The sequence below is a fragment of the Pseudomonas sp. GNP013 genome (assembly GCF_054343995.1).
In genome coordinates this window covers 4,232,032-4,342,635 of sequence record NZ_JBTGUT010000001.1, presented here as the reverse complement: position 1 = coordinate 4,342,635, position 110,604 = coordinate 4,232,032, and the positions used below count along the sequence as shown (strand labels likewise).

Sequence of the window (110,604 nt, the reverse complement as noted above, 5' to 3'; positions counted from 1 at the left end):
CATATCGTCGAGGCGTTCGGCAACTTCGTGGTGGGGGGGAATCTGGCCGTCGGCATGGTGATCTTTCTGATCCTCACCCTGGTCAACTTTCTGGTGATCACCAAGGGCTCGGAGCGGGTCGCCGCGCGGTTCAGTCTGGATGCGATGCCGGGTAAGCAGATGTCCATCGACAGTGACCTGCGTGCCGGTCTGATCGACGGTATGCAGGCACGCGATAAACGCGAGCAGTTGTCCCGCGAGAGCCAGTTGTTCGGTGCCATGGACGGAGCCATGAAGTTCGTCAAGGGGGATGCCATCGCCGGTTTGATCATCGTTGTGGTCAACCTGCTGGGCGGCTTCACCACGGGTATGTTTCAACACGACCTGAGCGCGGCCGAATCGATACAGCTGTATTCGGTACTGACCATCGGCGACGGCCTGATTGCGCAGATTCCAGCCCTGCTGATCTCCCTGACGGCCGGCATGATCATCACCCGTGTGGCGCCGGACGGACGCAACGGTACGAGCAATATGGGCGCTGAAATCGCCCGGCAAATGACCAGTGAACCCAAGAGCTGGATGATTGCATCGGTCGGCATGCTCGCGTTTGCAGTGGTGCCCGGCATGCCTACCCTGGTGTTTATCCTGATCTCGGCGGCCACCGGCTCCCTGGGCTATTTCCTGATGCGTCAGCGTCAACGCGAAGAAAAGCCCAAGGAGGACGTTGCCAATGTCGTGCGCCCCGAAGAGAACGGTAATGAGGACTTGCGTGGGTTCGATCCATCGCGGCCTTATCTGTTGCAGTTTCCTCCGTCCTTACGGGGGACGCCTGAGGTTACGGACCTTATTCACGGGATCCGCCAGGCACGAAATTCGCTGGTCGCCAATATTGGCCTGACCTTGCCGCCGTTCGAAGTCGAGCTCGACGACTCGCTGGCCGCCGATGAAATGCGTTTTTGTGTGCATGAGGTACCGATGGTCAAGGCCTCGGTGGTCACGCTCGTTGCCGTTGAACGTAAGGCGCTGGCGGTCGAGCCGGAGCACGCGATACCAGGACTGGCCGAGCGTGATGAGCAGGATTGGCTCTGGTTGCCACCTGATGATCCGCTGCTTGCCGACCCCGCGCTTGAACGCTTTACCGCGACAAGCCTGATTCTTGATCGCATGAGGCAGGCAATGATGCTCAGCGGACCGCAGTTCCTGGGTATTCAGGAGAGCAAGGCGATCCTCAGCTGGCTTGAGCACAACCAGTCGGAGCTGGTGCAGGAGCTGCAACGCATCATGCCGCTGTCGCGGTTTTCGGCGGTTTTGCAGCGCCTGGCCAGTGAGGGCGTGCCGCTGCGTGCGGTGCGGCTGATTGTCGAGTCGCTGATCGAGCATGGCCAGCATGAGCGCGAACCCGACGCGCTCGCCGACTATGCGCGCATTGCCCTCAAGGCGCAGATCTTCCAGCAGTACAGCGAGGACGATGGTCTGCATGCCTGGTTGTTGTCTCCCCATACCGAGAACATCCTGCGCGAGGCGTTGCGCCAGACCCAGACCGGGGTGTTCTTTGCGCTTGATAACGAAAGCAGCGCCGCGTTGGTCAACCTCCTCAACCAGGCATTTACCGTGCGCGCCAGGAGCAAGAGCGTGATGTTGGTGGCGCAGGACCTGCGCAGCCCTCTACGTGCCTTGTTGCTGGAGGAGTTCAACCACGTACCTGTGTTGTCGTTTGCCGAGTTGGCAAGCACGTCCAAGGTAAAGGTCCTGGGGCGTTTTGATCTGGGGCAGGACGAATTGATGCGCGGTGCGGCGGCATGATTTTTCACCCGGGTTCAACGCACGGGAGGGCTCGATGATGTTTGAGCTGCGAGTGCTTAATGGTCAGCGCCAGGGGGCTGCGTTACCGCTATTTGGCGAGCAGTGGAGCATCGGTGCTCACCCTGATGCCGACCTGATGCTCAACGACCCCGGTATCGCCGAGCAGCATGCGCGGCTGCGGTTGGCTGACTCGCAATGGTCGGTGCAGGCTGAAGCCGGACTGCTGCACGACGCCCAGGGGCAAGTGCTGGCACAGATTGCGAGCCTGGCGTTGAACGTCCCTTTTTCGGTAGGGGCCATTCGACTCTACGTCAGCCTGGCCGATCAACCCTGGCCTGAAACACCCGCCCCGGCCCCTGCGCCCGCGCCGCGAGCAAGCGAGGCATCACCGACGCTGCAGTTGTCCTCCATCTCCAACAGGCAGCAAAAACGCCTGATCAGCGCGGTGCTGTTGGTGGCGGTCATCGGTGTGGTGGTCAGCATGGTGTCCTCCGGAGAACGTGATGCGCAGGCTTCCCTGATGCCTCCCGTGGCGGTTAAACAACAACTGGCCTCGCCGTTTGAAGTCCGTCAGCAATTATTGAAAATGCTCAGCGAGCGTGAGTTGAGCCAAAGGGTCAGCCTGGAGGTGATCAATGGCCAGATCGCGCTCAATGGCGTTGTATCCCCGGACGATATGGAACTGGTCGCGCGCATGCTCAGCCGTTTTGGCGAGCTGTTCGACAGTGCGGTCCCGGTGATCAGTCGTGTACGCGCCCGCGATGGGGCGCTGCCGTTCAAGATCGTGCAGATCGTCGGCGGGCCGAACGGCCACGTCGTTCTTGAGGAAGGCAGCCGGCTGTTCGTGGGGGACGAGGTGGATGGTTTGCGCCTGGTGTTGATCGACAACACCAAGGTGGTTTTCGATGGCGCGCAGCGCTATGAGGTGCGCTGGTGAGTACGGAACTGCAGGCGCGTCTGGCGGCCTGGGAGCAGCGCCAGACGCGGTCGCTGGCCAACTTCACGCCGGTGACGATGCGCGGTCGAGTGCAGCGCGTGAATGGCATGCTGTTGCAATGTCGTTTGCCCGACGCGCGTATCGGTGACCTGTGCCAGGTAGAAAAGTCCGTCGACGACTACATGCTGGCTGAGATCATCGGTTTTGATCAGCAGGACGCCGTACTCAGCGCCCTTGGCAATCTTGAAGGGATACGTGTGGGCGCCAGCGTACAGCGCCTGGGGGTGTCGCACCGGGTGCTGGTCAGTGATGAGTTGCTGGGCCAGGTGCTCGATGGTTTCGGCCGGCCGATCAGTGGCGTTGGCCCCAGTGCGTTTGTCGAGGCCGACAGTCCCGATGCAAGCATGGTGTTGTGTGAGGCGCCGCTGCCGACCGAACGTCCCAGGATCCATCGCGCATTGGCGACCGGAGTGCGCTCGATCGATGGCTTGCTGACGCTTGGCGAGGGCCAGCGTGTGGGGCTGTTTGCCGGCGCTGGCTGCGGCAAGACCACCTTGCTGGCGGAGATTGCCCGTAACGTCGAGTGCGATGTGATTGTGTTTGGCCTGATCGGCGAGCGCGGACGCGAACTGCGCGAGTTTCTCGATCACGAACTGGATGACCAATTGCGCGCCAAGGCCGTGCTGGTGTGCGCGACGTCCGATCGTTCAAGCATGGAGCGCGCCCGCGCGGCCTTCACGGCGACGGCCCTGGCAGAGGGCTATCGCCGCAAGGGCAAGCGCGTGCTGCTGCTGATCGACTCCCTGACGCGGTTTGCGCGCGCCCAGCGCGAAATCGGTCTGGCAGCCGGTGAACCGCTGGGACGAGGCGGCCTGCCGCCCTCGGTTTACAGCCTGCTGCCGCGATTAGTGGAGCGCGCCGGCTTGACCCAGGACGGCGTTATCACGGCGATCTACACCGTGCTTATCGAACAGGACTCCATGAGCGACCCCGTGGCTGACGAAGTTCGCTCGCTGCTCGATGGCCACATTGTGCTGTCCCGCAAGCTGGCCGAGCGAGGTCACTACCCGGCGGTTGACGTACTGGCCAGTCTGTCGCGAATTTTGAGCAACGTCGCCACGCCCGAGCATATTCGGGCCGGTACGGCACTGCGTCGTCTGTTGTCGGCGTACCAGCAGATCGAGCTGATGCTGAAGTTGGGTGAGTACCAGCCTGGCAGTGACGCCCTGACCGACATGGCGGTGGACAGCCGTTCGCGCGTGGACGGTTTTCTGCGCCAGGACTTGCGCGAGCCCGCGCTGATGGACTCGACCCTGGATCAACTGACGGAGCTTACCGCCCATGTCCCTTTCTGAATTGGAAACCTTGCGGCGTCTGCGCAAGCATCGGGCGGACCGGGCCGAGCGTGTATTGGGCAAGGCCAAAAGGCATCAGCGAGCCCTGCAATTGCAAGTTGAGCAGGCACAGCAAGTCCTCGAGCAAACCCGCCTGCAGGAAGCCCAGGCGGGTGCACAGCTTCTGAGCCAGCATCAAGGACAGGTGATCTCGTTTCAGGCGCTCAAGTCGTGGAATAACCAGGAGCGCTCATTGTCCGCCACGACGCAGCGCGAAGAAGCCCAATTGCAAGGATTGCACGGACAGCAGGAGCAGCAAGTGACCGAGGTCGACCTTGCGCAGAAGCAGGTCACCCAATGTTTGCGTGAGGTTGAAAAAATTCTGGAATTGTCCCGTTTACTGGCGCAGGAAGAGACATGAAAGAAATACCTGCAAGCAAGCCCGAGCGGCCGCGTGCGCGCGAGTACGGACGAGAAGACGAATCGGCTATCGAAGGTGTGTTGCCCCTGAACTACGCAAGTCTGTTCACCCACCTGTTTACCTACGAGCAAGGCGAAGGCGGTTATGTTTCCGGCCTGCCAGGCTCAATCGTGTCGACGAATAAATTGATGCTCGAAGCCCTGGCTGGGCAGTTGGCGTCGCGAATACAGGCAACTGCGCAATGGCCCTTGCTGGCAGTGCTTTACCTGCCGCGTCGAGGGCGGATCAACGCCCGTGTGCAGAGATCGCCGGGTAGCTGGGACATCGAGTTGCAAGCCGAAGAGGCGCACACGACGCAGTGGCTCGGTACGGTGCAGAAAAGCCTTCAGAGCAGGCTGGTCGAGGCGTTGGGGCAGCCTGTCGACGTTCAGCTCGCGCGCGTGAGCCCGGCATGATCATGTCGGCGTTGACATTGCCAAGGGTCGAGGCGGGAAGGGCGGCAGCGCTGCATCGGCTGGGGCGCGGCTTGCGCCTGTCGTTCCAGGTGGGTGATCAGCGTGGTGCTTTTTTGCTTGAGCCCGGCCTCACGCCCGTAGGGGTGAACCCGTTGTGTTTCGAGAGCGCTCTGGGCGTGCTGGCGTTTTCTGACCCGGAAGCGATGTTCAGCTTGATGGGGGAATGCCCGGTCACCCTGGCGCAGGTTGGCAACGATCCCAAATCCTGGTTCTGGGAATTGTTCCAGCTTCACCTCGCCCCGCAGGTGTCGTCGTTGTTTGGCTATCTGCGCTTGCTGCCCGCACCCAGAAAGCTGGACTTTGGTTGTCGCTTTACCGTGACGCTGGGGCTCTCCAGGGTTGCAGGTCACCTGTGGCTGGCCCCCGAAAGTTTGCTGGCTGCCTATGCGGCCGGCCCCTGGGAGCAGATGGCCGCTGCGCTGCCCGTGTCTTTTCCATTGGCAATCAGCGTGAAGCTGGGCGGCTTGAGCCTGCCCGTCGCACAAGTGCGCGATCTGCGAGCGGGTGATGTGTTGATGCTCGAACAGGCCTTTTTCGATGTGCAGGGCCTTGGCCACTTGCCTGTTGGGAGTCGTTTGTTGCAAGGGCGTATTGAAGATGAATCCGGGCGGTTATGCCTGAACCTTATTGCGATCAAGGAAGCGTCCGTGGACGAAGAGTTTGTCATACAAGAATACCCGGGGCCTGAGCTTGACCACCCGGTGGAGGATGCCTTCGGCCGGGAGCCCTTTGACGAGTTGAGCATGGCGTTGACCGTGCGCTGTGGTGTCCTCACGCTGACCCTGGGCGAATTGCGCAACCTGGCTCCCGGTACCGTGGTGGGCATTACCGGGTACGCCCCCGGCGTCGCCGGCCTGTATTACGGTGACCGTCCCATTGGGCAAGGGCAGTTGGTGGAAGTGGAAGGTCGACTCGGCTTGCAATTGACGCGCGTGGTGTTCTCCCGATGATGTTCCAGGGCGTTGATCCCGTTGTACTCGCGCTGTTCTTCGGTGCAATGTCGGTGCTGCCGATGCTGTTGGTCGTCTGTACGGCGTTTCTCAAGATTGTCATTGTGCTGATGATTACGCGTAACGCCATCGGCGTGCAGCAGGTGCCTCCGAGCATGGCGATCAATGGTATAGCGTTGGCTGCCACGCTCTTTGTCATGGCCCCGGTGGGCTATCAGATCGCCGAGAACCTCAAGACATCCCCGCTGGACATGAGCAATGTACAGACGCTTCAGGCAACGGGCCTTGTGGCAATAGAGCCGTTGCGCACTTTCATGAAGCGCAATACCGACCCGGATGTGCTCACCCATCTGCAGGAGAACAGCGCGCGCATGTGGCCGCCGGAAATGGTGCAAAGCACCCAGCGCGAAGACCTGGTGCTGTTGATTCCGGCGTTTGTGGTGTCGCAGTTGCAGGCCGGGTTCGAGATCGGCTTCCTGATCTATATCCCGTTTATCGTCATCGATTTGATCGTGTCCAACCTGCTGCTGGCGCTGGGCATGCAAATGGTTTCGCCCATGACCATTTCCCTGCCACTCAAGCTGCTGCTGTTCGTCATGGTTTCCGGCTGGTCGCGGTTGCTCGACAGCCTTTTCCTTTCTTACCTCTGAGTACCCTATGGAACCGATCGTGCTGTTCAAGCAGGGCATGCTGCTGGTCGTGGTGTTGACGGCACCGCCACTGATCGTGGCAGTGGTGGTCGGCGTATTGACGTCGCTGGTTCAGGCGCTGATGCAGATCCAGGATCAGACCCTGCCCTTTGGCATCAAGCTGGTTGCGGTGGGTATCACACTGATATTGACGGGACGCTGGATCGGCGTGGAGTTGATTCAACTGATCAACCTGATGTTCGACATGATCGCTCGCTCGGCATTGAACTGAGGGCATGTCCGTGGTGCTTTATCTCGATTTACTAACGAGCCTGTTGATTGGCATGGCGCGTATCTATCCCTGTGCCATTCTGGTGCCGGCGTTCTGTTTCCAGCACATACGCGGCTTGCCCCGTCACGCCGTCGTGATGGTCATGGCCTTCATTCCGGCGCCGGGTATCCATGCCGTACTCGCGGGCCAGGACTACTCGGCGCTGATGATCATCGGGCTGATAGGCAAAGAGGCGGCCCTGGGTATTTTGCTGGGTGTCCTGTTGGCGATGCCCTTCTGGATGTTCGAGTCGGTCGGTGCCCTGCTGGACAACCAGCGCGGCGCCCTGGCCGGTGGTCAGCTCAACCCTTCGCTGGGGCCGGACGCAACGCCCGTCGGGCATTTGTTCAAGCAACTGGTGATCTACCTGCTGATCGCTGTGCTGGGGCTGAGTGTCCTCATGCAAGTGATTTGGGACAGCTATCGAATCTGGCCGGCCACGGCCTGGATACCGCTGCCGGCAGTCAACGGATTCGGCGTGTTCCTGGGGATACTCGGCGATACCTTTACCCACATGATGCTCTACGCCGCGCCTTTTATTGCGGTGCTGTTGTTTATGGAGTTCGGCATTGCGCTGCTCGGGGTTTACAGTCAGCAACTACAGGTGAGCACGCTGGCGCCACCGGTAAAGTGCCTCGCAGGCATTGGCATTTTGTTGCTGTACTTTGCGTTGCTGCAGGACTTGATGGTCGGGCGCCTTAACCTGTTGAGCGATCTCAAGCATTCACTCGGGCTGATGTTCCAGGTCTCGACGCCATGAGCGACTCAGGTGAAAAGAAACACCCCGCGTCAGCCAAAAAACTGCGCGATCAGCGCAAGAAAGGCCAGGTTTCCCAGAGTCAGGACATCGGCAAGCTGATGGCGTTGGCTGCCATCAGCGAGATTGCGTTGTTCACTGCCGAAGCCAGTTTGCAACGCTTCCAGCAACTGATCAGTTTGCCCATGTCGAGCATGGCCCAGCCTTTCACGCGGGCGCTGGAGGAAGTGCTGTTCGAGGGGCTGACGGTGTTTTTCTCGTTCGCCCTGCTGATGGTCGCGACGGCCATTCTCATGAAGCTGATCAGCAGCTGGATGCAGTTCGGATTGTTGTTCGCGCCGGAGACGTTGAAGCTCGACTTCAACCGCGTCAACCCGCTCAATCAACTCAAGCAGATGTTCTCCGCTCAATCGGTCATGAATCTGTTGATGAGCATCGCCAAGGCGCTGCTGCTGGGCTTGGTTGTGTATCTGGTGATCAGACCCTCATTGGGTGCGCTGATCAACCTGGCCAACAGTGACCTGCAAACCTACATCCTGGCGTTGATCGTGCTGTTCCGCTACTTGCTGCACGCCTGCCTGGCGCTGCTGCTGGTGCTGGCACTCATTGACCTGGTTCTGCAAAAGCACTTTTTCGCCAAACGCATGCGCATGACCCAGGTCGAGGTCGTCAAAGAGTACAAGGACATGGAAGGCGATCCGCATGTAAAGGGCAAGCGCCGCGCGTTGGCACAGCAGTTGGCCCAGGAGGAACCGAAGGTCAAGCTGCCCAAGCTCGAGGAGTCCGACATGCTTGTGGTCAACCCGACGCACTTTGCTGTGGCCCTGTATTACCGCCCTGGCAAAACGCCGCTGCCGGTGCTGGTCAACAAGGGGACGGACGACGAGGCCCGCGAGTTGATCCGCCAGGCGAAGGCGGCCGAGGTGCCGGTGATCCAGTGTGTCTGGCTGGCCCGTACACTCTATACACACAAACTGGGCGCTGGTATTCCCCGCGAGACCTTGCAGGCGGTGGCCTTGATCTACCGCACCTTGCGCGAGCTTGACGATGACGCCAAGCGCGAAACCCTGGAGTTGCCGGCGCTGGAGTTGCGCTGATCAGCGCCTTGCGCGCCGTCAGGCGACGCTCTTATCCATCTGCAGATCAGACGCCCGGTAACACCGGGCGTTGATCACTGAGCTTATCGTTCCAGCGAGATCGTCTGGTAGTCCGCGCGTTCGCCGGACGGGCCGGGCTCGACGCGCATCTGCGGTGGCCACCAGATCACCAGCGTGTCTTTGGTCGATTGCGGACGCGAGCAGGAGTCGCCTTTACACGTGGGGCTGCAGCCGGTGATGAGCAGCACTGCGCTGATCAGAGTGACGCACAACAAGCGGTGTTTCATGGCGTGGCCTTTTTAGCTGGAGTGAGCAAGGAGGGGCGCGGCACGCTCAGGTGTTCATCTTTAACCACCGGGCGCATGGCAATGAATACCTCGGCTTCTTCACCTGGTTTGAGCCAGGCTCGCGGCCACACGGTCACGGCCAGGGTTTGCGAGGTGCTGCATTCCTTTTCGTCGATACGCACATTGCGCTTGAGCTGATTGCGCAGCACGACCACGGCCACATTGAACTGCGGGCCGGCGTACCACTGGCTGCGTTCGGTATTCATGGCCAGTAAGTCGCGGGTGCTGCACAAGGTGTCCAGGCCCAGGGGCATTGGGGCCGGCTTGAAGGCCAGGGGCACTCGCCCGGTCACCAAATTCGCCAGCGTGCTGGTGATGTCACTGCGGTTGATGACGGGCGCGTGTTCGGCATAACGCCTGGCCAGCGGCTTGAGGGCTGCCTGCAGTTCGGCCTGGTCGTCCTGCGGCAGGTAACGTGAGGGATCGGCCTGATCACCGATCACGCGCGGGGTCAGGATGAACAGGCGTTCGCGACGATTGTTCTTGCGTTCGCTGGAGGAGAACAACACCTTGCCCAGTAGCGGTATATCCCCCAGCAAAGGGATCTTGTTGCGCCTGTCGGTGCTTTCGGTGACATGGAATCCACCGACCACCAGCGAGCGTTTTTCCGCCATCACCGCCTGCGTGCTGACATTGCCCCGGCGCACATCGGGGCCCAGGCGATTGGGGTCCGACTCGTCGAAGTTGCCGTCCTCGATGTCCACCAGCAGGTGAACCTGATGAGTGCCGCGGGTGGTAATCACCCTCGGCACCACTTGCAGGCTGGTGCCCACAGTAATGGGCAGTATAGTCGCGACCTCGGTGCCTGCTGTCAGGTACTGGGTGCGATTGAAGTCAATCACCGAAGGCTGGTTTTCCAGGGTGAGGACCGAGGGGTTGGAGACCATGGTTGCCAGGCCGCGTTGCTCCAACGCCCGTATTTTGGCAAAGAAACGGTCACGGTTTTCGATCGACAGCTGCGATGAACTTCCCGGTGCCAGCCTCATGTCGCTGCTGAAACGACTGTTGCCCCAGTTGACCCCGAATTCGCGCAATTGACTGCGTTCTATGTCCAGGATGATGGCGTCGATTTCCACCATTTTTCGCGCGACGTCGAGCTGGGAAATCAGCTCGCGGTACATCGCTTGCCGCTCCGGCAGGTCATAGATCAGCACGGCGTTGTTACGCACATCGGCTTCGACGCGGATTCGGCCGGACGACACGGGGGCTCGCGGGGTAAGCGTTGCGCCGGTCTCCAACGGCCCGCCGTTCGCTGTCTGGCCGAGCATCTGCCCCAGCATCGGATTGTTCAACCTTGGATAACTCGGCGTGATGGGCGACGGCTTGGATGAAGAGGACCGTGGACTCATCGTCGACAGTGTGGAAGGCGACCGAGGCTCCAACAACCCGCGCAGCATGCTGGCGACGCCAGGAATGGATATTTTCTCGCCGCGATAATCTATCTGGCGATCTCCTGCGTTGGCGAATTTCAGCGGATAGCTGAGCACGCTCTGTTTTTCGTCGGCTGATTTACGCTGGCTACTGAATTGCTTGATCTGGTCGATGTAACGCTTGGGACCGGAGACCAGCACCACGCCGTCATCGGGCAGTTCGCCCCAGCCGAAACGGCTGTCGAGCAGGCCGATATCGGTCAGGGCTCGCTTGAGGTCGGCGACGGTTTCGGCGGAGACTTCAAGGCGTGCGGACTCTTGCAGGTCCAGCGTGCTGATATAAAGCGTGTTGTTGTAGAGGTACCACTGGAAGCGGTGTTCCACCCCCAGTCTGTCGAGTAATGACTGCGGGGTATTGGCGCGTATCTTGCCATTTACGATGCCGTCCAGTAGGCCATCGATCTGCAACTGTGTGCCAAATGTCTGAGCGAAATCTTCCAGCACATCCCGCAGGGGCTTATGTTCGGCCTCGTAGGCGTAAGCGGTGTTTTTCCAGTCGGAGGGAATAGCGGCGACGGCGCTGTGAAGCGGTGCCAATAAAAAGGGCAGCGCGAGCAGGAGGCGCCATTGAGTGCGCTTAGCCTGGTGTGCGGGCGAATTTAAACGCAAGCGGGTGTGCTTGTGGGTCTTGCTATGCATGACAGGGTCTCTGTTTCAGTGCGCGAGCGCACTTGATGAAGTGAGCGTTGATTCGCACCCGGCCTTCGTCAGGCGCGCCGTTACGCTGCGCCAGGTCTCGTCTGGGTTGCATTGCGATTAAAGGGGGTTCAACCGCTGCAGCTGACTGCAATCGCGTAGCAGGGATTGCAGCAAGCAGAGGTGACCGGCGCCCGGCGAAAAGCCCGACGCGCCGTGCGGGGGGCCCGGGCTGAACTGCCCTGGAGGCTCCCGTGACGTTGCTGCCAGTCACTAGGCGACGTTGATGGCGTTTTTCAGGGTTTCGTGTTTGTAATTGACATAGACCGAGGTCACGGCGTAGCTATTGGCAACGACGATCTTCTCCTGCATAAGCTGGTCGAAGACTCTTGAGAGTTCCTCGTCGTCACCTCCAGCGGAAATATCCTCGTCGATCTGTCCAAAAGCCTTATCGGAGCGGCTCCGCTGGCGGTAGAGGCTATCAAGTATGCGGGCGTCATTATTCATTGCTTTAACTCCGGTGGGGGTCTACTCCTGTGTGGCAACTGATAGGTGTCCAGTTCCTTCGGCGGATTAATGTGTTAACAAAAAAGCAGAACAGAGTGATCATTTGATTTGGCCCTGGGGCGGGATCGGCACCAGGCTGTCCACCGCATCCGTCCAGTTGATGTGATACCCGCCATCGTCTGTTTCAACAATCAGCGACTGGGCGGCAAGCCCGGCTTCAACCCGAAGCGTCCAGGGCACATCACAGTGTTGGATGAGCCAGTGCTCGACGGATTCGCGGTCCTGCGGATTGCACAGCAAGTTGGCCTCGACCGGCGGCAATCCGGCTGCCAGTAATTTATCGAGCAGTGCACTGATGCGTTGGGCAGGTGGAGCCTCATCGAGCAAGCTTCTAATGGCCGTATTGATGACTGAGGTGGCAACGTGCTCAAGACTCTCGGCCATTGCCAGGCGTTCTGACTCCCAACGATGAAGTTGGGCATTGGCGCGCTGCCAGAACTCACTGCTGGCGTTGTCCAGCAGCTGTTGGCACTTGGCTTGGGCCTGATTTATGAGCGCCTGTGCCTGAGCTTCGGCCTGTTCAAGCATCTGACGGGCGTGGGTATGTTCGACGAGCATTTCCCTGGATATCAGCGCTGTCGGCAGGTCGTCGGGGCGGGTGTGCAGCTCAATCTTGCGGGCGCAAAACATGCTTGGCGTTCTCCGGGGGTGCGTGTAGCGCATCAACGGTGGGGGTCGAGGTCGCACGCCAAATGGCGGCTTGCCATAAAATACCCAGCCGGCCTTGAGTGTCCTCAAGCTTTGGGTATTGCTCCAGCTCAAGCACCCTCTGACAGGCAAAGCTCAGGCGCAGCCGCTGCCACACCGACGGTGAAACCCACGCCCGCAGGTAGTGCAGCGGGTCGTCGATGGTTGCCGGTGTCGGGTCAGGCGGCAGTGCCTTGGCCAGGCGCTGGCACCAAAGCAGCTGTTCCTGATTGAGCCGACTGTGGTGAGGTGCGTTGTAGACCTCATTGACGAGTAGGAGTATGAGATCTCGTGATTGCGCGTCGATTTGCGCCAGTTGCAGCAGGGCCGGACTCATGGGTGGAGGAAGCTCGGGTTGGATATCGAACATCCTGCTCACCCGACCATGGTGGCTGCGTGAAAGCGCTGCTGTGTCCACAAAACCGGTTTGCGTGAGCCAGTCGATGTGGGCTTGCTGCCACGGGAAGGCCCACCACCTGACCCAATTGAGATCGTCACTCATGAGTGCGTGTTATCGCAGGGCCGTACCTTGTCTTTCGTCGCCACAGCAACCAGGCGACACCGCCCGACACGAGGACGACCAGCGGCATGAACAGGCTTATACGCCAGAATGCGAGATCGTGCTCGGGTAGCAGGAAAGGGCCGAGGTAGGCGAGTTGTTGTGTTTCCTTGTAAGCCGTGGCCGGTACGAAAACGACGGTAAGCTTTACCGTATTGTCTATCGCTGAGGCCATGCCGGGGAGGCTGCTGGCCACCATCCTGCGCACGCGCGCATTGATGTTGTCAGGGTCCAGCCGAGGGTCGTGCTTGATGAATACTGAGGCGGATGCCGGTTGTACGGGCTCGCCTGGCGCTATGCGTTCAGGCAACACCACATGCACCCGTGCGACGACTACACCGTCGATGTTCGACAAGGTCGCCTCCAGCTCCTGAGACAGCGCATAGATGTAGCGTGCGCGTTCTTCCAGTGGGGTAGAGATGACGCCTTCCTTGCGAAAGATCTGCCCCAGGGTCGAGCGTGCCACCTTGGGAAGTCCCACAGCGTCCAGTGTCCGAACCGCGCGATTGATGTCACTTGCTTTGACACGAACGGCGACGCCGTCTTTTCCCTGAATCTTTTGAGCCCGGATTTGTTTATCCGCCAGTTCAGCAATGATTTCATTGGCCTCCTGTTCGGAAATATTGCGATGAAGTTCGACGCTTTCACCGCAGCCCGTCAGCATCAGCGCCAATGAAAGAAATAACAGGGTGCTTAGACGGCGGAACATACCTCTACCCCATGCTTGAAATTTTGTCGCAGGCTTTTGCGATGGCGCCAACGACCTTGATCTGGGACATCACGTTTACCTGCGACTCGGCAAGAAGTTGGGGAAACTTGCTCGCGTCCGTTGTCTGCTTGTTCTGGCTTGCGTCACGAAACCCTTTGGACAGTTGTCTCGCTATCGTCGTCGACCCCGTAGCGGCCCACGTGGAGTCGGAAGAGGCGACGGCGTGCACGGTTCGTTTATCGATTTTGTCGGTCTGGTGTATTTCAGAGAGAAAAAAATTAATGTCAGACGCACGATCGTTCAGAGCAGGCGTGTCCGAGCGAGTGGTGATTTTTTCGCTTGTTGTAAACGCTGAGGGGGTGATGAACATTCGTTTCTCTCTTGTGGGTGTCGAGTGCGGCAAGCACAATTGGGAGGAAAGTCCCCTCAACGGTTGAGTTGAGAGGACCGCACCGCTTAAAAACGAATAGATTTGATATTGGTTATCGCGGCAGAGAATTTTTCATTCTCGGCGCCTTCTTTCGCCTTTTTCACTGCTTCCCATTTCTTTTGCTCTTCGATGCCTTTTGCTGCGACATCTTGTGGGCTTGTACCCAGGCCACCTACAGACATAGTTCACCTCTTGAATAGTAATAAAGTCTGATAGTTTTTTTCACTATCTCATTTTTTTGAGCGATTTTTTAAGTGCTCATTTCATTCGTGGTGGGAAAGAAGTGAAGCGTTCCAATTTGTCTCGGAGGTGATGCGTCTAAAATTATTTCGGCGTAATGGATTACGATTGGAAAACTAAAAATTACCGCGAGGAGGGAAATTCCTTACGCTGATTTAGATAGCGAGTTGCTTCATCCGGTGGTAGAGCGTGCGCTTGGCAATGCCCATCTCAATGGCCACGCGATCCACGCAGCGGTCGTTGCGCAGCAATGACTCTTCGATCAGTGCTTTTTCGATTTCCTGCAGACGCGCTTTCAGGCTCATTTCATGGCCTTGCGGCTTGCTCAGGGGCAGCGAGAGCGGTGGCAGGCCCAGTACGAATCGCTTGGCCGTCGAGCGTAGTTCACGGATATTGCCCAACCAGCCTTGGCACAACAGCTGTTGCAACAGCTCGGCGGTAGGTGTCGGAGCAGCGCATTCGAAAAGCTCGGCTTCTTGCTGGACCATCTGCAGGAATAACGGGACGATCCTTTCTCGCTTGTCCCGCAGGGCCGGAAGCTGAATATTGACGACATTCAGGCGAAAGAACAGGTCACGCCTGAAAGTGCCCTGTTCGACCATCTCGTGCAGCGAACTCTGGGCCGAGGCGATGACTCGCATGTCCACGGGGATGAAGCGCGTCGAGCCCAGGCGTTCCACACCGCGCGACTCCAGCACACGCAGCAGTTTGGCCTGCAGGCTCAAAGGCATGCTGTCGATCTCATCGAGGTAAAGAGTGCCCAGATGGGCGGCCTCTACAAAGCCGGCCCGGGACTGCATCGCCCCGGTAAAGGCACCGCTGTTGACTCCAAACAGTTGGCTTTCTGCGAGACTTTCGGGAATGGCCGCACAGTTCACGGCAACGAAGTTACCTCGTCGCCCCGACAAGTAATGCACTCGTTGCGCCAGCGTGTCTTTGCCTGTGCCGGTTTCTCCGAGTAACAGGATATCTATATTGAGTGGCGCAGTACGATGAAGCGTGCTTTCAATGTCTGAGCCTTCCAGGAATGAAAAATCGTTTTCAATTTCCCCAGGAAAGGAGTCCGGCATCGAAAGAGTGCTCCATTATTTATATGCAATTAAGAAAGCAGTCATCAACTGCTGGTCTGTGGCGTGCAAATTATAGATTCCGCGCGTGAGTCTTAAAGTAGGAACTTGCGCGAGTGATGTAGGATAAATTAGATAGGGGGATGTTTTATTTTTACCCGATGCTTACACATTAAACGTTTACCTGAAGAGCCGCCCACAAAAAAGCCGATGCAGTGCATCGGCTTTTTTATTTGCGGTCAACGCCGCAGGCAATCTTTAGACGTTGAAACGGAAGTGCATCACGTCGCCATCTTTGACGATGTATTCCTTGCCTTCCAGGCGCCATTTACCGGCCTCCTTGGTACCCGCCTCGCCCTTGTACTGAATGAAGTCGTTGTAGGCGATCACTTCGGCGCGGATAAAGCCTTTTTCGAAGTCGGTGTGGATCACGCCGGCAGCCTGTGGCGCGGTAGCGCCAACCTTGACGGTCCACGCGCGGACTTCTTCAACGCCAGCGGTGAAGTAGGTCTGCAGGTTGAGCATTTCGTAGCCGGCACGGATTACACGGTTCAGGCCAGGCTCTTCCAGGCCCAGGGCCTCGAGGAACATGTCTTTTTCTTCGCCGTCATCGAGTTCGGCGATTTCTGCTTCGATTTTGTTGCACACCGGAACGACAATGGCGCCTTCTTCGTCGGCAATGGCCTTGACCACGTCGAGCAGCGGGTTGTTCTCAAAGCCGTCTTCGGCGACGTTGGCGATGTACATTACCGGCTTGGTGGTCAGCAGGTGGAAACCCTTGATCACCGCCTTCTCGTCGACGCCCATTTTTTTCATCAGGCTGCGTGCCGGCTTGCCTTCGGTGAAGTGTGCGATCAACTGTTCCAGCAGGCCTTTCTGGACCACGGCGTCCTTGTCCCCACCCTTGGCATTGCGCGCGACTTTCTGCAGTTGCTTCTCGCAGCTGTCGAGGTCGGCAAAGATCAGCTCCAGGTCGATGATCTCGATGTCGCGTTTCGGGTCGACGCTGTTGGAGACGTGAATCACGTTCTCGTCTTCAAAGCAGCGGACCACGTGGGCGATGGCATCGGTTTCACGGATGTTGGCCAAAAACTTGTTGCCCAGGCCTTCACCTTTCGACGCGCCGGCCACCAGGCCTGCGATGTCGACGAACTCCATGGTGGTCGGCAGGACGCGCTTGGGGTTGACGATAGCCGCCAGGGCGTCCAGGCGCGGGTCCGGCATCGGTACGATACCGCTGTTGGGTTCGATGGTGCAGAAGGGGAAGTTCTCCGCCGCAATACCGGACTTGGTCAAAGCGTTGAACAAGGTGGATTTGCCGACGTTGGGCAGGCCGACGATGCCGCAATTGAATCCCATGGTGTTTCCCCTCGGTAAGAGTCAGGCCTTCTGGCTGTGCAGGTTTTTCATCGCGCGGTTCCATTCACCGGCGAAGATATCCGGCAGCACGCCGAGGGCAAAGTCGATGCTGGCATCGAGTTTTTCCTGTTCGGCGCGTGGCGCACGACCCAGGACGAAATTTGAAACCATACTGGCAACGCCCGGGTGGCCAATGCCAAGCCGCAGGCGGTAGAAATTATTCTGATTACCCAACTGCGCGATGATGTCGCGCAGACCATTGTGCCCGCCATGCCCGCCGCCCAGCTTGAGCTTGGCGACGCCGGGTGGCAGGTCCAGTTCGTCATGGGCCACCAGGATCTCTTCGGGTTTGATCCGGAAGAATCCCGCAAGCGCCGCGACAGCCTGGCCGCTGCGGTTCATGTAGGTGGTGGGAATCAGCAGACGAACATCCTGACCCTGGTGCGAGAAGCGCCCGGTCAGGCCAAAATATTTGCGGTCGGCCGCAAGGTTTACGCCTTGGGCGTGGGCAATACGCTCAACAAAAAGGGCCCCCGCGTTATGCCGGGTCTGTTCGTATTCGGCGCCTGGATTTCCCAGGCCAACGATCAGTTTGATGGCAGTCACGACAGGGGCCCTTCCTTTGGAGTTGTGGATAACATCGCCGCGCCAGGTGTGCGGCGAAAGGGGACGACAGGAGCTCACTTATCCAGAGATAAACTTCGCGTTATCGCCCGCTTTCTCGCTACGTTCCGGTCCGCGATGTTTCCTCAAGCTCCGACGTTACAGAGTGCATCACTCTGCAGCGGTTTCGCCTTCAGCAGCATCATCTTCTTCTACAACACGTGGCGCGTGGACGTTGGCAACAGCCTTGTCGTCGTTGTGAGCCAGTGCAACGAACTCAACGCCTTTAGGGGCCTTGAGGTCGGACAAGTGAATGATGGTGCCGATTTCAGCAGCCGACAGGTCGACTTCGATGAACTCAGGCAGGTCTTTCGGCAGGCAGGTCACTTCCAGTTCGGTAGTGGTGTGCGATACAACGCCGCCTTTCTTGACCGGAGCTTCTTCACCGATGAAGTGCACAGGCACGATAGCGGTCAGTTTCTGGCCGGCTACAACGCGGATGAAGTCAGCGTGCAGGACGTGACCCTTGGACGGGTGGCGCTGCAGAGCTTTGATGATAACGTTCTGCTTCTTGCCGCCAACGTTCAGTTCGATAACGTGGCTGTAGGCAGCATCGTTTTCGAGCAGTTTGGCAACTTCTTTGGCCAGCATGCTGATGGACTCAGGGGCTTTGTCGCCACCGTAGACTACAGCTGGAACCAGGCTTGCGAGACGACGCAGGCGGCGGCTCGCACCTTTCCCCAGGTCGGAACGCAGTTCAGCATTCAAAGTAAAATCGTTCATGTTGTATCTCCAAATTAACCACATTCGCCCCAGCGTTTGCGACCAGCGCTAAAGGCGATATGGGCAAAAAAGCCCCGCCCCAACAGAATGCTGGGGCGGGGCGCTTTTCGTCAGGTTGATGTCGCCAAGGCCTGAGCCTTAACGGAACATCGCGCTGATCGATTCTTCGTTGCTGATACGGCGAACCGCTTCGGCAACGACCGGTGCGATATCCAGTTGACGGATACGCGCACAGGCTTGAGCAGCGGCGGACAACGGGATGGTGTTGGTCACCACCAGTTCGTCCAGCACGGAATTCTCGATGTTCTCGATCGCTCGGCCCGACAGCACAGGGTGTGTGCAATAGGCGAAGACTTTGGCCGCACCGTGCTCTTTCAAGGCTTTTGCCGCATGGCACAGGGTGCCGGCGGTGTCGACCATGTCATCAACCAGAATACAGGTACGCCCTTCGACATCACCGATGATATGCATCACTTCAGAGTGATTGGCTTTCTCGCGGCGTTTGTCGATGATCCCGAGATCAACGCCCAGGGATTTGGCAACAGCCCGTGCACGCACGACGCCGCCAATGTCCGGGGACACGATCATCAGGTTTTCAAAGCGCTGGTCTTCGATGTCATCCACCAGAACGGGGGAGCCGTAGATGTTATCTACCGGAATATCGAAGAACCCCTGGATCTGGTCAGCGTGCAGGTCAACTGTAAGCACACGGTCGATGCCTACCACGGTCAGCATGTCAGCAACGACTTTCGCGCTGATGGCCACACGTGCGGAGCGCGGACGGCGATCCTGACGGGCATAACCAAAGTAAGGGATTACAGCTGTGATTCGAGTTGCTGAGGAGCGGCGGAAGGCATCAGCCATCACGACGAGTTCCATCAGGTTATCGTTGGTCGGAGCGCAGGTCGGCTGAATAATGAAGACGTCTTTACCGCGAACGTTTTCATTGATCTCGGCTGTAATTTCGCCGTCGGAGAATTTACCGACAGAGATGTCACCGAGAGGGATATGCAGCTGACGTACGACACGTCGAGCCAGATCGGGGTTGGCGTTCCCCGTAAAGACCATCATCTTGGACACGCGCAGTACCTAGAGGCTGAGGGTAACCTGGATGAGTATAGGAAAATGGCAGGGGCGGCTGGATTCGAACCAACGCATGGCAGGATCAAAACCTGCTGCCTTACCGCTTGGCGACGCCCCTGTATCTGTTGCAACGAGTACCCAGTACTCGATTCCTTTTAGAGCAGACTTTGCAGCTTGCGATGCAACATCGAAACGTTGCTTCCCTTTGCTACAAACCCTGTAAGGGTCTCTGTAAGAAGGGCCGAGACTTTATCAGCTTCAGCTTTGCTTGGGAAGCCCCCAAACACACAACTTCCAGTGCCGGTTAATTTTGCTTCGGTAAATTTACCTAACAAATTCAAAGCGTTACGTACTTCTGGATAACGCCTTGCCACAACCGGCAAGCAGTCATTTCGACTGTTTCCCTTGGGAACGGGGCGCACTTTAATGGGAGGAGAGTTACGTGTCAACAGCGGATCTGAAAAAATTTCTGCTGTACTTACAGATACTTGCGGAACAAGCACAACATACCAAGGCTCTTCGGGGTATTCGGGGCTGAGTTTCTCGCCCACGCCCTCGGCAAAAGCCGCGTGCCCGCGCACGAAAACCGGAACGTCGGCACCCAGTGTCAGGCCCAAGGCTGCCAGGCGATCCGGGTCCCAGCCCAGTTGCCACAGGTGATTGAGACCCAGCAGGGTGGTCGCCGCATTCGAACTGCCGCCACCGATACCGCCGCCCATGGGCAGGATCTTGTCGATCCAGATATCGATGCCCAATGTGCAGCCGGATTGCGCTTGAAGTCTGCGGGCTGCCTTCACGATCAGATTGCTGTCGTGAGGTACGCCTTCAAATTCCGTGTGCAGTCGAATCACGCCGTCGTCGCGCAGGGCAAAGGTGAGTTCATCGCCATAGTCGAGAAATTGAAACAGCGTCTGCAACTCGTGGTAGCCGTCTTCACGGCGACCCAGAATGTGCAGCATCAGGTTGAGCTTGGCCGGGGAGGGCAGGGTCAGGCGTTCGCTCACGTCACTGCCCCAGCTTGCGCGGTTGCCAGTCCTTGATCACCAGCGTGACGTCAAGGTCGGTGCCATGCAGCTTGATGCGTTCGGGCAGCCAGTAGCCGCCTTGCTGTACATAACTCAAATACTCGACCTTCCAGCCATCCTGCTCCAGCGTGGCCAGACGGCTGTCGCCGTTGAGGCTCAGGCGACTCTTGCTGTCCGGTGCCGGCAGCCCGCGCACCCACCAGACCAGATGCGACACGGGCAACTTCCAGCCGATCTGCTGCTCCAGCAATGCTTCCGGAGACGTCGCCTCGTAGCGGCCCTGGTTGGCGACTTCCAGGCTCACCTGCCCCGGGCGGCCGGTCAGGCGTGCCGCGCCGCGGCCCAGCGGACCGGACAGGCGAATGTCGTAGTAATCCTGACGTTGCAGCCAGAACAGGGTGCCGCTGCCGGAATCTTTCGGCGCGCGCACCCCGACCTTGCCTTCGATCTGCCAGCCGTCGATGCTGCCGAGCTGGTCCTTGTGCTGTTGCCATTGCGCCGGTTTGCCCTGGCCTTCAACGGATTCGCGGCTGCCTGTGCCCGCGCAACCGGCGAGCAGGGCGATAAGACTGAATACAACAATGTGGCGCAGGAACATAAGCTTAAAGGGTCTCGGATCCGGTCAGGCGCTTGATGGTGCCGCGCAAAAGAGGGCTTTCGGGTTGTTCCTTGAGGAATTTTTCCCAGACTTGCCGGGCTTCGCGCTGCTTGCCATTGGCCCACAGCACTTCACCCAGGTGGGCAGCGACTTCCTGATCGGGAAAACGCTCCAGCGCCTGGCGCAGCAGGCGTTCGGCCTCGTCCAGGTTGCCCAGGCGATAATTTACCCAGCCCAGGCTGTCGAGCACGGCCGGGTCTTCCGGATTGAGCTTGTGGGCCTGCTCGATCAGGGCCTTGGCCTCGGCATAGCGCGTGGTGCGGTCGGACAGGGTGTAGCCCAGAGCGTTGAGGGCCATGGCATTGTCCGGGTCGCGCTTGATGATCAGGCGCAGGTCTTTTTCCATCTGCGCCAGGTCATTGCGTTTTTCTGCCTGCATGGCGCGGGTATACAGCAGGTTCAGGTCGTCGGGGTATTGCAGCAAGGCTTGTTGCAGCAATTTCCAGGCGCGTTCGCCCTGCTTGTTGGCCGACAGTGTCTCGGCCTGGATCAGGTACAGCTGGATGGCGTAGTCCGGCTCGGCATCGCGCGCCGCCGCCAGGCGTTTTTCCGCCTCGTCGGTACGACCGTTGCTCATCAGGATATCGGCCTGGCGCAGCTGAGCCGGCAGGTAGTCATTGCCCGGGCCGACCAGGGCATATTCGAGCAGGGCGGCCTGCGGGTCGTTGCGCTCTTCAGCGATGCGACCAAGGTTCAGGTGAGCCGAATCAACGTGGCTCTCACGCTGGATCAGTTCTTCCAGATACCCCTTGGCTTCCTCCCACGCCTTGGCTTCCAGGCACACCAGTGCCAGGGAGTAACGCAATTCGTCATCGTCGGGGTATTGCTGGACGAGGTTGGCGAACTGCACTTTGGCGTCCGCCATGCGGTCCTGTTCCACCAGCATGCGCGCGTAAGTCAGGCGCAGGCGCTTGTCTTCCGGGTATCGCTTGATGCTTTTTTCCAGCAATGGAATCGCTTCCTTGCCGCGATTGAGGTTCTGCAGCAGGCGCGCGCGCAGCAGGATCGGCGCGATTTCGCCGTCTTCCGGCGGGTTCTGTTCCAGCAGCTTGAGGGCGGCTTCGGCTTCATCATCCTGTTGCAGCAGCAAGGCCTTGCCAAAAATCAGCTGGCTGTTCTTCGGATGCTTTTGCAGCAGGCGGTCGAAGCTCTTCATCAGGCCATTGCGCGTGTCCTGGTCGGTGTCGGCGGCCGACAGCGCGAGGAAATCGAAGTGCGTGTCGCCCTTGCCCTGCAGGACTTTTTCCATATACACCATGGAATCGTCGTAGCGCCCGGCGCGCGCCAGTTGGACAGCCGCGGCCCGTTGCGCTTCGAGGTCATCCGGCGCGTTTTTCGCCCAGATCAGCGACGTGTCCAGCGCCGCCTGATCGGCTCCGAGGTACTCGGCGATGCGAAACGCCCGCTCGGAAATACCCGGGTCCTGGGTGTTGATGGCCTGAGTCACGTAGTTATCCAGCGCAATATCGAAGCGATTGCGCTGCCCGGCCAGTTCAGCGCTCAGCAGGCTGAACACCGTTTCCTCACTGAACGAGGAGTAAACCTTGGGCTTTTCAGGCGCGGGGGCGGTGTCTTCTGCCGGCGGCGTATCGCCCGGCGAAACGGGTGCCATGGCCTGGCAGCCGCTGAGGAAGACAAAAGCTAGGAGCAACGCGGAGGATCTATTCATATAGGAAGAGGACGACTAACCTGCGGTCGGATCATCATGACACAAGCCTTCGGCCAAACATAACCGAGTCTCAGTGGGCGCCTTTATAGGCACAAGCTACTAGGACAATAGACGACGGTGGTTGTTCTGGATCTTTCGAAGTAGGACAATTGCCGGCTTCCCGACCTCATCAGCGATATTGAATGGCCTTCCTCGCGCTCGGTATTAACCACAAGACTGCCTCAGTCGACGTGCGCGAGCGCGTGGCGTTTACGCCGGAGCAGTTGGTTGAGGCCTTGCAACAGCTCTGCCGGCTCACCGACAGCCGCGAAGCTGCAATCCTTTCGACCTGCAATCGCAGCGAGCTCTATATAGAGCAGGAACATCTGTCAGCGGATGTAGTGCTGCGCTGGCTCGCCGATTATCACCATTTGAGCCTCGACGACCTGCGCGCCAGCGCGTATGTGCACGAAGAGGATGCGGCCGTTCGTCACATGATGCGCGTCGCCTCCGGGCTTGATTCGCTGGTACTGGGCGAACCGCAGATCCTTGGTCAGATGAAGTCCGCCTATGCCGTCGCGCGCGAGGCCGGCACGGTCGGCCCGCTGTTGGGCCGTCTGTTCCAGGCCACGTTCAATTCTGCCAAGCAGGTGCGCACCGACACGGCCATCGGCGAAAACCCGGTGTCCGTCGCTTTTGCGGCGGTCAGCCTGGCCAAACAGATTTTCAGCGATTTGCAACGCAGCCAGGCCCTGCTGATCGGCGCCGGCGAGACCATCACCCTGGTCGCCCGCCATCTGCACGAGCTGGGTGTGCAGCGCATCGTCGTCGCGAACCGCACCCTGGAACGCGCCAGCAGCCTGGCCGAACAGTTCGGTGCCCACGCGGTGTTGCTGTCGGATATTCCGGCCGAACTGGTGCGCAGTGATATCGTGATCAGCTCCACCGCCAGTCAATTGCCGATACTGGGCAAAGGCGCGGTAGAAAGTGCACTGAAGCTGCGCAAGCACAAGCCGATCTTCATGGTGGACATTGCCGTTCCACGGGATATCGAACCCGAAGTCGGCGAGTTGGACGACGTTTACCTCTACAGCGTCGATGACCTGCACGAAGTGGTCGCCGAAAACCTCAAGAGCCGCCAGGGCGCCGCCCAGGCCGCCGAGGAGATGGTCAGCGTCGGCGCCGAAGATTTCATGGTGCGCCTGCGCGAACTGGCGGCGGTGGACGTGCTCAAGGCCTATCGTCAACAGGGCGAACGCCTGCGTGACGAGGAGTTGATCAAGGCCCAGCGTCTGCTTGCCAACGGCAGCAGCGCCGAAGAGGTGCTGATGCAGCTGGCGCGTGGCCTGACCAACAAACTGCTCCACGCGCCCAGCGTACAGCTAAAAAAATTGACTGCCGAAGGCCGCCTCGATGCGCTGGCCATGGCCCAGGAACTCTTTGCCCTCGGTGAGGGCGCGTCAGACAGCTCTTCGGATAAAAAACCGCAATGAAAGCCTCACTGCTCAATAAACTGGACGTGCTCCAGGACCGTTTCGAAGAACTGACCGCCTTGCTTGGCGATGGCGAAGTCATTTCCGATCAGACCAAATTCCGCGCCTATTCCAAGGAATACGCCGAAGTTGAGCCTGTGGTCGCCACTTACAAAAATTTGCTGAAAGTGCAGGCCGACCTCGAAGGCGCCCAGGCGCTGCTCAAGGACAACGACCCGGACATGCGCGAAATGGCCGTGGAAGAAGTCCGCGAAACCAAGGAAAAGCTGACTGAGCTGGAAGGCGACCTGCAACGCATGCTGCTGCCCAGGGACCCCAACGACGGGCGCAACGTATTTCTCGAAATCCGTGCCGGCACCGGCGGCGACGAAGCGGCCATTTTCTCCGGCGACCTGTTCCGCATGTATTCGCGCTACGCCGAGCGGCGCGGGTGGCGGGTGGAGATCCTGTCGGAAAACGAAGGCGAGCATGGTGGCTATAAAGAAGTCATCGCGCGGGTCGAGGGCGACAACGTCTACGGCAAGCTCAAGTTCGAGTCCGGCGCACATCGCGTGCAGCGGGTGCCGGCGACCGAGTCACAGGGCCGTATCCATACCTCGGCCTGCACCGTGGCGGTGTTGCCCGAGCCGGACGAGCAGGAAACCATCGAGATCAACCCGGCGGATCTGCGCGTCGACACCTACCGCTCCTCGGGCGCCGGTGGTCAGCACGTGAACAAGACCGACTCGGCGATCCGCATCACCCACTTGCCGTCGGGCATCGTGGTGGAATGCCAGGAAGAACGCTCCCAGCACAAGAACCGTGCGCGGGCCATGTCCTGGCTGTCGGCCAAGCTCAACGACCAGCAGACCAGCGCCGCCGCCAACGCCATTGCCAGCGAGCGCAAGCTGCTGGTGGGCTCGGGCGATCGCTCCGAGCGTATCCGCACCTACAATTTTGCCCAAGGCCGCGTCACCGACCACCGCGTCAACCTCACCCTTTATTCGCTCGACGAAATTCTTGCCGGCGGCGTGGACGCGGTGATCGAGCCGTTGCTGGCCGAATACCAGGCCGATCAACTCGCAGCCATTGGTGAATAAATGACCATCATCGCCAGCCTGTTGCGCGCCGCCGACCTGCCAGACTCGCCCACCGCGCGTCTGGATGTGGAGCTGCTGCTGGCGGCTGCGCTGGGCAAGTCGCGCAGCTACCTGCACACCTGGCCGGAAAAAATCGTCAGCAGCGAAGCGGCGCTCACGTTTGCCGGTTACCTGCAACGGCGCCGAGCCGGCGAGCCGGTGGCCTATATCCTCGGCCAGCAGGGCTTCTGGAAACTGGACCTGGAAGTGGCGCCGCACACGCTGATCCCGCGCCCGGACACCGAACTGCTGGTGGAGGCCGCACTGGAATTGCTGCCGGCCACGCCCGCTACGGTGCTCGACCTGGGCACCGGCAGCGGCGCCATTGCCCTGGCCCTGGCCAGCGAGCGCCCGGCCTGGCAGGTGACCGCCGTTGATCGCGTGTTGGAGGCCGTGGCCCTGGCCGAGCGCAATCGCCAGCGGCTGCACCTTGATAACGCCACGGTGCTGAGCAGTCACTGGTTCAGCGCCCTGGGCGGTCGTACATTTGATCTGATCATCAGCAACCCGCCCTACATTGCCGACAACGACCCGCACCTGGTGGCGGGCGATGTGCGTTTCGAGCCGGCCAGCGCGCTGGTGGCAGGCCGCGATGGCCTGGACGATCTGCGCTTGATCATCCAGCAGGCCGGGACTCACCTGAATGCCGGAGGCCGGCTATTGCTCGAGCACGGTTACGACCAGGCGCTGGCCGTGCGCGATCTGCTGCTGAGCCAGGGGTTCGAGGACGTTCACAGCCGCATCGACCTCGGCGGCCACGAACGCATCAGCCTGGGGCAACGGCCGTGCTGACCGACCAAGAGCTGTTGCGCTACAGCCGGCAGATTCTGTTGCAGCAGGTGGACATCGCAGGCCAGTTGCGCCTGAAAAACAGCCGCGCATTGATCGTCGGCCTGGGTGGCCTGGGCGCGCCGGTGGCGCTTTACCTCGCCGCAGCCGGCGTGGGCGAGCTGCACCTGGCCGACTTCGATACGGTCGACCTGACCAACCTGCAACGCCAGATCATCCACGACACCGACAGCGTCGGGCAGACCAAGGTCGACTCGGCCGTGCGCCGCCTGACCGCCGTCAATCCTGAGGTCAGGCTGGTTACCCACCGCAGCGCGCTGGACGCCGGCTCCCTGGCCGCCGCCGTGGCGGCCGTAGACGTGGTGCTCGATTGCAGCGACAACTTCTCCACCCGCGAAGCGGTCAATGCGGCCTGCGTGGCCGCCGCCAGGCCATTGGTCAGCGGCGCAGCGATTCGCCTGGAAGGGCAATTGTCGGTGTTCGACCCGCGCCGCGCCAACAGCCCCTGCTATCACTGTTTATACGGGCACGGCAGCGATACCGAACTCACCTGCAGCGAAGCCGGCGTGATCGGCCCGCTGGTGGGACTGGTTGGCAGCCTGCAAGCCCTGGAGGCGCTGAAACTGCTGGCCGGGTTCGGTGAGCCGCTGGTGGGCCGTTTGCTGCTGATCGATGCCTTGACCACGCGTTTTCGTGAGTTGCGCGTCAAGCGCGATCCCGCTTGCAGCGTATGCGGGGCGCCGCATGCTTAAGGATGCGCCAATCGGCGTGTTCGACTCCGGCGTCGGCGGCCTGTCGGTGTTGGACGAAATCCAGCAGTTACTGCCCCACGAATCACTGCTGTATGTGGCCGACTGCGGGCATATTCCCTATGGCGAGAAAACCCCCGCGTTCATTCTCGAACGCTCGCGCCTGGTGGCCGAGTTTTTCCGCAGTCAAGGCGCCAAGGCCTTCGTGATTGCCTGCAACACTGCGACAGTGGCGGCCGTGGCCGACCTGCGTCTGGACTTCCCGGACTGGCCGTTGGTGGGCATGGAGCCCGCCGTCAAGCCTGCCGCCGCCGCCACCCGCAGCGGGGTCGTCGGAGTGCTTGCCACCACCGGCACCCTGCAAAGCGCCAAGTTCGCCGCCTTGCTTGATCGGTTCGCCACCGATGTGCGGGTGATCACGCAGCCGTGCCCGGGTCTGGTGGAGTTGATTGAAACCGGCGACTTGACCAGCCCGGCCCTGCGCCAGCTGTTGCAGGGCTATATCGAGCCGTTGCTCAACGCGGGCTGCGACACCATTATTCTCGGCTGCACCCACTATCCCTTTCTCAAACCGCTGCTGGCGCAGATGCTCCCACCCAGCGTCATCCTCATCGATACCGGCGCCGCCGTGGCCCGTCAGCTCAAGCATTTACTGGGCCAGCGCGACCTTTTAGCGACGGGCAACCCGAGTCCGGCCCAGTTCTGGACCAGCGGTGATCTGTATCACCTAAGAAATATCCTACCGACACTATGGAAATATCCGAGCGTTGTGCGAATATTTGGCGCGTGAAAAATTCGTGAAATAGCTCGCTATTGGTGTGGAACTTCCGTCTATGTGCCAGCTTCTATAGCGAGATAGCCTGTACAACACTCTATAACTTCGTTTGGAAAGGATGTTTCTTATGAAGCGCTTGTTCTGTTTGGCCGCGATTGTGGCCGCTGTGGTAGGACACTCTGTTTCGGCCAATGCTGCCGGCCTGGAATTTGGAGTGGGGGGAACGAGCGATTCAACCATGACCTATCGGCTTGGCTTGACCTCCGATTGGGACAAAAGCTGGTGGCAGAGCGACGTGGGTCGGCTGACCGGCTACTGGAGCGGCGCCTACACCTACTGGGACGGCGACAAGACTGCCGGTGCCAGCAGCCTGTCGTTCTCGCCAGTGTTTGTGTATGAGTTTGCCGGGCAGTCGGTCAAGCCTTACATCGAAGCGGGCATCGGCCTGGCCGTGTTCTCGCGCACTCAGTTGGAAGACAACAACATCGGCCAGGCCTTCCAGTTCGAAGACCGTATCGGCTTTGGTCTGCGCTTTGCCGGCGGGCATGAAGTGGGCATTCGTGCCACGCACTATTCCAATGCCGGCATGAGCAGCAACAACGATGGTGTGGAAAGCTACGCGGTGCACTACACCCTGCCGCTGTAATGCTTGAAGTGTGGGAGGGGGCAAGCCCTTCCCACATGGCGACTTTCGATCAAGCCTCAGCGATACGCCGTCGCAATACCCTGGCGCTCTTCAAGGCACTCCGGTGCACCCATCTCGAACTCCCGACAGATCAGCGGGCGTCGCTCGTAGATCGTGCACATCATCGTGTCGCGGTCCAGCGCTGCACACCAGCCGTCATCCAGGCGCAGCATCACTTCGCCGCCCCAGTCATCGGTGTCGATGTAGCGTTCCGGCACGCCGGTGTCGGTGATCAGCAGCACTTCCAGCTGACAGCAACAGGCCGCGCACGTCGAGCAGGTGACGGCGGGTTCGTTGAGCTGTATGTGAGGGATGGTGGTCATGGGGGCAGCTTCCAGCTTTAAGCGGCAAGCTGCAAGTAGAAGCCGACCGGCTTCATCTTTTGCTTGCCGCTTGAAACTTGTCGCTGGTGGCTGCTGCGGTCAGCAGCGTGAACACAAACGCCCACAGCACCGCCAACCCGGCCATCGTCGGGCCTGTGGCGTAACCGAACTGCACGCCGGCCAATTGGCTCCCCGCGTAGTAGGACGCCGGGCCGCCCATCGCCCCCAGCAATGCCGCGCGCCACCATGGCCGCGCGCTCCAGGCCAGGCAATGGTGCAGCGTGGTTGCCAGCAGAGCCCACAGCAACATCAACCAGAACGGAATCAGTGGGCCCGGCTCGTTGAAGTGAAACACGCCAAGGGCACGTAACGCCGTGTCCAACAGCGTGCCCACCAGCGTGACGCTGATGATCAGCACGCCATCCTCGGCCGACGAACTGATCCACAGCAGGTGAATGGCCAGTACCGCCAGCCCCACCAGCAACCACAGGCTGTCACCGCCCAGCACGCAGGCGAACCAGCCGCACTGGAACAGCGCCGCGTTGGCCAACGATTTAAGCATCGAAGCGCCCGAGCAATGGCGGGTTGATCGCCGCCGGCTTGGCCAACAGCAACTGCGCCGTGCCAATGGTGCGTTCCATGAAGCCGCCTTCGCAGTAGCACAGATAAAATTCCCACAGGCGCAGGAAATATTCGTCGTAGCCCAATTCCGCAAGACGGCCATGAGCACGGCGAAAGTTCTCGTGCCACAGGCGCAGGGTGCGCGCGTAGTGCAGGCCGAAATCCTCCATGTGCAGCAGGTTCATGTCGGTGTCGCGGCTGACGATGTGCAACATGTTCTGCACGCTGGGCAGCGCCCCACCGGGGAAAATGTAGCGCTGGATGAAATCGACGCTGTTCCTGGCCTGCTCGAAGCGTTGCTCGCGAATCGTGATGGCCTGCAGCAGCATCAGCCCGTCGGGCTTGAGCAGGTGCGCGCATTGCTTGAAGTAGGTCGGCAGGAAGCGGTGGCCTACCGCTTCGATCATCTCGATGGACACCAGCTTGTCAAACTGGCCGGTGAGGTCGCGGTAGTCCCTCAGCAGCAGTGTCACCTGGTCCTGCAAACCCAGGGCGGCAATGCGCTGTTCGGTGTAGGCGAACTGTTCCTTGGACAAGGTGGTAGTGGTGACCTTGCAGCCGTAATGCTGCGCCGCGTACAGCGCCATGCTGCCCCAGCCAGTGCCGATTTCCAGCAGGTGGTCGCCGGGCTTGAGCGACAGTTTCTGACAGATGCGTTCCAGCTTGTTCAGTTGCGCCTGTTCCAGGGTGTCGTCGGCCTTAAGAAACTGCGCCGCCGAGTACATCATGGTTGGGTCGAGGAATTCCTCGAACAGGTCGTTGCCCAGGTCGTAATGCGCCGCGATGTTTTTCTGCGAGCCCTTGCGCGTATTGCGGTTGAGCCAGTGCAGGCCCTGGGTGAACGGCCGTGCGAGGCGCGCCAGACCGCCTTCCATCGCATCGAGCACGTCGAGGTTGCTGACCATCACGCGCACCACGGCGGTGAGGTCGGGGCTGGTCCAATAACCGTGGATAAATGCCTCACCCGCACCGATAGAGCCGTTGGCCGCCACCAGGCCCCACACGGCGGCGTCGAGGATATGGATCTCCCCCAACAGATGCGCTTCCCGTGCGCCAAATACGTGGCGCTCGCCGTCCTCGATCAGCACCAACTGGCCGTGGCGCAATTGGCTGAGCTGACGCAGCACGCCCTTGCGCAGCAGCGCACTGGTCATGCCATTGACGTTCAGGCGGGTGGCCTTGACCGATACATTAGGGGATTTCATGGCGGCGATCCTTGGTATACCCAACTGCAGTGCGAGAGGCGCCATCGGCGGCTCGGTGGGGGAAAATCGGTGTGCGTTTGAGCAACAGGCGCACGGCCTGCCAGTAAATGGCCAGGCAGGTCTTGGCGGTCATCCACGGGAAGCGCCGCAGGTAACGGTGCAGGCTGGCGCGGGTGAGCGGCTCTTTTTGCAGGCTCAACGTGGCGTCGAAGACTTTGAGTTCGCCTTGCCAGTCGGCCATGTGCACGCCCAGCCGGTCGGCGGGCGGGCTGAAGCTCATGCGGTATTCGAGGTCGGGCGGCAAAAATGGCGACACATGGAACGCCTTGGCCACCGCGAAGTGCTGATGTTCGCCTGCGCCAAGGGCCAGGGCCGGCAGCACATAATGATAGCGTTCGCGCCACGGGGTGTTGGTGACTTCACACAAAATCGCGGCCAGCTCCCCACCTGCCTCGTAGCAGTAGAAGAAACTCACCGGGTTGAACGCCAGGCCCCAACTGCGGGCCTGGGTCAGCAGGCAGATCGCGCCCTGGGGCGTGCGCCCCAGCGCCTTGCCCACCTCAAGACGCACCGCATCGGTGAGGCTCATGCCGTGGCGGGTCAAGGTGCGCAGGTAGTCCTGCTGGCGAAAGCCGAACGGTGCCAGGCGATGGGTGCCGGCCAGGGGCGAGAGCGCGAGCACCTGGTCCTGCTCGCTTAAGTCCAGGTACAGCAGGCCGATGCGGTAGCGAAAGGCGTGGGCCCTGGGCGCAAACCGGCGATGGGCGATCCAGCCGCTGTACAGGGCGCTGTTCACAGGGTTTCCCCGAAGGCCTGGGCCACGCGCAGCGCGCTGACCACGCCGTCCTCATGAAAGCCGTTGGCCCAGTAGGCACCGCAGTAGAAGGTATTGCGCGCGCCGTTCAACTCTTCCCAGCGTTCCTGCGCGGCCACCGCCGCCAGGCTGTATTGCGGATGGGCGTAGGTGAAGCGCGCAAGAATTTTGCGCGGATCAATCATTGGCGTCTGGTTGAGGCTGACGCAAAACGTGGTGGCGCTGTCGATGCCTTGCAGGATGTTCATGTCGTAGGTGACGGCGGCCTGGGTATCAGCGCTGCCGGTGAGGCGGTAATTCCAGCTGGCCCAGGCCAGTTTGCGCGTGGGCAGCAGGCGGGTGTCGGTGTGCAGCACCACGTCGTTGTCGGCGTAGGGCAGGGCGCCAAGGATGGCTTGCTCGGCCTCGCTCGGGTCGGCCAGCAGGGCCAGGGCCTGGTCGCTGTGGCAGGCGAACACCACGCGGTCGAATGTCTCGCTGCCAGCGGCGCTGTGGATCACCACGCCATCAGCGCTGCGCTCGACTTTGTGCACAGGGCAATCGAGACGAATTTTTTCGCGAAAGCCGCGGGTCAGCGGTTCGATGTAGGCGCTGGAGCCCCCTTCGATCACGCACCATTGCGGGCGGTTGTTCACCGACAGCAGGCCGTGATTCTTGAAGAAACGCACAAAGAACTGCAACGGAAAACCGAGCATGTCCGCCAGGGACATCGACCAGATCGCCGCGCCCATCGGCACGATGTAATGCCGGATGAATCGCGGGCCGTAGCCGCCGGCTGCCAGGTAGTCGCCCAGGGTCATGTCGGCGCTGATGCGTTGCTGTTCAAGGTCCAGCGGCGCCTGGCGGTTGAACCGCAGAATGTCGCGCAACATGCCCCAGAACCCCGGCGAGAGAATATTGCGGCGCTGGGCGAACAGGCTGTTGAGGTTATTGCCGTTGTATTCGAAGCCACTGCGCTGGTCGTTCACCGAAAAACTCATTTCAGTGGGTTTGAATGTCACGCCGATCTGCCCCAGCAACCGGATGAAATTGGGGTAGGTCCAGTCGTTGAACACGATAAAACCGGTGTCCACCGCGTAAGGCTGGCCGTCGACCGTCACATGCGCGGTATGGGTATGCCCGCCGATGCAGGCGTTGGCTTCGAAGACGCTGATGTCGTGGCGACGGCTGAGCAGGTAGGCGCTGGTCAGGCCGGCGATGCCGCTGCCGATGATGGCGATCTTCACAGGTCGTCCTTCTGCGGCGGCGGGCTGCGCAGCATGCGCTTGCCGATGATCAGTTGCGCGCGGTTCGGCAGTTTCGACAGCGGCCACAGGGCGGCGATGAACATGGCCGGGAACGCGATCTCCAGCGGGCGTTTGTCCAGCTTGGCGAAAATGTGCCGTGCCGCTTTGTCGGCCGGCCAGCTCAAGGGCATCGGGAAATCATTGCGTTCGGTCAGCGGTGTATCGACAAAGCCCGGGCTGATCACGGTGACGTCGATATGCTCCGGCGACAGGCTGATGCGCAGGGATTCGAACAGATAACGCAAGCCGGCCTTGGACGCGCCATAGGCTTCGGCCCGTGGCATCGGCAAGTAGGTCACGGCGCTGGCGACGCCCACCAGGTGCGGCGTGCGCCCGGCGCGCAGCAGCGGCAGGGCGGCTTCGATGCAGTAGCTGCTGGCCAACAGGTTGGTGCGCACCACGTGTTCGACGATGGAGGAATCAAACTGACGCGCATCCACGTATTCGCAGGTGCCGGCATTGAGAATCACGGTGTCCAGCGCGCCCCAGGCTTCGCCGATGCGCTCGCCGATTTCGCGCACGGTCTGGCTGTTGGTCAGGTCGCCGGCCACCACCAGCACCTGGCCGGGGTAGCGCCGGGCTAGCGCGTCCAGCGGGCCTTGGGAGCGCGAGCTGACGGCCACGTGGGCGCCGCTGTCGAGCAGCTCCAGGGCCAGGGCGGCACCGATGCCACTGCTGGCACCGGTCAACCAGTAACGGCGGGGCGAGGTCAGGCTCATGCGATTCTCCTTTTCAGCCAGCTTATGGCTCGGCCGACTACCGGCAGGTGTTCATAGAGCATGGCGCCGGCATCGAAATAGTCGCGATGGCGGTACACCTTGTTGTCGCGCCACATCAGGTGCGAGCAGCCTTCCACTCGGATGACCTTGCCGCCGTTGAGGCGCGGGTGGCAAAAACTCATTTTCCAGCGCAGGTAGCCTTCGCCTTCGGCCACCTCATCGAAACCCTGATAGTCGAAACGCAGCTGGCTGATCTGGCTGTACAGCTCGCTGAAGTAGCGGCGCAGTTCAGGCAGGCCATGCACCTGATGCAGCGGGTCGGCGAAGGCGATGTCCTGGCTGTACAGGCTGTCGAGCAGGTGCAGGTTGTGCTTGTCCAGCGTGGCAAAGGCCTGGGCGAAGCGGCGCAGAAAGTCACTCATGCGCGGCCACCGCTTGACGGGACGGCAGGCTGCGGAAGGCGGCAAGGGCGCGCTCGCGGGATTTTTTCAGGTCGACGATCGAACGCGGGTAGTCCGCCACGCCGAACAGTCCACCGGCGGCCTCGGGGTTGTGCACGTCCTTTTTGTTCAGCGCCCCCAACTGCGGCAGCCAGTGCTTGATGAACACGCCCTCGCCGTCGAATTTTTCCGACTGGCTCAGCGGGCTGAAAATGCGGAAATAGGGCGCCGAGTCGGTGCCGGTGGAAGAACTCCACTGCCAGCCGCCGTTGTTGGCAGCCAGGTCGCCGTCGATCAAGTGGCGCATGAAAAAACGCTCGCCCTCGCGCCAGTCGATCAGCAGATTCTTGGTCAGGAACATCGCCACCACCATGCGCAGGCGGTTGTGCATCCAGCCGGTCTCCAGCAACTGACGCATGGCCGCGTCGATGATCGGCAGGCCGGTGCGCGCTTCCTGCCACGCCGCCAGGTCCTCGGGCGCGTGGCGCCAGGCGACGGCTTCGGTCTCGGGCCGGAATGCGCGGTGGCGCGATACCCGTGGGTAGCCGACCAGAATATGTTTGTAGAACTCACGCCACAGCAATTCGTTGATCCAGGTGACGGCGCCAACGTTGCCCGTTTCGAACTCGCCGCTGTTGCTCTGCAACGCCGCGTGCAGGCACTGACGCGGCGACACCACACCGGCGGCGAGGTAGGCGGAGAGCTGGCTGGTGCCCGGTTTGGCCGGGTAGTCGCGCTCGTCCTTGTAATAGCCGATCTGCTGGTCGGTGAAGGCGTCGAGGCGGCGTCGGGCTTCGTCTTCGCCGGCCGGCCAGAGTGCGCGCAGGCTGTCGCTGGGCGTTTCGAAGCCGGGCACGCTGTGCGGAATCGGGTCGCTGGCGAACGGCAGTTTTTGCTGGGCTTTCGGCGTTGCCACCAAGCGCGGCAGCGCGCTGTGCAAGCGGCTGTAACACACCTTGCGAAACTGGCTGAAGACCTGGAAGTAGGTGCCGGTCTTGGTCAGCACACTGCCGGGTTGAAAAAACAGTTGGTCGAGGTAGCGGTGGAACGTCACGCCGCAGGCTTCCAGTGCTTGGGCCACGGCCTGGTCGCGACGGCTTTCGTGGATGCCGTATTCCTCGTTGATGTGCACCGATTCCACCGACAGTTCCTGGCACAGCGTGCTCAGCACGGCGGGTGCCTGGTGCCAGGTCGGGGCGGTGCGGATCAGTAAGGGAATGTTGAGTGTGCCCAGCGCCTGGCTCAGGGACTGCAGGTTGCGCAGCCAGAAGTCGACCTTGCACGCGGCATCGTCGTGGGCCAGCCATTGCTTGGGCGTGATCAGGTACACGGCGGCCATCGGGCCGCGCTGGCTCGCGGCGGCCAGGGCGGTGTTGTCGTGCAGGCGCAAGTCGGTGCGCAGCCAGATCAAATGCATTTAGACAATTCCACGCTCAATCAGTATCTGATGGGCCGCCAAGGGGTCTTCGGCGACGAACAGGTCAGGGATGTCCTGGGTTAGTACGGCCAGTTCGGCGTGGTGGATGCACACCGTTGGTCCGGCGAGCAAAATTGGGCAACTGACGCCGCCCAATAGTTTGGTCAACGCCGGCACATTGAGGGCCTTGCTCGAATACAGCAACACCGCGCGCGGTTGCAGGTGTTCTACCGCGAGGGCCAGTTCGCCGGCAGGCAGCGGCCAGTCGAAGACTTCCACCGGGCAGTCGGCGCTGCTGGCCAACCACGCGCTGAGCCACAGGTGCGGCTCCAGGTGCAGGTCGGAGTGATTGACCAGCAGCAGTGGCGCGCCCTGTAACTGGCGATTGGTGTGGTAGATGCGTGCACCGAACTTGCTGCGCAGCCAGGACAGGAAAAATACCCGCTCCATCTGCGCGCCGAACTGGCCCTGCCAGCGTTGCTCCAGCGCCTGCAACAGCGGCAACATTAATTGCGCGCAGAGCGTGCGCGGCGGGTACAGCGCCATGGCCTGGTTGAAGGCGTCGTCGACCCGGCGCTCGGCCAGTTCGCTGATGGCGGTCAGCAGGTTCTGGTGCAGCGCGTGCCATTCGTTTTCCACGGCGTCCGGCCCGGTCTGCGCAGAGTCGATCAGGTTTTTCACTTGGCTGACCGGCACGCCTCGATTGAGCCACGTAAGGATGGTGTGGATGCGTTGCACATGGACATCGCTAAATAGCCGATGCCCCTTGGGCGTACGCTGCGGCACGATCAGGCCGTAGCGCCGCTCCCAGGCGCGCAGGGTGACCGCGTTGACGCCGGTCTGGCGCGCCACCTCGCGAATCGGCAGCCAGCCGTCTTCGAGGGCTTGGGCGATGTCATCGGGTTCGTCTAGCAGGGCGGCTTTCATGGCTTAGATCGCATTTCGCAGGCTGAGGTTTTCCGGGTGCGGTTGCAGGTAGGCCTGCTGCGCGATGTAGCGATCCGGGTGTTGGCGAAAGTGGTGCTTGAGCAGGGTCAGTGGCACCACCAGCGGCACGATGCCGTGGCGGTATTGGTCGATGACGGTCTGCATTTCCTGCTTGTCGTCGCTGCTGATGGCCTGCTTGAGGTAGCCACTGATGTGCTGCAGCACGTTGGTGTGGGTGCCGCGGGTGGCGCATTTTTTCAGGCCGGTCATCAGGTCGCTGAAATAACAGTCGGCCAACTCCGAGAGGTTATCGCCCTTGCTCATGCTGCCCAGCAGGTTACCCAGGCTTTTGTAATGCGCCGGGCTGTGGGCCATCAGCAAATATTTGTAGCGCGCATGGAAGGACAGCAAGCGATGACGCGTCAGGCCTTCGGCCAGCAGCTGTTGCCAGCTGTCGTAAACGAACACACGGGTGAGGAAATTTTCCCGCAGCACCGGATCGTTCAGCCGGCCGTCTTCTTCCACCGGCAGGTTGGGGTGGCGCGCGCAGAATGCCTGGGCGTAGATGCCGCGCCCGCCGCCGTCGACCGGGGCGCCGTTGTCACGGTACACCTTGACCCGTTCCAGGCCGCAGGACGGCGACTTCTGCATGAAGATGTAGCCGCACAGGTCGGTGTGTTCACGCGCCATCTGCTGGCCGTATTCGTCGAGAGGCTGGGTGACGTTCAGCTCACGGTGCACGGTGCCCACCGCCTGCGGGTTGGTGGCGTCGCCGACCAGGCGGATGGTTTCACGCGGGATACCCAGGCCGATGGCGACTTCGGGGCACAGCGGCACGAAGTCGAAGTAATCGGCGAGCGTCTCGCTGCACAGCTGGGATTGTTTGTGTCCGCCGTTGAAGCGCACGTTCTCGCCCAGCAAGCAGGCGCTGATGCCAATCCTGGGTTTTGCGGTGCTGGGCATGGGCAAACCTCGGCAAAAAAATCCTGTACAGGCTTAAGGCTCTGTACAACTAATCTCATCATAGGTTTGATGGTGTACAAGTCAAATATTTTGTATAGGTTTTGCTGCGGGGGTTACTTCCAGCCCATGGTCCAGTGGTCAGCGTCTTGCAGGGTTTGCCACGCAAGGCGTTGGGTGCGCCGGGTCATTACTGCCTGAAGTTCGATTTCCAGTACGGTGTTTTCCTCGTCACGAAACAGCTCGGTGACGAGGAAATGCTTTTCCTTGTTCTTCGGCGCGGTCGCGGTCCATTTCGACAGCAGCAGCTTGGCCGGATTGATGCGGTTCATTGCAGATGCTCGATCAGGCGTCGCGCCGCTTCCTGGCCGCTGAGCCATGCGCCTTCGACACGGCCGGACAAGCACCAGTCACCGCACACGAACAGGCCCAGGTCGGCGTCGGCCAGTACGCCGAACTCGTGGCTGCCGGACGGGCGGGCATAGAGCCAGCGGTGAGCCAGGCTGAACGACGGCGCCGGCATGGCGCAGTGCAGCAACTCGGCGAAGGCGCCGTGCAGGTGTTCGATCACGGCTTCCCTGGACAGGTCCAGGTGCGCCTTGCTCCAGGCGCTGGTGGCGTGCAGCACCCAGGTGTCGAGGGTGGTGTCACGCCCGGGCTTGCTGCGGTTGCGCGCGAGCCAGTCCAGCGGGCTGTCTTGCACGAAACAGCCTTGCATCGGCGTATCCAGAGGTTTGTCGAAGGCCAGGGCGATGGCCCAGGTCGGGTCCATCTTCACGCCGGCAGCGGCACTCGCCAGCTTGGGCGCGGCCGCCAGCAGCGCAGTGGCCTGGGGAGCGGGCGTGGCGATGATGACGTGGCTGAACGGGCCATGGTTGCCGCCGTCGGCGTCCAGCAGGTTCCAGTGTTGTTCGCCCTGGAATACGTCGGTGATGCGGCAACCGAATGTCACCGGCAGGTCGTCGAGCAGCGCACGGGTGATGGCGCTCATGCGCGGTGTGCCGACCCAGCGGATCTGCTCGTCGGGGGAGGGCGTGAGCTGGCCGGCCTTGGAGTTGTACAACTGCGGCTTCCACTGCTCGGCCCAACCGTTGCTCTGCCAGCGCTGTACTTCGTTGACGAAGCGGCGGTCGCGGGCGGTGAAGTATTGCGCGCCCATGTCCAGCGCGCCGGCATCGCTGCGCTTGCTGGACATGCGGCCGCCGCTGCCGCGGCTTTTATCGAAAAGGTGTACGACCTGCCCCGCGTCTCGTAACGCTCGGGCAGCGGACAAGCCGGCGATGCCGGTGCCGATGATTGCGATGGGAACACTCATGGGAGGCCTCGTTTTACCGTTGGGTACAGCCTACGCCGACACCAATAGCTGTACAATCTCGTTTTTTGGTATAAGTTTTGGCGTGCCTGATTGTGTGGCGTGACCTATGGTTAACGTCGGTGACTTAACCAACGTTACGTCCGAATTCAACATTGTCCCTAATTAGTAAAATAGACCAGTGACGGGCGGTGAACGTTACATGAGGAAGATCCCATGCATATTTTGCTGACCGGCGGTACAGGTTTGATCGGCCGCCAACTGTGTCGCCACTGGCTTGCCCAGGGCCATCGCCTGACTGTCTTGAGCCGTCAGCCGGAAACAGTGGCCAGGTTGTGTGGCGCCCAGGTACTGGGCGTTGGCCGTTTGCAGGACGTGATCGGCGAGGTGGACGCGGTGGTCAACCTTGCCGGCGCGCCGATCGCCGACCGTCCGTGGACGCACAAGCGCAAGGCGTTGCTGTGGAGCAGTCGCATCAGCCTCACCGAAAGCCTGCTGGCGTGGATCGAAGGCCTGGCGCAGAAACCGGCGGTGTTGATTTCCGGTTCGGCGGTGGGCTGGTACGGCGACGGTGGTGAGCGCGAATTGACCGAAGCCAGTGGCCCGGTGCAGGACGATTTCCCCAGCCAGCTGTGCATCGCCTGGGAAGAAACCGCCCAGCGCGCCGAAGCCCTCGGGGTGCGCGTGGTGCTGGTGCGCACTGGCCTGGTGCTGGCGGCCGAGGGCGGCTTTTTGTCGCGCCTGCTGCTGCCGTTCAAACTGGCGCTGGGGGGCCCTATCGGCAATGGGCGGCAGTGGATGCCGTGGGTGCACATCAAGGACCAAATCGCCCTGATTGATTTTCTTCTGCACAAGGAAGGCGCCAGCGGTCCTTATAATGCCTGCGCGCCACACCCGGTGCGCAACCGCGAGTTTGCCAGGACCCTGGGCCAGGTGCTGCATCGCCCGGCCTTCATGCCGATGCCGGCGTTTGCGTTGAAGGTGGGGTTGGGCGAGTTGTCGGGATTGCTGCTGGGCGGGCAGAAGGCCGTGCCTGAACGGCTGCTGGCCGCCGGTTTTACATTTCAGTTCACGCAGTTGCATGCGGCCCTGGACGATTTGTCCAGCCGCCTTTAAGCCATAGGAAGTTGCATGACGGATCACGCGTTGTTACTGGTCAACCTGGGTTCTCCCGCGTCCACTTCGGTGGCCGATGTGCGCAGCTACCTCAACCAGTTTTTGATGGACCCTTATGTGATCGACCTGCCGTGGCCGGTGCGGCGCCTGCTGGTGTCGCTGATCCTGATCAAGCGCCCCGAGCAGTCGGCGCATGCCTACGCCTCCATCTGGTGGGACGAGGGCTCGCCCCTGGTGGTGCTCAGCCGTCGCCTGCAAGAGCAGATGACCCGGCAATGGACCCAGGGCCCGGTCGAACTGGCGATGCGTTACGGTGAGCCGTCTCTGGAAACCACGCTGACGCGCCTGGCCGCGCAGGGCATCCAAAAGGTAACGCTGGCGCCGTTGTACCCGCAGTTTGCCGACAGCACGGTCACCACCGTGATTGAAGAGGCCTGGCGGGTGATACGTGAGAAGCAGCTGAAGGTGCAACTCTCGATCCTGCAGCCGTTCTACGATCAGCCGGAATACCTCGACGCCCTGGCGCAGAGCGCGCGGGCGTATGTGGAGCAGGATTACGATCACCTGTTGCTCAGTTTTCACGGGCTGCCCGAGCGCCATTTGACCAAACTCGACCCCACTGGCCAGCATTGCTTCAAGGACGCCGATTGCTGCAGGAATGCTTCGCCTGCGGTGCTCGCCACCTGTTATCGCGCGCAATGCTTCAGCGTTGCGCGTAATTTTGCCGAGCGGCTGGGGTTGCCGGACGGCAAGTGGTCGGTGGCGTTCCAGTCGCGCCTGGGCCGCGCCAAGTGGATCGAGCCCTACACCGAAGCGCGCCTGGAAGCGCTGGCCCAGCAGGGTGTGAAAAAGCTGCTGGTGATGTGCCCGGCATTTGTGGCCGACTGCATCGAGACGCTGGAAGAGATCGGCGATCGCGGGCGCGAGCAGTTTTGCGCAGCGGGGGGCGAGGAATTGGTGCTGGTGCCGTGTCTCAACGATGACCCGCAATGGGCGGCGGCGCTCAACACGCTCTGCGAGCGCGCGCCGGTGTCACTGTAATCGAAACCGGCACAGCTCCAAATGTGGGAGGGGGCTTGCTCCCGATTGCGGGGTGTCAGTCACGGCATCTGGTGACTGATCCACTGCTATCGGGAGCAAGCCCCCTCTTATCAAACACAAAATAACTTATTGATTTTAAAGCCTGAAGTTTCAGGCAGCCACATTCCTGTGGCGAGCGGGCTTGCCCCGCGTTGGGGTGCGAAGCGCCCCCAATCAAGCAAAACGCGGTGTACCTGATACGGCTCAGCGTCTGGTTTTGGGGCTGCTGCGCAGCCCAACGCAGGACAAGCCTGCTCGCCACAGAGGCCCCAGTTTGCTGCGCGACAGCGCTAAGTCGAAGACTTGGCGGAGCCTCGCACATATTTGCTCTGTGTTTACAGGTTGAGGGTCAGGCTGACCGTGAGGTTGCGCGGCTCGCCCGGATTCACCCAGTAAGTGCTGTAGGACCGTTCGTAATACTTTTCATCGAACAGGTTGTTCAGGTTCAAACCCACGGTCACGTTTTTGCTGGCCTTGTAGTGGGCCAGCAAATCCACGGTGTGATAGGCGGGCAATTCAAAGCGGGTACCCGCCTCGCCGGAGCGATCGCCCACGTAGGTAAACGCCGCGCCCAGGTCTGATCCGCGCAGCGCGCCATCCTGGAATTCATACACCCCCAGCAGACTGCCGCTGTGCCTGGCCACGCCGAGAATGCGGCTGCCGGCTGGAATGGTAGCGTCGCCCTTGGTCACTTCGGCATCGATGTAGGCGTAGGCGCCGATCACCCGCACGGCGTCGGTCAGTTGCCCGCTCAGTTGCAGGTCAACGCCCTGGCTGCGAGCCTTGCCCATGGCGCGGTTGGTGTTGGTGGCCGGGTCCAGGGCGAGCACGTTTTCCTTCTCGATATGGAACGCGGCGACGGTGGCGCTCAGGCGGTCTTCGAACAGCTCAGTCTTGATCCCCACCTCGTAACCCACGCCTTCTTCCGGCTTGAACGTGTTGCCGCCGGCATCCAGCCCGCTGTTGGGCTTGAACGAGGTGGATGCGTTGGCGAACACTCCGACTTCAGGCGTGAGCTGATACAGCAGGCCGGCGCGCTGGGTGAGGGCGTCGTGGGTCTGCTGGCTGGTGACGTTGCGGGTGAAATCGTCGGTGCTCTGCTCGAAATGCTCAACACGCGCGCCCACCATGCCGCGCAGGCGGTCGGTGAAGATGATCTGGTCCTGCAGGTTCAGCGCGTGGCTTTTGGTCTGTTCGAAAAAATCGGTACCGGAGCGCAGGCCATTGGGCTTGGGCTGGCCGTAGACAGGGTTGTAGAGGTCGATGGCGTAATTGCTGCCGCCGATGGCGGTCACGCGTTCCTTCTTGCGGTAGTCCTCGTATTCGGTGCCGATCAGCACCTCATGCTGCCAACTGCCAATGTCGAACAGGCCGCGCAACTCCAGCTGGGTGATGCTGTCGTGCCAACCCATGGAGCGTTCGCGGTAACGACGGTTGAGGGTGTGGCCGTCGGGATTCAGCGCGCGGTTTTCCGACGCATCGCCCCACAGGCTGCCCTGTTTGTAATGGCTGGCCAGGCGCAGTTTCCAGGCGTCATTGAGGTGGTGTTCGAGGGTGGCCTGGATACGGTTGTTGTGGTTGTCGATGTCACCGTCATTGGGCTCGCCGAGGAAGGTGGAACGCGAAACACCGGGGGCGGCGACGATGCCACGGTCGAAGGTGGAGCTGTGGCGCACGAATTCACTTTCCACCAGCAGGCTGGTGTCCGGGTCCAGCTGCCAGCTGAACGAGGGCGCGACGAACACGCGCTTGCTCTCGACGTGATCGCGAAAGCTGTGGTTGTCCTCCACGGCCAGGTTGACCCGTGACAGCACCTTGCCTTCGGCGTCGAGCGGAGTGTTGACGTCCAGCGCGGTGCGATAGCGGTCCCAGCTGCCAGCGCTGGTTTGCAGGGTGGTGAAGGCTTCGGGCTGGGGCTTTTTGGTGACGATGTTCACTGTGCCGCCGGGATCGCCACGCCCATAGAGGCTGGCGGCGGGGCCCTTGAGCACTTCGATGCGTTCGATATTGGCCGCATCCGGTGTGCTCGGGTAGCCGCGGTTGGCGCTGAAACCGTCCTGGTAGAACTCCGAGGTGGTGAAACCGCGCACGCTGTATTCGTAGAGGGTCAGGCCGCCGAAGTTGTTCTGCTTGGACACGCCGCCGGCAAATTCCAGCGCGCGTTCCACGCTGGTGCTGCCCAGGTCCTTGAGCACTGTGGCGGGGATCACGCTGATCGATTGCGGGATGTCGCGCAGGGCTGTGTCGGTTTTCGTCGCGCTGGCAGAGCGGCTGGCGCGGTAGCCAGTGACCGGGCTGGTGGCGGACTCATAGGTATCACCGGTGACGCTGATGGTGTCCAGTTCCACGGTGTTTTCTTCGGCGTAGGCGGGATCGAGCAGCAAACCCAGGGCGAGGCCGGCCAGGGGGGCAAACTTTCGAGACGACATGAGAGAGCGTTCCAAGGACTATATTGAAACAATATAACATGCCAATAGAGAGGTTTTTGCTGCGAAACATAAAGTTACAGGTGCTCGCGAAAGGAGCACCTGAACGGCTTATTCCTCTTCTTTCACCGGCGCAGGCGGCGGACGCAGGCCGACTTCCGCCATCAGCTTGATCTCCTTGCCATTGCGCATTACCTGGATCGCCACCTTGTCGGTCGGCTTGATGCGCGCCACCTGGTTCATCGACTTGCGCCCGTCGCCTGCAGGTGCGCCGTCGATGCTGAGGATCACGTCGCCCAACTGCAGGCCGGCTTTCTGTGCCGGGCCGTCGCGGAAAATCCCGGCTACCACGATCCCCGGGCGCCCGGTGAGGCCGAACGATTCCGCCAACTCCTTGGTCAACGGCTGCACTTCGATACCCAGCCAGCCGCGAATCACCTGGCCGTGCTCGATGATCGACTTCATCACTTCCATCGCCAGCTTCACCGGGATCGCAAAACCGATGCCCTGGGAGCCGCCGGACTTGGAGAAAATCGCCGTGTTGATCCCGGTCAGGTTGCCATTGGCGTCCACCAGCGCGCCGCCTGAGTTGCCGGGGTTGATGGCGGCGTCGGTCTGGATGAAATCTTCGTAGCTGTTAAGACCCAGCTGATTACGCCCGGTGGCGCTGATGATGCCCATGGTCACGGTCTGGCCCACGCCGAACGGGTTACCGATGGCCAGCGCCACGTCGCCCACGCGCAGGCCGTCGGAGCGGCCGAGGGTGATCGCGGGGAGGTTTTTCAAGTCGATTTTCAACACCGCGAGGTCGGTTTCCGGGTCGCTGCCCACTACGCGCGCCAGGGTTTCGCGGCCGTCACGCAGGGCTACCACAATCTGGTCGGCGCCGGTGGTCACGTGGTTGTTGGTAAGGATGTAGCCTTCGGGGCTCATGATCACCCCGGAACCGAGGCTCGATTCCATACGGCGTTTCTTGGGCCCGTTGTCGCCGAAGTAGCGACGAAATTGCGGGTCTTCAAACAGCGGATGGGCCGGCTTGTTGATGACCTTGGTGGTGTACAGGTTGACCACCGCCGGAGCGGCGATGACGACCGCGTCTGCATACGTCACCGGGCCTTGCACCACGGTGGTGGCTTGCGGCGCCTGCTGCAGGTTTACGTCAAGGCTTGGCAGGCCCACCCACTGGGGGAAACGCTGAATGATCAGCGTCGCGATCAGCACGCCAGCCAGCAATGGCCATCCAAAAAAACGCAGTGCCTTGAGCATCAAGTAAGTCCTGACAGGTTGCAGGGGGCGGGGGAGCGCCCATAATGTCGCGCATTATACGAGGCTGCGAGCGCCTCGGAACCGGATATTTAGGAGTCTTTTATGGCCGTCCCCCTTACTACCCTCGTCGAGGAAGCGGACCGCTACCTCGCCAGCGCAAAAATTGCCGATTACTGCCCCAATGGCCTGCAGGTGGAAGGGCGCCCGCAGGTGATGCGCATCGTCAGCGGCGTCACCGCCAGCCAGGCCCTGCTGGACGCGGCGGTCGACGCGCGCGCTGACCTGGTGCTGGTGCACCACGGGTATTTCTGGAAGGGCGAAAACCCATGCATCACCGGCATGAAGCAGCGCCGCCTGAAAACCCTGCTCCAGCACGACATCAGCCTGCTGGCCTACCACCTGCCGCTGGACCTGCACGCCGATGTCGGCAATAACGTGCAACTGGCGCGGCAGCTGGATATCACGGTCGAAGGCCCGCTGGACCCGGGCAACCCCAAGGTAGTCGGCCTGGTCGGCTCCCTGGCCGAGCCATTGTCGCCCCGCGACTTCGCCCGTCGTGTGCAGGACGTGATGGGCCGCGAGCCGTTGCTGATCGAAGGCAGCCCGATGATCCGCCGTATCGGCTGGTGCACCGGGGGTGGCCAGGGCTACATCGACCAGGCGATTGCCGCAGGTGTCGACCTGTACCTGAGCGGAGAAGCCTCCGAGCAAACCTTCCACAGCGCGCGGGAAAACGACATCAGCTTCATCGCCGCCGGCCATCACGCCACCGAACGCTATGGCGTGCAGGCGCTGGGCGATTACCTGGCGCGGCGCTTCGCCCTGGAACACCTGTTCATCGACTGCCCCAATCCAATCTAAGCCACTAATTTGCGGCAAATGTGGGAGCGAGCCCCCTCCCACATTGACTGCATTGCACTGCCAAACTCGGCGGCATATTCATATACCGTTTCGATCTAGCTGGCTCCCTGAATAGAAGAAGTCGCTGTGCTAGCATGCCCCGCTCGAACACGGCCCGCAGGCCGTCCATAAGATCGTTTTTCCGTGAGTAACCATGGTCGACAAACTGACGCATCTGAAACAGCTGGAGGCGGAAAGCATCCACATCATCCGCGAGGTCGCCGCCGAGTTCGACAACCCGGTGATGCTCTACTCGATCGGTAAAGACTCCGCCGTGATGCTGCATCTGGCACGCAAGGCCTTCTTCCCGGGCAAACTGCCGTTTCCGGTGATGCACGTCGACACCCGCTGGAAATTCCAGGAAATGTACAAGTTCCGCGACCAGATGGTTGAAGAACTGGGCCTGGACCTGATCACCCACATCAATCCGGACGGCGTGGCGCAAGGCATCAACCCCTTCACCCACGGCAGCGCCAAGCACACCGATATCATGAAGACCGAGGGCCTCAAGCAGGCCCTGGACAAGCATGGTTTCGACGCAGCGTTCGGCGGTGCCCGTCGCGATGAAGAGAAATCCCGTGCCAAAGAGCGCGTGTACTCGTTCCGCGACAGCAAGCACCGCTGGGATCCGAAAAACCAGCGCCCCGAGCTGTGGAACGTTTACAACGGCAACGTCAACAAGGGCGAGTCGATCCGTGTGTTCCCGCTGTCCAACTGGACCGAGCTGGACATCTGGCAGTACATCTACCTGGAAGGCATCCCGATCGTACCGCTGTACTTCGCCGCCGAGCGCGACGTGATCGAGAAGAACGGCACGTTGATCATGATCGACGACGACCGCATCCTCGAGCACCTGTCCGACGAAGACAAAGCCCGCATCGTCAAAAAGAAAGTACGTTTCCGTACCCTTGGCTGCTACCCGTTGACGGGCGCGGTGGAGTCCGAAGCCGAGACGCTGACGGACATCATTCAGGAAATGCTCCTGACGCGAACTTCCGAGCGCCAGGGCCGGGTCATCGACCACGATGGCGCCGGCTCCATGGAAGATAAAAAACGGCAAGGGTATTTCTAAGCTTTGAGTTACAAGCGGCAAGCTGCAAGTTAAAGGCGGTATGCGTAGCTTTGTGGTTTGGTGCTTGCAGCCGGTTGTTGCGAGCCGCGATTGAGTGACTCGTAATGGACTTCGAGAAGTTGCTTGTTTGGCAAAGAAGCAAGGGTTTGGCGGTGGGAATCTATCGAGAGTTTGCGCGATGCAAGGATTTTGGCTTCAAAGACCAGATTACTCGCTCGGCACTCTCAATACCCTCCAATATTGCCGAAGGCATGGAGCGTTGCAGTGCCAAAGAAAAGATCCGTTTTCTTTGGATTGCTAAGGCTTCCTGTGGAGAGTTACGGACACAAATTCTCATTGGTAGTGACGTTGCTTACATCGCCCAGCCGCTGGCTGACAACTGGATTACAGAAACTCGCGAGCTGTCAAAAATGCTCTGCGGCCTGATCAACAAAATTTCTGACTAGCTGTACGCCGACAAGCTTGCCGCTTGAAGCTTACAGCTTGGAGCTTGAACCCAATGAGCCATCAATCTGATTTGATCAGCGAGGACATCCTCGCTTACCTGGGCCAGCACGAGCGCAAAGAGATGTTGCGCTTCCTGACCTGCGGCAACGTCGACGACGGCAAGAGCACCCTGATCGGGCGCCTGCTGCACGACTCCAAGATGATCTACGAAGATCACCTGGAAGCCATCACCCGCGATTCGAAGAAGTCTGGCACCACCGGCGATGACATCGACCTGGCCTTGCTGGTCGACGGCTTGCAGGCCGAGCGCGAGCAGGGCATCACCATCGATGTTGCCTACCGCTACTTCTCCACCGCCAAGCGCAAATTCATCATTGCCGACACCCCGGGGCATGAGCAGTACACCCGCAACATGGCCACCGGTGCCTCCACCTGTGACCTGGCGATCATCCTGATCGATGCCCGCTATGGCGTGCAGACCCAGACCCGTCGCCACAGCTTCATCGCCTCGTTACTGGGCATCAAACACATCGTGGTGGCCGTCAACAAGATGGACATCAATGGCTTCGACCAAAGCGTATTCGAGCAGATCAAGGCCGATTACCTGAAGTTCGCCGACGGTATCGCCTTCAAGCCCAGCACCCTGGCTTTCGTGCCAATGTCGGCGCTCAAGGGCGACAACGTGGTGAACAAGAGCGAGCGTTCGCCCTGGTACACCGGGCAGTCGCTGATGGAGATTCTCGAAACCGTCGAGATCGCCAACGATCGCAACTACACCGACCTGCGTTTCCCGGTGCAGTACGTCAACCGTCCAAACCTGAACTTCCGTGGTTTCGCCGGCACCCTGGCCAGCGGCATCGTGCACAAGGGTGACGAGATCGTGGTGCTGCCGTCCGGTAAAAGCAGCCGCGTCAAATCCATCGTCACCTTTGAGGGTGAACTGGAGCAGGCAGGCCCCGGCCAGGCCGTGACGCTGACCATGGAAGACGAAATCGATATCTCCCGTGGCGACCTGCTGGTACACGCCGGCAACGTGCCGCAAGTGACCGACGCCTTCGACGCCATGCTGGTGTGGATGGCCGAAGAGCCGATGCTGCCGGGCAAGAAATACGACATCAAGCGCGCCACCAGCTACGTGCCGGGTTCCATCACCAGCATCGTGCACCGTGTGGACGTGAACACACTGGCCGAAGGCCCGGCCAGTTCCCTGCAGTTGAACGAGATTGGCCGGGTCAAGGTCAGCCTCGACGCCGCCATCGCCCTGGACGGTTACGACAGCAACCGCACCACCGGCGCGTTTATCGTTATCGACCGCTTGACCAACGGCACCGTGGCGGCGGGCATGATCATCGCGCCACCGGTCGGTCATGGCGGCGCGGCGCAACACGGCAGCCTCGCCCACGTGGGCACCGAAGAACGCGCCCAGCGCTTCGGCCAGCAGCCGGCCACCGTGTTGTTCAGCGGCCTCTCCGGCGCCGGCAAGAGCACGCTGGCCTATGCGGTCGAGCGCAAGCTGTTCGACATGGGGCGCGCGGTGTTCGTGCTGGATGGCCAGAACCTGCGTCACGACCTGAACAAGGGCTTGCCGCAGGACCGCGCCGGTCGCACCGAGAACTGGCGTCGCGCCGCCCATGTGGCGCGCCAGTTCAACGAAGCCGGTCTGCTGACCCTGGCCGCGTTTGTCGCCCCGGATGCCGAAGGCCGTGAACAGGCCAAGGCGCTGATCGGCAGTGACCGCTTGCTGACCGTGTATGTACAGGCGTCGCCGCTGGTGTGTGCCGAGCGTGATCCGCAAGGCTTGTACGCGGCGGGCGGGGACAACATCCCCGGTGAGTCCTTCCCGTACGACGTGCCGTTGAACGCCGATCTGGTGATCGACACCCAGGCCGTGTCACTGGAAGACAGCGTCAAGCAGGTGCTGGAGCTGTTGCGTCAGCGCGGCGCGATCTAAAAATGTGGGAGGGGGCTTGCTCCCGATGGCGGTGTGTCAGGCAGTACATCTGTCACTGATCCACTGCTATCGTGAGCAAGCCCCCTCCCACATTTTGGTCATCTTTTAGCTGGGAAATCGGTGTGCAGCCTGTCCAGCAGCGCATCCTTGTCTTCCCACAGCTGGTTGATCCACCCTTGGAACGCCAGCCGATACTCGCCATCCTGCTCATAATTCTTGCCGATAAACCCGGCCGGGATCTGCACCTCTTCAAAGTGCACAACAACATCCTTCACATTCCCGCACAGCAAATCCCAATACCCCGGACGCCCGCCAGGATAATGAATAGTCACATTGACCAGTGACTTGAGCTGTTCACCCATCGCATCCAGCACAAACGCGATCCCGCCAGCCTTGGGCTTGAGCAGATAGCGAAACGGCGATTTCTGCTGGGCATGCTTGCCCGGTGTAAACCGCGTGCCTTCGGCAAAATTGAAAATCCCCACCGGATTGTGACGAAACTTCGCACAGGTCCTGCGGGTGGTTTCCAGGTCCTTGCCTTTCTTCTCCGGGTGCTTTTCCAGGTAAGCCTTGGTGTAGCGCTTCATGAACGGAAAGCCCAGTGCCCACCAGGCCAGACCAATCACCGGCACCCAGATCAGCTCCTGCTTGAGAAAGAACTTCAGCGGGCGAATCCGCCGATTCAACACGTATTGCAGCACCATGATATCGACCCAGCTCTGGTGGTTGCTGGTCACCAGGTACGAGTGCTGGTAGTCCAGGCCCTCAAGGCCGCTCAGGTGCCAGCGCGTGCGGCGCACCAGGTTCATCCAGCCCTTGTTGTTGGTCACCCAGGCTTCATGCGTGTGGTTCATCAGCCATTCGCTGAAACGCTTGGCGAAGGGCAGCGCTTTGAACAGCGCGACGATAAACAGGAACGAACACAACAGGATCGTATTCAACGCCAGCAGCAGGGAAGCAATCACCCCGCGCACGGCAGCAGGCAGAAAATCCAGCATTCAGATATCCATAGGTCGGTTGGCGGCTTGGATCGCAGTCAGTGCGATGGTGTACACGATATCGTCCACCTGCGCGCCGCGCGGCAGATCGTTGACCGGTTTGCGCAGGCCCTGAAGCATCGGCCCCAGGCTCACGCAATCAGCGCTGCGTTGCACGGCCTTGTGGGTGGTGTTGCCGGTATTCAGGTCAGGGAACACGAACACCGTGGCCTTGCCGGCCACCTGGCTGTTGGGCGCCAGTTGCCGGGCCACCGCTTCGTTGGCGGCGGCGTCATATTGCAGCGGGCCGTCGATCAGCAGCGCGCTTTGCTGTTCTTGGGCGAGCAGGGTGGCTTCGCGGACTTTCTCCACTTCTTCGCCGCTGGCCGAGTCGCCGCTGGAGTAGCTGATCATCGCCACTCGCGGGGTAATGCCGAACGCGGCCGCCGAGTCGGCGCTTTGCAGGGCGATTTCCGCCAGCTCCGCCGCACTTGGGTGCGGGTTCATCACGCAGTCGCCGTACACCAGCACCTGCTCGGGAAACAGCATGAAGAACACCGACGACACCAGCGTGCAGCCCGGTGCGGTTTTGATCAACTGCAGGGCGGGACGGATGGTGTTGGCGGTGGAGTGAATCACGCCGGAGACCAGGCCGTCGACTTCATCCAGCGCGAGCATCATGGTGGCGATCACCACGGTGTCTTCCAGTTGCTGCTCGGCCATCGGTGCGTTCAGGCTCTTGCTCTTGCGCAGCTTCACCATCGGTTCGACATAGCGTTGGCGAATCAGGTCCGGGTCGAGAATCTCGAGGCCGGCGGGCAGTTCGATGCCCTGGGCACGAGCCACCGCTTCCACATCCGCAGGTTTGGCCAGCAACACGCAGCGGGCGATGCCCCGCGCCTGGCAGATGGCGGCGGCCTGCACGGTCAGTGGCTCGCTGCCTTCGGGCAATACGATGCGCTTGTTGGCGGCCTGGGCGCGCTGGATCAACTGGTAGCGGAACACCGCCGGCGACAGGCGCATCTCCCGTGGCGTGCCGCACCGTTGGTGCAGCCAGCGCGCATCGAGGTGGCTGGCGACGAAATCGGTGATGATCTCGGCGCGCTCGCGGTCGTCGATGGGGATTTCCTTGTTCAAGCTGTTGAGCTGGTTGGCCGTGTCGTAGGAGCCGGTGCTCACCGACAGCACCGGCAGCCCGGCCTGCAAGGCGCCCCGGCACAAATCCATGATGCGTGGGTCGGGCAGGGTGTCGCTGGTCAGCAGCAAGCCGGCCAGCGGCACGCCGTTGATGGCGGCCAGGCTCACCGCGAGGATGATGTCGTCGCGATCACCGGGGGTCACCACCAGCACGCCGGGCTTGAGCAGCTCCACGGTGTTACGCATGGTGCGGGCGCAGATGATGATCTTGGTCATGCGCCGGGTTTCGTAATCGCCGGCGTTGAGCACCTGCGCGCCCATCAGGTCGGCCACGTCGCGGGTACGCGGGGCGTTGAGTTCGGGTTGGTAGGGAATGCAGCCCAGAAGGCGGAAATCACCGCTGCGTAATAAAGGCGAGTGCTCTTTAAGGCGCGCCGAGAAGGCTTCCATGCTTTCATCGGTGCGCACCTTGTTGAGGATCACGCCGAGCACTTTCGGGTCTTTCGGCCCGCCAAACAGCTGGGCCTGCAATTCGACGCGGCCGGAGAGTTCGGTGAGCACTTCGTTTTCCGGGGCCGACACCAGGATCACTTCGGCATCCAGGCTCTTGGCCAGGTGCAGGTTGACCCGCGCCGCGTAACTGGCGCTACGGGTCGGCACCATGCCTTCGACAATCAGCACGTCCTTGCCCACGGCAGCCTGCTGGTAAAGGGTGATGATTTCTTCGAGCAGCTCATCCAGCTGACCGTCGCCGAGCATGCGTTCCACATGGGCCAGGCCCAGCGGTTGCGGTGGTTTCAGGCCATGGGTGCGGGCGACCAGCTCGGTGGAGCGTTCAGGGCCGGTGTCGCCCGGGTGCGGCTGGGCGATCGGCTTGAAGAAGCCGACTTTGAGCCCGGCCCGCTCGAGGGTGCGCACCAGCCCGAGGCTGATGGAGGTCAGACCCACACCAAAATCGGTGGGCGCGATAAAAAAAGTCTGCATGCGAATTCTCTGGAGGTGCATGGCTTGGGTGGCGCTTTATGCGTGAGCGTCTACCGTAAATCAGGTGCCAAGGTTATCGTTATTCGGTCCCGTCCGTCCGGGTTCTGTTCGCTTTCGGGCAAATCCTTGTTTAGACTTGTCCGTTCTTCATTCTTCTGCAAAAGGTCTCGCCCCATGCCGATCGCCGCCAACAAGGCTGTCTCCATTGACTATACCCTGACCAACGACGCTGGTGAGGTCATCGACAGCTCCGCCGGCGGCGCGCCGCTGGTCTACCTGCAAGGCGCAGGTAACATCATCCCAGGCCTGGAAAAGGCTCTGGAAGGCAAAGAGGTGGGTGATGAGCTGACCGTTGCCGTAGAACCTGAAGATGCCTACGGCGAATACTCCGCCGAACTGGTCAGCACCCTGAGCCGCAGCATGTTCGAAGGTGTCGACGAGCTGGAAGTGGGTATGCAGTTCCACGCTTCAGCGCCGGATGGCCAGATGCAGATCGTCACCATCCGCGACCTGGACGGCGATGACGTCACCGTCGACGGTAACCACCCGCTGGCTGGCCAGCGTCTGAATTTCCAGGTGAAGATCGTGGCCATCCGCGACGCTTCCCAGGAAGAAGTGGCTCACGGCCACGTTCACGGCGAAGGCGGTCACCAGCACTGATTGATGCGTTAATCAGCTGGCAGCAAAAACGCCCCGACTGGTTCGGGGCGTTTTTTTTGTCCTGAGAATGTACGCGATCCAAATGTGGGAGGGGGCTTGCTCCCGATTGCGGAGGGTCAGTCAGCGCATCTGGTGACTGATCCTCCGGCATCGGGAGCAAGCCACCTCTCACAGGTGGAGCTGTGGTGATTTTCAGGCACACACAAAAATGCCCCGGACCTTTCGATACGGGGCATTTTCTAACTGTTACGCAACTGACGTCGCGTGTGCAGTTGTTACCACTCAGGCTGCAGCAGGAACGCTCAGAGCCTTGATGTGGCCATTCAGGCGGCTCTTGTGGCGAGCGGCCTTGTTCTTGTGGATGATGCCTTTATCAGCCATACGGTCGATAACCGGCACAGCCAGAACGTAGGCTGCTTGAGCTTTTTCAGCGTCTTTGGTGTCGATGGCTTTAACTACATTCTTGATGTAGGTACGAACCATGGAACGCAGGCTGGCGTTGTGGCTGCGACGCTTCTCAGCCTGTTTTGCACGTTTTTTGGCGGAAGGTGTGTTGGCCACCGTCGAGCTCCTCGAAAGACTTTTTAGGAAATAGCAAACAAAATAGGCCGCGAATCATGCCGATGACTTGACGGGTTGTCAAGGGCGGCTGATGCGAACTGCTGAGTGGTCGATCTGAAGAGGCGGGTGATTTATTTCCGGCGCTTGACCTGTAAACTCGCGAGCTTTGGCGCTGTGCTGTTGCAGGCGCGCAGTATCGCATAAGTAGGCGCTTAGTTCGCCTGCTCTTTATCTATAGGCGCAAACTCTTTCAATGAATCTGCTCAAATCGTTGGCTGCCGTCAGCTCTATCACGATGATCTCCCGGGTTTTGGGGTTTGTGCGCGACACCCTGCTGGCGCGCATTTTCGGCGCCAGCATGGCCACGGATGCGTTCTTCATCGCCTTTAAACTGCCCAACCTGCTGCGACGGATCTTTGCCGAGGGTGCATTTTCCCAGGCGTTCGTGCCGATCCTGGCCGAATACAAAACCCAGCAGGGCGAGGAGGCCACCCGCACCTTTATTGCCTACGTCTCAGGCCTGCTGACCCTCGTGCTGATGCTGGTAACGATCCTGGGCATGCTCGCCGCGCCCTGGGTGATCTGGGCCACGGCCCCCGGCTTTGCCAATACCCCGGAAAAATTCGCGCTGACCACCGATCTGCTGCGCGTGACCTTTCCTTATATATTGCTGATCTCGCTGTCGTCCCTGGCCGGCGCTATCCTCAACACCTGGAACCGCTTTTCGGTGCCGGCGTTCGTGCCGACCCTGCTCAACGTCAGCATGATTATTTTCGCGCTGTTCCTCACGCCCTACTTCGACCCGCCGGTCATGGCGCTCGGCTGGGCTGTCCTCGCCGGTGGCCTGGCGCAGCTGCTTTACCAGCTGCCGCACCTGAAAAAAATCGGCATGCTCGTGCTGCCGCGCCTGAATCTCAAGGACACCGGCGTCTGGCGCGTCATGCGCAATATGCTGCCGGCGATCCTTGGCGTGTCGGTGAGCCAGATCTCTCTGATCATCAACACCGCGTTCGCCTCGCTGCTGGTCTCGGGCTCGGTGTCATGGATGTACTACGCCGATCGTCTGATGGAGCTTCCCTCCGGCGTGCTCGGCGTGGCGCTGGGCACGATTCTGTTGCCGACCCTGGCGCGCACTTACGCCAGCAAGGATCGCCAGGAGTACTCGCGCATTCTCGATTGGGGCCTGCGCCTGTGTTTCGTGCTGGTGCTGCCGTGCTCCCTGGCCCTGGGAATCCTGGCCGAACCATTGACCGTCTCACTGTTCCAGTACGGCCAATTCGACGCGCATGACGCCTTGATGACCCAGCGCGCACTGATCGCCTATTCGGTGGGCCTGCTCGGCATCATCGTGATCAAGGTGCTGGCACCAGGCTTCTATGCCCAGCAGAATATCCGCACGCCGGTGAAAATCGCCATCTTCACGCTGGTCGTCACGCAACTGCTCAACCTGGTGTTTATCGGCCCGCTGGCCCATGCCGGCCTGGCCCTGGCCATCAGCGCAGGTGCCTGCATCAACGCAGGCCTGTTGTTCTACCAGTTGCGCAAGCAGCAGATGTATCAGCCGCAACCGGGCTGGGGCCTGTTTGCGCTCAAGCTGCTGGTGGCGGTGGTGGTGATGTCGGCGGTGCTGCTCGGGCTGATGCACTTCATGCCGGCGTGGGACCAGGGCTTCATGCTGGAGCGCTTCATGCGCCTTGGCGTATTGGTGGTGGCCGGGGTGGTGGTGTACTTCGGGATGTTGCTGCTGCAGGGTTTCCGCTTGCGCGATTTCAATCGCAAGTCCCTGCAATAGAGAGTTTGCCGCGATAAAACAGCTGTTTTATCGATTCGACCCATTTGGCCTGCGCTGTTGCCTGTCGTCCGGGGCCGGGTGTGGTTATAATCGACCACTTTATGAGCAAGAAGCGCGTTATGCAGCTGGTTCGAGGTCTCCACAACCTGCGCCCCGAGCATCGGGGCTGCGTCGCCACTATTGGCAACTTTGACGGTGTTCACCGTGGTCACCAGGCTATCCTGGCCCGGCTGCGTGAGCGTGCTGTCGAGCTGGGCGTGCCCAGCTGCGTGGTGATTTTTGAACCACAGCCGCGGGAGTTCTTCAGCCCCGATACAGCGCCTGCGCGTCTGGCGCGTTTGCGCGACAAGCTGCAGTTGCTGGCCGAAGAAGGCGTCGACCGCGTGCTCTGCCTGGCCTTCAATCAGCGCTTGCAAAGCCTCAGCGCTGCTGAATTCGTCGACCGTATCCTCGTCGACGGCCTGGGCGTGCAGCACCTGGAGGTCGGCGACGACTTCCGTTTTGGCTGCGACCGCGTGGGCGATTTCGATTTCCTGCAACACGCCGGCGTCAATCAGGGATTCACCGTTGAAGCCGCGCAAACCGTCGAACTGGACGGCCTGCGCGTGAGCAGCACCCAGGTGCGTAACGCCCTGGCCGCTGCCGACTTTGCCCTCGCCGAGCGTTTGCTCGGTCGCCCGTTCCGCATTGCCGGGCGGGTCCTGCACGGTCAGAAGCTGGCGCGCCAACTGGGCACGCCAACGGCCAACGTGCAACTCAAGCGCCGCCGTGTGCCGCTGACCGGGGTCTATCTGGTTGGCGTGGACATCGACGGCCAATCGTGGCCGGGAGTCGCCAACATAGGCGTCAGGCCCACGGTTGCAGGTGATGGCAAGGCCCACCTGGAAGTTCATCTGCTGGATTTTGCCGGCGATTTATACGACCGGCGCATTACGGTGGTTTTCCACCAGAAGCTGCGTGAAGAGCAGCGCTTCGCCTCGCTTGAGGCATTGAAAACGGCGATCAATGCGGATGTCGCCGCCGCCCGTGCACTAGCCGCACCTAGCGCCCATCGCTAACCGAAGAGCCTTAAATGACCGACTATAAAGCCACGCTAAACCTTCCGGACACCGCCTTCCCAATGAAGGCCGGCCTGCCACAGCGCGAACCGCAGATCCTGCAGCGCTGGGACAGTATTGGCCTGTACGGTAAGTTGCGCGAAATTGGCAAGGATCGTCCGAAATTCGTCCTGCACGACGGCCCTCCTTATGCCAACGGCACGATTCACATCGGTCATGCGCTGAACAAGATTCTCAAGGACATGATCCTGCGCTCCAAGACCCTGTCGGGCTTCGATGCGCCGTATGTCCCGGGTTGGGACTGCCACGGCCTGCCGATCGAACACAAGGTCGAAGTGACCCACGGCAAGAACCTGGGCGCCGATAAAACCCGCGAGCTGTGCCGTGCCTATGCCACCGAGCAGATCGAAGGGCAGAAGTCCGAATTCATCCGCCTGGGGGTACTGGCCGAGTGGGACAACCCCTACAAGACCATGAACTTCAAGAACGAGGCCGGTGAAATTCGCGCCTTGGCCGAAATCGTCAAGGGCGGTTTCGTGTTCAAGGGCCTCAAGCCCGTGAACTGGTGCTTCGACTGCGGTTCGGCGCTGGCCGAAGCGGAAGTCGAGTACGAAGAGAAGAAGTCTTCGACCATCGACGTGGCCTTCCCGATCGCCGATGAAGCCAAACTGGCCCAGGCGTTCGGCCTGGCGAGCCTCAGCAAGCCGGCGGCCATCGTGATCTGGACCACCACCCCGTGGACCATCCCGGCCAACCAGGCGTTGAACGTTCACCCGGAGTTCACCTATGCCCTGGTGGATGTGGGTGATCGCCTGCTGGTGCTGGCCGAGGAAATGGTCGAGGCGTGCCTGGCGCGCTACGAACTGCAAGGGTCGGTGATCGCCACCGCCACCGGCTCCGCGCTGGAGCTGATCAATTTCCGCCATCCGTTCTATGACCGCCTGTCGCCGGTGTATCTGGCCGAGTATGTCGAGCTGGGTTCGGGTACTGGCGTGGTGCACTCCGCGCCGGCTTACGGCGTGGACGACTTCGTGACCTGCAAGGCTTATGGCATGGTCAACGACGAGATCCTCAACCCGGTACAGAGCAACGGCGTCTATGCGCCGTCCCTGGAGTTCTTCGGCGGCCAGTTCATCTTCAAGGCCAACGAACCGATCATCGAAAAACTGACGGAAGTCGGTGCGCTGCTGCACACTGAAACCATCAAGCACAGCTACATGCACTGCTGGCGCCACAAGACCCCGCTGATCTACCGCGCCACCGCGCAGTGGTTTATCGGCATGGATAAAGAGCCTGTCAGCGGCGACACCCTGCGCAAGCGCGCAATCAGCGCCATCGAAGACACCCAGTTTGTCCCCGCCTGGGGCCAGGCGCGTCTGCACTCGATGATCGCCAACCGTCCGGACTGGTGCATCTCCCGCCAGCGCAACTGGGGCGTGCCGATCCCGTTCTTCCTCAACAAGGAAAGCGGCGAACTGCACCCGCGCACCGTCGAACTGATGGAAGTCGTGGCCCAGCGCGTCGAACAGGAAGGCATCGAAGCCTGGTTCAAGATGGACGCTGCCGAGCTGTTGGGCGACGAAGCGCCGCTGTACGACAAGATCAGCGACACTCTCGACGTGTGGTTCGATTCCGGCACCACCCACTGGCACGTGCTGCGCGGTTCGCACCCGATGGGCCACGAGACCGGCCCGCGTGCCGACCTGTACCTGGAAGGTTCCGACCAGCACCGTGGCTGGTTCCACTCGTCATTGCTGACCGGTTGCGCCATCGACAACCACGCGCCGTACCGCGAGCTGCTGACCCACGGCTTCACCGTCGACGAGACGGGCCGCAAGATGTCCAAGTCGCTCAAAAACGTGATCGAGCCGAAAAAGATCAACGACACCCTGGGCGCCGACATCATGCGTCTGTGGGTAGCGTCGACCGACTACTCGGGCGAGATCGCTGTTTCCGAGCAGATCCTGGCGCGCAGCGCCGATGCCTACCGGCGCATCCGCAATACCGCACGGTTCATGCTGTCCAACCTGACCGGCTTCAACCCGGCCACCGACCTGCTGCCGGCCGAGGACATGCTGGCCCTGGACCGTTGGGCTGTGGACCGTACCCTGTTGCTGCAGCGCGAGTTGCAGGAACACTACGGCGAATACCGTTTCTGGAACGTCTACTCGAAGATCCACAACTTCTGCGTGCAGGAGCTGGGTGGTTTCTACCTCGACATCATCAAGGACCGCCAGTACACCACCGCCGCCAACAGCACGGCGCGCCGCTCGGCGCAGACTGCGCTGTACCACATCAGCGAAGCGCTGGTGCGCTGGATCGCGCCGATCCTTGCGTTCACCGCCGACGAACTGTGGGAATACCTGCCGGGCGAGCGTAACGAGTCCGTGATGCTCAACATCTGGTACGAAGGCCTGACCGAACTGCCGGCCGACTTCGAACTGGGCCGCGAGTACTGGGAAGGCGTGATGGCCGTCAAGGTCGCGGTGAACAAGGAGCTGGAAGTCCAGCGTGCGGCCAAGGCCGTCGGTGGCAACCTGCAAGCCGAAGTCACCCTGTTTGCCGAGGAAGGCCTGACCGCCGACCTGAGCAAGCTGAGCAACGAACTGCGCTTCGTGCTGATCACTTCCACCGCGAGCCTGGCACCGTTCGCCCAGGCCCCGGCAGACGCGGTCCCCACCGAAGTGCCGGGCCTCAAGCTCAAAGTGGTCAAGTCGGCCTTCCCCAAGTGCGCCCGTTGCTGGCACTGCCGCGAAGATGTCGGCGTGAATCCGGAGCATCCGGAAATCTGCGGTCGTTGCGTCGACAACATCACAGGCAGTGGCGAGGTACGCCACTATGCCTGAGGCAACCAGCCGTTTCGGACGCCTGGGCTGGCTCGTATTGAGCTTGCTGGTGCTGGTCATCGACCAGGTCAGCAAAGCTCATTTCGAAGGCTCCCTGGAAATGTTCCAGCAAATCGTGGTGATCCCGGATTACTTCAGCTGGACCCTGGCCTACAACACCGGCGCCGCCTTCAGCTTCCTGGCTGACAGCGGCGGTTGGCAACGCTGGCTGTTCGCCCTGATCGCCGTGGTGGTCAGTGCGGTGCTGGTAGTGTGGCTCAAGCGTCTGGGCCGTGATGACACCTGGCTGGCCGTCGCCCTGGCGCTGGTGCTGGGTGGCGCGCTGGGCAATCTGTACGACCGCATTGCCCTCGGCCATGTGATCGACTTTATCCTGGTGCATTGGCAGAACCGCCACTATTTCCCGGCGTTCAACTTTGCTGACAGCGCCATCACCGTCGGTGCCATCATGCTCGCGCTGGATATGTTCAAGAGCAAGAAGACCGGGGAGCCCGTCAATGACTGATCAACGCATCGGCCAGAACACCCAAGTTACCTTGCACTTCGCACTGCGCCTGGAAAATGGCGACACCGTCGACAGCACCTTCGACAAGGCCCCGGCGACCTTCAAGGTCGGCGACGGCAACCTGCTGCCGGGTTTTGAAGCGGCCCTGTTCGGGTTCAAGGCCGGCGACAAGCGCACCCTGCAGATCCTGCCGGAAAACGCCTTTGGCCAGCCCAACCCGCAAAACCTGCAGATCATCCCGCGTTCGCAGTTCCAGGACATGGACCTGTCGGAAGGTTTGCTGGTGATCTTCAATGATGCGGCCAATACCGAATTGCCCGGCGTGGTCAAAACCTTCGATGACGCGCAAGTGACCATCGACTTCAACCACCCGTTGGCCGGTAAAACCTTGACGTTCGACGTTGAAATCATCGACGTTAAAGCGCTGTAACTAAATGTGGGAGGGGGCTTGCTCCCGATAGTGGTGGGTCAGGTATGAAAAAATTGACTGACGCACCGCCATCGGGAGCAAGCCCCCTCCCACCTTTGATCTCCACAGGCAGTTCGGCCAGCGTCAACACCTGACTCAAACTGGCTGCAAGACACGAGGCACAGCATGCAAATCAAACTCGCCAACCCCCGTGGCTTCTGTGCCGGCGTGGACCGGGCGATCGAAATCGTCAACCGCGCCCTGGAAGTCTTCGGGCCACCGATTTACGTGCGTCATGAGGTCGTCCACAACAAATTCGTGGTCGAAGACCTGCGCGCACGCGGTGCCATTTTTGTCGAAGAGCTTGACCAGGTGCCGGACGACGTAATCGTCATCTTCAGCGCCCACGGGGTTTCCCAGGCCGTGCGCACCGAAGCGGCGGGGCGGGGCCTTAAAGTATTCGACGCCACCTGCCCGCTGGTCACCAAGGTGCACATCGAGGTGGCGCGCTACAGCCGCGACGGCCGTGAATGCATCCTGATCGGCCATGCCGGTCACCCGGAAGTCGAAGGCACCATGGGCCAGTATGACGCCACTAACGGCGGCTCCATTTATCTGGTGGAAGACGAAAAAGACGTCGCCAGCTTGCAGGTGCAGAATCCCGAGCGTTTGGCTTTCGTGACCCAGACAACGTTGTCCATGGACGACACCAGCCGTGTGATCGATGCCTTGCGCACCCGCTTCCCGGCCATTGGCGGCCCGCGCAAGGACGACATCTGCTACGCCACGCAGAACCGCCAGGATGCGGTCAAGCAACTGGCCGACGAATGCGATGTGGTATTGGTGGTCGGCAGCCCCAACAGCTCCAACTCCAACCGCTTGCGCGAGCTGGCTGAGCGCATGGCGACACCGGCGTATCTGATCGACGGCGCCGAAGACCTGCAGCGCAGCTGGTTCGACGGTGTCGAGCGCATCGGCATCACCGCTGGCGCCTCGGCTCCGGAAGTGCTGGTGCGCGGCGTGATCCAGCAACTGCACGCCTGGGGTGCCACCGGTGCCGACGAGTTGGCCGGTCGTGAAGAAAACATCACTTTCTCCATGCCCAAGGAGCTGCGGGTTCGCTCGCTGCTCTGATTGCCAGGGTGCCGGAGCCACTCCGGCACAACGCCTGCTCGGCCCTGTCGCTGCGCAGGCTGATGCGTCCGCTGGGCGCCAGCACCACCTGATACAGGCTCAGCGCCTGATCCGCGTCGCATACATGCACAGTGCCAGCACGAAATCCCCCGCCGGCGAAGACCGGCTCGCCCATCCCACTGAAACGCACCTGGCTTCTGACCGGGCTGTTACCTACCATCGGCACGCGTGCGCCGTCCTGGCGTACCCGCAGCACCGGATTATCGTCGTCCTTATAGCCGCGTCCGCTCATGTCCACTACCACGCGCCATCCACGGCTCCAGTCGTCGTCCACGGCGTGAATGATCACTGGCCGATTCCGTGCGATGGCCTCGGTGCGCGCGTAGCGCATGCCGCTGGCCAGGGATTGCGCGGCGTCCTGGCGGTGCCGGGACTCCAGCAAGCCCTTGAAGCTCGGCACGGCCAAATGCGCCAGGATGCCGCTCATGATTAACCCGAGCAGCAGTTCGATCAGGGTAAAGCCTCGCTGTTTCATAAGTCGTCCCTCCGTGGACGCGATGGGTAGTGAGGTTGCCTGTTCAGGTATAGCGCGCCAGTCCGTGCGCTGAATGATGGCCTTCATGTCCAAAGTATTTCCCTTTGTTCCGGCAGCGGCGGGGTTCGAAAAGCGCCGCTAGTCTTGGGTCGCACCGCAGGATCTTCCTGCTTGTTTTCGGCCCTCGACATGGATAACGACGGTAAATGCCTGGCTGCCCAACTCCCTTTTGCCCCAAGTGCCAAGCGGGCATGACCTTGATCGAAGTGCTGGTGGCGATGCTCATACTCGCCGTCGGCCTGCTGGGCGCGGCGGTGGTCCAGCTCAACGCGCTCAAGTACACCGACAGTGCACGCATGATCAGTCAGGCCAGCTTTATCGCCTACGACATGCTGGACCGCATGCGCGCCAATGCCGGGGCTGATTACGCATGGGCGCGCACCGAGCACGCGCCACCGGCCAGCTCGAGCGCCAGTGTGCGTGACCTCGACTTGCATGATTTCGACGCCAACATCACCGAGTTTGCCGGTGAAAGTGCCAAAGGCGCGGTCGCCATTCGCGGTAGCGATGTGACCGTCAGTCTCAGTTGGGATGACACGCGGGGCTCGAACATCCAGGGGGCACGGCAAACCTTCACCCTGACCAGCCGCATCAGCGGCGACGCGGACGTGACCCGATGAATCGCGCTGTTCGAGGTTTCAGCCTGGTGGAGATGCTGCTGGCGTTGGCAGTCGGCCTGCTGCTGACCCTGGGTGTCAGCCATGTGGCGATCAGTGCTCGAGCGTCCCAGGCCAGCCAGCAGGCGGCAATGCTGCTGCAGGATGATGCACGCTTCGTGCTCGGCAAAATGATTCAGGATATTCGGCAGGTGGGCATGTTTGGCTGCCAGGCCACGGCGTTTGTCGACAATGCGCCGGTGGCGTTTGATCGGCCGATCAGTTGGCGTGCGACGGGAGGCTCGAAGTCGCTGACGTTGGTGACGGCCGATGTGGGAGAGGGCAACGGCCTGCCGGATTGGACGGTGCTGTCCGACTGTTCCGGCCATGCGCAAGCCTTTGCCGGTGCACCGCCTTCGTTAGCCCCAGGGCAGATACGTTTCGCGATACGGCAATTGACCTACACCTTTGAGTCGAGCCAATTGAAGGTCAGCACCCCGGCGGCTCCGGCGAAAACGGTGCTGGTGGATAACGTGCAGGCGTTCGACTTGAGCTTTGGCGTGGCCGCTCGATCCGAGTCGCGCCATGTTGTGCGTTATGAACAGAGCCCGGCGGACGAGTCGTTGATCCGTAGCGTGCGTATCCGCCTGACACTGCAGGACCCCACCGGGCGCGTGAAAAACCAGACCTACAGCGTCGTTGCGGCGCTGCGTAATCGGCTGGGATAGGGGGCGTATGTGCGCAATTGATCATCGGCAGAAGGGCATGGCGTTAATGATCAGCCTGGTATTCCTGCTGCTGTTGTCACTGGCCGGCCTGTCGTCGATGCAGGACGCTGTGTCGCAGCAGAAAAGCGCGGGCAGTGCGTGGCATCGCAATCAATCGCTGCAAAGTGCCGAAAGCGGCCTGAGAGTGGGTGAGTCGAGCCTGCGTCGAGCCGCTGCCGCGTTGCCGGTGTGCGCATCGGTCATCACCTGTGGGCCACCGCGTGAGTCGGCTTCAGTGACGGGGCCTGGGACCCATCCTGTTTCGGCAGTGAAGTGGCTTGCCATGACGAACGGTTTCTATGGGGTTCAGTCGCTTGGGCCGGCAACGGGGTTGCCGCATCTGCTGCCCCAGGCCGCGGCGCCGCTGTATCGGGTCACGGCCGTGGGGATCAGTGGACAGGTGCGTACCGTGCTGGAGGCCATGTACGCGCAGGTGGGAGAGGGGGAGGACGCGCAGTATCGGCGGGTCCTGTGGCGGCAATTGCACTAGGGAGCGTGTAAATGGGCATGGATAGCAGGGGGTTTACCCTGATCGAGTTACTGATCGCCGTGGCGATCATCGCGTTGCTGGCCGGTATTGCCTATCCCGGCTACACCAGCCATGTAAAAAAGGCATACCGTGCAGAAATCGTCGTGTTGTTGACGCAGCAGGCGCAGCATCTCGAGCGCTTTTACAGCCGAAACGGCACCTTTATTGATGCGAGCGGCGTCAGTGATGGCAATGATCGCTATAGAATCACGGCTGCATTGGATCTATACGCATTTAGCCTGCTCGCGACGCCTGTCGCCGATTCGGTGATGGCGGCTGATCCCTGCGGGACATTCGGTCTCGCCAGCACGGGAGAGCGCACCAACCCGGGGGCGACTCCCGACATGTCGCGCAAGACATGCTGGGGGCAGTGATGAGCGTGCAGGAAGAATGGGCGCCGGGCGCGCCTTTCCCCTTTTATTGGCTGGATCAAATAATGGCTAAGCAACAGCAAGTGGTGATTGTCGGCGGCGGTGTAATTGGATTGCTGACGGCGTTCAACCTTGCCACTCAAGGGCTGGCAGTGGTTCTGTTGGACCGCGCCGGCCTTGGCCAGGAGTCTTCGTGGGCGGGTGGCGGGATCGTTTCGCCGCTGTACCCTTGGCGCTACAGCCCGGCAGTCACTGCACTGGCCCATTGGTCCCAGGATTTTTATCCACAGCTGGCAGCGCAATTATTTGCTGCAACCGGCGTCGATCCAGAGGTGTACACCACCGGTTTGTACTGGCTGGACCTGGATGACGAAGACGCAGCGCTGGCCTGGGCAGCCCGCGAAGGGCGACCGTTGAGCAAAGTCGATGTTTCGGCGGCGCACGATGCCGTTCCCGTATTGGGCGGCGGTTACGCCCAGGCCATCTACATGGCAAACGTGGCCAATGTGCGCAATCCGCGCCTGGTCAAATCCCTCAAGGCCGCGTTGTTGGCATTGCCGGGTGTGACCATTCAAGAGCAGTGCGAGGTCGATGGGTTCGTTCTGGACGGTGACACCGTGGTGGGGGTGAACACGCCAGCGGGGCCGATCCTGGGTGATCAGGTGGTGCTCGCGGCCGGCGCCTGGAGCGGGGAGCTACTGGCCAAACTGGGCTTGTCGCTGCCCGTGGAGCCGGTCAAGGGTCAGATGATTCTGTACAGCTGTGCGCCTGACTTTTTATCGAGCATGGTGTTGGCCAAGGGGCGTTATGCGATTCCCCGACGCGACGGTCACATTCTGATCGGCAGCACCCTGGAGCACGCAGGGTTCGACAAGACGCCAACCCGGTTCGCGCTGGACAGTCTCAAGGCGTCGGCTGTGGAGTTGATACCCGGGTTGGCGGATGCCGAAGTGGTTGGCCATTGGGCGGGTTTGCGCCCAGGCTCGCCGGAGGGCATTCCGTATATCGGCGAGGTGCCTGGCTTCAAGGGGCTGTGGCTCAACTGCGGGCATTACCGTAATGGCCTGGTGCTTGCCCCGGCATCCTGTCAGTTGTTTGCGGACTTGCTGCTTGAGCAGGTGCCGATCATCGACCCTGCGCCCTATGCGCCGGCAGGTCGGCTCAACGCTGGATAGATTTCGGCCCCTGCTCCAGGTGCGCCTGGGTGCAATACCAGTCCTGGTGCGAACTGATGGCGCGATCCTGCGGCAAATGCACGCCACAGTGGGCGCAGCGCACCATCAGCGCCGCGCCGGGCTCGCCGGGGCGTTGCTGCCGAGCTGCCGGGCTTTTGAACGTGCGCCATAACCATACCGCGGCAGCAATGACGGCAATCCAGAACAGTAGACGAACCATGATGGGCAGTTTCTCGACAGGGAATGCGGCAGTTTAGCCAAGGACGCGACGGGCGCACAGTGCATAAATACGCGCCCATGAAAAAGGGAGCTCCCGAGAGCTCCCTTTTGCGTTGCGTTGGACAGGTCAGTCGAACACGCCGAAGGTCATGTAGCTGAACCACGAGCGGTCCTGGTTATTGCCCAGGGCCTGTGGCTCCTGCTCCTCGATCACGTCACCGTTTTCGTCATGGGGCTTGAGCTCGGAAGGAATGGCATCCTTGGCGTCCTGGTACTGCTTGATCACGTCCTGGTTGGCGCGGGTTTCACCCGGCGGCAGCGGTGGACGGGAGTCGATCAGGCCCAGGGTGTACTTGCTCAGCCACGAACGATTGTCGGCTTCAGCCACCTGAGGCACGAACTGACCGTCTTTCAGGCTTGGGTGATCAGGGTAGTTGAGCTTCAGGGTTTCCAGGCTGGTGTTGGCCAGCTCGTCCAGGTGCAGACGCTGGTAGGCCTCGGTCATTACCGCCAGGCCGTCACCCACCGAAGGGGTCTCCTGGAAGTTTTCCACTACATAGCGACCACGGTTGGCCGCCGCTACATAAGCCTGACGGGTCAGGTAGTAGTGGGCGACGTGGATCTCGTAGGACGCCAGCAGGTTGCGCAGGTAAATCATGCGCTGCTTGGCGTCCGGCGCGTAGCGGCTGTTGGGGTAGCGGCTGGTCAGCTGGGCGAACTCGTTGTAGGAGTCGCGGGCAGCGCCCGGGTCACGCTTGGTCATGTCCAGCGGCAGGAAGCGCGCCAGCAGGCCTACGTCCTGATCGAACGAGGTCAGGCCCTTGAGGTAGTAGGCATAGTCTACGTTCGGGTGCTGTGGGTGCAGGCGGATGAACCGCTCTGCAGCGGACTTGGCAGCTTCCGGCTCGGCGTTCTTGTAGTTCGCGTAGATGAGCTCGAGCTGCGCCTGGTCGGCGTAGCGCCCGAACGGATAACGCGACTCCAGGGCCTTCAGCTTGGCTGTGGCGCTGGTGTAGCTATTATTGTCCAGGTCTTTTTGAGCTTGCTGGTACAGCTCGACTTCGCTCAGGTTTTCGTCGACGACGTCCTTTGTTGACGAGCAAGCAGCAGTCATGGCGAGGATGGCGATCAGCAGCAGGTGTTTCACTTGCATGGCGGCTTGCGTCCCTATGACGGCCGCTGTCTTGGGCGGGGCCGTCCTGTTATGATGAGCGCCCCGTTGAAAGCCTCGGGGCAAAAGACGCCGTATTTAACCACAAGCGCGCAGCCGAAACCAAAGGCTGTGCCACGCCTAGTCTGAGCATGTCCGATAAAATTGAACTTCGCGCAGAGGTGCCGTCCGAATTGGGCGGCCAACGCCTCGATCAAGTCGCCGCACAATTATTCGCTGAGCACTCGCGCTCGCGCCTTTCCGCCTGGATCAAAGACGGCCGCCTGACTGTGGATGGAGCGGTTATCCGCCCGCGAGACATAGTCCATGGCGGTGCGATTCTTGAGCTGACTGCCGAGCAGGAAGCCCAGGGAGAATGGGTCGCCCAGGACATCGAGCTGGATATCGTCTATGAAGATGACGACATCCTGGTCATCAACAAACCCGCAGGCCTGGTGGTTCATCCGGCCGCCGGGCACGCTGATGGCACCTTGCTCAATGCCTTGCTGCACCACGTGCCGGACATCGTCAACGTCCCGCGCTGCGGCATCGTGCACCGCCTGGACAAGGACACCACCGGCCTGATGGTGGTGGCCAAGACCATCCAGGCGCAGACGCAGCTTGTTACTCAATTGCAGAGCCGCAGCGTCAGCCGGATCTACGAATGCATTGTGATCGGTGTGGTGGTGGCGGGCGGCAAGATCAACGCGCCCATCGGTCGCCACGGCCAGCAGCGCCAGCGCATGGCGGTCATGGAAGGCGGCAAGCAGGCCGTCAGCCACTACCGCGTGCTGGAGCGTTTCCGCTCCCACACCCATGTGCGGGTGAAGCTGGAAACCGGGCGTACCCACCAGATTCGCGTGCATATGGCCCATATCAACTTCCCGTTGGTCGGTGATCCGGCCTACGGCGGTCGCTTCCGCATCCCTCCTGCGGCGAGCCAGACCATGGTTGAATCGCTGAAAACTTTCCCGCGCCAGGCACTGCATGCCCGCTTCCTGGAGCTGGATCATCCGACGAGCGGTAAGCGGATGAGCTGGGAATCGCCGCTTCCAGACGATCTGGTCTGGTTGTTGTCGTTGCTCAAGCAGGATCGCGAGGCCTTTGTCGGATGAGTGACTGGCTGATTCCTGACTGGCCTGCGCCGTCTCAGGTTAAAGCCTGCGTTACCACCCGGGCGGGCGGCGTCAGTCTGGCGCCGTTCGACAGCCTCAATCTGGGCGATCATGTCGACGACGTTTTAGAGGCCGTGCTGGAAAATCGGCGGCGCCTTACCGATGCCTTCGCTATCGAGCCGGCCTGGTTACGCCAGGTCCATGGGGTTAGCGTGGTCGAGGCAGACCCTGGTCGCATTGCCGAAGCCGATGGCAGTTGGACCAGCACGCCGGGTATCGCCTGCACGGCCATGACCGCCGACTGCTTGCCGGCGTTGTTGTGCAATCGCGCCGGCACCCGTGTCGCGGCGGCCCACGCCGGTTGGCGTGGCTTGGCGGCTGGCGTGTTGGAGGCGGCGGTCGAAAGCCTGGCCACCGAGCCGGCCGACGTATTGGTCTGGCTCGGCCCGGCAATCGGCCCGCAAGCCTTTGAAGTGGGGCCGGAGGTGCGCGAAGCGTTCATGCACCAACTGCCGATCACCGAACGAGCCTTTGTACCCAGTCGCAATCCCGGCAAGTTCATGGCCGACATCTACGAACTGGCCCGCCTGCGCCTTGCTGCTCGGGGCGTAACAGCGGTCTACGGCGGCGGTTTTTGCACCGTGACCGACCCGCGTTTCTTCTCCTACCGTCGCAGCCCTCGCACCGGCCGATTTGCCTCCCTTATCTGGCTTGAACGCTAGACTCTCCTGATCCACGTCACGTGTCGCCCGCTTGAATCTTCCAGAATCCACCCCATCTATAAGGGTATCTGGCAGGTTTCTTCATTCAGGATGTGTTTACAGCTCCGGCCTGCTCAAAAGGAAGGTGACTAATGCGTATTGATCGTTTAACCAGCAAATTACAGTTGGCTTTATCGGACTCCCAATCTCTGGCGGTCGGCCTCGACCATCCGGCGATTGAGCCTGCTCATTTGATGCAGGCACTCCTGGAACAACAAGGTGGTTCTATCAAGCCCTTGTTGATGCAGGTGGGCTTTGACGTCAACAGCCTGCGCAAGGAGCTGAGCAAAGAGCTCGACCAACTGCCAAAAATCCAGAATCCCACTGGTGACGTGAATATGTCCCAGGACCTGGCACGCCTGCTCAACCAGGCCGATCGCCTGGCCCAGCAGAAAGGCGACCAGTTCATCTCCAGCGAACTGGTGCTGCTCGCCGCCATGGACGAGAACAGCAAGCTCGGCAAGTTGTTGCTGGGGCAGGGCGTGAGCAAGAAGGCCCTGGAAAATGCCATCAACAACCTGCGTGGCGGCGATGCGGTCAACGACCCCAATCATGAGGAGTCGCGTCAGGCCCTGGACAAATACACTGTCGACCTGACCAAGCGCGCCGAAGAGGGCAAGCTCGACCCAGTGATCGGCCGTGATGACGAGATCCGTCGCACCATTCAGGTCTTGCAACGCCGCACCAAGAACAACCCGGTGCTGATCGGCGAACCTGGCGTGGGTAAAACCGCGATTGCCGAAGGCCTGGCCCAGCGCATCATCAATGGCGAAGTGCCGGACGGCCTCAAGGGCAAGCGCCTGCTGTCGCTGGACATGGGCTCGCTGATCGCCGGCGCCAAGTTCCGTGGCGAGTTCGAAGAGCGCCTGAAATCCCTGCTCAACGAACTGTCGAAGCAGGAAGGGCAGATCATTCTGTTTATCGACGAACTGCACACCATGGTCGGCGCCGGTAAGGGCGAGGGCTCCATGGACGCCGGCAACATGCTCAAGCCGGCGTTGGCGCGCGGCGAGTTGCACTGCGTCGGGGCAACCACGCTCAACGAATACCGCCAGTACATTGAAAAGGACGCGGCCCTTGAGCGGCGTTTCCAGAAAGTGCTGGTGGAGGAGCCGAGCGAAGAGGACACCATCGCAATCCTGCGTGGCCTTAAAGAGCGTTACGAGGTGCACCACAAGGTGGCGATCACCGACGGCGCGATCATTGCGGCGGCCAAGTTGAGCCATCGCTATATCACCGACCGGCAGTTGCCGGACAAGGCCATCGACCTGATCGATGAAGCGGCCAGCCGCATTCGCATGGAGATCGACTCCAAGCCGGAAGTACTCGACCGTCTGGACCGGCGCCTGATTCAACTGAAAGTCGAATCCCAGGCCCTGAAGAAAGAAGAAGACGACGCTGCGAAGAAACGCCTGGAAAAACTCCAGGAAGAAATCCATCGCCTGGAGCGCGAGTATTCAGACCTCGAAGAAATCTGGACCTCGGAAAAAGCCGAAGTGCAGGGCTCTGCGCAGATCCAGCAAAAGATCGAGCAGTCACGCCAGGAACTGGAAGCTGCGCGCCGCAAAGGCGACCTGAACCGCATGGCCGAGTTGCAGTACGGGGTGATCCCGGACCTGGAGCGCAGCCTGCAGATGGTCGACCAGCACGGCAAGTCCGAGAACCAGTTGCTGCGCAGCAAGGTGACCGAGGAAGAAATCGCTGAAGTCGTCTCGAAGTGGACCGGTATCCCGGTATCGAAAATGCTCGAAGGCGAGCGCGACAAGTTGCTGAAGATGGAGCACCTGTTGCACCAGCGCGTCATCGGTCAGGACGAGGCGGTGGTGGCGGTCTCCAACGCGGTACGGCGTTCGCGCGCCGGGTTGTCCGATCCGAACCGTCCGAGCGGCTCATTCATGTTCCTGGGCCCGACCGGTGTGGGCAAGACCGAGCTGTGCAAGGCGCTGGCGGAGTTCCTGTTCGATACCGAAGAGGCCATGGTGCGTATCGACATGTCCGAGTTCATGGAGAAACATTCGGTGGCGCGCCTGATCGGCGCACCGCCAGGCTATGTCGGCTATGAAGAGGGCGGTTACCTGACCGAAGCCGTGCGGCGCAAGCCTTACTCGGTGATCCTGCTGGATGAGGTCGAGAAGGCGCATCCGGATGTGTTCAACATCTTGCTGCAAGTGCTCGAAGACGGTCGCCTGACCGACAGTCATGGGCGTACCGTGGACTTTCGCAACACGGTGATCGTGATGACCTCCAACCTGGGCTCGGCGCAGATCCAGGAATTGGTGGGTGATCGCGAAGCCCAGCGTGCGGCGGTCATGGATGCGTTGACCACACACTTCCGTCCGGAATTTATCAACCGGGTCGATGAGGTGGTGATCTTCGAGCCATTGGCGCGGGATCAGATCGCGGGCATTACCGAGATCCAACTGGGGCGCCTGCGTGGACGTCTGGCCGAGCGAGAACTGTCGCTGGAGCTGAGCCGAGAGGCGTTGGACAAGCTGATCGCGGTCGGTTACGACCCCGTGTATGGCGCGCGGCCGCTCAAACGCGCCATCCAGCGCTGGATCGAGAACCCGCTGGCGCAGTTGATCCTGTCGGGCAGCTTCATGCCGGGCACCAGCGTCGAGGCGACGGTGGAGAACGACGAAATCGTTTTCCATTAAGCCCGGTCTGTACGCAAATAAAGAGAGGCCCCGCATTGCGGGGCCTTTTTTTTCGATAGGGCGTTGAACTGTAAGGCAAAGGCTTGTAAAGTGCGCCCCGCAGCAATGTCAGCCCACGGGTTTCTTCCCCCCAGGAAGAAATCAGAAAGAAGCGCAAATCCTTGTCTTGAAAGCAATTTAAAGGGTTGACAGAGGTTTTTAAGATTGTAGAATAGCGCGCCTCAGAGGCACTAACGTAGCGATACGGACGGGGCTGAAGAGGAAGTTACACCGCAGTAAAATTTGAAATATTCAGTTCCGTGATAGCTCAGTCGGTAGAGCAAATGACTGTTAATCATTGGGTCCCAGGTTCGAGTCCTGGTCACGGAGCCAATTTCAAACCGGGGTATAGCGCAGTCCGGTAGCGCGCCTGCTTTGGGAGCAGGATGTCGGGAGTTCGAATCCCCCTACCCCGACCATATTTGGGTCGTTAGCTCAGTTGGTAGAGCAGTTGGCTTTTAACCAATTGGTCGTAGGTTCGAATCCCACACGACCCACCATTTTTGAGACCAGTCAGCGCTGGAATCGAATCTTAAGATCAGAGGCCAAAAGCGCTGATCGAAGAAGGCGACTGAAAGGTCGCCTTTTTTTTACCGGGGTATAGCGCAGTCCGGTAGCGCGCCTGCTTTGGGAGCAGGATGTCAGGAGTTCGAATCCCCTTACCCCGACCATATTCAGAAAAAAGGCGCCTCCATGAGGCGCCTTTTTTTTGCTCTGAATCTGGCAGTTGGGAATTGATGCTGCCAGGGTTTTCTATTCAGGCATCAAGCCGTTCAACTCCCCATACGTGAAACCCTTCAGTGCCTGCGTATCCAGCCTGCCGCGTTCCTGAAATGAGCGCGCGAGTCCTTCCATTGCTCCGTATAGAAATTCCGCGATGCTTGAGCCTGCACTCAAGCGCCTGACGCCCAGACGCGCCAGCTCATCCGGCGCGGGCAGGGCGTCACGCGCCAAAAGATTCACGGGCAGCCTCGATTCTTTGCACAGGATCCCTATCTCGGCCGGGTCGAGCATCCCGACGGCGAACAAGCCATTGGCGCCCGCTTCTGCATAAAGCGCAGCACGCCTGATGATCTCTTCGAGCTTTCGATCATTGGGCAAAAGGTTTTTCAGGTAAACATCGCTGCGCGCATTCACAAACAAGTTAACGCCGCGTTTTTCGGCTACCTCCCTGGCGACATTTATTTTGCGCACCAGTTGCTCGGGCGGCCCAACGCCATCTTCAATATTGATCCCCACCGCACCTGCCGCCACAACGGCATCGATGACGTGTGCAACGTGTTGCAGGTCGTCGGAGTATCCGCCTTCGATGTCCACGGTCAGCGGCACACGCAGCACCCGCGTCATGGACTCAACGTTGGCGGCCAACAGTGCCAGAGGGAGCTGATTGCCGTCTGCGTAGCCATTCGACCATGCCATACCGGCACTGGTGGTGGCGATTGCTGCAGCGCCCAGTGACTCCACAATCCGTGCGCCACCTGCGTCGCTTACGTTGGCCAGAATCAGTAGGCCCTGGTTGTGCAAATCATGAAAAACAGTGTCCAGTGACGTCATGTTATGTACCTCCGTGCAGCTTTACGGGTCATTGGTGTTGGCGGCGCGGGTGGACGCGGGCGCTGTCCTTGCGTCCGCCGCACCGGTGAGGATCAAGCCTTTATCACCTCGGCAGACCAGCCCAGCACGCGCTTGGCTTTCTCGTTGCTGACGGTTGGATTGTCCTCAGTAATGTTGAAAATACCCCCTTCCTCTGTCTGCAAGGCCAGCAAGGCGGCGCGCGCTGCGGCGTTTACATGCACGGGACTTGCACCGCTGGGCTCATCCGTGCCGGTGCCGGGCCCGTACAGTTGGCCATAACGCAGAACCGTGCCATGCAGTGTGGGTTCGCTCAGTACCTGATGTTCCAATGCTGCCACGCCTCCCACACTTATGCGGCGGGCACCCTCGGCCTCTACGTCCAGGGGATGGGTTTCCAGATAGGGCGTTTCGCCTGGGCAGTAGGCCCAGGCAATGCTTTGGGCGACCAGGCGACTGGCACCCGCGGCCTTTGCCGCAGCCACCAGATTGTGCGTCCCTTCGGTGCGGATGCGTGCGTTGTTTTCCACGGCCTTGGCCATCAGCTCGGGACTCAGCCCGCGTGGCAGATCCGTAAGTTGATGCACGACCCCCCAGGGCTGTATGCCAATCAACGCTTCCTCCAGGCGTTTCGCGTCGTAAACGTCAACGACCACCGCCGTTGCACCTGCCGCTTCGATGTCCTTCACTTTCTCGCTGTGACGCGTGGTGCCGTACACCTCGAATTGCGCCTCGACCAACAACTTGATCAAGGCGGTACCGATGACACCGGATGCGCCTGCGACCAGAACTTTACGCGACATTGCAATTACCTCTTTGAGCATTCATCGGGAACGAAGCAGGCCTGCGGCCAACACTTCAGAGACAACCATCCTAGCTGCTGTGAGTGATTCTCCTAGGGGCAAAAAACGTAAAACAGCCCATGACAAGAGTTGTCAGTCCCGAGGCTGCGGGCGCCCAGCCTTGTTTCAAATTCGATTTCTTGTCGTGTTCCAGTTGTCGAATCTTGTCCCTTAAACGGCCAGGTAGATCGGCCTACAGTCGCCGCATCGAAGACACCCTGGCGTCTGAATCGGACGACCAGTCAAGAATGAGAAGCTGACATGCCCGTATACCCCTCCTGGAAATTCGCGCTGATCCTTGCCCGTGTCGCATTAGCCAGTGCATTCCTTTCTGCGGTTGCCGATCGATTCGGCCTTTGGGGCGCGATGGGTCAGCCCGGCGTGTCGTGGGGCAGCATGCAAGGCTTTTATCTGCACGTGGCCAAGTTGGTGCCATGGGCACCAGACATGGCCGTGCCCGCGCTGGCCTGGTTCGTCGACATTCTGGAAGCAGTGCTCGGCATTCTTCTGTTGGCAGGCATTCAACTGCGTCGCACCGCATGGGTCAGCGGTGTCCTGTTGCTGGTGTTCGCCATCAGCATGGTGCTGTTCCAAAGCCTGAAGTTGGCCCTGAACTTCAGTGTGCTGACCTGCAGTGCCTGCTCCTTCCTCCTCTATCTGGCCTACGCCGCACCGCGCGACGTCGAGCCTGTGGCTGTACCCCCGAAAGACGTTTGAGCTATTTCACTTCACACGAGAGATCCAAGGATGAACCCGATTACCCAGCAGCAGGCATGGGACACATTGTTCGCAGATCCGGAACTTGGTGCAGGAAACTTCCTGTCCAAGTCGGTAGCAGCCTACGGTCGGCTTGAAGCTGATTTTCTGTTCCTGGAGAAGGCGTTCGTGGGGCCCAGTGGTGAGTCGCACGAGGCATTCTCTCTGGACAGCCTGCACCACCAGGTGAAGCAACTGGCAGGCTGGTACCTGGGCTGCGGGGTGAGTGCAGGGCGTCACGTGTGTCTGTATCTGGGAGATGGCATCCCGTCTTTTCTGCACTTTCTGGCGTTGGGCACGTTGGGTTGCGTTCCCGTGTTGATCAACGGGCATCTGCGCGCCGACATCGCCACGCTGTACGCACAACGTAATCGGTTCGATATATTTGTGTGCGATCAGGAGACCCGCTCGCGCTGGAATCTGACCACAGAACTCGAAGGTCTGACGGTGCTGGATGCCCACTTTCGCGAAGGCTCGCCAGTCGCCTGTCTGCCGGTTCCCGAACAAGGCTGGCCGGTCACGAGAAAAGCTGAAGACATCATCATGGTGTGCCACAGCTCGGGAACCACCGGGATTCCCAAAGCCGTGCTGTTCGGCCATGAACAATTCTTCAATGGCAAGCGCGAGCGCCTGCGCAGCTTCGTGGAAGGCCCCGACGACAAACTGGCCACCGCCATGCCGCCCACTCATGCCGCCGGTATCAGTTACCTGATGACGGCCGTGATGCTGCAGTTGCCAACCCTGTCGCTCAATACTCAAACGGGTTCGGTGCTCGCTCACATGCTGGCGAGCTTTCAGCCCACGATCGTGACAGCGTTTTCGCAGAGTTATGCCTCCCTTGCCGAACTGAATTTGCCTGATGGCTACCTGGGCAGTATTCAACGTTTCTACAACACCGGTGATACCGCACACGAGGCGCATATTCGAGCGTTGTTGCGTCTGGCGCCCGAGGCTCGATTCACTGACATGTTCGGCGCCTCGGAGCTTGGGATGTCGCAGTTTTTCAAGGTGTCTCGTGAGGGCAGCGTCGCGAGCAAGCGTACCGTCGGACATGCCGCCAGCTATGCCCGCTGCGACATTCTTTCAGCGCAGGGCGAATTGTTGCCGGATGGCACCGCGGGCTATTTCGGCGTGCGCTCCCCCACGGTTACACCGGGCTACTACGGTCAACCGCATCTCACGGCGCTGACCGAACTGAACGATTACTGGCTGACAGGCGACGTGGGCTTGCGCATGGCCAATGGCGAATTCGTTCACCTTGACCGCATCGTTGACACCGTGCCGAGCAACCTTGGCGTTTCTGTCTACACCCTGTTGCTCGAAGAGCATTTGCTGGCGCTGCCAGGCGTGTTCGACGTCAGTGTCGTGGGCGTGTCCCGCGGACCTACCCGTGAAGAAGCCGTGCTGATACTGGTTCGTGGGCAGGACGCGGGTGTGGATGCCGATGAGGTGCTGCAGCATGCCATGACCTGCTACCCCTTCCAGGGACGAGGCGAGCTGCCAGGCTACACCCTCTGTGCTGGCATTCTGGCAAACACTTATGCGCTGCCGGCCGGCTCGACCGGAAAGATCCTCAAGCGCCAGATACGTGAGCACTTCTGGAACTGGCAGCGCGACTTTGACGAGGGCGACCGTTCAGTGCTGAGCGACCTGGTCTGGAACCAGTTTCTGCGTGAGCCGCCGTTGGCGACGACGCCGGTCAGCCTGCTGGAATATCTGCAGCCATGAGCACCGTATCGAGTCAGGACAGTGCTGTGTCAGAGGCAGCGTTTGCACAGCGGATCGACCGAGGCGACAAAATCGAGTCCCAGGACTGGATGCCCGAAGGCTACCGGCGCACGTTGCTGCGCCAGATCTCGCAGCATGCCCACTCGGAATACGTGGGCATGTTGCCCGAAGGTTTCTGGCTGACACGTGCGCCCAGCCTGCACCGTAAATGCGTGCTGTTGGCCAAGGTTCAGGACGAGGCCGGTCACGCCCAATATCTTTACAGCGCGCTGGAAAGCCTGGGTGTCGATCGCGACGAGGCGTATCAGGAGCTTCTGGCCGGGCGCGCGAAGTACCTGAACATATTCAATTATCCCGCGCTCACCTGGGCAGACGTTGGCATGATCGGCTGGTTGACCGACGGCGCTGCCATCGTCAATCAGGTCCCGCTGTCTCGCAGCTCTTATGGTCCCTACGCCCGGGCCATGGTGCGCATCTGCCAGGAAGAGAGTTTTCACCATCGCCAGGGTTTTGATTTGGTCCGCAAGCTGGTGGAAGGCACGCCCGAGCAACGGCTGATGGCGCAGCAGGCACTGGATCGCTGGTGGTGGCCGACGCTGATGGTGTTCGGTCCGCCGGATGCGGATTCACCCCATTCCCGGCAATCGATGAAATGGGGCATCAAGCTGTACTCCAACGACACCCTGCGTCAGAAATTCATCGACCAGACGGTCCCGCAGATTCACCACCTGGGCTTGAGCGTGCCCGACCCTGATCTGCACCTGAACCCGCACACGGGCCACTATGAAAGCGGCCCTATCGACTGGTCTGAATTCCGGCGCGTGATTGCGGGTAACGGGCAGTGCAACCGGCATCGCCTCAACAGCCGTCAGCGCTCCTGGGATCAGGGCGCCTGGGTTCGCGAGGCCGCTGCCTGCCATGCCGCCAAACAGGCAGCCCAATCTGCGAACGGGGGTGATGAGCATGCCGAATGAACTGAACACCTGGGAAGTTTTCGTGCGTAGCCAGAACGGTATTGCCCACCGTCATATCGGCAGCGTCCAGGCCAGTGATTCGCAGATGGCCCTGCAGTACGCGCGCGATGTGTACACCCGGCGGGATGCGTTTGTCAGCCTGTGGGTCGTGGCCTCCGAACACGTGATCAGCAGCGCCGGTCAAGACCAGGCTGCCTGGTTCGAAACCGCTCACGACAAGGATTATCGCCAGGCGACCTATTACCCGGTTCCCGACGGAGTGCAGCATCTATGAACCTGTCGGCCTCCTGCGACACCTCGTTGTCGGACTACCTGCTGCGCCTGGGCGACAACGCCCTGATCCTGTCTCAGCAGCTGTGTGGCTGGTGCGGGCACGCACCGACGCTGGAAGAGGACGTCGCACTGAGCAACATCGCGCTCGATCTGCTGGGGCAAGCCAGGCTGTGGCTGGAGTACGCCGGCGCCAGCATGGTTCCCGTTCGCGATGAGGATGACCTGGCCTACCACCGCGACGCCCATCAATTCACACATGTGCTGTTGGTGGAGCAACCCAACGGTAACTTCGCGGACACCCAGGTTCGGCAGTTTCTTTTCGATAGCTGGCATTGCCTGCTTCTGACCGAATTGTCCCGCTCCACGGAGCCGCGCATAAGCGCCATAGCAATCAAGGCGCGCAAGGAAGCCACCTACCATCTTCAGCACAGCAGCCAGTGGATAGTGCGCCTGGGCGATGGTACCGAGCGCAGTCATCGATACGCTCAGCGTGCGCTGGAACAGTGCGTTGACTACGTCGGCGAACTGTTTGCAATGGACGCGGTTGATCACGAGATGGTGCGTCTTGGCATAGGTGCCGACCTGGCCGCACTGCGACCACAGTGGCAGGCCTACGTGGAGCAGGTTCTGGCAGCAGGCAATCTGGTCTACCCGGCGAGTGCGCTCAGCGTTCAAGGTGGCAGACACGGCCAGCACAGCGAATTGCTGGTGGGGCTGCTGATGGAAATGCAGCACCTGGCACGCAGTTATCCGGGGGCTCAATGGTGAACCCTCATCAGGACGCCACGCGGGAGCAGGGCACGTCGGGAATCTGGGCACTGTTAGCTGAGATTCCAGACCCGGAAATGCCCTACATATCCATCGTTGACCTGGGCATTGTCCGCGAAGTGCGCTGGCAACCCGATGCCTTGAACGTGGTGCTGACACCCACCTACAGCGGCTGTCCGGCGCGCCGTGAAATTGAGCAAAGCGTGCGTGATGCGCTGCACCGAAACGGTATTCAGACGCTGTGCATCGAGACTCGCCTGCACCCGGCATGGACCACCGAGTGGGTCACCGCGCTGGGCAGAGAAAAGATGCGCGCTGCGGGTATCGCGCCGCCCCTGGCAGTGCTCGCAGAGTGGCAAACCTTGACGTTCTGGCCCACGTCCAGTGACGCGCCCCGACCGCAGTGCCCCCACTGCGGCGCGGCGCAGATACGGCTGCAAAACCCGTGTTCAGGCAGCCGCTGCAAAGCGCTCTACCACTGCGATGCCTGCCGTAATCCGTTCGAGTATTTCAAGAGCTTTTGACTTTCAAGGGAATGACCATGTCGCAGTTCTTTGCTCTGACGCTCGCCCACGTACGCCGTGATACCCCGGACAGCATGGTGCTCACGCTCAATGTTCCCCACGAGCACCGGGCGCGTTTCGCCCATCGGGCGGGGCAGCACCTGACACTGCGCGCCTGGGTGGATGGGCAGGAGCTGCGCCGCTCCTATTCGCTGTGCAATGTGCAGGGTGATGGGTCCCCACAGTTGGCCATCAAGCGCATCGCCGACGGGCAGTTTTCCCAGTGGGCGCATCGGCATCTGCAGGCGGGCGCGGTGATCGAAGCAATGCCACCGACCGGAAGCTTCGGGCTTGAAAGTCCGTGCGGCGCCCCACGTCATCACGTCGCCTTTGCGGCCGGATCAGGCATTACGCCGATTCTGTCCATTCTGGAAACGGCGCTGCGCGATGAGCCAACCAGTCGCTTTACCCTGGTCTATGGCAATCGCGATCTGGCCTCCGTGCAATTTCGCGAGCGCTTGTGCCAGCTCAAGAACACTTACTTGACCAGGCTTTCCATTTTTCACTTTTTCAGCAATGAACCGCAGGACGTCGAACTGTTCAGTGGTCGCCTGGATGAGCGCCGTTGCGGGTCACTGCTCACCAGTTGCGTGCAAGTGTCCACCATCGACCACGTCTATCTATGTGGTCCGGCCGCCATGATGAAAGGCGTCAGCTCGGCCTTGCTGGCCAAAGGGTTTCCGGCCGGACGAATCCGCCAGGAGCGTTTCGGCACCGATCCCGCCGTGCGGCCGCCTTCGAGTGTGACTGTCTCGGCGTCCGGGGTCCAACTGACCGTTCGCATTGACGGTGCCACGCGACGATTGCGGCTGGCGTCGGGTACCAGCTCCTTGCTCGACAGCATGCTCGCTGCCGGACTGGCGCCGCCTTACAGCTGCAAGGCCGGCGTCTGTGGAACCTGCCGCTGCAAGGTGCTGGAAGGCGAGGTGCAGATGCAATCGCCGCATGCGCTGGGACCTTCGGAAGTCGCTCAGGGCTACGTGCTGGCCTGCATGAGCAGCGTGCAATCCCCGACACTTGAGCTGGCATTCGATTAAGTGACTTTTATCCGCACTCAGGAAGACCGCTCAATGAACTCCGACACATCGATGTCTCGCGGCGTATTGGCCTTGTATTGCCTGGCGACAGGTTTCTCCGTGGCCGCCGTGGTGTATCACCAGTCAATGACTTTTCTGATTGCGGCGTCTTTCGGCCTGCCAGTCGACGCACTGTGGAGCCTTTCGCTGGCGACTCAGTTGGGCTACGGCGCGGGTCTTGTTTTGTGTCTGCCTCTGGGTGATGTGCATCCACCGCGCGTATTGATTCCTGGCGCACTCCTGTTGCTCGGCGTGACATTGCTGCTGCTGTCGGTGGCCCCGACGCTGACGGTGGTGATTGTTCTGTGTGCAGTGGCGGGCGTGCTTTCAGTCGGGGGTCAGCTGTTGATTGCGCATTGCGCCAGGACCTGTCTGCCCACCGAGCGGGCAGCTGTGATCGGCAGTCTGCTGTCTTCCCTCTTTGCCGGATTGCTGCTGGCTCGGGTGTTGGCAGGTTGGGGTGGGGAGGTGGTTGGCTGGCGTGGCATGTATCTGGTGGTGGGCATGCTTACGATGACACTCGGGCTTTTGATCCGTGCGCACCTGCGCATCGTGCCGCCAAGTGAGCCCATCGGCTATGGCGTGATACTGATCCGGCAATATCGACTGTGGATGGCCCATGCCCCGCTGCGCCGACTCGCACTGATCGCGGCCTGCTTCTTTGCGGCGTCCAACGGTATTTGGGCCAACCTGGGTTCGCTCACCCACACCACGCTTCAATGGAGCACCGCGCAGACAGGCTTGCTCGCCTTCACATCACTGGCGGCATTGCGCTCTCCCATGCTGGCCGACTACCTGCAACGCAAGATGCGATGGCAGGCCGTGGTCATGCTGCTGGGCACAGGTCTCATGCTCGTCTCGCTGGCCGGGGCCTTGATGGGCGCGCATGTCGTGATGATCGTCGTATTCCTGGTGGTTGCCGATATTGCCGTTCGGTCGGTGCAGGCCCTGACCCAATCGCGGGTATTGGCGATCAATCCAGCTGCCGCCTCCCGTCTCAACAGCCTTTACATGACCGTGTTTTTTCTCGGGGCGGCCGTTGGCTCATGGCTTGGCGGCGTGGCTGTGCACCACCTTGGCTGGCTGGGCATGTACCTGTTTCCGCTGTTCTGCACGCTGGCAGGTCTTGGGCTTCTGGTGTTCAGCGGGCATGACGAGTCAGACCCCACACTGTCGCCGGTGCTGCCCCAGCAGCCTCGTCCCTGAGATTTTCGATGTGCACATGCACCCAACAAGTTGCTTCCAGCCCCAACCCTGTAGTCCGATTTTTCAAGGAGATCCCCCTGTGCAAGCTATTGCGATCAAACCTCAGGAAGTAACGTCGTTGACAGGCATCAGCCCGCTCTGGTCTGACTGGCTTGTCGAGCAGGACCTGACTCGACTGGTTCAACACCCGCTGCTTGTGGCACTGGCGCGCAATGAGGTCAGTCTCGCGTCCCTCAAGACGATGCTGATCCAGCATAGCCACTACTCGCGCCATTTCACGCGCTACCTGTGTGCCCTGATGGGGCAGCTGGAGCATGCCGAAGATGTGCTGGCGTTGATGGATAACATGCGCGAGGAGATGGGTGTAGACGGTCAGGACCGTATTACCCATGCCGAGCTTTACCAACGTGCATTGCGCGTCCTGGGCGTGTCGACCGCTGATGAAGCGGCGCTGCCCGAGACGGCTGCGATGGCGCGCACCATGCTCGACCATTGCCAGAACAGCGACGCACTGGTGGGCTTGGCCGCCCTGTGCCTGGGGGCCGAAGCCATTGTTCCGCTGATCTATCGCCCCATCCTTCAGGCCCTGGAGCACAAGGGTTACGGCGAAGACGTCACGGAGTTTTTCAAGCTGCACATCGAAGAGGACGAAGATCACGCGCTGACCATGCTGGCGATCATGCAGCGCCTGATTCAGGGCGACGAAAAGCGTCATGCGCTCGCCACGCGCATTGGCCGCGAACTGATCGACTGCCGCATCGCAATGTTCGACGCGATCTGGGCGCAGTCGTTGGTCGTGGCGGTGGCCGAGACCGGGCACCGTGAACAGGCAAGTCGCTTCAGCTCTGCCGATTTCTGGCGCGTTCCCAACCGTTTGCAGGCACGCCTGCCTGAACGGCTCAGCCACAGCCAGGTCATGCAGGCCAGCGATCAACACGACGCAACCTTCTCTTCCCAGCGCAAACACAAGGTGCATATCGTCGATCTGCCGAGCCACAGCATCAGCATGACTTTGGGACGGTTGGACGTGACCGAAGCCACGCGGCTGCACCGACATAACTACGAGACACTGATTTACGTGATCCAGGGCGAGGGTTATTCACGCATTGGCGACCGCAATGTGCCGTGGTGTGCCGGTGATGCGTTTTACGTCCCGGTCTGGGCCGAGCATCAGCATGTCAATACCGGTGGCGGAGAATGCGTGTACCTGGCGTGTGAAAACGCTCCCATGCTGCAAAACCTGGGCGGTATCGCGCTGCGCGAAGAACTGGGTCCGGTCCACGCCTGAAAAACCGTCTGCCGCGTGATTGACTGCGCGCGGCAGTCTCCGCCTCTGAAACTCCACAGGACTGAGATCGACCATGCTGATTTCTCCCTCCGCCAGGCATCCCGATAATGGCAAGGCCGAATATTCGGCAACGGGAAGCAGCGGCCCTGAAGGCACGCTGCCTTTCAGGGCGCAGGCCCCCGCACCCGTGAACCTGGCCGCGCGGCTCATCGCGAGCCGCAGCGACAGCGACCGCCTCTGTTTTCATGGGCCGGGTTTTCAATTGAGCTACCGTCAGTTGGACCAGGCAGTGCGAGTCCAGGCGTTTGAGCTGTGCCAAAAGGGCGCCAGGGTCGATGACCGCATGTTCATCGCACTCGACGATGGTGCTGAACTGGCCATCCTGTTCTTCGCCGCATTGGCAATGGGTGCGCTGCCTGTCTTGCTCAATCCCAGGCTGGACGCGGCCGCTGTTGTTCAGTTGGTAGCGGATGCCCGGCCGACACTGTGTTTTGTCCATTCAGCGGCTGCCGAGCAATGGCGCGGCGCGCCAGGCCTGCATGTGCTGGAAGGCGACGCTTACAGCGGCTGGTTGAGCGCGTACTCGCCGAAGACTCATTGCCAGGCGTTTGCGCTCAAGGACCCCGGAGCGCCGGCCCTGATCCAGTACACCTCCGGCAGTACGGGTCAACCCAAGGGCGTGTTGCACAGTGCCCGTTCCATCCTGGCCTGCTGCGAGGATTTCGCCGTCAGGCAATTGGGGCTGGGCGAAAACGATGTGTTGTATTCAGTGCCCAAAACCTTTTTTGGTTACGGGATGGGCAACAGCCTGTTTTTTCCGCTTTACACAGGCGCCAGTGCGGTGCTGGACAGTGCCTGGCCAAGCGCACAGCGCGTGCGCGCCCTGCTGAATCAATACCGACCCAGCGTATTGTTTGCCGTGCCGACGCTGTACGCAATGTTGCTGGACGAGGCAATAGAGCCGACTGAGCTGGCACTGCGACTGGCCTTCAGCGCAGGCGCACCGCTACCAGCCAATATCGCCCTGCGCTGGCAGCAGCGCTTTGGAATCGGCTTGCACGACGGCATTGGTGCGACCGAGCTGGGTCATGTGTTCGCGACGAGTTACCCGGATGCCCAGCACCCTGGCAAGGTCGGGCGCATGTTGCCGGGCTGGGAATCACGGATTGTGGACGCAGGCGGCCAGAGTGTCGTACCCGGTGAGTGTGGCGTGCTGCTGGTCAAGGCGCCCGGCATGGCCGTGGGCTACTGGGAGCGCCCGGACGATCAGGCAGAGCGCTTCAACGACGGCTGGTACCGCACCGGCGATCTATTCAGCCAGGACCGGCAGGGGCTACTGAGCTTTCATGGCCGAGAAGATGACCGTTTCAAGGTCTTCGGTCGCTGGGTGGTGCCCGTGGAAGTCGAAAATCTGCTGATCAGCCGGCTGCCAGAGCTGCGCGATTGTTATCTGGTGGCGGGTTGCACCGAGGATGAGTGTCGCCCAGTGCTGTTGGTGCGAGCCTCGGGTGCGGTAAACGATCTGACAGGCCGCATCGAAAACATCCTGCAAACGCAGCTGGAGAGCTACAAGCGCCCGGTTCGTATTGCATGGCTTGACGAACTACCTTTGAACCGCAACGGCAAGCCTGACCGCAGGGCGATGGCGCACATGGCCGATCAGTTGCTGCGTAGCGAAGTGGAGACCCCCGCATGTTGAGTCCTGAAGATTTTTTTGCTTACGGCGACGCAGGTTATAGCCACGTTCCACTTTGGCAACAGTTGACTTTGCCGGCAGGCGTTCAGGCGCTTTCGCTGTATGAGGCGCTGGCCAACCGGGGTCAGGATTACCTGTTCGAGACGGGGCAGTGGCAGCAAGGCACGTACGCGCAGACCTGCTCTGTGATCGGCCTGCCTTGCAGGCAGCGTGTAGAACTGGACGAAGGTGTCATGCGTGTTTACAGCGACGGGCAACTGGCTAGCGTCACCGAGTCGCCAGACCCACTGGCAGCGTTCTCTGCGCTGCAGGATGAGTTCCGCATTCCTCAGTGCCCGGGCCTGCCGCCATTCAGCGGCGGCTTCTTCGGCTATTTTGGCTTTGAGACGACGCGGCTTATCGAACCTCGCTTGCGCAACGCGCCTCGCAAACCTTCGGGCTTCGGTCTTCCCGACGTGCTGCAGTTGATCAGCACCGACTTGATCGTACTGGACCATGTCGAGCAGCAGATTTATTGCATCGTGCATGAACGGCCCAGGGCGCTTGGCGACTATCAGGCAGGGCAGGATCGACTCAATCAGCTGGTGGCCCGTGTTCGTCCTCTGCTTGTCCCGAGCGCACCGAGCACGCGGGCAGCGCCCACCCCGCTTTCAGAGGCCGAATCGTCCTTCCCACGGCCAGCCTTCATTGAGGCTGTGACGCGCATCAAGGACTACATTGCGGCGGGCGATGTGATGCAGGTTGTCCTGTCCCAACGCATGAGCCAGCCCTTCGAGCAGGATGCGATCAGTTTGTATCGCTCACTGGCGCAATTGGGGCATACGCCGTATCGCTATCTGCTGAACCTGGGTGATCACCAGGTGGTCGGCGCGTCTCCGGAGATGCTGTTCCGACAAGCCGGCCAACGGGTCACGACCCGGCCAATGGCAGGTACTCGGCGCCGCGGCAATTCGGCGGCCGAAGACGCTCGGCTCAAGGAAGAACTACTGGCCGACCCCAAGGAAGTGGCCGAGCACATGATGCTTGTGGATTTGTCACGCAATGACCTGGGCCGCCTTGCCAGCGTCGGGAGCGTGCAAGTGTCGCAACTATTGGACGTCGAATATTTCTCCCATGTCATGCACATCGTTTCTACGGTTATTGGCGACGTGCCCGACAGTGTCAGCGGCCTGGAACTGCTCAAGAGCCTCTTTCCGGCAGGCACGCTCAGCGGTGCCTCGAAGGTGCGCGCACTGGAAATCATCGCCGAACTTGAACCGCACGCCCGAGGCGTTTATGGGGGAGCGATCGGGTACCTGGACTGGAGCGGCCGGGCCAACCTCGCCATCGCCATTCGAACGGGACTTCTGCATGAGGGGCGTCTTTACGTGCAGGCGGGCGCGGGCGTGGTGCAAGACTCAGTGGCCGAACGGGAATGGCAGGAGACCATTGAAAAAAGCCAGATCATTCGCGTCGCAGCAGCGCGGTGCAAAACGGCCACGCCCTACCAGGAGGTAGCGTATGCACTTAATGATCGATAACTACGATTCTTTTACCTATAACGTTGTGCAATACCTGCGCATGCTCGGCGCCGATATAGACGTGCGCCGTAACGATGATATTTCACTGCAACAGATAGAGGACATGAAGCCCGAGTCGCTGATCATTTCGCCGGGTCCCTGTTCGCCCGCCGAGGCGGGTATATCGCTGTCAGCCATCAAACACTTCGCACAGCGTTTACCGATACTGGGCATCTGCCTGGGGCATCAAAGTATTACCGCAGCTTTTGGCGGCGAAGTGCGCCGTGCCCGCGAGGTGTTACATGGCAAGGTGTCGCGTATCTGTCATGACGGACGCGATTTGTTCGAGGGATTGCCGACAGAGTTGCAAGTGGCGAGGTATCACTCGTTAGTTGCCGGCGAGTTGCCGAGTGAGTTGGTGGCGACGGCACACGTCCTGGATCAGGACGGCAAGCGGGGCGAAATTATGGCGCTGCGTCACAGGGAACTGCCCATTTATGGCCTGCAGTTTCACCCCGAGTCATTGATGACGCCAACCGGCATGACGATGTTGGCAAATTACCTCCAACAGGTTGCGCAGGGTCAGGCCCTTCGCACTGTTGCCTGAACAGACCCCGTGGAACACATCATGGAAAATCCGCATTTCTCCAAAACCTATCTGATCCGTTTTCAACACTGCGACCCGGCAGGCATCGTTTACTTTCCCCAATATCTGGTGTTAACAAACTGGCTTGTGGAGGACTGGTTTACCGAAGGCTTGAACATCGATTTCTCTGACCTTATCGGTAAGCGCCAGTTGGGACTTCCGCTGGTAAAACTGAACTGTGAATTTACAGCGCCCTCGCGTCATGGAGACCAGCTGACATTTGATTTACGCGTTGAGCGCCTGGGTCGAAGCTCGTTGACTGTTGTTATCGAAGGGCATGTCAACGGCGCTTTGCGCATGCGCAGCCAACAAACGATGGTCCAAACCTGCTTGACGGACGGAACGTCCACGCCAATACCGGCAGATATTCGCCGTTCGCTGGGTCACTTTATTCCCGTGGCCGAGGGTGCCTTATGAATATCCTTCAACCACCCGGCTGGGATCGTCCGCGTGGCTACGCAAACGGTATTGTCGCCCGCGGGACGCTGATTTGCCTGTCTGGCCAGTTCGGCTGGGACGCTCAGAGCCGTCTGGTCAGTGATCGGTACGCAGAGCAGGCGATACAGGCGCTGCGTAACATAGTCACGGTGCTGGCAGAGGCGGGCGCTCGTCCGGAGCATCTGGTTCGTCTCACCTGGTATGTCAGTGATCGGGATGCCTATTTTTCCGAAGGTCGTGAAGTAGGGCTCGTTTACAAGACGTTAATAGGGCATTACCCACCCATGAGCGCTTTCCAGGTGCAAGGTTTGATGGTGGAGGGCGCCAAAGTGCAGATTGAGGCCATGGCGGTTATTCCTGACTAACGCGGGTCATCAACGTTGCCGGTGTGGCTCCACACTCAAGCGCAGTTGTCGAGCCAGACTGGCGGCCTGCTCCGGCGTAGCGATATTGGCAAATCCCAATAGCAGCCCTTTTCCACAATCATGTTCGATGCTGCGTGCCGACAATGACGCTATGCCGAACTGGTGGTCACGGGCACGCTGCGCCATCAGTTGGTCGTCGTCTTCCGGAGCGAGCCTGGCCAGGAGATGCAATCCTGTCGCCGGGGCGCTGAACGTTGCTCGCCCGCCAAACTCTGCCGTGAGGCTGTCGATTACCAGGGTTCTTCGTTGTGAGTAAGCCGCTCGCATCTTGCGCAAGTGTCGGGCGAAATAACCATTTTGCATGAATTCGGCGACAACAGCCTGGCTCAACAATGGACAGCCATCGTTGAGTTGATGGCACGCATTTTCAAATACTGAAACCAGCTTTTTGGGAACGACGAGATAACCAAGCCTTAATGACGGACTCAGCACTTTGCTGAATGTACCCAGGTACAGCACCTTGCCATTCGCGTCCAGGCTGGACAGTGCCGGCAGCGGCCGCGCGTCATAGCAATATTCACTGTCATAGTCGTCTTCAATGATGTAGGCGTCGTTGTGAGTGGCCCATGCTAATAGTTCAAATCGCCGTTTAAGGGATAACGTGACGCCGAGCGGACTTTGATGTGCGGGTGTGACCAGTGCGAACTTCGCATGCAGGGCGCGGGCTTTTCCGTCCTCCACTCTGAGGCCCTCTTCGTCCACGCGTACGGGTACAAGTTTGGCGCCCATCTGCGTCAGCAAGTGACGGTTAGGCGGGAAACACGGATCTTCTATCCACACCTCGTCCTCGGGTTTTATCAGCGTGCGGCCTACCAGTCTGAGTGCGCCTTGATAGCCCGCCGTGATGAATACCTGCTCCGGCGAACAATCCACTCCCCTCGATAGTTGAAGGTAGGCGCATACGCTGTCTCTGAGCGGTTGATAGCCTGTCGGGGTTGGATAGTTGAGCATCCTGTTCTGCAGCCGCATTTGCCTGGCGCTCAAACTGGACCACAACTTGTGCGGGAACAGGTCCAGTGCCGGTAAACCCAACTGATAAAAGAGTGGGCTGTCTGGCACTGCCTTTTCATGCCGCGCGCCAGGGCCGGTACTCTTTATGAGTGGCTTTGAAGTTTGGGGGTGTCCCTGCTGGGGTTTTCTTATGGAGGGCGTTGTTGAAACGTAGGTGCCCGCCTGACCGCGGGCTTCCAGATATCCATCGCTCATGAGCATGTTGTAGGCAATTTCAACGGTGTTCCTTGACACGTTCAACTCGCTTGCCAGCGAACGTATGGAGGGAACTCGCTGCCCAGGTCTTAAAGTCTCCTGGTAAATGGATCGGGCGATTCTGGAATAAACTTGTCTATACAGGCTTGGTCTTTCCATGATCTGCCTTATTAACTCTGCCGATTGCCGCCCATGTCCGACCCGTTTCGGGCTCACAAAATCCGCGTGGGCACGGATGTCGAGCGATAACGAAACCCGTGAATTATATCTTATTATTACAATCTAAAGTGCGCAACTTCTGTTTTTTTATAGCTTTATGGAATAAGAATGGCGCTTAAGGCGCATTATTCCCGCCGGTCGTCGCCTGTATTGAACCATTCTAGCCGTCAGCAGGGCATTAGCGGGCAGAGAGCGAGCAAGCTCGCTCCTGTGCGGATAACGTCAGTGCAGCTTCAAGCGCGGCTCCGTGCCCCGCCCGATCTTGCTGCCCAGCATCAACATCGCTGTACGAAAGAACCCATACAGTGCCACCTGGTGCATGCGGTACAGAGACACATAGAACATGCGCGCCAGCCAGCCCTCCAGCATCACGCTGCCGGTCAGGTTGCCCATCAGGTTACCCACCGCCGAAAACCGCGACAGCGAGATCAGCGAACCGTAGTCGGTGTATGTGTAGTGGGGCAGATCCTTGCCTTCGATGCGCAGCTTCAACGATTTGGCCAGCAACGACGCCTGCTGGTGCGCTGCTTGCGCACGGGGCGGCACGTTGCGGTCGGTGCCCGGTTGCGGACAGGCGGCGCAGTCACCGAAGGCGAAGATGTTTTCATCGCGGGTGGTCTGCAAGGTTGGCAATACTTGCAACTGGTTGATGCGGTTGGTCTCCAGCCCATCAATCTCCTTGAGGAAGGCCGGTGCGCGAATGCCGGCTGCCCACACCTTGAGGCTTGCGGGAATCGACTGGCCGCTGCTGGTGATCAATGCGTCAGCGGTCACTTCGCTCACCGCTGCATTGGTCAGCACCGTCACGCCGAGCTTCTCCAGGGTTTTATGCACAGGCGCGCCGATGCGTTCCGGCAGCGCCGGCAACACTCGCGGCCCTGCTTCGATCAGGGTGATGTGCATGTTTTCCGGCTTGATGCGGTCCAGGCCATAGGCGGCCAGTTCATGGGCGGCGTTATGCAGCTCGGCGGCCAGTTCCACTCCCGTGGCGCCGGCGCCAACGATGGCCACGCTGATCTGCTCAACGGCATCGGTCTGCCCGGCATGGGCGCGCAGGTAGTGATTGAGCAACTGCTGGTGGAAACGCTCGGCCTGTTTGCGAGTGTCGAGAAACAAACAGTGCTGCGCCGCGCCCTCGGTGCCGAAATCGTTGGTGGTGCTGCCCACTGCAATCACCAGGCTGTCATAGCCCAGCACCCGTGCCGGCACCAGTTCGCGACCTTCTTCGTCGAGGGTGGCAGCCAGCTGGATTTTCTTTTGCTCACGGTCCAGCCCGCTCATGCGGCCCAGTTGGAACTCGAAGTGATTCCATTTGGCCTGGGCGACGTAATTGAGTTCGTCCTCCGAAGAGTTCAGGGAGCCGGCAGCCACTTCATGCAGCAGCGGTTTCCAGATATGGGTCAGGTTGGTATCCACCAGTGTGACGCTGGCAGTACCGCGCTTGCCCAGAGTCTTACCCAGGCGGGTAGCCAACTCCAGGCCGCCGGCGCCGCCGCCGACGATGATAATACGATGGGTCATGGGGATATCTCGCAAGGCTAAAGGAAATCGGAGCCGTTACCCTCGCGAGCGCCAGGCAGCTCATAGCGTCAGGTAACTCAAAAAGGCGGCTGGGCATACGAGCCTCGTCTGGTAGACGTTGCAAACGGGCGCCACGTTACAGGCGCGGTCTCAGAGGCTGATGCCCACATCGAACACTATGCTGCGCCCCAGATTGTTGCGCAAGAAATCCGGGGCGTTCGGGTGGGCGAACAGCACGCGTGCAAACGTCGGCCCTACCAGCGACAGTGAGCGCCAGCCCTGGCGCAGGTATTCGGTAGGCGGAGGGAAATGGCTATTGAGGTCCAGCACTTCGCGCTTGAGGCTGGTGAACGCGACGATATCCAGTTCGCCCAGGTCCATGCCGCGCTCTTTATAGTTATGCGCTTTTTTGCGCAACGTTGGCGCCAGACGCAGCAGGAACTCATGGGCGGGAATGCGTCGTGGCTTGGCTTCGCGCCGCACCAATTGGCTGAGGGAAAACGCACTGCGCCTGCGCAGCAATTCATCGCGCCACTCATCGTTAAGACGGCGTCCCTCATCGAGCACGAAGAACACCTCGAAACTGGCGTCGCGAAACAGCACGTCCGGCGGTTCCTGCCCGGCGGCGTGAAACTCTTCGGCACGGAAGGGCACATTCAGGCCTTGCAGCAGGCGCTGGCAGACCCAACGCTCACGCTCCCATTTGCGCGCATTGGACAGGAAAGCATTGGCTTGTTCGGCCGCCACGGTGAGCAGGCGCAAATAATCTGAGTCGTCCATGCCTGCAGCTTAGCGTTCAAACGATGACCGCAGGAAGTCCCACCTTTATACGACCTCAGTGTCGCGGCGTCAGATCCTCGGAGAACAGCTCGTCTTCGGCGTCCGGCGCCACCGGAATCTTGTGCTCTTCGGCAGCCCAGGCGCCCAGGTCGATGAGTTTGCAGCGGTCCGAGCAGAACGGCCGGTTGAGGTTGGTCGCTTTCCATTCCACGGGGGCGCCGCAGGTTGGGCAGTCGACGGTCAAGGGTTGGCTCATGATCGGCCTCCACGCAAAGTAAGGTAAAAGTGGTGCAGTCGCTCGACCTCGGCGTGCAGCCAGGCGAGGTCCTGGTCATTGACCAGTACGTCATCGGCATGGTTCAGGCGGTCTTCGCGGCTGGATTGGGCCTTGAGAATCGCCTGCACCTGTTGCTCGCTGATGCCGTCGCGCTGCAGGGTACGCTGAATCTGCAGCGATTGCGGCACGTCGATCACCAGGATGCGCTGGGTCATGCTGTACTGCCCGGATTCGATCAGCAGCGGCGACACCAGGATGGCGTAGGGGGACTGCGCACGCGCCAGGTGGCTGCGGATTTCCTCGGCGATCAGCGGATGCAGCAGGGCTTCCAGCCACAGACGTTGTTCGGGAACCTCAAAGATCAGCGTGCGCAGCGCGGCACGGTCCAGCTTGCCGTCGGGCATCAACACGCCGTCACCAAAGTGTTCTGCGATGCGTGCCAGCGCCGGGCGGCCGGGCTCGACCACCCAGCGGGCGGCGTGGTCGGCGTCGACCAAATCGATGCCCAGGTCGATAAAGTGCTGGGCCGCCGCGCTTTTGCCGCTGCCGATGCCGCCGGTGAGGCCGAGAATCCAGGGTGTTGCGACAGAAGAGGTCATCTGAAACCGACGAACTGCAAATAGAAGTCGGTTATTTGACCACCCCAGAGCAGCGCAATCCAGCCGGCAATTGCCAGATAGGGACCAAACGGTATCGGCGTGGAGGTTTGGGTCTTGTTCAGACGCATCAGGATCAGCCCCGTAATCACGCCCAGTAGCGATGAAAGCAACAGCGTCATTGGCAGGATTTGCCAGCCGCCCCAGGCACCGAGCAGCGCCAACAGCTTGAAGTCGCCGTAGCCCATGCCGTCCTTGCCGGTCATCAGCTTGAACAGCCAGAACACCGTCCACAGACTCATATAACCAAACACTGCGCCCCAGAACGCCTCGGGCAGTGGCACCAGCAGGTCGAAGCTGTTGCCGATCAGTCCCAGCCAGAGCAGGGGGAGCACCAACACATCCGGCAGCAATTGATGATCCACATCAATCAGGCTCATCGCCAGCAATCCCCAGCTCAACAGCATCACGGCGCCGGCCTGCCAACCGAAACCGAAATGCCACGCGACCACGGCCGAGACCACGGCGCATGCCAGCTCGGTAAGCGGATAGCGCGCACTGATCGGTTGATGGCAATGGGCGCAGCGTCCCCTGAGCATGAGGTAGCTGAGCAGCGGAATATTTTCCCAGGGCCGAATTGGCTGAGCGCATTGAGGGCAGCAGGAGTTCGGGTGCATCAGGTTGTACGGCGGCGCGGCGGGCTCCACGGGCAAGCCGAGCATCTCGCGGGCCTGCTCGCGCCAGTCCCGTTCGAGCATCTTTGGCAGGCGCCATACCAGCACATTGAGGAAACTGCCGACGACAAGGCCGAGCACCACCGCCAAGGTGACAAAAGCCCAGGGCTGCCCGATCAATAGCAGGTTCAAAAGGCCGTACCCAACTGGAACACCGGCAGGTACATGGCGATCACCAGCGCCCCGACGATGCCGCCCAGCACCACCATGATCAACGGCTCCATCAGACTGGTGAGGTTGTCCACCCGGTTATCCACGTCGGATTCGTAGTGGCTCGCGACCTTTTCGAGCATGTGCTCCAGGGTGCCGGATTCTTCGCCGATGGCGGTCATCTGGATCGCCATGCGCGGGAATAGCCCGCTGTTTGCCATGGACTGATGCAGTTGCATGCCCGTGGATACATCGTGACGCATATGCTCTATCGCCTGTTTGAACAGCTCATTGCCCACCGCGCCAGCCACGGACTCCAGGGCTTGCACCAACGGCACACCGGCCGCGAAGGTGGTTGAAAGCGTACGGGCGTAGCGGGCGACTGCGGATTTTTTCAGCAGTGTACCTGCCAGGGGCAGTTTCAACACACTGGCGTCCAGCCCATGACGAAAACCTGGTGAGGTGCGGCAGGCGTGGCGCAGCCCAACAACCCCCGCCGCCAGGCCCAGCGCGATGATCCACCAGGCTTGCTGCATGAACGCCGACAGCGCGATGACCTGCTGGGTAAAGCCAGGCAGCGTGCCGCCGACCCCGGCGAACAATTGCTCGAACTGTGGCACCACGTGGATCAGCAGCACGCTGCACACGACGCCGGCGACCACGATGACGGCGATGGGGTACGTCATCGCCTTTTTGACCCTGGCCTTGAGCTGCTCAGTCTTCTCCTGATGGATGGCCACGCGTTCCAGCAGGGTTTCCAGTGCGCCGGCCTGCTCGCCCGCCGCTATCAGATGACAGTACAAATCATCGAAGTGGCGCGGCTGTTTACGCAGCGCCTGCGTCAGGCTGTTACCGGCGGCAACCTGCTGTTTCAAACCTTTGACCAGCGCCTGCATCTGTCGATTCTCAAAGCCTTCGCTGATGATGTCGAAGGCTTGCAACAGCGCAATCCCGGCCTTGAGCAGCGTGGCCAACTGGCGGGTGAACAGCGCTATATCGGATGATTTGATCGGCTGGGTGAGACCTGGCAGCCCTGGGTGCTTTTTACGCACGCGGCCAGGGCTGATCCCCTGCTGGCGCAATTGCGCCTTGAGCAGCGCAGGGTTGTGCGCCGTGGTCTGCCCTGACACCCTGCGGCCTTTGCGATTGATGCCTTCCCAGTCGTACGTCGTTGAAGCGTTGTTCATGTCACGGTTCCGCACACAGGTCGTTGAAGACCTACAGCTTAGTCAGGGGAATGACTCGGGCAGGCTCGCGCTGAGCGGCAAAATGTCAGAATGTGCGACGAAGGCGCGATTGAGCGCCTGCGCATGAGTACACTGGCGCCGTTGCAGACTGCGGGGCGCAGGACGCGCCTTGTCATGGTTCTATTCTGGAGAGTGAATGTGATACGTCAAAAAGGCTTTACCTTGATCGAATTGCTCATCGTCGTGGCAATTATCGGCATCCTGGCCACCATTGGCCTGCCCATGTACACCACGCACCAGGCCAAGGCCAAGTTCACGGCCGGGCTGGCTGAAATCAGCGCGTTGAAGGCCGGCTACGAAGATACCCTCAACCAGGGGACCGTACCCACCGTCGCCTTGATCGGCGGCACCAGCCCCACCGCCAACTGCAGAATCGACGTGACAGGCGATGTCGCCACCGGCATCGGCTCCATCAGTTGCGAAATACTCGACGCCCCGGCGCCAGTGCTGGGCAAGAGCATTACTCTCACGCGCAGTGCCACCGAAGGTTGGAAGTGCGTGACCACCGCCGAGGCGAAATACGTCGCCAAAGGGTGTGGCGTCACAGGGGCATAAAGCGTGTTGCTAACCCGCACTCAGCGCGACAGCCTGTTTCTGATCGCCATGGCGTGCCTGCTGGCGCTGGGCATCTGTGCGCCGTTCAGCGGGCACGACCTGCAAAGGGGCACGCAGATCTGCCTGGGGCTGTGCGCAGTGCTGTACGGGTTGTCGGTCTCTTCACCCGAGCCGCCGGTGAATCGGCATGCCGCTGCCGGCCTGGCACTGATTATGGTAGTGGGCCTGGTGTCGTCGGCGCTTGCGCATCAGCCCCTGTGGGCACTCACCGAAGTGGCGCTGTTCATCTGCAGTGGGGCGATTGCGCTGGCGGTCAACTCGCTCAGGCGCCACGGCGGTGAGTCGATCGATAGCGCGCTGATGTTGATAGTACTGATGTTGTGCGTGATCAAGTCAGTGCAGTACCTGTATGCGCTGATACTCGCGTTCGGCAGTGGTCAGCGCCTGCTCAACCTTGACCTGCTGCTGTCCGGGTTTTCCAACAAGCGCTTCTATGGTCAATTCCAGACGTTCACCCTGCCATTGCTCGCGCTGTCCCTGCTGATCCCCAAGGTCTCCCGCCCGGCCCGTGCGGCCGCGTTGGCGTTATTGTGTGTCTGGTGGTTGATTGCAATCAGCGGCGGCACCCGCGGTACATGGCTCGGCATGGCAGCCGCTGCGGCCGTGCTGATGTGGCTTGGCCCCTGGGGGCGGCGCTGGGTAGCCTGGCAATTGGCGGGCGTGTGCGGTGGGCTGTTGCTGTACGGTTGTTTGTTCATGCTGGTGGCGCACCATTTCGGCAACGAGATTGCCAGTGCCGCCGGTGACCGTCTCACTACGTCGCTGTCGGGACGTGGCCCGATCTGGTGGCAGGGCTGGCAGATGATTGCCGAACGCCCGTGGCTGGGCTTCGGGCCCATGCATTTTGCCGATGTGGCCAACCCCATTGCCGCCCACCCTCACCAGGCCATCTTGCAATGGGCCAGTGAATGGGGAGTGCCGTCGGCAGTGTGCGTGGCCATTCTCACAGGTTGGGGCGGCTGGGCCACTATTGGCCTGATCCGTGAGCGTGCCGTGCTTGCCACGCGTGCCGATCTTCTGCGTTTATGCCTGTTTGCGGCGCTGGTCGGTGCACTGACGCAGTCCATGGTCGATGGCGTGATCGTGATGCCCAACTCGCAGGTGTGGCTGGCGCTGGTGGTGGGCTGGCTGATGGCGCTGCATGTGCGGCGAGCCCCCGAGCCGGCTGCTGTGTCGCTGGCTGTTGGCGCATGGAAAGTAGCAACGGTGCTGGCAGTGGGGCTGTTGGTGTATGTGGTGATCCGCGACGTTCCGCATCTGGAGCAAGCCCGGCAAAGCTATCTGAGCGGGCGTGGTGATCATTTGCAGCCGCGCTTCTGGGCCCAGGGCGTGATTGCTCTGCCAAAGCCCTGAGGCAGCGGTTTTTAAACGTCCCGATAGTACTTGGCCGGTATGCCAAACCACACCTGATTATCGGGCACGTCCTTGCGCACCTGAGAGCACGCACCAATTTCGGCATTTTCCCCAATGGTCACAGACGGCATGATCACGACGCTGGCGCCGAAGCGTGAGCCTTTCTTGAGTGTGCCTACGCATTTTTCGTCATTTTTGGTCAGGTCTGGCGTATCAGTGACCACGAATGCATATTTCATCACCACATCATCTTCAACAATGGTGTTGGCGGAAAGTGTGCCTCGACTGCCCATCAGTACGCGGTTGCCCAACCGACAGTTGTCTCGAATTTCACAGTAGGAGGTGAATGAGCAATCATCGCCAATCACTGCATTCCGACCGATTTTCGTATAGGTGCCGATTTTTGTGTGTTTGCCGATTTTGGCGCCTTTGAGCACCATGGCATAGTCTTCGATCACAGTGCCTTCTTTGATTTCAACATCATCTTCAATGATGCAGAATCGGCCGATCACAACACCGTCGCCTATTACTGCCTTGTCTGAAACGATTGAGTAATTGTTCATTTCGATACTTTTAGTTTTTCAATGATTTTGGGACACCTGACAGATCGTCAGTTGCCGACTTCACCGTTTTGGCTGGCGTACCCATTACTAAAAGTCCGGGCTCGTCGATGTGTTTCACCACTACCGCTCCGGCGCCAACCACTGTGCGCTCGGCTATGCGCGTCTGTGGTCTTACGATAGCACCCGAGCCAAGAAAGCACTGATTTCCGAGCGTGACGTTGCCGGCAATCGATACGTTATTGGCAAAGTGGCACTCGTCGCCGATCAGTGAGCCATGACCAATTTTGCTGCCGTGTGCGATGACGCACCCCTGACCAATGGTGGTTGTCTCGTTGACCGAGCCACGTACCACGGTCACATCCGTGCCGAGGAAGGCGCCTTCCATGATTCGGGTGTAGCCGATCTGCGGCTGAATCACTCTTTGGCGCGTGGCCGGATCCCAGATCCAGGCCGCTCCCGTTGCGCCGACAGTGGAGTGCGATTCAATCGTGACATTTTCTTCGATGGTGCTTCCGCGCATCACGGTCACGTGGGAGTGAAGGTTCGCACCTGCCTTCACAACACAGTCCTCGAGTACACAGAAAGGTCCTATGTAAGCCGCAGGGTCGACTTCGCAATCCTCCCCAATAACGGCGGTAGGGTGGATGCCCTGACGTTTTTTACGGTCTGCCACCATGGCTTCCATCAGGCGATAAAACACAAGCTGTGGATGATCGACCTGGAGTATCACATTGCCTTCCCCGCACGCATCGGCTTCTTCGCGCAGGATAATGGAATGGGTTATGTGCGGCGGATGACCAATGCCTGGCGATAAAAAGTAAATCCCGCCTGGCTCAACCTGACGCAGGCTCTTGAATGCAAAGGCGCTTTGCGCATCTGTGCCGTGGCAGACAAAGGCAACACCCATTTGCCGGAGCTGGTGCTGGACCTGCGCAAGTGAGAAGGTCTTCGGGGCGGCGGGCAAATGCATTCTCCACGTAGGAATCTTGGTTCGATCGTCACTCATGAAACATCAGGTAGTCAACGAACGAATGAGGTTTCGCCAGTCACATTCTGAGGGTGGCGATCTTTCGGCAGAGTGCCTATTATCGATCAGCGTGTCGGGCTGAGCGCCCGACGCGCGAACGGTTTCAACAGCAACACTGTTTTCAGCTGATCCCAGAATGGTTTCTGAAGGCCAGACGAGCAGGTATTGATGCCCGCTCTTTTGTATCTGCGCAACCTTGATGACCCAGATGCATTTCCATTCCCAGATCTGAGAGAACACCATGACCACGACTGAAGTGACCCAGGAAGCCCGGCACGAAGAGGCCCTCAAAAAATACCTTGAGGACACGCCGCAGCTCAAAGAAGAGATCAAGGACCTGAGCGCTGATGATCAGCGCGACCAGATCCAGTGGGCATTCGAGGATGAGGCCGAGAGCCAGAGTCTCCAGCCCTGGGAACTGACCCTCAAGTACACCTCGACATCTGAAGAGTTCGAGACCGCACGCCTGGCTTTGCACAAAGAGGCGGCCGAAGTGCTGGGTGTCGAATGGGACGAGTACTGCGAGATGAACAACCTGGTCGTCTGAACGCGAACCTGCGCAGGAGCGGGCTTGCTCGCTCCTGAATCAAACCGGCGTCAGATACTCAGTCGCATCGACAAATCCACTGCCTTCACATCCTTGGTCATCGCACCAATCGAAATGTAGTCCACTCCGGTTTCGGCGATGGGCAGCAAGGTGCTTTCGTTGATCCCGCCGCTGGCTTCCAGCCTGGCCTTGCCGCCGTTCAGGCGCACCGCTTCACGCATGTCGTCCAGGCTCAATTCATCGAGCATGATGATGTCGGCTCCCGCGTCGAGAGCTTCGCGCAGTTCATCCAGACTTTCCACTTCGATTTCCACCGGCTTGCCCGGCGCGATTCTGTGCGCGGCGGTAACCGCCTGGGCAATGCCGCCGCACGCCGCGATGTGGTTTTCCTTGATCAGGAAGGCGTCGTACAAACCGATGCGGTGGTTATGACAGCCGCCGCAGGTCACCGCGTATTTCTGCGCCAGGCGCAGGCCCGGCAGGGTTTTGCGCGTGTCGAGCAACTTGACCTGGGTGCTGGCGACGAAGTCCGCCAGGTACTGGGCACGCGTGGCAACGCCTGACAGCAGTTGCAGAAAATTCAACGCGCACCGTTCACCGCTGAGCAGCGAGCGGGCCGGACCCTCCAGGTGGAACAGCGCCTGATTGGGACTGACGCGCTCGCCGTCGGCCACCTGCCAATGCACGGCGACTCGCGGGTCCAGTTGGCGAAATACGGCATCCACCCAGGCTGTGCCACTGATAACCGCCGCGTCGCGGGTGATGATCGTGGCTTTGGCCAACCGTTCAGCCGGGATCAACTGCGCGGTGATGTCGCCACTGCCAATGTCTTCCAGCAGTGCGCGGCGCACGTTGGCTTCGATTTCGGCGGTGAGGTCGGCAAGACGGAGATTCGGCATAACAGGCTCCACAAACAATGTGCGCCGATTATAGGGGCACTGCGTGGCCGAACCCACCGCCGCCTGCTCTTTTGCCGGTGAATCTCAGAGTTTGCTGGCGTAACGCCCCCTATTTGCAAGATAATCCCGCGCCTTGCAATTGGCGTCATAGCTTTGACGTCCCGGTGATAATCGGATATCGGCGGTGCCCGCCTGATCGTCCTACCCCCTTACACCGCCGTTTCAGGAGGCCAGGATGCACAATGACGGAAAGGTGGTGCCCATCAACAGGGCACAGGCTACGCCATCGCCGCTCGCGCGCCTGCCGGTGGTGTTGCTGCAGGTTCGCGACAAGGCTGCCCAACAGTTGCAACGCGGCTTGCAGGAGCTGTTTGATAACGCCGACGACACCTTGTTCGAAATGGCCGACAAGGCCCGCAGTAACGCCGATCACCATATCTTTTTTGAGGCCATGCGCGACCTGCGGCTCAAGCGCAAGAATTTCGAACGCGTCTTCATGGCGCAACTGTTCCAGGCCTTTGCCCATCTTGGCCAGGTGGGCAGCGGTGATCCAAGAATGGTGCCGGTGGTGTCCTACGAGTCGCTGCCAGGGACCACTGGCGATGCCCGCGAAAAAGCCGTGGCGCTCGACGCGATGCTCGGTCGGGTGCGGCACCGTGATGGACTGGCCCTCGGGCAGTTGACCGCGCGTCTGAACGCAGTGCTCGGTACGCAGTTGGCCGAGCGCGAGAACCCTTTGGGCCCGGCCCTGTTGTGCGAGTTCTTCCTGCGCGCCGGGCGCAGTCTCGGCGTGGAAATCCGCGTCAAGCTGATCATGCTCAAGCTGTTTGAAAAATACGTGCTCAGCGACGCCGACCTGTTGTACGGCGAGGCCAATCAGTTGCTGGTGGCGACCGGTGTTTTACCCGAACTCAATAGTGTGCCTTCCCGTCGTCGTGCTGGATGCGTGGCGAGTGAGCCTGCCCCCCCAGGCAGCTTGCCAGGAACCGACCAGGCTCTGGATGAAAGCGGCCAGCAGGACTTCGCTGCGCTGCAGCAGTTGCTCGCGGCCGTACGCGGCAGTGTGGCGCCCACCCTGGAAGCCAGCGCCGAACCTCAGCCGATAGCCACCCGCGACCTGCTGCGCCTGCTTTCCCATCTGCAGCAATACGTCCCGGAGCCACAGGCCGAGGATGATTTCGACCTGCGTAATCAGCTTGAGCAACTGTTGACCCGCTTCAGCGTCAAGAGTGGCAAGTCCCGCGTGGTGGAGGGCGCCGACGAAGACGTGATCAACCTGGTCGCCCTGCTGTTCGAATTCATGCTCAATGACCCTGCGGTGCCTGAAGCCTTCAAGGCGTTGATTGCGCGCTTGCAGATCCCAATGCTGAAGGTGGCGTTGCTGGACAAGCGTCTTTTCAGTTGCGCCAGTCATCCCGCGCGGCAGTTGCTCAATGAAATAGCCGCCTCGGCCCTGGGCTGGAACCCGTGCGAGGATTATCTGCGCGACAGCTTGTACCTGCGCATCGAACAGGCCGTGCAGTGCCTGCTCAATGAATACGTCGACGACCCGGCGATTTTTTCCCGGTTGCTGACGCAGTTCAGCACGTTGCGCGCCGAGGAGCAGCGGCGCCGCGAGTTGATCGAGCAACACACCCACGACGCTGAAGACGGGCGTATTCGTGCCGATGCTGCACGCCAGCGTGTGGCTGACGTGCTCAACCGCCGGCTGATGGGCAAGGTGTTGCCGCAGGCCGTGGTGCAGTTTCTGCAACAGGCCTGGAGCCAGGTGTTGTTATTGGCCAGCCTCAACCATGGTGAGCAGTCGGTGCAGTGGCAGGCGGGGCTGCGCACCATGGACGAGTTGATCTGCAGCGTCAGCCTTCAGCAAGACACCGAGGCCGGTCGGCATCTGGTGGAGCACTTGCCGGGGTTGCTCAAGGCATTGCGGGACGGCTTGACCAGCGCAGCGTTCGATCCGTTCAGCACGCGCGATTTCTTTGTGCGCCTGCAGGCGTTGCATCTACCTCCGGCCGAGGGTGTCGAGGCACTGATCGAGGTGCGTGAGCCGCTTGTGCTGGGCCCCGGTGCCGTCGATGCCACCGAAGGCCTGCCGGCGGACGACCCTGATCTGCTCAAGGCGTTGCAACTGCGGATCGGAGGCTGGATCGAATGGCAGGACGAGCGGCCAGCCCCCGTGCGCTGCAAGCTGCTGGCGATCATGGCACCTGCCGGCAGCTACGTGTTCGTCAACCGCTCGGGGCTCAAGGTCATGGAGAAAAGCGTCGGCCAACTGGCGTTGGCATTCAAGCATGACGCTCTGCGCCTGCTGGATGATGGCCCGCTGTTTGAGCGTGCATTGACTGCGGTGACCGGCAAACTGCGCCAACTCAATCGCGGCAAGTGATCGCAACGGCGGGGTGGAACGCGGCATACTGGTCACACTTAGTCACGTTCAAGGATCCTGCATGCAACTGGACCCCGTCAGTGGTTGGTGCCAGGGCATTCGTCACTGCCCTTCGCCCAACTTCAACGAGCGCCCCTCAGGCGAAATCTCACTGTTGGTGGTGCATAACATCAGTTTGCCGCCGGCGCAGTTCGGCACCGGCAAGGTGCAGGAGTTTTTTCAGAATCGCCTGGATGTCACGGAACATGCCTACTTTGAAGGGATTGCCGACCTACGGGTGTCTGCGCATTTTCTGATTGAGCGTGACGGCGCGGTGACGCAGTTTGTGTCCTGCCTCGACCGGGCCTGGCATGCCGGTGTCTCATGCTTTGAGGGGCGTGAGACGTGCAATGACTTTTCCCTGGGCATCGAGCTGGAAGGCACGGACGACCTGCCGTACACCGATGCCCAGTACGCATCGCTGATCAGGCTGACGCGCCAGTTGCTGGCGGCTTACACGGGCATCACCTCTCAACGTATCCGGGGTCACAGCGATATCGCGCCGGGACGCAAGACCGACCCCGGTCCGGCTTTTGATTGGGCGCGCTTTCGCAGCGCCCTGCAGCAAGGAGAACGCACACAATGAGTTTCCTGGTGTTGGTACTGGCGGTATGGATCGAGAAATTCTCGGCCCTGCGTCAGCGGTTGCAGCGCGATGGTGGCTGGCTGCGTGAGCTGGCCAGGCTGGAAGCGAACCCGCGCCTGGGCAAGCAGCCCTGGCTGGTTCTGGTCGTGCTGGTGCTGTTGCCAGTCGCGTTGCTGGCGTTGCTGTTGCTGGTTCTGGAACCAGTGGCATACGGCCTGCTGGCACTGCCGGTGCACTTGCTGGTGCTGATTTACAGCCTCGGGCGTGGCGATCTGCTGGCGGCGCTCGGCCCGTTCCGTGACGCCTGGCGGCGCGGCGATTTGCAGGCCGCCGAACATGTGGCCGAACGTGATTTGAACGTGGGTGCCGACAGTGGCGAGCAGTTGCTGGAGCGCGTCCAGGGCCACCTGCTGTGGCAGGCGTACCAGAGTTTTTTTGCGGTGATTTTCTGGTATTTCCTGCTGGGCCCGGTCGCAGCCCTGGCGTATCGCCTGCTGGCCCTGGCCAGTGAGCACAGCCAGAACCCCCAGGTCGCCGAGCGTGCCGGGCAACTGCGGCATGCGTTTGACTGGGTGCCGGTACGCCTGCTGGCCGCGAGTTTTGCCCTGGTGGGCAACTTCGTCGCGGTTGGCCGGGTGATGCTTCACGAATTGCTGAGCTGGGACATCAGCGCCGCACAGCTGGTGGAAAAAGTCGGCCTGGTCGCCGCCGAAATCCCGCCGCCAGCCGTGGGTGCAGAAGGCATCAACAGCCTCGATCGCCTGTGGGAATTGCTGCTGCGCGCCGCCGTGCTGTGGTATGCCGGCTTCGCCATCTGGACCGTGTTGCCTTGATCAAGCGCCTCTTTTGGTGGGGCATGCGCTGATTCAGTCAACCACAGAGGCTCTGTTTGCTGCGTGACAGAGCCAGGTCGAAAGCTTGGCGGCGCTTTCCATATTTTGTAGGTGAGAGAAGGTTGTAAGCAGTTTCGTCCGGCGTTGTGGTTTATATCCTGATTTCCCCGCGTGGCGCTTTTGGCGACGAGGATGAGTGAGAATTTATATCATTCACTCACGTTCCAATGGAGGCACGACGATGACCGCTGCAATCGGCATCAAGGGGCACTGCGCCCATTGCGACATCACCTTTGAACTCAAGCCCTGGCAAATGAATGCCATCGCCATCCAGGAGCCCTTCGACTGCCCTTACTGTCAGCGCATCCTGCAGTTGAGTTGCCCCAGGCAGTTGCGCCGGTTCAAGGCCCTGGACCACTGGGCGCTGGTGCGGCCGGGCATGATTGTGCTGACCTGTGCCACGCTGATCGCGGCGCTGGTGGCGCAGTGGGTCGGGTTCATCCGCTTCACTGAACAACTGAACCTGTCGTTGGGCGTGGTGCTGGTGCATTTTCTGGTGTTGCGTTATGTCCGTCACCAGCAGCGGATGATCCTGGAGCTGCAAGTGGTCAGCCCGGCCCACGTGCTACCAATTGAACAGCTCGCGCGCATTGCGTGTGCTCGTCTCAGCCAGCACTAGGGGGCTGATGCCCATGCGTTCGGCCAGGGCCGCGCAGATGGCGGGCAAGTGCTGCGGGCTGTTGCGCTGGCCTGGGTACATGGCCGGCGGCATGTCCGGCGAATCCGTCTCCAGCACCACGGCCTCCAGTGGCAGTTGCGCAAGCACCCGATGCATGCGCAGGGCCTGGGGCCAGGTGGCTGCGCCGCCCAGGCCCAGTTTGAAGCCCAGCCTGATGTATTCGCGGGCTTCTTCCAGGCTGCCGGCAAACGCGTGGATGATGCCGCCCCTCGAGAGGCGGATGCGTTTGAGCGTGGCGATGACGGCAGCATGACTGCGGCGCACATGCACCAGCGCTGGCAACTGAAAGTCCACCGCCAACTTCAACTGGGCTTCGAACAGTGGTTGCTGGCGCTTACGGTCCAGCGTCTGAAGAAAGTAATCGAGACCAATCTCGCCCACGGCGCACAGTTGCCGATGGCCTTGCAGGCGCGTCAGCCAGTCACCGAGTTCAGTCAGGTCGGCGGTGCGATGTTGCTCGAGGTACACCGGGTGCAGCCCAAAAGCGGCGAACAGGCCGGCATCGGTCTGCACCATATCCCACACACGCTGCCAGTTCTGCTGATACACCCCGAGCACCACCATGCGCTGCACGCCGAGCTGTCGGCTATGCGCAAGGACGTCACGGCGGTCGCTGTCGAAGTCCGGAAAGTCGAGGTGGGTGTGGGTGTCGATCAGCTCCACGCTCAGGCCTCGATAATGCGCTGCTTGAAGGTGCGGCCAATGGCGTGCACGCCGGGCTGGTAATGTTCCGCTTCAATGGCGGCCAGGGCCAGGCGCAGTGCCGCGTCGGCAATCAACTGATGTTGCTGGGCCATGGCGTTGACCGGCAGCGGCAGGAAGTCCAGCAGTTGCGTGTCACCGAAGGTGCCCAGGCGCAGCGGTTGCGACTTGAGCGGATAATCGTGCAGCGCATCGAACACGCCTTGCAGCAGCACGTAGGACGTCGTCACCAGCGCGTCAGGCAAATGCCCCAGGCGTTGCAGTAATTGCTCCATCAACTGTCGGCCGCATTCACGGCTGAAGGCCTCGCCCTGTTCGATGATCACGTCGCCGGTAAAGCCTTGCAGCGCTTGGTGAAAACCTGCGGCGCGTTCCTGGCTGATGCTCAGCTCGGGCCGCGCGCCGATCAGCGCGATTTGACCGGGCAGCGGTCGCAGCAGGCTGCTGGTCAGTTGCTGGCACGCCTGGCGGTCGTCGCTGACCACCGAACAGAACTGCTCGGCCTCCATCACCCGGTCGATGGCAATCACCGGCAGGCCCTTGGCTTGCAGCTCGCGGTAACTGTCATCGCTGGCCGGCAGGCAACTGGCGACGAACAGCGCGTCGCAGCGCCGCGCACGGAACAGTTGCAGCAACTGGCGCTCGCTGTCGGCGTCATCGTCTGAGCTGGCGATCAGTAACTGATAGCCACGCGCCCGCGCGCCTTGCTCCAGCAGCTTGGCGATGCGTGCGTAACTGGGGTTTTCCAGGTCCGGCAGGATAAAGCCCAAGGTGCGCGTGTGCCGGCTGCGCAACCCGGCGGCCTGAGGGTTAGGAGTAAAGCCATGGGCCTCGACCACGGCACGCACCCGCTCGACCGTCGCACTGCTGATGCGCTGCTGTGTGGCCTTGCCGTTGATGACGTAGCTGGCGGTGGTCACGGAAACACCGGCCAGGCGTGCGATATCGCTGAGTTTCAAAGCGGGATTTCCTTGTTTTTTGGCGCTTGCCCCGACATTTTGTCCAATCGTAACCGATTCCGGCATGCGACCAATGTCCAAGCTCAAGTGCCGAGTGGTCCTTCAAGCTTGCGCAATTAACGCGTAATCTGCCATAAATTCTAGATTAAACGTTTCAGCCAGCGTATTTTTACGACGTTCGCGACTGACTGGCTACTGCCAATTGACCATCAGCCGTTTGGTTCATAAACACGCTTACACTGTTTTATTCAAAACAATACCTAGTGCGTTGCGCGCACTAACTAGGAGATCGGCATGCTTGAGCTCACTGTAGAGCAGATATCCATGGGCCAGGTGGCTGTGGATAAATCTGCTGCCTTGCAACTGCTCGCTGACACACTGGTGACCGACGGCCTGGTCGCCGAGGGCTACCTCAGTGGCCTGCAAGCCCGTGAAGCCCAAGGCTCGACCTTCCTTGGTCAGGGCATCGCCATTCCCCACGGCACCCCGGAAACCCGCGACCAGGTATTTTCCACCGGCGTGCGCCTGCTTCAGTTCCCCGAAGGGGTGGATTGGGGCGACGGCCAGATCGTCTACCTGGCGATCGGCATTGCCGCCAAGTCCGATGAACACCTGCGCCTTCTGCAACTCTTGACCCGCGCCCTCGGTGAAACCGACCTGGGCCAGGCGCTGCGCCGCGCCGAAAGCGCCGAAGCGCTGTTGAAACTGTTGCAAGGCGCGCCACAGGAACTGGCGCTGGACGCCCAGATGATCAGCCTGGGTGTGTCCGCCGATGATTTTGAAGAACTCGTATGGCGCGGTGCCCGGCTGCTGCGCCAGGCCGACTGCGTGAGCAATGGTTTCGCCGCCGTGCTGCAGCAGGTCGAGGCGCTGCCCCTGGGCGATGGCCTGTGGTGGCTGCACAGCGAGCAAACGGTGAAGCGTCCGGGCCTGGCCTTCGTCACCCCGGACAAACCCATGCGCTACCTCGGCCAGCCCCTCAATGGCCTGTTCTGCCTGGCGAGCCTGGGCGAAGCGCATCAGGCCTTGCTCGAACGCCTGTGCGCCTTGTTGATCGAAGGACGCGGCCAGGAATTGGGGCGCGCCACCAGCAGTCGCGCAGTGCTCGAAGTGCTCGGCGGCGAACTGCCGCCAGACTGGCCCAGTGCGCGCATCACCCTGGCCAACGCCCACGGCCTGCATGCGCGCCCGGCGAAGATTCTCGCGCAATTGGCGAAAAGCTTTGACGGCGATATTCGCCTGCGCATTGTCGATGGGGCGGTGGGCGCCGTGTCGGCAAAAAGCTTGAGCAAGCTGCTCAGCCTCGGCGCACGTCGCGGCCAGGTACTGGAATTTGTCGCCGAACCAGGCATTGCCGGCGACGCGTTGCCGGCCTTGCTGGCCGCCGTCGAGCAGGGCCTTGGCGAAGACGTCGAACCGCTGCCGACCGTGAGCGCCGAGCCCGCAATGGTCGATATCGAGCCGGTGATCAGCGCACCTGTTGCCGGCAGTCAGAGCCAGGCTATCGCCGCCGCGCCGGGCATCGCCATCGGTCCTGCGCATATTCAGGTGCAACAGGTGTTTGATTACCCGTTGCGCGGCGAGTCCTGCGCCATCGAGCGCCAGCGCCTGCAGGACGCGCTGGCCGATGTGCGCAGCGATATTCAGGGTCTGATCGAGCGCAGCCAGGCCAAGGCGATTCGCGAGATTTTTATCACCCACCAGGAAATGCTCGACGACCCGGAACTCACCGACGACGTCGACACCCGCCTCAAGCAGGGCGAAAGCGCGCAGGCGGCGTGGATGAGCGTGATCGAAAGCGCCGCCAAACAGCAGGAGTCGCTGCAGGACGCCTTGCTCGCCGAGCGCGCCGCCGACCTGCGTGACATCGGCCGCCGTGTGCTGGCGCAACTGTGCGGCGTCGAAAGCGCCCAGGAGCCGAGCGAGCCTTACATTCTGGTGATGGACGAGGTCGGCCCTTCGGACGTCGCACGTCTGGACCCGACTCGCGTGGCCGGGATCCTCACCGCCCGTGGCGGCGCCACGGCCCACAGCGCCATCGTCGCCCGTGCGCTCGGGATTCCCGCGTTGGTCGGCGCCGGGCCGGCCGTGTTGCTGCTGGCTGCCGGTACGCCGTTGCTGCTTGATGGCCAGCGCGGTCGCCTGCATGTCGACCCCGATGCCGCCACGCTGCAGCGTGCCACCGTGGAGCGCGACACCCGCGAGCAACGCCTGCAAGCCGCCTCGGCCCAGCGCCACGAGCCGGCCTGCACCCGCGACGGTCATTCGGTGGAAGTGTTCGCCAATATCGGCGAAAGCGCCGGCGTGGCCAGCGCGGTGGAGCAGGGCGCCGAAGGCATCGGCCTGCTGCGCACCGAGTTGATTTTCATGGCCCACTCCCAGGCTCCGGACGAAGCCACCCAGGAAGCCGAATACCGCCGCGTGCTGGATGGCCTCGACGGCCGCCCGCTGGTGGTGCGCACCCTGGATGTGGGCGGCGATAAACCGCTGCCGTATTGGCCCATTGCCCAGGAAGAAAACCCCTTCCTCGGCGTGCGCGGCATCCGTCTGACCCTGCAACGGCCGCAGATCATGGAAGCGCAACTGCGCGCTCTGTTGCGTTCGGCGGACAACCGCCCGCTGCGCATCATGTTCCCCATGGTTGGCAGCGTCGATGAGTGGCGCGCGGCCCGCGACATGACCGAGCGCCTGCGCCTGGAAATCCCGGTGGCCGACTTGCAGTTGGGCATCATGATCGAAGTACCGTCGGCCGCGCTGCTGGCACCGGTACTCGCCAAAGAAGTCGACTTCTTCAGCGTCGGCACCAACGACCTCACCCAGTACACCCTGGCCATCGACCGTGGCCACCCGACGTTGTCCGCCCAGGCCGATGGTCTGCACCCGGCCGTTTTGCAACTGATCGACATCACCGTGCGCGCGGCCCATGCCCATGGCAAATGGGTGGGTGTGTGCGGCGAGCTGGCCGCCGACCCGTTGGCCGTGCCGGTACTGGTGGGCCTGGGAGTGGACGAGTTGAGCGTGTCGGCCCGCAGCATTCCCGAAGTGAAAGCGCGGGTGCGTGAATTCAGCCTGAGCGAGGCCCGGAGCCTGGCGCAAAAAGCACTGGCGGTGGGTTCGCCCGCCGAAGTGCGAGCCCTTGTGGAGGCCGTGTAAATGGCGAAGATTTTGACCCTGACGCTGAACCCGGCGTTGGACCTCACGGTACGCCTGCCACGCCTGGCACCGGGCGAAGTCAACCGCAGCGAAAACATGCTCACCCATGCGGCGGGCAAGGGCGTGAACGTTGCCCAGGTGCTCGCCGACCTGGGGCATCAGTTGAGCGTGAGCGGCTTTCTCGGCGACGCCAACCCCCAGGCCTTCGATGCGCTGATCGCCCACCGTGGGTTTGGCGACGCATTCGTGCGCGTGCCGGGCGAAACCCGCAGCAATATCAAGATTGCCGAACACGATGGCCGCGTCACCGACATCAATGCCCCAGGCCCGCTGGTGAGTGAGCAGGCGCAAGCGCAACTGCTCGAGCTGCTCGCAGAGATCGGCCCCCGGTTCGACGCGGTAGTGGTCGCCGGCAGCTTGCCGCGCGGCGTCAGCCCGCAGTGGTTTCAGGCCTTGCTGGAAACGCTCAAGGCGCAAGGCTTGAAAGTCGCTCTGGACACCAGCGGCGAAGCCCTGCGCGCAGGGCTCCAGGCCGGGCCATGGCTGGTCAAACCCAATACCGAAGAGCTGGCCGAAGCGCTGGGCAATGCCCCGGATGCCATCAGCCGTCTGCATCAGCTGGGCGTGCAACATGTGGTGGTTTCCGACGGTGCTGCGGGCGTGAGCTGGTACAGCCCCGGCGCAACCCTGCACGCCACGCCGCCCAACGTAACGGTGGCCAGTACCGTGGGCGCCGGCGATTCGCTGCTGGCCGGAATGCTCCACGGCCTGCTCAGTGGCGATACGCCGGAGCAAACCCTGGGCCGCGCCACGGCGATTGCCGCGATGGCGGTGACGCAGGTCGGTTTCGGCATCGGCGACCACGCACAGCTGGACATTTTGCAGAGCGGCGTCCAAGTGCGCGCGCTGACAGAACAATAAGAGGGTTTGTCATGAAATTAGCCATCGTTACCGCCTGCCCGAACGGCATGGTCACCAGTGTGCTGTGCGCCCGCTTGCTGGACGCCGCCGCGCAGCGCCAGGGGTGGAGCACCAGCGTCGAAGTGATCGATGTGCAGCACCCTGAACGTCAGTTGTCCGAAGCGACCCTCAACGATGCCGAGTGGGTGTTGCTGGTCAGCAGCACGCCGGTGGACATGCAACGGTTCATCGGCAAGCGCGTGTTCCAGAGCACGCCGGCCCAGGCGCTGGCCGATGTCGAGGCGGTATTGCGCCGTGGGGCCGAAGAGGCTCAGGTGTACGTCGCCACGCAGGAAGCGGCCAGTCAGGCGCCGCGTATCGTCGCGATCACCGCCTGCCCTACGGGCGTGGCGCACACCTTCATGGCCGCCGAAGCCTTGCAGCAGACGGCCAAGCGCCTTGGGTACGACCTGCAGGTGGAGACCCAGGGCTCGGTCGGCGCACGGACACCTTTGAGCCCGCAGGCCATCGCCGAGGCCGACGTAGTGTTGCTGGCGGCCGATATCGAAGTCGCCACCGAGCGCTTCGCCGGCAAGAAGATCTATCGCTGCGGCACCGGCATCGCCCTCAAGCAATCGGAAGCGACCCTCAACAAGGCGCTGGCCGAAGGTGCGGTGGAAAGCGCCGCCAGCGGCGCGGTGGCCAGGCAGGAAAAAACCGGGGTCTACAAGCACCTGCTCACCGGGGTGTCGTTCATGTTGCCGATGGTGGTGGCGGGCGGCTTGTTGATCGCGTTGTCCTTTGTGTTCGGCATCCATGCCTTCGAAGAAAAGGGCACCCTGGCGGCGGCCCTCAAGAGCGTCGGCGACCAGGCTTTCATGCTGATGGTGCCGTTGCTCGCAGGCTATATCGCCTACTCGATTGCCGACCGTCCCGGCATCGCGCCCGGCATGATCGGCGGCCTGTTGGCCGGTACGCTGGGGGCGGGATTCATCGGTGGGATTTTCGCCGGTTTCCTCGCCGGTTACTGCGTCAAGCTGATCACTCGCGCGGTGAAGTTGCCCCAGAGCCTGGAAGCGCTCAAGCCGATCCTGATCATTCCGCTGCTGGCCAGTCTGTTCACCGGTCTGGCGATGATTTACCTGGTGGGCCCGCCCGTGGCGCGGCTGCTGACCGGCCTCACGGACTTTCTCAGCACCATGGGCACCACCAACGCCGTGCTGCTCGGCATCCTGCTGGGCGGCATGATGTGCGTCGACCTGGGCGGCCCGATCAACAAGGCCGCGTATGCGTTCTCGGTCGGCCTGCTGGCGGCCTCCAGCGGTGCGCCGATGGCCGCGACCATGGCCGCCGGTATGGTGCCACCGATTGGCATGGGCATCGCCACCTTCCTGGCGCGGCGCAAGTTTGCCCAGACCGAGCGCGAGGCCGGCAAAGCGGCGATGATTCTGGGCATGTGCTTCATCTCTGAGGGCGCGATTCCCTTCGCGGCCAAGGACCCGCTGCGGGTGATCCCGGCCAGCATCGCCGGCGGCGCGTTGACCGGTGCGCTGTCGATGTACTTCGGCTGCAAACTGGCCGCGCCCCATGGCGGATTGTTTGTGCTGATCATTCCGAATGCGATGAATCACGCGTTGCTGTATTTGCTGGCGATTGTGGCCGGCAGTGTGGTGACCGGTGTCGTGTATGCGCTGATCAAACGCCCGGAGGCGGTAGAGCTGGCAGTCGCGCCCGCCTAGAAGATTCGGCAGGGAAGCTTTCTGTGGGAGGGGGCTTGCTTCCGATAGCGGTCTATCAGTCGATGAATATCTGACTGACCCACCGCCATCGGGAGCAAGCCCCCTCCCACATTCAGCGCGTTATTGGCTGTAAGGTCGGTGTCATATCGGCATGGTTTAGTGGCCTCTTTGATACCCAGAGGTCACCCGCATGAGCCACTTCGATCTCGGCCGTCGCCGCGTGATGCAAGTCGTCGGCGCCGGCCTGTTGTTGCCTGGCCTAGCCCCGGCCGTGATCGCGTCGGTCAAGGACCGGCCGCAGCTCACCGAGGGTGTGCAGTCCGGCGACCTGCTGGGCGACCGCGCGATGATCTGGAGCCGCAGCGACCGCCCTGCGCGCATGGTGGTGGAGTGGGACACCCGCAGCGTGTTCAGCAACCCGCGCCGGTTTGTCTCGGCGCTGGCCGACAGCCGCAGCGACTTCACCGCCCGCGTCGAACTCACCGGTCTGCCGGTCGACCAGGCGATTTTCTACCGCGTGCATTTCGAGGACGCCCAGAGCGGCGTCGCCAGCGAACCGTGGTTCGGCCACC

General features: G+C 61.0%; 112 protein-coding genes, 5 tRNA genes and 1 pseudogene (2 of these 118 cut by a window edge). 66 read left to right on the top strand and 52 right to left on the bottom strand.

Annotation, left to right across the window (positions count from 1 at the left end):
• The 10 genes in view from sctV to sctU are tightly spaced (at most 37 nt apart) and all read left to right on the top strand, a layout consistent with a single transcriptional unit that may run on beyond the window.
• On the top strand, positions 1-1,782 hold the 3' portion of the coding sequence (sctV, locus tag ACXX81_RS19235; protein WP_458572209.1) for a type III secretion system export apparatus subunit SctV. Its footprint begins 303 nt before the window's first position; 1,782 of the gene's 2,085 nt are visible here — the last part of the coding sequence; its start codon lies off the left edge, out of view; it ends in the stop codon at positions 1,780-1,782.
• Between the two features lie 37 nt (positions 1,783-1,819).
• Complete coding sequence (locus ACXX81_RS19230) at positions 1,820-2,719, top strand: FHA domain-containing protein (protein WP_209990646.1); 900 nt, start codon at positions 1,820-1,822, stop codon at positions 2,717-2,719.
• Positions 2,716-4,074, top strand: coding sequence for a FliI/YscN family ATPase (locus ACXX81_RS19225; protein WP_209988285.1), 1,359 nt, complete (start codon positions 2,716-2,718; stop codon positions 4,072-4,074). Before ACXX81_RS19230 ends, ACXX81_RS19225 begins: the two co-directional genes overlap by 4 nt.
• On the top strand, positions 4,061-4,474 hold the full coding sequence (gene sctO / locus ACXX81_RS19220) for a type III secretion system stalk subunit SctO (protein ID WP_322212571.1): 414 nt from the start codon (positions 4,061-4,063) through the stop codon (positions 4,472-4,474). The genes ACXX81_RS19225 and sctO overlap by 14 nt, the downstream gene beginning before the upstream one ends.
• Positions 4,471-4,929, top strand: a complete 459-nt coding sequence (locus ACXX81_RS19215) for a type III secretion system HrpP C-terminal domain-containing protein (protein ID WP_458572208.1) — start codon at positions 4,471-4,473, stop codon at positions 4,927-4,929. Before sctO ends, ACXX81_RS19215 begins: the two co-directional genes overlap by 4 nt.
• Positions 4,926-5,939 (top strand): FliM/FliN family flagellar motor switch protein, encoded by a 1,014-nt coding sequence (locus tag ACXX81_RS19210; protein ID WP_209988292.1) that lies wholly within the window; start codon positions 4,926-4,928, stop codon positions 5,937-5,939. Before ACXX81_RS19215 ends, ACXX81_RS19210 begins: the two co-directional genes overlap by 4 nt.
• Positions 5,936-6,589, top strand: a complete 654-nt coding sequence (sctR, locus tag ACXX81_RS19205; RefSeq protein ID WP_209988295.1) for a type III secretion system export apparatus subunit SctR — start codon at positions 5,936-5,938, stop codon at positions 6,587-6,589. The genes ACXX81_RS19210 and sctR overlap by 4 nt, the downstream gene beginning before the upstream one ends.
• Positions 6,590-6,596: 7 nt before the next feature.
• Positions 6,597-6,860 carry a type III secretion system export apparatus subunit SctS gene (gene sctS / locus ACXX81_RS19200; protein ID WP_015371072.1) on the top strand — a complete coding sequence of 88 codons (264 nt, stop codon included), beginning with the start codon at positions 6,597-6,599 and terminating at the stop codon, positions 6,858-6,860.
• Between the two features lie 10 nt (positions 6,861-6,870).
• Positions 6,871-7,659: a type III secretion system export apparatus subunit SctT gene (gene sctT, locus ACXX81_RS19195; RefSeq protein WP_209990649.1), complete on the top strand. Its 789-nt coding sequence runs from the start codon at positions 6,871-6,873 to the stop codon at positions 7,657-7,659.
• On the top strand, positions 7,656-8,753 hold the full coding sequence (gene sctU / locus ACXX81_RS19190) for a type III secretion system export apparatus subunit SctU (RefSeq protein WP_458572207.1): 1,098 nt from the start codon (positions 7,656-7,658) through the stop codon (positions 8,751-8,753). Before sctT ends, sctU begins: the two co-directional genes overlap by 4 nt.
• Before the next feature lie 83 nt (positions 8,754-8,836).
• Here the strand turns inward: sctU and hrpT are convergent, their stop codons facing one another.
• From hrpT to ACXX81_RS19105, 17 genes are all read right to left on the bottom strand, one after another.
• Entirely contained in the window at positions 8,837-9,040 is a 204-nt protein-coding gene (hrpT, locus tag ACXX81_RS19185; protein WP_209988301.1) for an HrpT family type III secretion system protein, read from the bottom strand.
• A complete protein-coding gene (sctC, locus tag ACXX81_RS19180) occupies positions 9,037-11,169 on the bottom strand; it encodes a type III secretion system outer membrane ring subunit SctC (RefSeq protein WP_209988304.1) in 2,133 nt (710 codons plus the stop codon). The genes hrpT and sctC overlap by 4 nt, the downstream gene beginning before the upstream one ends.
• Positions 11,170-11,439: 270 nt before the next feature.
• On the bottom strand, positions 11,440-11,673 hold the full coding sequence (locus ACXX81_RS19175; protein ID WP_209988308.1) for a hypothetical protein: 234 nt from the start codon (positions 11,671-11,673) through the stop codon (positions 11,440-11,442).
• A gap of 99 nt (positions 11,674-11,772) precedes the next feature.
• Positions 11,773-12,363 (bottom strand): type III secretion system stator protein SctL, encoded by a 591-nt coding sequence (gene sctL / locus ACXX81_RS19170; RefSeq protein ID WP_458572206.1) that lies wholly within the window; start codon positions 12,361-12,363, stop codon positions 11,773-11,775.
• Positions 12,341-12,922: a type III secretion protein gene (locus ACXX81_RS19165; RefSeq protein WP_458572205.1), complete on the bottom strand. Its 582-nt coding sequence runs from the start codon at positions 12,920-12,922 to the stop codon at positions 12,341-12,343. The genes sctL and ACXX81_RS19165 overlap by 23 nt, the downstream gene beginning before the upstream one ends.
• Positions 12,915-13,688: a type III secretion system inner membrane ring lipoprotein SctJ gene (gene sctJ, locus ACXX81_RS19160; RefSeq protein WP_458572204.1), complete on the bottom strand. Its 774-nt coding sequence runs from the start codon at positions 13,686-13,688 to the stop codon at positions 12,915-12,917. The genes ACXX81_RS19165 and sctJ overlap by 8 nt, the downstream gene beginning before the upstream one ends.
• 4 nt (positions 13,689-13,692) lie before the next feature.
• The gene (locus ACXX81_RS19155; protein ID WP_209988317.1) at positions 13,693-14,058 is read right to left on the bottom strand and encodes a hypothetical protein; all 366 of its coding nucleotides are present in this window, start codon (positions 14,056-14,058) and stop codon (positions 13,693-13,695) included.
• An 86-nt stretch (positions 14,059-14,144) separates the two neighbouring features.
• Positions 14,145-14,300 (bottom strand): hypothetical protein, encoded by a 156-nt coding sequence (locus ACXX81_RS19150; RefSeq protein WP_209988320.1) that lies wholly within the window; start codon positions 14,298-14,300, stop codon positions 14,145-14,147.
• Positions 14,301-14,513: 213 nt separating this feature from the next.
• A complete protein-coding gene (locus ACXX81_RS19145) occupies positions 14,514-15,428 on the bottom strand; it encodes a sigma 54-interacting transcriptional regulator (protein WP_209988321.1) in 915 nt (304 codons plus the stop codon).
• 255 nt (positions 15,429-15,683) lie between these two features.
• Entirely contained in the window at positions 15,684-16,784 is a 1,101-nt protein-coding gene (gene ychF / locus ACXX81_RS19140) for a redox-regulated ATPase YchF (RefSeq protein WP_057007010.1), read from the bottom strand.
• Between the two features lie 21 nt (positions 16,785-16,805).
• Positions 16,806-17,390 carry an aminoacyl-tRNA hydrolase gene (gene pth / locus ACXX81_RS19135; protein ID WP_003171596.1) on the bottom strand — a complete coding sequence of 195 codons (585 nt, stop codon included), beginning with the start codon at positions 17,388-17,390 and terminating at the stop codon, positions 16,806-16,808.
• A 168-nt stretch (positions 17,391-17,558) separates the two neighbouring features.
• A complete protein-coding gene (locus tag ACXX81_RS19130) occupies positions 17,559-18,170 on the bottom strand; it encodes a 50S ribosomal protein L25/general stress protein Ctc (protein WP_004372493.1) in 612 nt (203 codons plus the stop codon).
• 138 nt (positions 18,171-18,308) lie between these two features.
• The gene (locus tag ACXX81_RS19125) at positions 18,309-19,250 is read right to left on the bottom strand and encodes a ribose-phosphate pyrophosphokinase (RefSeq protein ID WP_003171603.1); all 942 of its coding nucleotides are present in this window, start codon (positions 19,248-19,250) and stop codon (positions 18,309-18,311) included.
• 46 nt (positions 19,251-19,296) lie between these two features.
• A tRNA-Gln gene (locus tag ACXX81_RS19120) sits at positions 19,297-19,371 on the bottom strand.
• A gap of 37 nt (positions 19,372-19,408) precedes the next feature.
• The gene (ispE, locus tag ACXX81_RS19115) at positions 19,409-20,257 is read right to left on the bottom strand and encodes a 4-(cytidine 5'-diphospho)-2-C-methyl-D-erythritol kinase (protein WP_458572203.1); all 849 of its coding nucleotides are present in this window, start codon (positions 20,255-20,257) and stop codon (positions 19,409-19,411) included.
• Position 20,258: 1 nt separating this feature from the next.
• On the bottom strand, positions 20,259-20,876 hold the full coding sequence (gene lolB, locus ACXX81_RS19110; RefSeq protein WP_458572202.1) for a lipoprotein insertase outer membrane protein LolB: 618 nt from the start codon (positions 20,874-20,876) through the stop codon (positions 20,259-20,261).
• A 4-nt stretch (positions 20,877-20,880) separates the two neighbouring features.
• Positions 20,881-22,605 (bottom strand): tetratricopeptide repeat protein, encoded by a 1,725-nt coding sequence (locus ACXX81_RS19105; protein ID WP_458572201.1) that lies wholly within the window; start codon positions 22,603-22,605, stop codon positions 20,881-20,883.
• A 182-nt stretch (positions 22,606-22,787) separates the two neighbouring features.
• Between ACXX81_RS19105 and hemA the strand changes: the two genes are divergently transcribed.
• The 6 genes from hemA to ACXX81_RS19075 all read left to right on the top strand — a co-directional run bounded on the left by hemA (position 22,788) and on the right by ACXX81_RS19075 (position 28,154).
• Positions 22,788-24,077: a glutamyl-tRNA reductase gene (gene hemA, locus ACXX81_RS19100; protein ID WP_209988334.1), complete on the top strand. Its 1,290-nt coding sequence runs from the start codon at positions 22,788-22,790 to the stop codon at positions 24,075-24,077.
• Positions 24,074-25,156, top strand: coding sequence for a peptide chain release factor 1 (gene prfA / locus ACXX81_RS19095; RefSeq protein WP_458572200.1), 1,083 nt, complete (start codon positions 24,074-24,076; stop codon positions 25,154-25,156). The genes hemA and prfA overlap by 4 nt, the downstream gene beginning before the upstream one ends.
• The gene (prmC, locus tag ACXX81_RS19090) at positions 25,157-25,987 is read left to right on the top strand and encodes a peptide chain release factor N(5)-glutamine methyltransferase (RefSeq protein ID WP_458572199.1); all 831 of its coding nucleotides are present in this window, start codon (positions 25,157-25,159) and stop codon (positions 25,985-25,987) included.
• Positions 25,981-26,736 (top strand): molybdopterin-synthase adenylyltransferase MoeB, encoded by a 756-nt coding sequence (locus ACXX81_RS19085; protein WP_209990654.1) that lies wholly within the window; start codon positions 25,981-25,983, stop codon positions 26,734-26,736. Before prmC ends, ACXX81_RS19085 begins: the two co-directional genes overlap by 7 nt.
• Positions 26,729-27,523, top strand: coding sequence for a glutamate racemase (gene murI / locus ACXX81_RS19080; protein WP_209988341.1), 795 nt, complete (start codon positions 26,729-26,731; stop codon positions 27,521-27,523). The genes ACXX81_RS19085 and murI overlap by 8 nt, the downstream gene beginning before the upstream one ends.
• A gap of 112 nt (positions 27,524-27,635) precedes the next feature.
• On the top strand, positions 27,636-28,154 hold the full coding sequence (locus ACXX81_RS19075) for an acyloxyacyl hydrolase (RefSeq protein ID WP_209988344.1): 519 nt from the start codon (positions 27,636-27,638) through the stop codon (positions 28,152-28,154).
• Positions 28,155-28,210: 56 nt separating this feature from the next.
• On the opposite strand, the gene ACXX81_RS19070 is transcribed toward ACXX81_RS19075, so the two are convergent.
• The 12 genes from ACXX81_RS19070 to ACXX81_RS19015 all read right to left on the bottom strand — a co-directional run bounded on the left by ACXX81_RS19070 (position 28,211) and on the right by ACXX81_RS19015 (position 38,220).
• Positions 28,211-28,516 (bottom strand): YkgJ family cysteine cluster protein, encoded by a 306-nt coding sequence (locus ACXX81_RS19070; protein WP_004372444.1) that lies wholly within the window; start codon positions 28,514-28,516, stop codon positions 28,211-28,213.
• A gap of 52 nt (positions 28,517-28,568) precedes the next feature.
• Positions 28,569-29,078, bottom strand: coding sequence for a DUF2878 domain-containing protein (locus ACXX81_RS19065; RefSeq protein WP_231422464.1), 510 nt, complete (start codon positions 29,076-29,078; stop codon positions 28,569-28,571).
• A complete protein-coding gene (locus ACXX81_RS19060) occupies positions 29,071-30,342 on the bottom strand; it encodes an SAM-dependent methyltransferase (RefSeq protein WP_209988349.1) in 1,272 nt (423 codons plus the stop codon). Before ACXX81_RS19060 ends, ACXX81_RS19065 begins: the two co-directional genes overlap by 8 nt.
• Positions 30,329-31,138 carry a DUF1365 domain-containing protein gene (locus ACXX81_RS19055; protein WP_209988352.1) on the bottom strand — a complete coding sequence of 270 codons (810 nt, stop codon included), beginning with the start codon at positions 31,136-31,138 and terminating at the stop codon, positions 30,329-30,331. Before ACXX81_RS19055 ends, ACXX81_RS19060 begins: the two co-directional genes overlap by 14 nt.
• On the bottom strand, positions 31,135-32,382 hold the full coding sequence (locus tag ACXX81_RS19050) for an NAD(P)/FAD-dependent oxidoreductase (RefSeq protein ID WP_322212594.1): 1,248 nt from the start codon (positions 32,380-32,382) through the stop codon (positions 31,135-31,137). The genes ACXX81_RS19055 and ACXX81_RS19050 overlap by 4 nt, the downstream gene beginning before the upstream one ends.
• Positions 32,379-33,161, bottom strand: coding sequence for an SDR family NAD(P)-dependent oxidoreductase (locus ACXX81_RS19045; protein WP_209988357.1), 783 nt, complete (start codon positions 33,159-33,161; stop codon positions 32,379-32,381). The genes ACXX81_RS19050 and ACXX81_RS19045 overlap by 4 nt, the downstream gene beginning before the upstream one ends.
• Positions 33,158-33,583, bottom strand: coding sequence for a nuclear transport factor 2 family protein (locus tag ACXX81_RS19040; protein ID WP_209988360.1), 426 nt, complete (start codon positions 33,581-33,583; stop codon positions 33,158-33,160). The genes ACXX81_RS19045 and ACXX81_RS19040 overlap by 4 nt, the downstream gene beginning before the upstream one ends.
• Positions 33,576-35,018, bottom strand: a complete 1,443-nt coding sequence (phrB, locus tag ACXX81_RS19035) for a deoxyribodipyrimidine photo-lyase (RefSeq protein WP_458572198.1) — start codon at positions 35,016-35,018, stop codon at positions 33,576-33,578. The genes ACXX81_RS19040 and phrB overlap by 8 nt, the downstream gene beginning before the upstream one ends.
• A complete protein-coding gene (locus ACXX81_RS19030; protein WP_458572197.1) occupies positions 35,019-35,945 on the bottom strand; it encodes a MerR family transcriptional regulator in 927 nt (308 codons plus the stop codon). It lies immediately after the preceding gene.
• 3 nt (positions 35,946-35,948) lie between these two features.
• On the bottom strand, positions 35,949-36,908 hold the full coding sequence (locus ACXX81_RS19025; protein WP_458572196.1) for a YbgA family protein: 960 nt from the start codon (positions 36,906-36,908) through the stop codon (positions 35,949-35,951).
• 113 nt (positions 36,909-37,021) lie between these two features.
• On the bottom strand, positions 37,022-37,237 hold the full coding sequence (locus ACXX81_RS19020; protein WP_057006989.1) for a TIGR02450 family Trp-rich protein: 216 nt from the start codon (positions 37,235-37,237) through the stop codon (positions 37,022-37,024).
• Positions 37,234-38,220: an NAD(P)/FAD-dependent oxidoreductase gene (locus ACXX81_RS19015; RefSeq protein ID WP_209988375.1), complete on the bottom strand. Its 987-nt coding sequence runs from the start codon at positions 38,218-38,220 to the stop codon at positions 37,234-37,236. Before ACXX81_RS19015 ends, ACXX81_RS19020 begins: the two co-directional genes overlap by 4 nt.
• Positions 38,221-38,433: 213 nt before the next feature.
• Here ACXX81_RS19015 and ACXX81_RS19010 point away from each other — a divergent pair, with 213 nt between their 5' ends.
• Both ACXX81_RS19010 and hemH read left to right on the top strand, forming a co-directional pair.
• Complete coding sequence (locus ACXX81_RS19010) at positions 38,434-39,333, top strand: TIGR01777 family oxidoreductase (RefSeq protein WP_209988379.1); 900 nt, start codon at positions 38,434-38,436, stop codon at positions 39,331-39,333.
• Positions 39,334-39,348: 15 nt separating this feature from the next.
• Complete coding sequence (gene hemH / locus ACXX81_RS19005) at positions 39,349-40,374, top strand: ferrochelatase (RefSeq protein WP_209988381.1); 1,026 nt, start codon at positions 39,349-39,351, stop codon at positions 40,372-40,374.
• Between the two features lie 374 nt (positions 40,375-40,748).
• Here the strand turns inward: hemH and ACXX81_RS19000 are convergent, their stop codons facing one another.
• The gene (locus ACXX81_RS19000) at positions 40,749-42,842 is read right to left on the bottom strand and encodes a TonB-dependent siderophore receptor (RefSeq protein ID WP_458572195.1); all 2,094 of its coding nucleotides are present in this window, start codon (positions 42,840-42,842) and stop codon (positions 40,749-40,751) included.
• Positions 42,843-42,950: 108 nt separating this feature from the next.
• Positions 42,951-44,105: a Do family serine endopeptidase AlgW gene (algW, locus tag ACXX81_RS18995; RefSeq protein ID WP_209988388.1), complete on the bottom strand. Its 1,155-nt coding sequence runs from the start codon at positions 44,103-44,105 to the stop codon at positions 42,951-42,953.
• Positions 44,106-44,207: 102 nt separating this feature from the next.
• On the opposite strand from algW, the gene ACXX81_RS18990 reads away from it, so the two are divergent.
• The 4 genes from ACXX81_RS18990 to cysN all read left to right on the top strand — a co-directional run bounded on the left by ACXX81_RS18990 (position 44,208) and on the right by cysN (position 48,475).
• Positions 44,208-44,966, top strand: coding sequence for a Nif3-like dinuclear metal center hexameric protein (locus ACXX81_RS18990; RefSeq protein WP_458572194.1), 759 nt, complete (start codon positions 44,208-44,210; stop codon positions 44,964-44,966).
• Between the two features lie 193 nt (positions 44,967-45,159).
• Positions 45,160-46,077 (top strand): sulfate adenylyltransferase subunit CysD, encoded by a 918-nt coding sequence (gene cysD, locus ACXX81_RS18985; protein ID WP_122456775.1) that lies wholly within the window; start codon positions 45,160-45,162, stop codon positions 46,075-46,077.
• 104 nt (positions 46,078-46,181) lie between these two features.
• Complete coding sequence (locus ACXX81_RS18980; RefSeq protein WP_209988394.1) at positions 46,182-46,523, top strand: four helix bundle protein; 342 nt, start codon at positions 46,182-46,184, stop codon at positions 46,521-46,523.
• 53 nt (positions 46,524-46,576) lie between these two features.
• Positions 46,577-48,475 (top strand): sulfate adenylyltransferase subunit CysN, encoded by a 1,899-nt coding sequence (cysN, locus tag ACXX81_RS18975; RefSeq protein WP_209988397.1) that lies wholly within the window; start codon positions 46,577-46,579, stop codon positions 48,473-48,475.
• Positions 48,476-48,573: 98 nt separating this feature from the next.
• Here cysN and yihG read toward each other — a convergent pair whose 3' ends face one another.
• From yihG to ACXX81_RS18960, 3 genes and pseudogenes are all read right to left on the bottom strand, one after another.
• Complete coding sequence (yihG, locus tag ACXX81_RS18970) at positions 48,574-49,473, bottom strand: 1-acylglycerol-3-phosphate O-acyltransferase, YihG family (RefSeq protein WP_209988401.1); 900 nt, start codon at positions 49,471-49,473, stop codon at positions 48,574-48,576.
• Positions 49,474-51,573, bottom strand: a complete 2,100-nt coding sequence (gene pta / locus ACXX81_RS18965) for a phosphate acetyltransferase (RefSeq protein ID WP_209988404.1) — start codon at positions 51,571-51,573, stop codon at positions 49,474-49,476.
• Between the two features lie 77 nt (positions 51,574-51,650).
• Positions 51,651-51,779, bottom strand: a pseudogene (locus ACXX81_RS18960) (DUF3565 domain-containing protein); the annotation flags it as partial.
• Here ACXX81_RS18960 and ACXX81_RS18955 point away from each other — a divergent pair.
• Positions 51,748-52,233, top strand: a complete 486-nt coding sequence (locus ACXX81_RS18955) for an FKBP-type peptidyl-prolyl cis-trans isomerase (RefSeq protein ID WP_004372402.1) — start codon at positions 51,748-51,750, stop codon at positions 52,231-52,233. The pseudogene ACXX81_RS18960 and the gene ACXX81_RS18955 overlap by 32 nt on opposite strands.
• 282 nt (positions 52,234-52,515) lie before the next feature.
• On the opposite strand, the gene rpsT is transcribed toward ACXX81_RS18955, so the two are convergent.
• Positions 52,516-52,794: a 30S ribosomal protein S20 gene (gene rpsT / locus ACXX81_RS18950; RefSeq protein WP_003188401.1), complete on the bottom strand. Its 279-nt coding sequence runs from the start codon at positions 52,792-52,794 to the stop codon at positions 52,516-52,518.
• Positions 52,795-53,047: 253 nt separating this feature from the next.
• On the opposite strand from rpsT, the gene murJ reads away from it, so the two are divergent.
• From murJ to ispH, 6 genes are all read left to right on the top strand, one after another.
• The gene (murJ, locus tag ACXX81_RS18945) at positions 53,048-54,586 is read left to right on the top strand and encodes a murein biosynthesis integral membrane protein MurJ (protein ID WP_209988407.1); all 1,539 of its coding nucleotides are present in this window, start codon (positions 53,048-53,050) and stop codon (positions 54,584-54,586) included.
• Positions 54,587-54,705: 119 nt separating this feature from the next.
• The gene (gene ribF, locus ACXX81_RS18940) at positions 54,706-55,644 is read left to right on the top strand and encodes a bifunctional riboflavin kinase/FAD synthetase (protein ID WP_209988410.1); all 939 of its coding nucleotides are present in this window, start codon (positions 54,706-54,708) and stop codon (positions 55,642-55,644) included.
• Between the two features lie 14 nt (positions 55,645-55,658).
• On the top strand, positions 55,659-58,490 hold the full coding sequence (gene ileS / locus ACXX81_RS18935; protein WP_458572193.1) for an isoleucine--tRNA ligase: 2,832 nt from the start codon (positions 55,659-55,661) through the stop codon (positions 58,488-58,490).
• A complete protein-coding gene (gene lspA, locus ACXX81_RS18930) occupies positions 58,483-58,995 on the top strand; it encodes a signal peptidase II (protein WP_322212608.1) in 513 nt (170 codons plus the stop codon). Before ileS ends, lspA begins: the two co-directional genes overlap by 8 nt.
• A complete protein-coding gene (fkpB, locus tag ACXX81_RS18925) occupies positions 58,988-59,425 on the top strand; it encodes an FKBP-type peptidyl-prolyl cis-trans isomerase (RefSeq protein WP_322212610.1) in 438 nt (145 codons plus the stop codon). Before lspA ends, fkpB begins: the two co-directional genes overlap by 8 nt.
• A 165-nt stretch (positions 59,426-59,590) precedes the next feature.
• Entirely contained in the window at positions 59,591-60,538 is a 948-nt protein-coding gene (gene ispH / locus ACXX81_RS18920) for a 4-hydroxy-3-methylbut-2-enyl diphosphate reductase (protein WP_209988424.1), read from the top strand.
• On the opposite strand, the gene ACXX81_RS18915 is transcribed toward ispH, so the two are convergent.
• Positions 60,492-61,073 (bottom strand): GspH/FimT family pseudopilin, encoded by a 582-nt coding sequence (locus ACXX81_RS18915; RefSeq protein ID WP_209988428.1) that lies wholly within the window; start codon positions 61,071-61,073, stop codon positions 60,492-60,494. The genes ispH and ACXX81_RS18915 overlap by 47 nt on opposite strands.
• Positions 61,074-61,279: 206 nt before the next feature.
• Between ACXX81_RS18915 and pilV the strand changes: the two genes are divergently transcribed.
• The 5 genes from pilV to thiO all read left to right on the top strand — a co-directional run bounded on the left by pilV (position 61,280) and on the right by thiO (position 64,571).
• Positions 61,280-61,753, top strand: coding sequence for a type IV pilus modification protein PilV (pilV, locus tag ACXX81_RS18910; protein ID WP_269325485.1), 474 nt, complete (start codon positions 61,280-61,282; stop codon positions 61,751-61,753).
• On the top strand, positions 61,750-62,457 hold the full coding sequence (locus tag ACXX81_RS18905; protein ID WP_458572192.1) for a PilW family protein: 708 nt from the start codon (positions 61,750-61,752) through the stop codon (positions 62,455-62,457). The genes pilV and ACXX81_RS18905 overlap by 4 nt, the downstream gene beginning before the upstream one ends.
• Before the next feature lie 7 nt (positions 62,458-62,464).
• Positions 62,465-62,986 carry a pilus assembly PilX family protein gene (locus ACXX81_RS18900; RefSeq protein ID WP_458572191.1) on the top strand — a complete coding sequence of 174 codons (522 nt, stop codon included), beginning with the start codon at positions 62,465-62,467 and terminating at the stop codon, positions 62,984-62,986.
• Positions 62,987-62,997: 11 nt separating this feature from the next.
• Positions 62,998-63,399, top strand: coding sequence for a type IV pilin protein (locus ACXX81_RS18895; RefSeq protein ID WP_458572190.1), 402 nt, complete (start codon positions 62,998-63,000; stop codon positions 63,397-63,399).
• Between the two features lie 62 nt (positions 63,400-63,461).
• A complete protein-coding gene (thiO, locus tag ACXX81_RS18890) occupies positions 63,462-64,571 on the top strand; it encodes a glycine oxidase ThiO (protein ID WP_458572189.1) in 1,110 nt (369 codons plus the stop codon).
• Here the strand turns inward: thiO and ACXX81_RS18885 are convergent.
• Positions 64,558-64,791 carry a PP0621 family protein gene (locus ACXX81_RS18885; RefSeq protein WP_231422484.1) on the bottom strand — a complete coding sequence of 78 codons (234 nt, stop codon included), beginning with the start codon at positions 64,789-64,791 and terminating at the stop codon, positions 64,558-64,560. The two genes, thiO and ACXX81_RS18885, sit on opposite strands and share 14 nt — an antisense overlap.
• Before the next feature lie 126 nt (positions 64,792-64,917).
• Positions 64,918-65,943, bottom strand: coding sequence for an outer membrane protein assembly factor BamD (locus ACXX81_RS18880; protein WP_004372374.1), 1,026 nt, complete (start codon positions 65,941-65,943; stop codon positions 64,918-64,920).
• A gap of 149 nt (positions 65,944-66,092) precedes the next feature.
• Here ACXX81_RS18880 and rluD point away from each other — a divergent pair, with 149 nt between their 5' ends.
• The 7 genes from rluD to ACXX81_RS18845 all read left to right on the top strand — a co-directional run bounded on the left by rluD (position 66,093) and on the right by ACXX81_RS18845 (position 71,183).
• Complete coding sequence (gene rluD / locus ACXX81_RS18875; protein WP_015371141.1) at positions 66,093-67,055, top strand: 23S rRNA pseudouridine(1911/1915/1917) synthase RluD; 963 nt, start codon at positions 66,093-66,095, stop codon at positions 67,053-67,055.
• Positions 67,052-67,777 (top strand): peptidoglycan editing factor PgeF, encoded by a 726-nt coding sequence (gene pgeF / locus ACXX81_RS18870; protein WP_322212620.1) that lies wholly within the window; start codon positions 67,052-67,054, stop codon positions 67,775-67,777. The genes rluD and pgeF overlap by 4 nt, the downstream gene beginning before the upstream one ends.
• A gap of 131 nt (positions 67,778-67,908) precedes the next feature.
• A complete protein-coding gene (gene clpB, locus ACXX81_RS18865) occupies positions 67,909-70,473 on the top strand; it encodes an ATP-dependent chaperone ClpB (protein ID WP_458572188.1) in 2,565 nt (854 codons plus the stop codon).
• Positions 70,474-70,769: 296 nt separating this feature from the next.
• Positions 70,770-70,845: transfer RNA gene (locus tag ACXX81_RS18860), tRNA-Asn, on the top strand.
• Positions 70,846-70,854: 9 nt separating this feature from the next.
• Positions 70,855-70,931, top strand: a tRNA-Pro gene (locus ACXX81_RS18855).
• A gap of 5 nt (positions 70,932-70,936) precedes the next feature.
• Positions 70,937-71,012: transfer RNA gene (locus ACXX81_RS18850), tRNA-Lys, on the top strand.
• A gap of 94 nt (positions 71,013-71,106) precedes the next feature.
• A tRNA-Pro gene (locus tag ACXX81_RS18845) sits at positions 71,107-71,183 on the top strand.
• Positions 71,184-71,265: 82 nt separating this feature from the next.
• Here ACXX81_RS18845 and ACXX81_RS18840 read toward each other — a convergent pair.
• Together ACXX81_RS18840 and ACXX81_RS18835 are read right to left on the bottom strand one after the other, a co-directional pair.
• A complete protein-coding gene (locus ACXX81_RS18840) occupies positions 71,266-72,066 on the bottom strand; it encodes an isocitrate lyase/PEP mutase family protein (RefSeq protein WP_322212621.1) in 801 nt (266 codons plus the stop codon).
• Positions 72,067-72,158: 92 nt separating this feature from the next.
• Positions 72,159-72,887 carry an NAD-dependent epimerase/dehydratase family protein gene (locus ACXX81_RS18835; RefSeq protein WP_057006963.1) on the bottom strand — a complete coding sequence of 243 codons (729 nt, stop codon included), beginning with the start codon at positions 72,885-72,887 and terminating at the stop codon, positions 72,159-72,161.
• A 300-nt stretch (positions 72,888-73,187) separates the two neighbouring features.
• On the opposite strand from ACXX81_RS18835, the gene ACXX81_RS18830 reads away from it, so the two are divergent.
• The 14 genes from ACXX81_RS18830 (at position 73,188) to ACXX81_RS18765 (ending at position 86,202) form a co-directional block, all read left to right on the top strand.
• Positions 73,188-73,643: a hypothetical protein gene (locus tag ACXX81_RS18830; RefSeq protein ID WP_458572187.1), complete on the top strand. Its 456-nt coding sequence runs from the start codon at positions 73,188-73,190 to the stop codon at positions 73,641-73,643.
• 30 nt (positions 73,644-73,673) lie between these two features.
• On the top strand, positions 73,674-75,410 hold the full coding sequence (locus ACXX81_RS18825) for a class I adenylate-forming enzyme family protein (RefSeq protein WP_057006961.1): 1,737 nt from the start codon (positions 73,674-73,676) through the stop codon (positions 75,408-75,410).
• Positions 75,407-76,384, top strand: a complete 978-nt coding sequence (gene paaA, locus ACXX81_RS18820; protein ID WP_231422488.1) for a 1,2-phenylacetyl-CoA epoxidase subunit PaaA — start codon at positions 75,407-75,409, stop codon at positions 76,382-76,384. The genes ACXX81_RS18825 and paaA overlap by 4 nt, the downstream gene beginning before the upstream one ends.
• A complete protein-coding gene (paaB, locus tag ACXX81_RS18815; protein WP_231422489.1) occupies positions 76,374-76,658 on the top strand; it encodes a 1,2-phenylacetyl-CoA epoxidase subunit PaaB in 285 nt (94 codons plus the stop codon). Before paaA ends, paaB begins: the two co-directional genes overlap by 11 nt.
• The gene (gene paaC, locus ACXX81_RS18810) at positions 76,655-77,425 is read left to right on the top strand and encodes a 1,2-phenylacetyl-CoA epoxidase subunit PaaC (protein ID WP_057006959.1); all 771 of its coding nucleotides are present in this window, start codon (positions 76,655-76,657) and stop codon (positions 77,423-77,425) included. The genes paaB and paaC overlap by 4 nt, the downstream gene beginning before the upstream one ends.
• A complete protein-coding gene (gene paaD, locus ACXX81_RS18805; RefSeq protein WP_458572186.1) occupies positions 77,419-77,949 on the top strand; it encodes a 1,2-phenylacetyl-CoA epoxidase subunit PaaD in 531 nt (176 codons plus the stop codon). Before paaC ends, paaD begins: the two co-directional genes overlap by 7 nt.
• Before the next feature lie 17 nt (positions 77,950-77,966).
• On the top strand, positions 77,967-79,025 hold the full coding sequence (locus ACXX81_RS18800) for a 2Fe-2S iron-sulfur cluster-binding protein (RefSeq protein ID WP_458572185.1): 1,059 nt from the start codon (positions 77,967-77,969) through the stop codon (positions 79,023-79,025).
• Between the two features lie 33 nt (positions 79,026-79,058).
• Positions 79,059-80,270 carry an MFS transporter gene (locus ACXX81_RS18795; protein WP_231422492.1) on the top strand — a complete coding sequence of 404 codons (1,212 nt, stop codon included), beginning with the start codon at positions 79,059-79,061 and terminating at the stop codon, positions 80,268-80,270.
• 79 nt (positions 80,271-80,349) lie between these two features.
• Positions 80,350-81,558, top strand: a complete 1,209-nt coding sequence (locus tag ACXX81_RS18790; protein WP_458572184.1) for an iron-containing redox enzyme family protein — start codon at positions 80,350-80,352, stop codon at positions 81,556-81,558.
• A gap of 73 nt (positions 81,559-81,631) precedes the next feature.
• Positions 81,632-83,257 carry an AMP-binding protein gene (locus ACXX81_RS18785; RefSeq protein ID WP_458572183.1) on the top strand — a complete coding sequence of 542 codons (1,626 nt, stop codon included), beginning with the start codon at positions 81,632-81,634 and terminating at the stop codon, positions 83,255-83,257.
• A complete protein-coding gene (locus ACXX81_RS18780; RefSeq protein ID WP_458572182.1) occupies positions 83,251-84,774 on the top strand; it encodes an anthranilate synthase component I family protein in 1,524 nt (507 codons plus the stop codon). The genes ACXX81_RS18785 and ACXX81_RS18780 overlap by 7 nt, the downstream gene beginning before the upstream one ends.
• Positions 84,755-85,360 (top strand): anthranilate synthase component II, encoded by a 606-nt coding sequence (locus ACXX81_RS18775; RefSeq protein ID WP_057006954.1) that lies wholly within the window; start codon positions 84,755-84,757, stop codon positions 85,358-85,360. The genes ACXX81_RS18780 and ACXX81_RS18775 overlap by 20 nt, the downstream gene beginning before the upstream one ends.
• A 21-nt stretch (positions 85,361-85,381) precedes the next feature.
• A complete protein-coding gene (locus ACXX81_RS18770) occupies positions 85,382-85,816 on the top strand; it encodes an acyl-CoA thioesterase (RefSeq protein WP_231422496.1) in 435 nt (144 codons plus the stop codon).
• Positions 85,813-86,202 (top strand): RidA family protein, encoded by a 390-nt coding sequence (locus ACXX81_RS18765; RefSeq protein WP_057006952.1) that lies wholly within the window; start codon positions 85,813-85,815, stop codon positions 86,200-86,202. Before ACXX81_RS18770 ends, ACXX81_RS18765 begins: the two co-directional genes overlap by 4 nt.
• Positions 86,203-86,211: 9 nt before the next feature.
• Here ACXX81_RS18765 and pdxR read toward each other — a convergent pair whose 3' ends face one another.
• From pdxR to ACXX81_RS18730, 7 genes are all read right to left on the bottom strand, one after another.
• Positions 86,212-87,627: a MocR-like pyridoxine biosynthesis transcription factor PdxR gene (pdxR, locus tag ACXX81_RS18760; RefSeq protein ID WP_231422497.1), complete on the bottom strand. Its 1,416-nt coding sequence runs from the start codon at positions 87,625-87,627 to the stop codon at positions 86,212-86,214.
• A 282-nt stretch (positions 87,628-87,909) separates the two neighbouring features.
• Complete coding sequence (locus tag ACXX81_RS18755; protein WP_458572181.1) at positions 87,910-89,208, bottom strand: NAD(P)/FAD-dependent oxidoreductase; 1,299 nt, start codon at positions 89,206-89,208, stop codon at positions 87,910-87,912.
• Positions 89,209-89,358: 150 nt separating this feature from the next.
• Positions 89,359-89,988 carry a DUF1780 domain-containing protein gene (locus ACXX81_RS18750; RefSeq protein WP_209988466.1) on the bottom strand — a complete coding sequence of 210 codons (630 nt, stop codon included), beginning with the start codon at positions 89,986-89,988 and terminating at the stop codon, positions 89,359-89,361.
• Between the two features lie 55 nt (positions 89,989-90,043).
• Complete coding sequence (gene yacG / locus ACXX81_RS18745; protein ID WP_004372356.1) at positions 90,044-90,244, bottom strand: DNA gyrase inhibitor YacG; 201 nt, start codon at positions 90,242-90,244, stop codon at positions 90,044-90,046.
• Positions 90,241-90,864 (bottom strand): dephospho-CoA kinase, encoded by a 624-nt coding sequence (coaE, locus tag ACXX81_RS18740; RefSeq protein WP_209988473.1) that lies wholly within the window; start codon positions 90,862-90,864, stop codon positions 90,241-90,243. The genes yacG and coaE overlap by 4 nt, the downstream gene beginning before the upstream one ends.
• Positions 90,861-91,727, bottom strand: coding sequence for a prepilin peptidase (locus tag ACXX81_RS18735; protein ID WP_231422498.1), 867 nt, complete (start codon positions 91,725-91,727; stop codon positions 90,861-90,863). Before ACXX81_RS18735 ends, coaE begins: the two co-directional genes overlap by 4 nt.
• Positions 91,724-92,932 carry a type II secretion system F family protein gene (locus ACXX81_RS18730; RefSeq protein ID WP_458572180.1) on the bottom strand — a complete coding sequence of 403 codons (1,209 nt, stop codon included), beginning with the start codon at positions 92,930-92,932 and terminating at the stop codon, positions 91,724-91,726. Before ACXX81_RS18730 ends, ACXX81_RS18735 begins: the two co-directional genes overlap by 4 nt.
• Before the next feature lie 201 nt (positions 92,933-93,133).
• Here ACXX81_RS18730 and ACXX81_RS18725 point away from each other — a divergent pair, with 201 nt between their 5' ends.
• Both ACXX81_RS18725 and ACXX81_RS18720 read left to right on the top strand, forming a co-directional pair.
• Entirely contained in the window at positions 93,134-93,547 is a 414-nt protein-coding gene (locus ACXX81_RS18725; protein WP_122456787.1) for a pilin, read from the top strand.
• Positions 93,548-93,550: 3 nt separating this feature from the next.
• On the top strand, positions 93,551-94,960 hold the full coding sequence (locus tag ACXX81_RS18720; RefSeq protein ID WP_458572179.1) for an O-antigen ligase family protein: 1,410 nt from the start codon (positions 93,551-93,553) through the stop codon (positions 94,958-94,960).
• A gap of 11 nt (positions 94,961-94,971) precedes the next feature.
• On the opposite strand, the gene ACXX81_RS18715 is transcribed toward ACXX81_RS18720, so the two are convergent.
• Both ACXX81_RS18715 and ACXX81_RS18710 read right to left on the bottom strand, forming a co-directional pair.
• Positions 94,972-95,523 (bottom strand): LbetaH domain-containing protein, encoded by a 552-nt coding sequence (locus tag ACXX81_RS18715; RefSeq protein WP_209988485.1) that lies wholly within the window; start codon positions 95,521-95,523, stop codon positions 94,972-94,974.
• Positions 95,524-95,533: 10 nt separating this feature from the next.
• Positions 95,534-96,529, bottom strand: coding sequence for a hypothetical protein (locus tag ACXX81_RS18710; protein ID WP_458572178.1), 996 nt, complete (start codon positions 96,527-96,529; stop codon positions 95,534-95,536).
• A gap of 262 nt (positions 96,530-96,791) precedes the next feature.
• On the opposite strand from ACXX81_RS18710, the gene ACXX81_RS18705 reads away from it, so the two are divergent.
• A complete protein-coding gene (locus ACXX81_RS18705) occupies positions 96,792-97,097 on the top strand; it encodes a DUF6388 family protein (RefSeq protein ID WP_209988490.1) in 306 nt (101 codons plus the stop codon).
• 50 nt (positions 97,098-97,147) lie between these two features.
• On the opposite strand, the gene nadC is transcribed toward ACXX81_RS18705, so the two are convergent.
• Positions 97,148-97,996 (bottom strand): carboxylating nicotinate-nucleotide diphosphorylase, encoded by an 849-nt coding sequence (nadC, locus tag ACXX81_RS18700; protein WP_209988493.1) that lies wholly within the window; start codon positions 97,994-97,996, stop codon positions 97,148-97,150.
• A 235-nt stretch (positions 97,997-98,231) separates the two neighbouring features.
• Between nadC and ACXX81_RS18695 the strand changes: the two genes are divergently transcribed.
• From ACXX81_RS18695 to ACXX81_RS18680, 4 genes are all read left to right on the top strand, one after another.
• Positions 98,232-100,382: a DUF1631 domain-containing protein gene (locus tag ACXX81_RS18695; protein WP_458572177.1), complete on the top strand. Its 2,151-nt coding sequence runs from the start codon at positions 98,232-98,234 to the stop codon at positions 100,380-100,382.
• A gap of 61 nt (positions 100,383-100,443) precedes the next feature.
• Entirely contained in the window at positions 100,444-101,007 is a 564-nt protein-coding gene (ampD, locus tag ACXX81_RS18690) for a 1,6-anhydro-N-acetylmuramyl-L-alanine amidase AmpD (protein WP_231422503.1), read from the top strand.
• Positions 101,004-101,840 carry a regulatory signaling modulator protein AmpE gene (ampE, locus tag ACXX81_RS18685; protein WP_209988502.1) on the top strand — a complete coding sequence of 279 codons (837 nt, stop codon included), beginning with the start codon at positions 101,004-101,006 and terminating at the stop codon, positions 101,838-101,840. The genes ampD and ampE overlap by 4 nt, the downstream gene beginning before the upstream one ends.
• A 241-nt stretch (positions 101,841-102,081) precedes the next feature.
• A complete protein-coding gene (locus tag ACXX81_RS18680) occupies positions 102,082-102,519 on the top strand; it encodes a hypothetical protein (RefSeq protein ID WP_209988505.1) in 438 nt (145 codons plus the stop codon).
• On the opposite strand, the gene ACXX81_RS18675 is transcribed toward ACXX81_RS18680, so the two are convergent.
• Positions 102,466-103,242 carry a TatD family hydrolase gene (locus ACXX81_RS18675; RefSeq protein ID WP_458572176.1) on the bottom strand — a complete coding sequence of 259 codons (777 nt, stop codon included), beginning with the start codon at positions 103,240-103,242 and terminating at the stop codon, positions 102,466-102,468. The two genes, ACXX81_RS18680 and ACXX81_RS18675, sit on opposite strands and share 54 nt — an antisense overlap.
• A gap of 2 nt (positions 103,243-103,244) precedes the next feature.
• On the bottom strand, positions 103,245-104,240 hold the full coding sequence (cra, locus tag ACXX81_RS18670; RefSeq protein WP_231422504.1) for a catabolite repressor/activator: 996 nt from the start codon (positions 104,238-104,240) through the stop codon (positions 103,245-103,247).
• Positions 104,241-104,534: 294 nt separating this feature from the next.
• Here cra and ptsP point away from each other — a divergent pair, with 294 nt between their 5' ends.
• The 4 genes from ptsP to ACXX81_RS18650 form a co-directional block, all read left to right on the top strand.
• On the top strand, positions 104,535-107,393 hold the full coding sequence (gene ptsP / locus ACXX81_RS18665) for a phosphoenolpyruvate--protein phosphotransferase (RefSeq protein WP_209988513.1): 2,859 nt from the start codon (positions 104,535-104,537) through the stop codon (positions 107,391-107,393).
• Complete coding sequence (gene pfkB, locus ACXX81_RS18660) at positions 107,394-108,314, top strand: 1-phosphofructokinase (protein WP_209988516.1); 921 nt, start codon at positions 107,394-107,396, stop codon at positions 108,312-108,314.
• 11 nt (positions 108,315-108,325) lie between these two features.
• Complete coding sequence (locus tag ACXX81_RS18655; RefSeq protein WP_209988519.1) at positions 108,326-110,032, top strand: PTS fructose-like transporter subunit IIB; 1,707 nt, start codon at positions 108,326-108,328, stop codon at positions 110,030-110,032.
• Positions 110,033-110,222: 190 nt separating this feature from the next.
• Positions 110,223-110,604 carry the 5' portion of an alkaline phosphatase D family protein gene (locus ACXX81_RS18650; protein WP_458572175.1) on the top strand. Its footprint extends 1,160 nt past the window's final position, so only the first 382 of its 1,542 coding nucleotides appear in the window; its start codon is at positions 110,223-110,225; its stop codon lies beyond the right edge, outside the window.

What these genes read in the sequence shown, in the direction of transcription:
- ACXX81_RS19230 (WP_209990646.1), top strand. Translation starts at nt 1,820, where the DNA reads ATGTTTGAGCTGCGAGTGCTTAATGGTCAGCGCCAGGGGGCTGCGTTA.
- sctO (WP_322212571.1), top strand. Translation starts at nt 4,061, where the DNA reads ATGTCCCTTTCTGAATTGGAAACCTTGCGGCGTCTGCGCAAGCATCGG.
- ACXX81_RS19215 (WP_458572208.1), top strand. Translation starts at nt 4,471, where the DNA reads ATGAAAGAAATACCTGCAAGCAAGCCCGAGCGGCCGCGTGCGCGCGAG.
- ACXX81_RS19210 (WP_209988292.1), top strand. Translation starts at nt 4,926, where the DNA reads ATGATCATGTCGGCGTTGACATTGCCAAGGGTCGAGGCGGGAAGGGCG.
- sctR (WP_209988295.1), top strand. Translation starts at nt 5,936, where the DNA reads ATGATGTTCCAGGGCGTTGATCCCGTTGTACTCGCGCTGTTCTTCGGT.
- sctS (WP_015371072.1), top strand. Translation starts at nt 6,597, where the DNA reads ATGGAACCGATCGTGCTGTTCAAGCAGGGCATGCTGCTGGTCGTGGTG.
- sctU (WP_458572207.1), top strand. Translation starts at nt 7,656, where the DNA reads ATGAGCGACTCAGGTGAAAAGAAACACCCCGCGTCAGCCAAAAAACTG.
- hrpT (WP_209988301.1), bottom strand. Translation starts at nt 9,040, where the DNA reads ATGAAACACCGCTTGTTGTGCGTCACTCTGATCAGCGCAGTGCTGCTC.
- sctC (WP_209988304.1), bottom strand. Translation starts at nt 11,169, where the DNA reads ATGCATAGCAAGACCCACAAGCACACCCGCTTGCGTTTAAATTCGCCC.
- ACXX81_RS19175 (WP_209988308.1), bottom strand. Translation starts at nt 11,673, where the DNA reads ATGAATAATGACGCCCGCATACTTGATAGCCTCTACCGCCAGCGGAGC.
- sctL (WP_458572206.1), bottom strand. Translation starts at nt 12,363, where the DNA reads ATGTTTTGCGCCCGCAAGATTGAGCTGCACACCCGCCCCGACGACCTG.
- ACXX81_RS19165 (WP_458572205.1), bottom strand. Translation starts at nt 12,922, where the DNA reads ATGAGTGACGATCTCAATTGGGTCAGGTGGTGGGCCTTCCCGTGGCAG.
- sctJ (WP_458572204.1), bottom strand. Translation starts at nt 13,688, where the DNA reads ATGTTCCGCCGTCTAAGCACCCTGTTATTTCTTTCATTGGCGCTGATG.
- ACXX81_RS19155 (WP_209988317.1), bottom strand. Translation starts at nt 14,058, where the DNA reads ATGTTCATCACCCCCTCAGCGTTTACAACAAGCGAAAAAATCACCACT.
- ACXX81_RS19150 (WP_209988320.1), bottom strand. Translation starts at nt 14,300, where the DNA reads ATGTCTGTAGGTGGCCTGGGTACAAGCCCACAAGATGTCGCAGCAAAA.
- ACXX81_RS19145 (WP_209988321.1), bottom strand. Translation starts at nt 15,428, where the DNA reads ATGCCGGACTCCTTTCCTGGGGAAATTGAAAACGATTTTTCATTCCTG.
- ychF (WP_057007010.1), bottom strand. Translation starts at nt 16,784, where the DNA reads ATGGGATTCAATTGCGGCATCGTCGGCCTGCCCAACGTCGGCAAATCC.
- ACXX81_RS19130 (WP_004372493.1), bottom strand. Translation starts at nt 18,170, where the DNA reads ATGAACGATTTTACTTTGAATGCTGAACTGCGTTCCGACCTGGGGAAA.
- lolB (WP_458572202.1), bottom strand. Translation starts at nt 20,876, where the DNA reads ATGTTCCTGCGCCACATTGTTGTATTCAGTCTTATCGCCCTGCTCGCC.
- ACXX81_RS19105 (WP_458572201.1), bottom strand. Translation starts at nt 22,605, where the DNA reads ATGAATAGATCCTCCGCGTTGCTCCTAGCTTTTGTCTTCCTCAGCGGC.
- hemA (WP_209988334.1), top strand. Translation starts at nt 22,788, where the DNA reads ATGGCCTTCCTCGCGCTCGGTATTAACCACAAGACTGCCTCAGTCGAC.
- prfA (WP_458572200.1), top strand. Translation starts at nt 24,074, where the DNA reads ATGAAAGCCTCACTGCTCAATAAACTGGACGTGCTCCAGGACCGTTTC.
- prmC (WP_458572199.1), top strand. Translation starts at nt 25,157, where the DNA reads ATGACCATCATCGCCAGCCTGTTGCGCGCCGCCGACCTGCCAGACTCG.
- murI (WP_209988341.1), top strand. Translation starts at nt 26,729, where the DNA reads ATGCTTAAGGATGCGCCAATCGGCGTGTTCGACTCCGGCGTCGGCGGC.
- ACXX81_RS19075 (WP_209988344.1), top strand. Translation starts at nt 27,636, where the DNA reads ATGAAGCGCTTGTTCTGTTTGGCCGCGATTGTGGCCGCTGTGGTAGGA.
- ACXX81_RS19070 (WP_004372444.1), bottom strand. Translation starts at nt 28,516, where the DNA reads ATGACCACCATCCCTCACATACAGCTCAACGAACCCGCCGTCACCTGC.
- ACXX81_RS19065 (WP_231422464.1), bottom strand. Translation starts at nt 29,078, where the DNA reads ATGCTTAAATCGTTGGCCAACGCGGCGCTGTTCCAGTGCGGCTGGTTC.
- ACXX81_RS19060 (WP_209988349.1), bottom strand. Translation starts at nt 30,342, where the DNA reads ATGAAATCCCCTAATGTATCGGTCAAGGCCACCCGCCTGAACGTCAAT.
- ACXX81_RS19045 (WP_209988357.1), bottom strand. Translation starts at nt 33,161, where the DNA reads ATGAGCCTGACCTCGCCCCGCCGTTACTGGTTGACCGGTGCCAGCAGT.
- ACXX81_RS19040 (WP_209988360.1), bottom strand. Translation starts at nt 33,583, where the DNA reads ATGAGTGACTTTCTGCGCCGCTTCGCCCAGGCCTTTGCCACGCTGGAC.
- phrB (WP_458572198.1), bottom strand. Translation starts at nt 35,018, where the DNA reads ATGCATTTGATCTGGCTGCGCACCGACTTGCGCCTGCACGACAACACC.
- ACXX81_RS19030 (WP_458572197.1), bottom strand. Translation starts at nt 35,945, where the DNA reads ATGAAAGCCGCCCTGCTAGACGAACCCGATGACATCGCCCAAGCCCTC.
- ACXX81_RS19025 (WP_458572196.1), bottom strand. Translation starts at nt 36,908, where the DNA reads ATGCCCAGCACCGCAAAACCCAGGATTGGCATCAGCGCCTGCTTGCTG.
- ACXX81_RS19020 (WP_057006989.1), bottom strand. Translation starts at nt 37,237, where the DNA reads ATGAACCGCATCAATCCGGCCAAGCTGCTGCTGTCGAAATGGACCGCG.
- ACXX81_RS19015 (WP_209988375.1), bottom strand. Translation starts at nt 38,220, where the DNA reads ATGAGTGTTCCCATCGCAATCATCGGCACCGGCATCGCCGGCTTGTCC.
- ACXX81_RS19010 (WP_209988379.1), top strand. Translation starts at nt 38,434, where the DNA reads ATGCATATTTTGCTGACCGGCGGTACAGGTTTGATCGGCCGCCAACTG.
- hemH (WP_209988381.1), top strand. Translation starts at nt 39,349, where the DNA reads ATGACGGATCACGCGTTGTTACTGGTCAACCTGGGTTCTCCCGCGTCC.
- ACXX81_RS19000 (WP_458572195.1), bottom strand. Translation starts at nt 42,842, where the DNA reads ATGTCGTCTCGAAAGTTTGCCCCCCTGGCCGGCCTCGCCCTGGGTTTG.
- algW (WP_209988388.1), bottom strand. Translation starts at nt 44,105, where the DNA reads ATGCTCAAGGCACTGCGTTTTTTTGGATGGCCATTGCTGGCTGGCGTG.
- ACXX81_RS18990 (WP_458572194.1), top strand. Translation starts at nt 44,208, where the DNA reads ATGGCCGTCCCCCTTACTACCCTCGTCGAGGAAGCGGACCGCTACCTC.
- cysD (WP_122456775.1), top strand. Translation starts at nt 45,160, where the DNA reads ATGGTCGACAAACTGACGCATCTGAAACAGCTGGAGGCGGAAAGCATC.
- ACXX81_RS18980 (WP_209988394.1), top strand. Translation starts at nt 46,182, where the DNA reads ATGGACTTCGAGAAGTTGCTTGTTTGGCAAAGAAGCAAGGGTTTGGCG.
- cysN (WP_209988397.1), top strand. Translation starts at nt 46,577, where the DNA reads ATGAGCCATCAATCTGATTTGATCAGCGAGGACATCCTCGCTTACCTG.
- yihG (WP_209988401.1), bottom strand. Translation starts at nt 49,473, where the DNA reads ATGCTGGATTTTCTGCCTGCTGCCGTGCGCGGGGTGATTGCTTCCCTG.
- pta (WP_209988404.1), bottom strand. Translation starts at nt 51,573, where the DNA reads ATGCAGACTTTTTTTATCGCGCCCACCGATTTTGGTGTGGGTCTGACC.
- ACXX81_RS18955 (WP_004372402.1), top strand. Translation starts at nt 51,748, where the DNA reads ATGCCGATCGCCGCCAACAAGGCTGTCTCCATTGACTATACCCTGACC.
- murJ (WP_209988407.1), top strand. Translation starts at nt 53,048, where the DNA reads ATGAATCTGCTCAAATCGTTGGCTGCCGTCAGCTCTATCACGATGATC.
- ribF (WP_209988410.1), top strand. Translation starts at nt 54,706, where the DNA reads ATGCAGCTGGTTCGAGGTCTCCACAACCTGCGCCCCGAGCATCGGGGC.
- ileS (WP_458572193.1), top strand. Translation starts at nt 55,659, where the DNA reads ATGACCGACTATAAAGCCACGCTAAACCTTCCGGACACCGCCTTCCCA.
- lspA (WP_322212608.1), top strand. Translation starts at nt 58,483, where the DNA reads ATGCCTGAGGCAACCAGCCGTTTCGGACGCCTGGGCTGGCTCGTATTG.
- fkpB (WP_322212610.1), top strand. Translation starts at nt 58,988, where the DNA reads ATGACTGATCAACGCATCGGCCAGAACACCCAAGTTACCTTGCACTTC.
- ispH (WP_209988424.1), top strand. Translation starts at nt 59,591, where the DNA reads ATGCAAATCAAACTCGCCAACCCCCGTGGCTTCTGTGCCGGCGTGGAC.
- ACXX81_RS18915 (WP_209988428.1), bottom strand. Translation starts at nt 61,073, where the DNA reads ATGAAACAGCGAGGCTTTACCCTGATCGAACTGCTGCTCGGGTTAATC.
- pilV (WP_269325485.1), top strand. Translation starts at nt 61,280, where the DNA reads ATGCCTGGCTGCCCAACTCCCTTTTGCCCCAAGTGCCAAGCGGGCATG.
- ACXX81_RS18905 (WP_458572192.1), top strand. Translation starts at nt 61,750, where the DNA reads ATGAATCGCGCTGTTCGAGGTTTCAGCCTGGTGGAGATGCTGCTGGCG.
- ACXX81_RS18900 (WP_458572191.1), top strand. Translation starts at nt 62,465, where the DNA reads ATGTGCGCAATTGATCATCGGCAGAAGGGCATGGCGTTAATGATCAGC.
- ACXX81_RS18895 (WP_458572190.1), top strand. Translation starts at nt 62,998, where the DNA reads ATGGGCATGGATAGCAGGGGGTTTACCCTGATCGAGTTACTGATCGCC.
- thiO (WP_458572189.1), top strand. Translation starts at nt 63,462, where the DNA reads ATGGCTAAGCAACAGCAAGTGGTGATTGTCGGCGGCGGTGTAATTGGA.
- ACXX81_RS18885 (WP_231422484.1), bottom strand. Translation starts at nt 64,791, where the DNA reads ATGGTTCGTCTACTGTTCTGGATTGCCGTCATTGCTGCCGCGGTATGG.
- ACXX81_RS18880 (WP_004372374.1), bottom strand. Translation starts at nt 65,943, where the DNA reads ATGCAAGTGAAACACCTGCTGCTGATCGCCATCCTCGCCATGACTGCT.
- rluD (WP_015371141.1), top strand. Translation starts at nt 66,093, where the DNA reads ATGTCCGATAAAATTGAACTTCGCGCAGAGGTGCCGTCCGAATTGGGC.
- pgeF (WP_322212620.1), top strand. Translation starts at nt 67,052, where the DNA reads ATGAGTGACTGGCTGATTCCTGACTGGCCTGCGCCGTCTCAGGTTAAA.
- clpB (WP_458572188.1), top strand. Translation starts at nt 67,909, where the DNA reads ATGCGTATTGATCGTTTAACCAGCAAATTACAGTTGGCTTTATCGGAC.
- ACXX81_RS18840 (WP_322212621.1), bottom strand. Translation starts at nt 72,066, where the DNA reads ATGACGTCACTGGACACTGTTTTTCATGATTTGCACAACCAGGGCCTA.
- ACXX81_RS18835 (WP_057006963.1), bottom strand. Translation starts at nt 72,887, where the DNA reads ATGTCGCGTAAAGTTCTGGTCGCAGGCGCATCCGGTGTCATCGGTACC.
- ACXX81_RS18830 (WP_458572187.1), top strand. Translation starts at nt 73,188, where the DNA reads ATGCCCGTATACCCCTCCTGGAAATTCGCGCTGATCCTTGCCCGTGTC.
- ACXX81_RS18825 (WP_057006961.1), top strand. Translation starts at nt 73,674, where the DNA reads ATGAACCCGATTACCCAGCAGCAGGCATGGGACACATTGTTCGCAGAT.
- paaA (WP_231422488.1), top strand. Translation starts at nt 75,407, where the DNA reads ATGAGCACCGTATCGAGTCAGGACAGTGCTGTGTCAGAGGCAGCGTTT.
- paaB (WP_231422489.1), top strand. Translation starts at nt 76,374, where the DNA reads ATGCCGAATGAACTGAACACCTGGGAAGTTTTCGTGCGTAGCCAGAAC.
- paaC (WP_057006959.1), top strand. Translation starts at nt 76,655, where the DNA reads ATGAACCTGTCGGCCTCCTGCGACACCTCGTTGTCGGACTACCTGCTG.
- paaD (WP_458572186.1), top strand. Translation starts at nt 77,419, where the DNA reads ATGGTGAACCCTCATCAGGACGCCACGCGGGAGCAGGGCACGTCGGGA.
- ACXX81_RS18800 (WP_458572185.1), top strand. Translation starts at nt 77,967, where the DNA reads ATGTCGCAGTTCTTTGCTCTGACGCTCGCCCACGTACGCCGTGATACC.
- ACXX81_RS18795 (WP_231422492.1), top strand. Translation starts at nt 79,059, where the DNA reads ATGAACTCCGACACATCGATGTCTCGCGGCGTATTGGCCTTGTATTGC.
- ACXX81_RS18785 (WP_458572183.1), top strand. Translation starts at nt 81,632, where the DNA reads ATGCTGATTTCTCCCTCCGCCAGGCATCCCGATAATGGCAAGGCCGAA.
- ACXX81_RS18780 (WP_458572182.1), top strand. Translation starts at nt 83,251, where the DNA reads ATGTTGAGTCCTGAAGATTTTTTTGCTTACGGCGACGCAGGTTATAGC.
- ACXX81_RS18775 (WP_057006954.1), top strand. Translation starts at nt 84,755, where the DNA reads ATGCACTTAATGATCGATAACTACGATTCTTTTACCTATAACGTTGTG.
- ACXX81_RS18770 (WP_231422496.1), top strand. Translation starts at nt 85,382, where the DNA reads ATGGAAAATCCGCATTTCTCCAAAACCTATCTGATCCGTTTTCAACAC.
- ACXX81_RS18765 (WP_057006952.1), top strand. Translation starts at nt 85,813, where the DNA reads ATGAATATCCTTCAACCACCCGGCTGGGATCGTCCGCGTGGCTACGCA.
- pdxR (WP_231422497.1), bottom strand. Translation starts at nt 87,627, where the DNA reads ATGGAAAGACCAAGCCTGTATAGACAAGTTTATTCCAGAATCGCCCGA.
- ACXX81_RS18755 (WP_458572181.1), bottom strand. Translation starts at nt 89,208, where the DNA reads ATGACCCATCGTATTATCATCGTCGGCGGCGGCGCCGGCGGCCTGGAG.
- ACXX81_RS18750 (WP_209988466.1), bottom strand. Translation starts at nt 89,988, where the DNA reads ATGGACGACTCAGATTATTTGCGCCTGCTCACCGTGGCGGCCGAACAA.
- yacG (WP_004372356.1), bottom strand. Translation starts at nt 90,244, where the DNA reads ATGAGCCAACCCTTGACCGTCGACTGCCCAACCTGCGGCGCCCCCGTG.
- coaE (WP_209988473.1), bottom strand. Translation starts at nt 90,864, where the DNA reads ATGACCTCTTCTGTCGCAACACCCTGGATTCTCGGCCTCACCGGCGGC.
- ACXX81_RS18730 (WP_458572180.1), bottom strand. Translation starts at nt 92,932, where the DNA reads ATGAACAACGCTTCAACGACGTACGACTGGGAAGGCATCAATCGCAAA.
- ACXX81_RS18715 (WP_209988485.1), bottom strand. Translation starts at nt 95,523, where the DNA reads ATGAACAATTACTCAATCGTTTCAGACAAGGCAGTAATAGGCGACGGT.
- ACXX81_RS18710 (WP_458572178.1), bottom strand. Translation starts at nt 96,529, where the DNA reads ATGAGTGACGATCGAACCAAGATTCCTACGTGGAGAATGCATTTGCCC.
- ACXX81_RS18705 (WP_209988490.1), top strand. Translation starts at nt 96,792, where the DNA reads ATGACCACGACTGAAGTGACCCAGGAAGCCCGGCACGAAGAGGCCCTC.
- nadC (WP_209988493.1), bottom strand. Translation starts at nt 97,996, where the DNA reads ATGCCGAATCTCCGTCTTGCCGACCTCACCGCCGAAATCGAAGCCAAC.
- ACXX81_RS18695 (WP_458572177.1), top strand. Translation starts at nt 98,232, where the DNA reads ATGCACAATGACGGAAAGGTGGTGCCCATCAACAGGGCACAGGCTACG.
- ampD (WP_231422503.1), top strand. Translation starts at nt 100,444, where the DNA reads ATGCAACTGGACCCCGTCAGTGGTTGGTGCCAGGGCATTCGTCACTGC.
- ampE (WP_209988502.1), top strand. Translation starts at nt 101,004, where the DNA reads ATGAGTTTCCTGGTGTTGGTACTGGCGGTATGGATCGAGAAATTCTCG.
- ACXX81_RS18680 (WP_209988505.1), top strand. Translation starts at nt 102,082, where the DNA reads ATGACCGCTGCAATCGGCATCAAGGGGCACTGCGCCCATTGCGACATC.
- ptsP (WP_209988513.1), top strand. Translation starts at nt 104,535, where the DNA reads ATGCTTGAGCTCACTGTAGAGCAGATATCCATGGGCCAGGTGGCTGTG.
- pfkB (WP_209988516.1), top strand. Translation starts at nt 107,394, where the DNA reads ATGGCGAAGATTTTGACCCTGACGCTGAACCCGGCGTTGGACCTCACG.
- ACXX81_RS18655 (WP_209988519.1), top strand. Translation starts at nt 108,326, where the DNA reads ATGAAATTAGCCATCGTTACCGCCTGCCCGAACGGCATGGTCACCAGT.